Source organism: Salibacterium sp. K-3, from assembly GCF_054052005.1.
On the sequence record NZ_JBSVZE010000002.1, the window covers coordinates 572,490 to 687,788 of the forward strand.

At 48.9% G+C, this 115,299-nt stretch carries 108 protein-coding genes, 1 tRNA gene, 1 rRNA gene, 6 pseudogenes and 2 riboswitches (1 of these 118 cut by a window edge); of the genes and pseudogenes, 28 read left to right on the forward strand and 88 right to left on the reverse strand.

Going from position 1 to position 115,299, the window contains the following annotated elements:
• The 5 genes from ACW9JV_RS14985 to ACW9JV_RS15005 form a co-directional block, all read right to left on the reverse strand.
• Window positions 1–359, reverse strand: partial view of a tripartite tricarboxylate transporter TctB family protein gene (locus tag ACW9JV_RS14985; RefSeq protein WP_457335835.1) — the 5' portion only. Its footprint begins 46 nt before the window's first position; only the first 359 of its 405 coding nucleotides appear in the window; its start codon is at window positions 357–359; its stop codon lies off the left edge, out of view.
• An 83-nt stretch (window positions 360–442) separates the two neighbouring features.
• Window positions 443–1,546 (reverse strand): tripartite tricarboxylate transporter substrate-binding protein, encoded by a 1,104-nt coding sequence (locus ACW9JV_RS14990; protein WP_457335837.1) that lies wholly within the window; start codon window positions 1,544–1,546, stop codon window positions 443–445.
• 159 nt (window positions 1,547–1,705) lie between these two features.
• A complete protein-coding gene (gucD, locus tag ACW9JV_RS14995) occupies window positions 1,706–3,169 on the reverse strand; it encodes an alpha-ketoglutaric semialdehyde dehydrogenase GucD (RefSeq protein ID WP_457335839.1) in 1,464 nt (487 codons plus the stop codon).
• Window positions 3,170–3,211: 42 nt separating this feature from the next.
• The gene (gene kdgD / locus ACW9JV_RS15000) at window positions 3,212–4,138 is read right to left on the reverse strand and encodes a 5-dehydro-4-deoxyglucarate dehydratase (protein WP_457335841.1); all 927 of its coding nucleotides are present in this window, start codon (window positions 4,136–4,138) and stop codon (window positions 3,212–3,214) included.
• Window positions 4,135–4,866 carry a FadR/GntR family transcriptional regulator gene (locus ACW9JV_RS15005; RefSeq protein WP_457335843.1) on the reverse strand — a complete coding sequence of 244 codons (732 nt, stop codon included), beginning with the start codon at window positions 4,864–4,866 and terminating at the stop codon, window positions 4,135–4,137. Before ACW9JV_RS15005 ends, kdgD begins: the two co-directional genes overlap by 4 nt.
• Before the next feature lie 254 nt (window positions 4,867–5,120).
• On the opposite strand from ACW9JV_RS15005, the gene ACW9JV_RS15010 reads away from it, so the two are divergent.
• A complete protein-coding gene (locus tag ACW9JV_RS15010; protein ID WP_457335845.1) occupies window positions 5,121–5,735 on the forward strand; it encodes a hypothetical protein in 615 nt (204 codons plus the stop codon).
• A gap of 29 nt (window positions 5,736–5,764) precedes the next feature.
• Here the strand turns inward: ACW9JV_RS15010 and ACW9JV_RS15015 are convergent, their stop codons facing one another.
• From ACW9JV_RS15015 to ACW9JV_RS15030, 4 genes are all read right to left on the reverse strand, one after another.
• Window positions 5,765–6,100, reverse strand: a complete 336-nt coding sequence (locus tag ACW9JV_RS15015; protein WP_457335847.1) for a PadR family transcriptional regulator — start codon at window positions 6,098–6,100, stop codon at window positions 5,765–5,767.
• Between the two features lie 800 nt (window positions 6,101–6,900).
• On the reverse strand, window positions 6,901–7,113 hold the full coding sequence (locus ACW9JV_RS15020) for a hypothetical protein (RefSeq protein WP_457335849.1): 213 nt from the start codon (window positions 7,111–7,113) through the stop codon (window positions 6,901–6,903).
• 92 nt (window positions 7,114–7,205) lie between these two features.
• Window positions 7,206–8,081, reverse strand: coding sequence for a permease prefix domain 1-containing protein (locus ACW9JV_RS15025; protein ID WP_457336086.1), 876 nt, complete (start codon window positions 8,079–8,081; stop codon window positions 7,206–7,208).
• Window positions 8,081–8,413, reverse strand: a complete 333-nt coding sequence (locus tag ACW9JV_RS15030; protein WP_457335851.1) for a PadR family transcriptional regulator — start codon at window positions 8,411–8,413, stop codon at window positions 8,081–8,083. The genes ACW9JV_RS15025 and ACW9JV_RS15030 overlap by 1 nt, the downstream gene beginning before the upstream one ends.
• 273 nt (window positions 8,414–8,686) lie before the next feature.
• Here ACW9JV_RS15030 and ACW9JV_RS15035 point away from each other — a divergent pair, with 273 nt between their 5' ends.
• Both ACW9JV_RS15035 and ACW9JV_RS15040 read left to right on the forward strand, forming a co-directional pair.
• Window positions 8,687–9,085, forward strand: a complete 399-nt coding sequence (locus ACW9JV_RS15035) for a hypothetical protein (protein WP_457335853.1) — start codon at window positions 8,687–8,689, stop codon at window positions 9,083–9,085.
• A gap of 60 nt (window positions 9,086–9,145) precedes the next feature.
• Window positions 9,146–9,586 carry a DUF4306 domain-containing protein gene (locus tag ACW9JV_RS15040; protein ID WP_457335855.1) on the forward strand — a complete coding sequence of 147 codons (441 nt, stop codon included), beginning with the start codon at window positions 9,146–9,148 and terminating at the stop codon, window positions 9,584–9,586.
• A 149-nt stretch (window positions 9,587–9,735) separates the two neighbouring features.
• On the opposite strand, the pseudogene ACW9JV_RS15045 reads toward ACW9JV_RS15040, so the two are convergent.
• The 9 genes and pseudogenes from ACW9JV_RS15045 to ACW9JV_RS15085 form a co-directional block, all read right to left on the reverse strand.
• Window positions 9,736–10,022: pseudogene (locus tag ACW9JV_RS15045) on the reverse strand (IS3-like element ISHaha4 family transposase); the annotation flags it as partial.
• Between the two features lie 30 nt (window positions 10,023–10,052).
• Window positions 10,053–10,151 (reverse strand): annotated as a pseudogene (locus ACW9JV_RS15050) (hypothetical protein); the annotation flags it as partial.
• Between the two features lie 168 nt (window positions 10,152–10,319).
• Window positions 10,320–11,153 (reverse strand): 5-dehydro-4-deoxy-D-glucuronate isomerase, encoded by an 834-nt coding sequence (gene kduI, locus ACW9JV_RS15055; protein WP_457335857.1) that lies wholly within the window; start codon window positions 11,151–11,153, stop codon window positions 10,320–10,322.
• Window positions 11,154–11,176: 23 nt separating this feature from the next.
• Window positions 11,177–11,932, reverse strand: coding sequence for an SDR family oxidoreductase (locus ACW9JV_RS15060; RefSeq protein ID WP_457335859.1), 756 nt, complete (start codon window positions 11,930–11,932; stop codon window positions 11,177–11,179).
• An 11-nt stretch (window positions 11,933–11,943) separates the two neighbouring features.
• The gene (locus ACW9JV_RS15065) at window positions 11,944–12,948 is read right to left on the reverse strand and encodes a zinc-dependent alcohol dehydrogenase (RefSeq protein WP_457335861.1); all 1,005 of its coding nucleotides are present in this window, start codon (window positions 12,946–12,948) and stop codon (window positions 11,944–11,946) included.
• Between the two features lie 20 nt (window positions 12,949–12,968).
• Window positions 12,969–14,279: a TRAP transporter large permease gene (locus tag ACW9JV_RS15070; protein WP_457335863.1), complete on the reverse strand. Its 1,311-nt coding sequence runs from the start codon at window positions 14,277–14,279 to the stop codon at window positions 12,969–12,971.
• A gap of 23 nt (window positions 14,280–14,302) precedes the next feature.
• Window positions 14,303–14,788 carry a TRAP transporter small permease gene (locus ACW9JV_RS15075; RefSeq protein ID WP_457335865.1) on the reverse strand — a complete coding sequence of 162 codons (486 nt, stop codon included), beginning with the start codon at window positions 14,786–14,788 and terminating at the stop codon, window positions 14,303–14,305.
• An 18-nt stretch (window positions 14,789–14,806) separates the two neighbouring features.
• Window positions 14,807–15,814, reverse strand: coding sequence for a TRAP transporter substrate-binding protein (locus tag ACW9JV_RS15080; protein ID WP_457335867.1), 1,008 nt, complete (start codon window positions 15,812–15,814; stop codon window positions 14,807–14,809).
• Window positions 15,815–15,816: 2 nt separating this feature from the next.
• Window positions 15,817–16,800: a C-terminal binding protein gene (locus ACW9JV_RS15085; RefSeq protein ID WP_457335869.1), complete on the reverse strand. Its 984-nt coding sequence runs from the start codon at window positions 16,798–16,800 to the stop codon at window positions 15,817–15,819.
• Between the two features lie 336 nt (window positions 16,801–17,136).
• Between ACW9JV_RS15085 and ACW9JV_RS15090 the strand changes: the two genes are divergently transcribed.
• Entirely contained in the window at window positions 17,137–17,940 is an 804-nt protein-coding gene (locus tag ACW9JV_RS15090; protein ID WP_457335871.1) for an IclR family transcriptional regulator, read from the forward strand.
• Window positions 17,941–18,047: 107 nt separating this feature from the next.
• On the opposite strand, the gene rlmD (ACW9JV_RS15095) is transcribed toward ACW9JV_RS15090, so the two are convergent.
• The 3 genes from rlmD (ACW9JV_RS15095) to ACW9JV_RS15105 all read right to left on the reverse strand — a co-directional run bounded on the left by rlmD (ACW9JV_RS15095) (window position 18,048) and on the right by ACW9JV_RS15105 (window position 21,301).
• A complete protein-coding gene (gene rlmD / locus ACW9JV_RS15095; RefSeq protein WP_457335873.1) occupies window positions 18,048–19,466 on the reverse strand; it encodes a 23S rRNA (uracil(1939)-C(5))-methyltransferase RlmD in 1,419 nt (472 codons plus the stop codon).
• 170 nt (window positions 19,467–19,636) lie between these two features.
• Window positions 19,637–20,656, reverse strand: a complete 1,020-nt coding sequence (locus ACW9JV_RS15100) for a nuclease-related domain-containing protein (RefSeq protein ID WP_457335875.1) — start codon at window positions 20,654–20,656, stop codon at window positions 19,637–19,639.
• A gap of 147 nt (window positions 20,657–20,803) precedes the next feature.
• Entirely contained in the window at window positions 20,804–21,301 is a 498-nt protein-coding gene (locus tag ACW9JV_RS15105; protein ID WP_457335877.1) for an N-acetyltransferase family protein, read from the reverse strand.
• A gap of 99 nt (window positions 21,302–21,400) precedes the next feature.
• Between ACW9JV_RS15105 and ACW9JV_RS15110 the strand changes: the two genes are divergently transcribed.
• From ACW9JV_RS15110 to ACW9JV_RS15130, 5 genes are all read left to right on the forward strand, one after another.
• The gene (locus ACW9JV_RS15110; RefSeq protein ID WP_457335879.1) at window positions 21,401–22,372 is read left to right on the forward strand and encodes an aldo/keto reductase family protein; all 972 of its coding nucleotides are present in this window, start codon (window positions 21,401–21,403) and stop codon (window positions 22,370–22,372) included.
• Window positions 22,373–22,589: 217 nt separating this feature from the next.
• Window positions 22,590–24,110, forward strand: a complete 1,521-nt coding sequence (gene adh / locus ACW9JV_RS15115; protein WP_457335881.1) for an aldehyde dehydrogenase — start codon at window positions 22,590–22,592, stop codon at window positions 24,108–24,110.
• Window positions 24,111–24,136: 26 nt separating this feature from the next.
• Window positions 24,137–24,511, forward strand: a complete 375-nt coding sequence (locus tag ACW9JV_RS15120; RefSeq protein ID WP_457335883.1) for a DUF779 domain-containing protein — start codon at window positions 24,137–24,139, stop codon at window positions 24,509–24,511.
• A 290-nt stretch (window positions 24,512–24,801) separates the two neighbouring features.
• Window positions 24,802–25,326 carry a hypothetical protein gene (locus ACW9JV_RS15125; RefSeq protein ID WP_457335885.1) on the forward strand — a complete coding sequence of 175 codons (525 nt, stop codon included), beginning with the start codon at window positions 24,802–24,804 and terminating at the stop codon, window positions 25,324–25,326.
• Window positions 25,310–25,957, forward strand: coding sequence for a GNAT family N-acetyltransferase (locus tag ACW9JV_RS15130; RefSeq protein WP_457335887.1), 648 nt, complete (start codon window positions 25,310–25,312; stop codon window positions 25,955–25,957). Before ACW9JV_RS15125 ends, ACW9JV_RS15130 begins: the two co-directional genes overlap by 17 nt.
• Window positions 25,958–25,997: 40 nt before the next feature.
• On the opposite strand, the gene ACW9JV_RS15135 is transcribed toward ACW9JV_RS15130, so the two are convergent.
• Window positions 25,998–26,891, reverse strand: a complete 894-nt coding sequence (locus ACW9JV_RS15135) for a diacylglycerol kinase (protein ID WP_457335889.1) — start codon at window positions 26,889–26,891, stop codon at window positions 25,998–26,000.
• Between the two features lie 78 nt (window positions 26,892–26,969).
• On the reverse strand, window positions 26,970–27,356 hold the full coding sequence (locus ACW9JV_RS15140) for a VOC family protein (protein WP_457335891.1): 387 nt from the start codon (window positions 27,354–27,356) through the stop codon (window positions 26,970–26,972).
• 142 nt (window positions 27,357–27,498) lie between these two features.
• Here ACW9JV_RS15140 and ACW9JV_RS15145 point away from each other — a divergent pair, with 142 nt between their 5' ends.
• Window positions 27,499–28,191, forward strand: a complete 693-nt coding sequence (locus tag ACW9JV_RS15145) for a metallophosphoesterase family protein (protein WP_457336088.1) — start codon at window positions 27,499–27,501, stop codon at window positions 28,189–28,191.
• Window positions 28,192–28,433: 242 nt separating this feature from the next.
• On the opposite strand, the gene gatB is transcribed toward ACW9JV_RS15145, so the two are convergent.
• Both gatB and gatA read right to left on the reverse strand, forming a co-directional pair.
• Entirely contained in the window at window positions 28,434–29,864 is a 1,431-nt protein-coding gene (gene gatB, locus ACW9JV_RS15150) for an Asp-tRNA(Asn)/Glu-tRNA(Gln) amidotransferase subunit GatB (RefSeq protein WP_457335893.1), read from the reverse strand.
• Window positions 29,865–29,876: 12 nt separating this feature from the next.
• On the reverse strand, window positions 29,877–31,304 hold the full coding sequence (gatA, locus tag ACW9JV_RS15155) for an Asp-tRNA(Asn)/Glu-tRNA(Gln) amidotransferase subunit GatA (protein ID WP_457336090.1): 1,428 nt from the start codon (window positions 31,302–31,304) through the stop codon (window positions 29,877–29,879).
• On the opposite strand from gatA, the gene ACW9JV_RS15160 reads away from it, so the two are divergent.
• On the forward strand, window positions 31,250–31,393 hold the full coding sequence (locus tag ACW9JV_RS15160; protein WP_457335895.1) for a hypothetical protein: 144 nt from the start codon (window positions 31,250–31,252) through the stop codon (window positions 31,391–31,393). The genes gatA and ACW9JV_RS15160 overlap by 55 nt on opposite strands.
• On the opposite strand, the gene gatC is transcribed toward ACW9JV_RS15160, so the two are convergent.
• The 9 genes from gatC to ACW9JV_RS15205 all read right to left on the reverse strand — a co-directional run bounded on the left by gatC (window position 31,351) and on the right by ACW9JV_RS15205 (window position 42,567).
• Window positions 31,351–31,641, reverse strand: a complete 291-nt coding sequence (gene gatC, locus ACW9JV_RS15165; RefSeq protein WP_457335897.1) for an Asp-tRNA(Asn)/Glu-tRNA(Gln) amidotransferase subunit GatC — start codon at window positions 31,639–31,641, stop codon at window positions 31,351–31,353. The genes ACW9JV_RS15160 and gatC overlap by 43 nt on opposite strands.
• A gap of 87 nt (window positions 31,642–31,728) precedes the next feature.
• Window positions 31,729–32,913 (reverse strand): CamS family sex pheromone protein, encoded by a 1,185-nt coding sequence (locus ACW9JV_RS15170; RefSeq protein ID WP_457335899.1) that lies wholly within the window; start codon window positions 32,911–32,913, stop codon window positions 31,729–31,731.
• A gap of 102 nt (window positions 32,914–33,015) precedes the next feature.
• Complete coding sequence (gene ligA, locus ACW9JV_RS15175; protein WP_457335901.1) at window positions 33,016–35,019, reverse strand: NAD-dependent DNA ligase LigA; 2,004 nt, start codon at window positions 35,017–35,019, stop codon at window positions 33,016–33,018.
• Between the two features lie 21 nt (window positions 35,020–35,040).
• Window positions 35,041–37,245 carry a DNA helicase PcrA gene (gene pcrA, locus ACW9JV_RS15180; RefSeq protein WP_457336092.1) on the reverse strand — a complete coding sequence of 735 codons (2,205 nt, stop codon included), beginning with the start codon at window positions 37,243–37,245 and terminating at the stop codon, window positions 35,041–35,043.
• Window positions 37,246–37,306: 61 nt separating this feature from the next.
• Entirely contained in the window at window positions 37,307–38,020 is a 714-nt protein-coding gene (gene pcrB, locus ACW9JV_RS15185) for a heptaprenylglyceryl phosphate synthase (protein WP_457335903.1), read from the reverse strand.
• Window positions 38,021–38,119: 99 nt separating this feature from the next.
• Window positions 38,120–39,223 (reverse strand): hypothetical protein, encoded by a 1,104-nt coding sequence (locus tag ACW9JV_RS15190; RefSeq protein ID WP_457335905.1) that lies wholly within the window; start codon window positions 39,221–39,223, stop codon window positions 38,120–38,122.
• A gap of 110 nt (window positions 39,224–39,333) precedes the next feature.
• Window positions 39,334–39,648, reverse strand: a complete 315-nt coding sequence (locus ACW9JV_RS15195; protein ID WP_457335907.1) for a YerC/YecD family TrpR-related protein — start codon at window positions 39,646–39,648, stop codon at window positions 39,334–39,336.
• Window positions 39,649–39,700: 52 nt separating this feature from the next.
• Window positions 39,701–40,783 (reverse strand): DUF3048 domain-containing protein, encoded by a 1,083-nt coding sequence (locus tag ACW9JV_RS15200; protein WP_457335909.1) that lies wholly within the window; start codon window positions 40,781–40,783, stop codon window positions 39,701–39,703.
• 38 nt (window positions 40,784–40,821) lie between these two features.
• A complete protein-coding gene (locus tag ACW9JV_RS15205) occupies window positions 40,822–42,567 on the reverse strand; it encodes an adenine deaminase C-terminal domain-containing protein (RefSeq protein WP_457335911.1) in 1,746 nt (581 codons plus the stop codon).
• Window positions 42,568–42,739: 172 nt separating this feature from the next.
• On the opposite strand from ACW9JV_RS15205, the gene ACW9JV_RS15210 reads away from it, so the two are divergent.
• Window positions 42,740–43,006 (forward strand): YgaP family membrane protein, encoded by a 267-nt coding sequence (locus ACW9JV_RS15210; protein WP_457335913.1) that lies wholly within the window; start codon window positions 42,740–42,742, stop codon window positions 43,004–43,006.
• A 290-nt stretch (window positions 43,007–43,296) separates the two neighbouring features.
• Here the strand turns inward: ACW9JV_RS15210 and purD are convergent, their stop codons facing one another.
• The 13 genes from purD to ACW9JV_RS15275 all read right to left on the reverse strand — a co-directional run bounded on the left by purD (window position 43,297) and on the right by ACW9JV_RS15275 (window position 56,455).
• The gene (gene purD / locus ACW9JV_RS15215) at window positions 43,297–44,547 is read right to left on the reverse strand and encodes a phosphoribosylamine--glycine ligase (protein WP_457335915.1); all 1,251 of its coding nucleotides are present in this window, start codon (window positions 44,545–44,547) and stop codon (window positions 43,297–43,299) included.
• A gap of 27 nt (window positions 44,548–44,574) precedes the next feature.
• A complete protein-coding gene (gene purH / locus ACW9JV_RS15220) occupies window positions 44,575–46,116 on the reverse strand; it encodes a bifunctional phosphoribosylaminoimidazolecarboxamide formyltransferase/IMP cyclohydrolase (protein ID WP_457335917.1) in 1,542 nt (513 codons plus the stop codon).
• Window positions 46,113–46,709: a phosphoribosylglycinamide formyltransferase gene (gene purN, locus ACW9JV_RS15225; protein ID WP_457335919.1), complete on the reverse strand. Its 597-nt coding sequence runs from the start codon at window positions 46,707–46,709 to the stop codon at window positions 46,113–46,115. The genes purH and purN overlap by 4 nt, the downstream gene beginning before the upstream one ends.
• Window positions 46,706–47,743 (reverse strand): phosphoribosylformylglycinamidine cyclo-ligase, encoded by a 1,038-nt coding sequence (gene purM, locus ACW9JV_RS15230; protein ID WP_457335921.1) that lies wholly within the window; start codon window positions 47,741–47,743, stop codon window positions 46,706–46,708. Before purM ends, purN begins: the two co-directional genes overlap by 4 nt.
• Before the next feature lie 20 nt (window positions 47,744–47,763).
• Complete coding sequence (gene purF / locus ACW9JV_RS15235) at window positions 47,764–49,185, reverse strand: amidophosphoribosyltransferase (protein WP_457335923.1); 1,422 nt, start codon at window positions 49,183–49,185, stop codon at window positions 47,764–47,766.
• The gene (gene purL, locus ACW9JV_RS15240; protein ID WP_457335925.1) at window positions 49,161–51,392 is read right to left on the reverse strand and encodes a phosphoribosylformylglycinamidine synthase subunit PurL; all 2,232 of its coding nucleotides are present in this window, start codon (window positions 51,390–51,392) and stop codon (window positions 49,161–49,163) included. The genes purF and purL overlap by 25 nt, the downstream gene beginning before the upstream one ends.
• Entirely contained in the window at window positions 51,376–52,059 is a 684-nt protein-coding gene (gene purQ, locus ACW9JV_RS15245; RefSeq protein ID WP_457335927.1) for a phosphoribosylformylglycinamidine synthase subunit PurQ, read from the reverse strand. Before purQ ends, purL begins: the two co-directional genes overlap by 17 nt.
• Window positions 52,059–52,307, reverse strand: coding sequence for a phosphoribosylformylglycinamidine synthase subunit PurS (gene purS / locus ACW9JV_RS15250; protein ID WP_457335929.1), 249 nt, complete (start codon window positions 52,305–52,307; stop codon window positions 52,059–52,061). The genes purQ and purS overlap by 1 nt, the downstream gene beginning before the upstream one ends.
• Before the next feature lie 3 nt (window positions 52,308–52,310).
• Entirely contained in the window at window positions 52,311–53,021 is a 711-nt protein-coding gene (purC, locus tag ACW9JV_RS15255) for a phosphoribosylaminoimidazolesuccinocarboxamide synthase (protein WP_457335931.1), read from the reverse strand.
• A gap of 17 nt (window positions 53,022–53,038) precedes the next feature.
• Window positions 53,039–54,337, reverse strand: coding sequence for an adenylosuccinate lyase (purB, locus tag ACW9JV_RS15260; RefSeq protein WP_457335933.1), 1,299 nt, complete (start codon window positions 54,335–54,337; stop codon window positions 53,039–53,041).
• A 24-nt stretch (window positions 54,338–54,361) separates the two neighbouring features.
• A complete protein-coding gene (gene purK, locus ACW9JV_RS15265; protein WP_457335935.1) occupies window positions 54,362–55,495 on the reverse strand; it encodes a 5-(carboxyamino)imidazole ribonucleotide synthase in 1,134 nt (377 codons plus the stop codon).
• Window positions 55,492–55,983 carry a 5-(carboxyamino)imidazole ribonucleotide mutase gene (purE, locus tag ACW9JV_RS15270; RefSeq protein ID WP_457335937.1) on the reverse strand — a complete coding sequence of 164 codons (492 nt, stop codon included), beginning with the start codon at window positions 55,981–55,983 and terminating at the stop codon, window positions 55,492–55,494. Before purE ends, purK begins: the two co-directional genes overlap by 4 nt.
• A 92-nt stretch (window positions 55,984–56,075) precedes the next feature.
• A riboswitch (purine riboswitch) is annotated at window positions 56,076–56,178 on the reverse strand.
• Window positions 56,179–56,263: 85 nt separating this feature from the next.
• Complete coding sequence (locus ACW9JV_RS15275; RefSeq protein WP_457335939.1) at window positions 56,264–56,455, reverse strand: NETI motif-containing protein; 192 nt, start codon at window positions 56,453–56,455, stop codon at window positions 56,264–56,266.
• A 159-nt stretch (window positions 56,456–56,614) separates the two neighbouring features.
• On the opposite strand from ACW9JV_RS15275, the gene ACW9JV_RS15280 reads away from it, so the two are divergent.
• Window positions 56,615–57,481, forward strand: a complete 867-nt coding sequence (locus tag ACW9JV_RS15280) for a patatin-like phospholipase family protein (protein ID WP_457335941.1) — start codon at window positions 56,615–56,617, stop codon at window positions 57,479–57,481.
• A 75-nt stretch (window positions 57,482–57,556) separates the two neighbouring features.
• Here the strand turns inward: ACW9JV_RS15280 and ACW9JV_RS15285 are convergent, their stop codons facing one another.
• Both ACW9JV_RS15285 and ACW9JV_RS15290 read right to left on the reverse strand, forming a co-directional pair.
• Window positions 57,557–58,846, reverse strand: a complete 1,290-nt coding sequence (locus ACW9JV_RS15285) for an allantoate amidohydrolase (protein ID WP_457335943.1) — start codon at window positions 58,844–58,846, stop codon at window positions 57,557–57,559.
• Window positions 58,847–59,055: 209 nt separating this feature from the next.
• On the reverse strand, window positions 59,056–60,051 hold the full coding sequence (locus ACW9JV_RS15290; RefSeq protein WP_457335944.1) for an acrylyl-CoA reductase family protein: 996 nt from the start codon (window positions 60,049–60,051) through the stop codon (window positions 59,056–59,058).
• 130 nt (window positions 60,052–60,181) lie between these two features.
• Between ACW9JV_RS15290 and ACW9JV_RS15295 the strand changes: the two genes are divergently transcribed.
• Window positions 60,182–61,054 (forward strand): YitT family protein, encoded by an 873-nt coding sequence (locus ACW9JV_RS15295; protein ID WP_457335946.1) that lies wholly within the window; start codon window positions 60,182–60,184, stop codon window positions 61,052–61,054.
• 158 nt (window positions 61,055–61,212) lie between these two features.
• A pseudogene (locus tag ACW9JV_RS15300) lies at window positions 61,213–61,437 on the forward strand (UTRA domain-containing protein); the annotation flags it as partial.
• A gap of 267 nt (window positions 61,438–61,704) precedes the next feature.
• On the opposite strand, the gene ACW9JV_RS15305 reads toward ACW9JV_RS15300, so the two are convergent.
• The 5 genes from ACW9JV_RS15305 to ACW9JV_RS15325 form a co-directional block, all read right to left on the reverse strand.
• The gene (locus ACW9JV_RS15305; RefSeq protein WP_457335948.1) at window positions 61,705–63,018 is read right to left on the reverse strand and encodes an NCS2 family permease; all 1,314 of its coding nucleotides are present in this window, start codon (window positions 63,016–63,018) and stop codon (window positions 61,705–61,707) included.
• Between the two features lie 121 nt (window positions 63,019–63,139).
• A riboswitch (purine riboswitch) is annotated at window positions 63,140–63,240 on the reverse strand.
• A 10-nt stretch (window positions 63,241–63,250) separates the two neighbouring features.
• Window positions 63,251–64,789, reverse strand: a complete 1,539-nt coding sequence (gene guaA, locus ACW9JV_RS15310) for a glutamine-hydrolyzing GMP synthase (RefSeq protein WP_457335950.1) — start codon at window positions 64,787–64,789, stop codon at window positions 63,251–63,253.
• Window positions 64,790–64,998: 209 nt separating this feature from the next.
• Window positions 64,999–67,161 (reverse strand): transglutaminase TgpA family protein, encoded by a 2,163-nt coding sequence (locus ACW9JV_RS15315; RefSeq protein WP_457335952.1) that lies wholly within the window; start codon window positions 67,159–67,161, stop codon window positions 64,999–65,001.
• Window positions 67,162–67,176: 15 nt separating this feature from the next.
• Complete coding sequence (locus tag ACW9JV_RS15320; protein WP_457335954.1) at window positions 67,177–68,367, reverse strand: DUF58 domain-containing protein; 1,191 nt, start codon at window positions 68,365–68,367, stop codon at window positions 67,177–67,179.
• Window positions 68,368–69,330 carry an AAA family ATPase gene (locus ACW9JV_RS15325; protein WP_457335955.1) on the reverse strand — a complete coding sequence of 321 codons (963 nt, stop codon included), beginning with the start codon at window positions 69,328–69,330 and terminating at the stop codon, window positions 68,368–68,370.
• Window positions 69,331–69,532: 202 nt separating this feature from the next.
• On the opposite strand from ACW9JV_RS15325, the gene ACW9JV_RS15330 reads away from it, so the two are divergent.
• Window positions 69,533–71,884 (forward strand): YcdB/YcdC domain-containing protein, encoded by a 2,352-nt coding sequence (locus tag ACW9JV_RS15330; protein WP_457335957.1) that lies wholly within the window; start codon window positions 69,533–69,535, stop codon window positions 71,882–71,884.
• A gap of 206 nt (window positions 71,885–72,090) precedes the next feature.
• Here the strand turns inward: ACW9JV_RS15330 and ACW9JV_RS15335 are convergent, their stop codons facing one another.
• Entirely contained in the window at window positions 72,091–72,930 is an 840-nt protein-coding gene (locus tag ACW9JV_RS15335; RefSeq protein WP_457335959.1) for a methyl-accepting chemotaxis protein, read from the reverse strand.
• 122 nt (window positions 72,931–73,052) lie between these two features.
• Window positions 73,053–73,802: an SDR family NAD(P)-dependent oxidoreductase gene (locus ACW9JV_RS15340; protein WP_457335961.1), complete on the reverse strand. Its 750-nt coding sequence runs from the start codon at window positions 73,800–73,802 to the stop codon at window positions 73,053–73,055.
• 249 nt (window positions 73,803–74,051) lie between these two features.
• On the opposite strand from ACW9JV_RS15340, the gene ACW9JV_RS15345 reads away from it, so the two are divergent.
• Window positions 74,052–74,663, forward strand: a complete 612-nt coding sequence (locus ACW9JV_RS15345; protein WP_457335963.1) for a class I SAM-dependent methyltransferase — start codon at window positions 74,052–74,054, stop codon at window positions 74,661–74,663.
• A 69-nt stretch (window positions 74,664–74,732) separates the two neighbouring features.
• On the opposite strand, the gene betA is transcribed toward ACW9JV_RS15345, so the two are convergent.
• The 4 genes from betA to ACW9JV_RS15365 form a co-directional block, all read right to left on the reverse strand.
• Complete coding sequence (betA, locus tag ACW9JV_RS15350; RefSeq protein ID WP_457335965.1) at window positions 74,733–76,430, reverse strand: choline dehydrogenase; 1,698 nt, start codon at window positions 76,428–76,430, stop codon at window positions 74,733–74,735.
• Between the two features lie 324 nt (window positions 76,431–76,754).
• Window positions 76,755–78,182, reverse strand: a complete 1,428-nt coding sequence (locus ACW9JV_RS15355; RefSeq protein WP_457335967.1) for a PstS family phosphate ABC transporter substrate-binding protein — start codon at window positions 78,180–78,182, stop codon at window positions 76,755–76,757.
• A 197-nt stretch (window positions 78,183–78,379) separates the two neighbouring features.
• On the reverse strand, window positions 78,380–79,333 hold the full coding sequence (locus ACW9JV_RS15360; protein WP_457335969.1) for an aldo/keto reductase: 954 nt from the start codon (window positions 79,331–79,333) through the stop codon (window positions 78,380–78,382).
• 308 nt (window positions 79,334–79,641) lie between these two features.
• Window positions 79,642–80,751, reverse strand: a complete 1,110-nt coding sequence (locus ACW9JV_RS15365; protein ID WP_457335971.1) for a substrate-binding domain-containing protein — start codon at window positions 80,749–80,751, stop codon at window positions 79,642–79,644.
• A gap of 255 nt (window positions 80,752–81,006) precedes the next feature.
• On the opposite strand from ACW9JV_RS15365, the gene ACW9JV_RS15370 reads away from it, so the two are divergent.
• The 3 genes from ACW9JV_RS15370 to ACW9JV_RS15380 all read left to right on the forward strand — a co-directional run bounded on the left by ACW9JV_RS15370 (window position 81,007) and on the right by ACW9JV_RS15380 (window position 85,120).
• Window positions 81,007–82,620 (forward strand): xylulokinase, encoded by a 1,614-nt coding sequence (locus ACW9JV_RS15370; protein WP_457335973.1) that lies wholly within the window; start codon window positions 81,007–81,009, stop codon window positions 82,618–82,620.
• Window positions 82,621–82,836: 216 nt separating this feature from the next.
• Entirely contained in the window at window positions 82,837–83,829 is a 993-nt protein-coding gene (locus ACW9JV_RS15375) for a glycoside hydrolase family 43 protein (protein ID WP_457335975.1), read from the forward strand.
• Between the two features lies 1 nt (window position 83,830).
• On the forward strand, window positions 83,831–85,120 hold the full coding sequence (locus tag ACW9JV_RS15380; protein WP_457335977.1) for an oligosaccharide MFS transporter: 1,290 nt from the start codon (window positions 83,831–83,833) through the stop codon (window positions 85,118–85,120).
• Window positions 85,121–85,237: 117 nt separating this feature from the next.
• Here the strand turns inward: ACW9JV_RS15380 and ACW9JV_RS15385 are convergent, their stop codons facing one another.
• The 7 genes and pseudogenes from ACW9JV_RS15385 to ACW9JV_RS15415 all read right to left on the reverse strand — a co-directional run bounded on the left by ACW9JV_RS15385 (window position 85,238) and on the right by ACW9JV_RS15415 (window position 91,720).
• Window positions 85,238–86,011, reverse strand: coding sequence for an acetoin reductase (locus ACW9JV_RS15385; RefSeq protein WP_457335979.1), 774 nt, complete (start codon window positions 86,009–86,011; stop codon window positions 85,238–85,240).
• A gap of 383 nt (window positions 86,012–86,394) precedes the next feature.
• Window positions 86,395–87,870, reverse strand: coding sequence for a 23S rRNA (uracil(1939)-C(5))-methyltransferase RlmD (gene rlmD / locus ACW9JV_RS15390; protein WP_457335981.1), 1,476 nt, complete (start codon window positions 87,868–87,870; stop codon window positions 86,395–86,397).
• A gap of 174 nt (window positions 87,871–88,044) precedes the next feature.
• A complete protein-coding gene (locus ACW9JV_RS15395) occupies window positions 88,045–88,191 on the reverse strand; it encodes a hypothetical protein (protein ID WP_457335983.1) in 147 nt (48 codons plus the stop codon).
• A gap of 93 nt (window positions 88,192–88,284) precedes the next feature.
• A pseudogene (locus ACW9JV_RS15400) lies at window positions 88,285–89,001 on the reverse strand (dihydropteridine reductase).
• A 175-nt stretch (window positions 89,002–89,176) separates the two neighbouring features.
• Window positions 89,177–89,566, reverse strand: coding sequence for a DUF5367 domain-containing protein (locus tag ACW9JV_RS15405; RefSeq protein WP_457335985.1), 390 nt, complete (start codon window positions 89,564–89,566; stop codon window positions 89,177–89,179).
• 9 nt (window positions 89,567–89,575) lie between these two features.
• Window positions 89,576–90,187: a TetR/AcrR family transcriptional regulator gene (locus ACW9JV_RS15410; RefSeq protein WP_457335987.1), complete on the reverse strand. Its 612-nt coding sequence runs from the start codon at window positions 90,185–90,187 to the stop codon at window positions 89,576–89,578.
• 537 nt (window positions 90,188–90,724) lie between these two features.
• Entirely contained in the window at window positions 90,725–91,720 is a 996-nt protein-coding gene (locus ACW9JV_RS15415) for a DUF3231 family protein (RefSeq protein ID WP_457335989.1), read from the reverse strand.
• Between the two features lie 510 nt (window positions 91,721–92,230).
• On the opposite strand from ACW9JV_RS15415, the gene ACW9JV_RS15420 reads away from it, so the two are divergent.
• The 4 genes and pseudogenes from ACW9JV_RS15420 (at window position 92,231) to ACW9JV_RS15435 (ending at window position 94,396) form a co-directional block, all read left to right on the forward strand.
• Window positions 92,231–92,428 (forward strand): hypothetical protein, encoded by a 198-nt coding sequence (locus tag ACW9JV_RS15420; RefSeq protein WP_457335991.1) that lies wholly within the window; start codon window positions 92,231–92,233, stop codon window positions 92,426–92,428.
• A 389-nt stretch (window positions 92,429–92,817) separates the two neighbouring features.
• Window positions 92,818–93,015 (forward strand): annotated as a pseudogene (locus ACW9JV_RS15425) (YolD-like family protein); the annotation flags it as partial.
• A gap of 26 nt (window positions 93,016–93,041) precedes the next feature.
• A pseudogene (locus ACW9JV_RS15430) lies at window positions 93,042–93,701 on the forward strand (SOS response-associated peptidase); the annotation flags it as partial.
• A gap of 425 nt (window positions 93,702–94,126) precedes the next feature.
• Window positions 94,127–94,396, forward strand: a complete 270-nt coding sequence (locus ACW9JV_RS15435; protein ID WP_457335993.1) for a hypothetical protein — start codon at window positions 94,127–94,129, stop codon at window positions 94,394–94,396.
• A 248-nt stretch (window positions 94,397–94,644) separates the two neighbouring features.
• On the opposite strand, the gene ACW9JV_RS15440 is transcribed toward ACW9JV_RS15435, so the two are convergent.
• From ACW9JV_RS15440 to groES, 6 genes are all read right to left on the reverse strand, one after another.
• Window positions 94,645–94,815 carry a hypothetical protein gene (locus tag ACW9JV_RS15440; protein ID WP_457335995.1) on the reverse strand — a complete coding sequence of 57 codons (171 nt, stop codon included), beginning with the start codon at window positions 94,813–94,815 and terminating at the stop codon, window positions 94,645–94,647.
• 387 nt (window positions 94,816–95,202) lie between these two features.
• Window positions 95,203–95,307: a phage holin gene (locus ACW9JV_RS15445; protein WP_457335997.1), complete on the reverse strand. Its 105-nt coding sequence runs from the start codon at window positions 95,305–95,307 to the stop codon at window positions 95,203–95,205.
• Window positions 95,308–95,574: 267 nt separating this feature from the next.
• Complete coding sequence (locus ACW9JV_RS15450; protein ID WP_457335999.1) at window positions 95,575–95,907, reverse strand: ArsR/SmtB family transcription factor; 333 nt, start codon at window positions 95,905–95,907, stop codon at window positions 95,575–95,577.
• A 43-nt stretch (window positions 95,908–95,950) separates the two neighbouring features.
• Window positions 95,951–96,454, reverse strand: coding sequence for an SRPBCC family protein (locus ACW9JV_RS15455; RefSeq protein WP_457336001.1), 504 nt, complete (start codon window positions 96,452–96,454; stop codon window positions 95,951–95,953).
• Between the two features lie 682 nt (window positions 96,455–97,136).
• Complete coding sequence (groL, locus tag ACW9JV_RS15460) at window positions 97,137–98,789, reverse strand: chaperonin GroEL (RefSeq protein ID WP_457336003.1); 1,653 nt, start codon at window positions 98,787–98,789, stop codon at window positions 97,137–97,139.
• 49 nt (window positions 98,790–98,838) lie between these two features.
• Window positions 98,839–99,123, reverse strand: a complete 285-nt coding sequence (gene groES / locus ACW9JV_RS15465; protein ID WP_457336005.1) for a co-chaperone GroES — start codon at window positions 99,121–99,123, stop codon at window positions 98,839–98,841.
• A 333-nt stretch (window positions 99,124–99,456) separates the two neighbouring features.
• Between groES and ACW9JV_RS15470 the strand changes: the two genes are divergently transcribed.
• Together ACW9JV_RS15470 and ACW9JV_RS15475 are read left to right on the forward strand one after the other, a co-directional pair.
• Window positions 99,457–100,173: a CPBP family glutamic-type intramembrane protease gene (locus ACW9JV_RS15470; protein ID WP_457336007.1), complete on the forward strand. Its 717-nt coding sequence runs from the start codon at window positions 99,457–99,459 to the stop codon at window positions 100,171–100,173.
• The gene (locus ACW9JV_RS15475; RefSeq protein WP_457336009.1) at window positions 100,170–100,364 is read left to right on the forward strand and encodes a YdiK family protein; all 195 of its coding nucleotides are present in this window, start codon (window positions 100,170–100,172) and stop codon (window positions 100,362–100,364) included. Before ACW9JV_RS15470 ends, ACW9JV_RS15475 begins: the two co-directional genes overlap by 4 nt.
• Window positions 100,365–100,400: 36 nt before the next feature.
• Here ACW9JV_RS15475 and tatC read toward each other — a convergent pair whose 3' ends face one another.
• Genes tatC through ACW9JV_RS15490 form a run of 3 tightly spaced genes read right to left on the reverse strand, consistent with a single transcriptional unit; the run spans window position 100,401 to window position 102,058 of the window.
• Window positions 100,401–101,174, reverse strand: a complete 774-nt coding sequence (gene tatC / locus ACW9JV_RS15480; RefSeq protein ID WP_457336011.1) for a twin-arginine translocase subunit TatC — start codon at window positions 101,172–101,174, stop codon at window positions 100,401–100,403.
• Between the two features lie 19 nt (window positions 101,175–101,193).
• Window positions 101,194–101,397 (reverse strand): twin-arginine translocase TatA/TatE family subunit, encoded by a 204-nt coding sequence (locus ACW9JV_RS15485; RefSeq protein WP_457336013.1) that lies wholly within the window; start codon window positions 101,395–101,397, stop codon window positions 101,194–101,196.
• Window positions 101,398–101,419: 22 nt separating this feature from the next.
• Window positions 101,420–102,058 carry a redox-sensing transcriptional repressor Rex gene (locus ACW9JV_RS15490; protein ID WP_457336015.1) on the reverse strand — a complete coding sequence of 213 codons (639 nt, stop codon included), beginning with the start codon at window positions 102,056–102,058 and terminating at the stop codon, window positions 101,420–101,422.
• 250 nt (window positions 102,059–102,308) lie between these two features.
• On the opposite strand from ACW9JV_RS15490, the gene ACW9JV_RS15495 reads away from it, so the two are divergent.
• Window positions 102,309–104,252 (forward strand): ABC-F family ATP-binding cassette domain-containing protein, encoded by a 1,944-nt coding sequence (locus tag ACW9JV_RS15495; RefSeq protein WP_457336017.1) that lies wholly within the window; start codon window positions 102,309–102,311, stop codon window positions 104,250–104,252.
• Window positions 104,253–104,283: 31 nt separating this feature from the next.
• On the opposite strand, the gene ACW9JV_RS15500 is transcribed toward ACW9JV_RS15495, so the two are convergent.
• The 7 genes from ACW9JV_RS15500 to ACW9JV_RS15530 form a co-directional block, all read right to left on the reverse strand.
• Window positions 104,284–106,359, reverse strand: a complete 2,076-nt coding sequence (locus ACW9JV_RS15500) for a hypothetical protein (RefSeq protein WP_457336019.1) — start codon at window positions 106,357–106,359, stop codon at window positions 104,284–104,286.
• Window positions 106,360–106,607: 248 nt separating this feature from the next.
• Complete coding sequence (gene tsaD, locus ACW9JV_RS15505; RefSeq protein ID WP_457336021.1) at window positions 106,608–107,630, reverse strand: tRNA (adenosine(37)-N6)-threonylcarbamoyltransferase complex transferase subunit TsaD; 1,023 nt, start codon at window positions 107,628–107,630, stop codon at window positions 106,608–106,610.
• Complete coding sequence (gene rimI / locus ACW9JV_RS15510) at window positions 107,611–108,078, reverse strand: ribosomal protein S18-alanine N-acetyltransferase (RefSeq protein ID WP_457336023.1); 468 nt, start codon at window positions 108,076–108,078, stop codon at window positions 107,611–107,613. Before rimI ends, tsaD begins: the two co-directional genes overlap by 20 nt.
• Window positions 108,071–108,775: a tRNA (adenosine(37)-N6)-threonylcarbamoyltransferase complex dimerization subunit type 1 TsaB gene (gene tsaB / locus ACW9JV_RS15515; protein ID WP_457336094.1), complete on the reverse strand. Its 705-nt coding sequence runs from the start codon at window positions 108,773–108,775 to the stop codon at window positions 108,071–108,073. The genes rimI and tsaB overlap by 8 nt, the downstream gene beginning before the upstream one ends.
• The gene (gene tsaE / locus ACW9JV_RS15520) at window positions 108,756–109,229 is read right to left on the reverse strand and encodes a tRNA (adenosine(37)-N6)-threonylcarbamoyltransferase complex ATPase subunit type 1 TsaE (RefSeq protein ID WP_457336025.1); all 474 of its coding nucleotides are present in this window, start codon (window positions 109,227–109,229) and stop codon (window positions 108,756–108,758) included. Before tsaE ends, tsaB begins: the two co-directional genes overlap by 20 nt.
• Before the next feature lie 14 nt (window positions 109,230–109,243).
• Window positions 109,244–110,233: a thiamine-phosphate kinase gene (thiL, locus tag ACW9JV_RS15525; RefSeq protein ID WP_457336027.1), complete on the reverse strand. Its 990-nt coding sequence runs from the start codon at window positions 110,231–110,233 to the stop codon at window positions 109,244–109,246.
• A 134-nt stretch (window positions 110,234–110,367) separates the two neighbouring features.
• Window positions 110,368–110,444: transfer RNA gene (locus ACW9JV_RS15530), tRNA-Met, on the reverse strand.
• Between the two features lie 161 nt (window positions 110,445–110,605).
• Here ACW9JV_RS15530 and ACW9JV_RS15535 point away from each other — a divergent pair.
• Window positions 110,606–110,746 (forward strand): hypothetical protein, encoded by a 141-nt coding sequence (locus ACW9JV_RS15535; RefSeq protein ID WP_457336029.1) that lies wholly within the window; start codon window positions 110,606–110,608, stop codon window positions 110,744–110,746.
• 49 nt (window positions 110,747–110,795) lie between these two features.
• Here the strand turns inward: ACW9JV_RS15535 and ACW9JV_RS15540 are convergent, their stop codons facing one another.
• From ACW9JV_RS15540 to rrf, 5 genes are all read right to left on the reverse strand, one after another.
• A complete protein-coding gene (locus ACW9JV_RS15540) occupies window positions 110,796–111,938 on the reverse strand; it encodes a trans-sulfuration enzyme family protein (protein ID WP_457336031.1) in 1,143 nt (380 codons plus the stop codon).
• Between the two features lie 22 nt (window positions 111,939–111,960).
• The gene (locus tag ACW9JV_RS15545; protein WP_457336033.1) at window positions 111,961–112,935 is read right to left on the reverse strand and encodes a 5-oxoprolinase subunit C family protein; all 975 of its coding nucleotides are present in this window, start codon (window positions 112,933–112,935) and stop codon (window positions 111,961–111,963) included.
• Window positions 112,932–113,702 (reverse strand): LamB/YcsF family protein, encoded by a 771-nt coding sequence (locus tag ACW9JV_RS15550; RefSeq protein ID WP_457336035.1) that lies wholly within the window; start codon window positions 113,700–113,702, stop codon window positions 112,932–112,934. Before ACW9JV_RS15550 ends, ACW9JV_RS15545 begins: the two co-directional genes overlap by 4 nt.
• Complete coding sequence (gene pxpB, locus ACW9JV_RS15555) at window positions 113,699–114,394, reverse strand: 5-oxoprolinase subunit PxpB (RefSeq protein WP_457336037.1); 696 nt, start codon at window positions 114,392–114,394, stop codon at window positions 113,699–113,701. Before pxpB ends, ACW9JV_RS15550 begins: the two co-directional genes overlap by 4 nt.
• Before the next feature lie 828 nt (window positions 114,395–115,222).
• Window positions 115,223–115,299 (reverse strand): 5S ribosomal RNA (gene rrf, locus ACW9JV_RS15560); the annotation flags it as partial.

The window sequence follows — 115,299 nt, forward strand, 5'->3', positions numbered from 1 at the left end:
ATGATCGTCGTCGCCACCGAGTTGATCAGGGAAATAAGTATCGCTTTTCCTTTCACATGTCCTAAAAATAATAGCGTGATAAGGAACATAAAGATGATACTTGAAGCGACAAACCCGAGCGCTTCAAGACTTAATCCGTAGGCAAGGAGAAGGACGATCGTTCCGTAAAATTTTAGTTTGTCATAATTTTTTTCGAAAAACGTGAAATCCCATTTCTTTAACCTTCCTGACTTCACTTTCTGAATGATGGTCTGCAGCACCAGCAGGACTCCTAAAACGATGAGAATCGTTAAAATAATCCTGGGAAAAATGAGATGATTTTCACTAAATTGCAGTTCAATGGTAAAGAGGTCTTTCAAATCTTCACCCTCTTTCTATCAGTCGTTACATCTTTTGAAGGAAAGGGGCTGCCCTTTTTTCGGGCGCCCCGTTGTGTTGAACATTAATTGGTTATTTCATCCAGACTTGGTGCCTGCTCAATGATTGTACGCATTTTTTCTCTTTTTTCCATCAGGTAGTCGGTGGACTCTTCCGCTGAAATGTAGTTTGTAATATACGCGTTTTTGCTTAAATCTTCTTTGTAGTTGGAATTATCCATTACATCTTTCACCGCTTGATCCAGCGTCGACGCAAAGTTTGCGTCTACATTCTCAGGCAGGATAAAGAAGAATTCCTTATCAAACGTAAACTCTTCGCCGTTTACGGTAATTCCCTGTTCGGCAAATGTGGGGATGTCATATCCTTCCACTCTTTCACTCGCTGTAATGCCAAGGAATTTCATCTTAATATCTGATTCCACACCGTCTTTTGTATACTCGTTATTGGCACCAATGGAACCGTGAATAATATCCGCGTTTCCATCCCACAGCGCCTGGTCCTTATCTTTTTGGGAGCCGGTTACATAAGCTTTGATCCGGTCGGAAACGTCTGTACCAAATTCCTCTTCAACCCAGAGGTAGTATCCATCAAACACAATTTCTGAAACCCCGCCAGCCTGAACGGCAACCGAAATCGTTTCATCCGGGTTTTCTTCCAGCCATTCCGCTGATTCAGCCATCGTATCGTAAGGGGCATCCGCCTTTGTTAAAAAGGCATTCCCGGGGTTGATGGAAACAACTGGTCCAAGTTTCCAGTTTTCCAGCGCATAGTCCTCGTTAAAGCTGCCGTACTCCACCCCTAGATACGCCATATCATGGAAGAACATAACCGTACTTCCGTCATCCTTTGCACTGCTAAGTTCATTAAAAGCTTTAGCGCCGCCGATCGCATCCACTTTCATATTCGTTCCTAAATCATCCTCTAAATATCTGGATACCGCTTCCGCATTTTGATACGTATCGCCGCCGGTAGAGGTGGATCCGATCACTACCCTGATTCTCGAAAGATCCACACCTTCACCGTCGGATCCCGAAGCTTCTTCCCCGGAGCTGTCAGATTGTTCCCCGGACCCTGTCGTTTCTCCCGTTTCCTCCGATTCCCCGCTGCCGCATGCCACTAAAAAGATACCTAGAAGAGCTGCCAATAAAAACATCCACACTTTTTTCATACGTACACCTCATCTTTCCTTATTTTAGTTACCAACACCACTAACACCGTCCGCCATTCCTTCAAATGTATAAAAACGCTTTCAATAAGTGCTATAAAACAATACAGCCCCCCCTTTGCTTTCGTTAGGTGAGGTAAAGAGGGGAGATCCTCCCCCCTTTTACTTCACGAATACCGTTTTTATATTAGTGAAGAATTCTTTTGCCGCTTCTCCCTGCTCGCGGGAATGAGAACTGGATTGTTTCATCCCGCCAAACGGAGCCTGCAGTTCCACTCCTGCACTTTCAGCGTTAATACGTACCAGCCCGGCATCCATCTCATTCACAAAGGAAAGCATTTTTTGAATGTTAGTGGTGAAAATGGAGGCACTCAGCCCGTATTCCACGTCATTTGCAACCTCGAGTGCTTCTTCCAGATGGTCCGCTTTCATTAAGGCCAGAACCGGACCGAAAATTTCTTCCTGGGCAATTACCGCATCGGATGAAACATCCTCAAACACTGTCGGCTCCACAAAATACCCTTTATCATATGGATCACCTGTCAGTCTCTGTCCGCCGCAGATCAGCGTGGCTTCTTCCTTTCCTTTTTCAATATAGGAAAGAACGGTGTTTAACTGCGATTCACTTGCGCTCGGCCCCATCCAGACGCCGTCGTTCAATCCATTACCGATTTTGATGTCTTTTACTTTTGCAACGAGCTTTTCCTTAAATGTTTCGTAGACGTCGCTTTGTACAATAACACGGCTTGTGGCGGTACATTTTTGACCCGTGGAACGAAGGCCGCCGCTGATTGTCGCATCCACCGCAAGGTCAAGGTCCGCATCGGCAGAAACAATGACCGGGTTTTTACCTCCCATTTCCAGCTGATACTTCGCGCCGCGAGCCAGTGCCGTCTGCCCGATGCTTTTTCCAACCGTGTTGGAACCGGTGAACGTGATGCCGTTCACGTCAGGGTGTTCTGCGATTCCCCCGCCGATGACAGATCCTGATCCTGTTACCATGTTGACAACCCCTTCGGGCAGCCCCGCTTCTTCAAAACATTCAAACAACTTCGCGCATGTGACAGCAGCCTCTGAAGCCGGCTTTAAGACAACCGTATTTCCATAGATTAAAGCAGGAGCTGTCTTCCACATAGGAATAGCAACCGGGAAGTTCCAGGGGGTGATGACACCCACTACCCCTAACGGGTCTCTCGTTGTATACATCAACGCATCACGGTCTGTAGATGGGATGACGTCCCCCTCTTTTCTCATTCCTTCTCCCGCGTAGTAGCGCAGTATCGCAACACCCCGGCCTGTTTCCCCTTTCGCTTCGGGAAGCGTTTTTCCCATTTCTCTCGTCATGCATTCAGCTATTTCTTCCAGGCGCCTTTCCAGAATGTCAGCTGTCTTATAAAGATAGGCGCCTCTTTCTGCTCCCGCTAATGCTTTCCAGTTCTTTTTCGCTGACTTTGCCGCCGCTGCGGCTTGATTTAGGTCTTCTCCTGAAGACTTCTGAATTTCTCCAACCACATCGTCCGTATCAGCCGGGTTTATATTTGTCCTGACTTCCTTTGTGCTGGAAGGTACCCATTTTCCATTAATGTAGTTGGAAAAACGAATGCTGCTTTGAGTTCTGACGGTCATGATAAAATCCTCCAAATTAAGAATAATTTTACTTCACATGCACTAAATAGATACTTTTCTGTTTGGCGGATATTTCTCAAGTGCAGATCGCAGAATTTGTTTCAATTCTTCATAGTGTTCTTGTTCTACCGGTACGACCGGCGGCCTTACCGTATTTTTAACCGGAAGTCCGACAATTTCCATTCCTGCTTTAATCAGCGCTACAGCGTAGCCTTTTCTTTTTCTTCTAATACGGTTGATAGGCAGTATAACTTCCTGATAGATGTCGTTTACCGTTTCCTGATCACCATGTTTCAATGCTTCATAGAACGTTCTTGAAATATGCGGAATGTAATTGGAGATCGCAGAGGAATAACAGTTATACCCGAGCGGCAGATAAGCCGGCATCGTCACCTCTGCCATCGGCATACCGTTCAACCATCCCAGGCGGTCCCCGATTTCCTGCGTAAATTCAATATTTGCCTCCAGGTTTCCGATACCGTCCTTCAACCCGACGATTTGAGGGAATATTAATAATTTTTTTAATGTTTCCAATGTCAATACTGCATTCGCCCGTTGATAAAGGATCGCGTTTAGGTCCGTGCTTGTGACGACGGCTCTGTAATACTCATACATTCCTTCCTGTTCGCCTTCGATCAAGTACGGCGGCATAATCAGGTATCCATCCGCACCGTGCTTTTGTGATATCTCCGCTTTTTGCAGCGCCTCTGTTATATTACCGCCGACGCCGGTGTATACCGGGACTCTGCCGCCAACGACAGAGACGGCGGTCTGAACCATAGAGTCGTATTCTTCATTGCTGAGGTTATGAAATTCACCGGCCCCGCAGGCAACGAAAATAGACTCCAATCCTTCTTCAAGTAAAAATTCTATATTAGCCATCAGTGCTTTTTCATCCATGTTACCGTTTTCATTAAACGGCGTAACAGGAAACCCTGAAATTCCTGTGGGAGGCTGTCTGTTTGTCATTCTACTGAATCCTTTCGAGTTTGAATTTCACCTGTTCCGGGACGGGTCAGGCGCTTTCTGACATGATCAAGATGCCGGTACATGCTGATATAGGCTTCTATCGGATCTCTTTTCTCCAGCGCATGATAAATATCTTTATGCTGCTGCACCGTAATCATCTTGTTCCGATCTTCCAGAGCGATGTTTTCCAGCGTCTTGTCGTACATGTTCAGCAGAGGATCAATTAAACCTTCGGTAATGGAATTCGTTGCATTAAACGCAATAATGCGGTGGAATTCCCGGTCGATCTCCAGATAGTTCTCGTCTGTGTTTTCCATCCGCTCAATGTTTTCTTTCAGCTTCTTTAACTCCAGTTCCGACATTTTCTCGGCAGCAAGAGAAACGAGGCCCAGCTCCTGGGAGAACCGCGTTTCGATAATGGCTTCGATGTCATTGACGGATAATGCCAGCATGAGCCGGTAAGGTTCACTTCCCACCTTGTCGGAAAAGAACGTGCCTTCTTTTGTTTTACGGTGAATCACTCCCAGTGTCTCTAACGAACTCAGCGCTTCACGTAACACCGGCCGGCTGACGTATAACATATCCATAAGTTCCATTTCCGATGGAAGCTTGTCACCGGCTTCCAGCTTTCCGCTCATAAGTAAATCAATGATTTGTTCGATGACCTGCTGCGCTAACGTGTTTCGTTTCACTGACTTCATCTTTAAAGATTCCGTGTTTCGTTCCAATGTCGACCGCCCTCCTTTCTTTTCAAGTATACAGCAAGAATTAATTATTTGTTTGTTTTGACAATTCAAATTGTAAGACAAATAGACATAACCGTCAATGTCATTTTATAAATCATTTTTTTGTCAGACAAATAGATTAATAAAAAACCGCATGTTTCCGGGAAAAATATCGTTAAAATTTTTGGGAAGTGGCAATGATTGTGTCCCTTTAGAAAGAGAGTTTGAGTTATAATGAAATTTCAAGGAGGAGAATAATGAAAAGAATATTTCTATTCATAGTCACCGTACTGATAACGGGATGTGTAGACCAATCAGCCCAACATGCAGACAGTCCACAAGAAGCGGAGGATTCCGTTGAGCACAAAGGCGCAGAGGAGCAGCAAGAAAAAATAGAATCGTTACAGGAAGAAATCGAATTACTGAAAACAGAAATCTCTGACTACCAAAGATTCGGCACGACACTGGAAGAGATCTTAAATCAAAATCAGCTTATAGACATTGCAGAAGCCCAATGGACATATAAGATGAGCATCAACGGTAAAGCTCTCAAGGAATATGAGAATTGGGAGGATGAAATTTCATTACCTGCAGAGGAAATTGACATCCGACTGGTGGAACGGCAGCCCGAGTTCCCTCTTTTACCACATGATTTACATAACCAGGGAGACCTGGATGGTTTTCACGAACAAATACAGGTATCCCCTTCCTCTTATGAACAAAGTGCGCCGGCAGGCGGAGCCGTAACCAGCATCATTTATACCTTTCAAACAGATGAAATGAATGAAGATCAAATTCTTATCGAGGTGGAAGATCGTTTGAAAGAACGACTGCAAATAGATCAAAATATGATTGAAATTAACATAGATTAGAGCTCCATACGTGAGAGATATGATTTGTCTTACAGATCCACCCCTCCTCCGAATAAGCCTCCCGCCAATTCTCTAATCAGGCTTCCGTCTTTCTTGTTCCTGCGAAGACTCTTCTGTCCTTTGCTGGTCAACGTATAATACGTTTCCGCTCTGCCTGCACTACTGGCACTTCTCCAATACGACCGCACCCGGTTTTTGTCTTCCAGCCTTTGGAGAATGGCATACAGGGTCCGTTCTTCCAGTTCCGTTGGATTCATCGTTTTCAGCCGAATACACCTGGCCAGTTCACGGGTGTCCATATCTTTATAATACAACAGCTCCAGAATGTCCATATCCTTATGTTTCGTTTTATATTCATTCGACATCAGAAATTCCCCCCTCAAACATTTACTTTAAAATGATATCCATTTTTATGATATCATTTCCAGATAGTAAGGGACATTTCAAAGGAGTGTGTCACTAAATTGGAACAGCTTTTGGTAAAAAGAGGACTTTATGGTTTTGTCATTGGTTTATGTATGATGATTCTTTTCACCCCTTATAAACATGTGGAAAAAGAATCCACGGGGGCCCTCCGCAACCGTCAAGGAGGTCACCACAGTCCCTGCCGGGGAATATATCCTCCAGCTTCTCCGGGGAGGAATCATATCGGCTCTGGCTTTTGTTTTCATAAGTTATATCGTCATGAAAAGAAGGGGAAGAAAAGGTGGTACTTATTAAACAGAACAAAGATGCCTTGTTAATAAAATTCTTAAATAAGCCATTTCTATGCGGACTTATCATTACTGTGTTCACTTTAATTTTTCCAAGCCAATATAGTGTGGAGGGCTCAGGTGATTACGAATATGGCTGGCCCATCCCTTTCTTATTTTTCCATCATCTAAAATTAGAGAACGAGGTATTTTGGCCGGTTTTGATAAATGATAATCATGGTTTTCTTTTCCAAGTAGCTAATTTTGCATTCAATATTTTAATCATCTACAGCATCATAAAAGGACTGCAGTTTCTGTTCAATAAATGGAGAAAAACGAGAAATGAATAAAGGAATGAAAACGTAGAATTGTTGTGAGGCGGAAATCATAGGTTAATGCCCGAAACGATGGGCACAAACCAGTGACCGCCTCCATGCATTTTTTATAGTGGGAACGAGCTTTCTCTATGTGTTTTAAGTACAGCTCTCGCATTCAAAATGATGATCCTGTGTGGAGACCACTTTTATAAAATGCTGGATTTCAATTTCTTCTTCCTCGGCGAATTCCATATCAGCTACGGCCTCCCGGATCGCTCCGGCTGCCTCTTCTTCGGAACCCGCAGGGATGCTGAATGTGCTCTCCACTCCGGTTGAAAGATTTTTATACGCATACAGATAGCGCTGCATGTTCATCATCCTTTCCTCAACGTTTCATCCACTATACTAACGTAAATGGAAACAGAAATCATTGATTTGGCTTCTATACCATCTATCAATTTTTACGAAGAAGACGAGCCCGGCTCCTGCCGTTGTTTCACGTAATAATGACCGCAAAGGCCGAAGTCAAAAAGAAGAAGAAGGATCCCAAGCCACATCAGAACATCCGCATACTGGCGGTCGAATCCTATGAATCTGTCATCATACGCAGCCGCCCCCATGATGAGTAAAATGACGAGAATATTTACAGACAAACCGATTCTTAAGTGCTGATCCCAAGTGATGTGATGCAGTGATTTAAAAAACGTGTAAAGCAGAAACAGAATGATGGCACTGGATATCAGGTAATACGAACTGTAGAAATCAAGACCGCCGACTTCACCATGCATCAAATAGTACATATAATCTTCTTTTGGAAAGCCTGCTGCCTGTTCAAAAGAAGAGAATTCATAAACAGATCCATGTATGTGCAACGAGATATAACGCGCGAACGGCGCCAGGATTTTTTCCAACACAAATAAAGGAACCATACACACCAGAAACAACTTCTTGAAAGAGCCGCCGTTTTTCGTGATGACCATAAAAAACAGCCCTGTCACTAGCGCGGGCATAACGGCCATAAGATTCCCTTCTGTATGAAAAGGCATGCTTACGTAGGTGTGCGTAACTACGTAGGTCAGCATATAGCTGAGCAGGTAGATGAGAAAACAGAAGAAAAACTGGATCGCCGGCCGTTCATGCCAGGCAGTCATTGCCTTCACCCCTCCGAATGTTTTCCTCGCTTTGTTCCATGCTTCCTGTTCTTCCATCCCTTCGGCCGCATAGGCTTCCTTCAATGTTGTCACATGATCGGTGTACTCAATGATTAGTTCTTCTCTACGGTCTGAAGGCAGATTGAATCGACGCAATTGTTCTTTTACCGTCTTCTGCGTATTCATCACGAGAATGCTCCCCCTGTATTACTGGAGAGACGGTCCAATAAGGAATTTTCTCTGCGGCGCACTTGAAGCATTTCATCCAGATAGACGCGCCCGTTTTCGGTGATCGTATAATATTTGCGTTTCCTCTGTCCAATGTTTTCGTAATAGGAGGAGATGTACCCCTTTTTCTCCATTCGTTTCAGCGATGGATATAACGTCCCCTCCCCGACTTCGAAATACCCCTCACTCGTTTCTTTTACCTGCTTGATAATGTCATAGCCGTAGGAGTCCCTTTCAGTCAAAACTGATAAAATGATGATGTCCAAAAAAGCTTTCGAATAGTTAGTCACTGATTTTCACCTCACAGTTAATACTATACAAAACAATGCATTGATTTTCAATGTATATTATAATAATTTATTCTTTTTCCTGACAAATGCAGAAAAAACTAATTTGCTGCCTCCTTGCATTCTCGTTCCCACAGCATATTTGAACTTTTCAATATATGTATTGACTTTCAACGCGTTATTTTGTATGATTTTGTAAAAAATACGCTCCCATTTTTTTCAATTCAAGTTCTCTCCTAATACATACAGGCAGGTACATATAAAGGAGTTTTTATGTTGAAACCAAACAAAACGTTACCCGCTGGTATTATCGTTATTGTGGCAGGTATTTTCCTTTTAAACCCTTATGCATTATTCGGTGAAAACAACCAACAAGCAGGAAACGCAATGGAGAATTCTGATGAAACCAATAGTTCAGCAGATACTATAGACGAAGAAACCTCCCAAAATACCGTCTTGCTTCCCAATGAAAAAGACCTGCCCGAAGGAATTGACAAAAATGAACTTGAGAAAGAAACGCTTAACAATGTAACACTTTATTTTCAGTCAACAGAATCTCCTAAGATAGCAGATCGTTACTACTTTATATATCGCGATGCTATGTTTAATGTAGGCGGCACAAATGTAGAAAAAGGGGAATTAAAAGATGTGGTCCGTTCGATACTTCAAAAATAAATCTAAACCATGGACGGGATAAAAGCAGGTGGGAATCGTGAGGTTGAGATTGTTCTACAAATGATTATTGTTTTTACCCTATTGTTTATCGCTGCGTTATTTGCGTGGTATGAGGGCAGCGAACTCTATGTGGATTCTTTTGAGTGGAACCGTTCCACGTTCTTTTCTCATTTATTTGGAGGAGAAATTACGTCCAGAGATGATATAAATATGTTAGATCAGTTTGTTTATGCCGCAAAATTTAAGCCTTTATATCCCTTTGCAATGGTTTTATGCATTTTTTATTTGTTGTGCCTCCTTTCTTCGATCATAAAGAAGAAATCTCTTAACATTTATACAATACTTACCCTTTTCTTAGGAGTTATTCATTTCATTCTAAGCCTCTTCCTTCTGAATGGATCAACCATTGGCAGTTTTATTTTCTGTGTAACATTTTTTGTCATCGGCTGCTTCTTTTTTGTTTTTTCTTATCTGAACCGCACATCCCTGAAACTTCTCTAAAGTAAGCTCCCCCTCATTTAATTTTGAAAAAGGTCGTATGTCAGGGTCGCTCTTAACGGAGTGGCGACCGAATTCTTCAAGGGCGGCATTATCAAAGCAATAGTAATGATTAATTGATGGAGTTCCGGCATCTCTTGATTCACACCTGCTCTCCATCGGTAATAAGTGGATCTTGGAATCTCAAAGCATCGACAGATGTCTGTCGCTGTGAAACGGTCTTTAAAAGCTTCCACCACTTCTACAAAAACTTCTGGTACCACTTCCTTTCGATCTCTTGGTACTTTCCCGAAAGTTCATCCCGCATTTCATAATAGGTCACTTTTCGACGTAGTTGAGTGAATTCACTATCATCGTCCGGCCCTTTTCCATACGTGTATTACTTGCCAATTGGTTGTGCTAACCTATGATGCTAACCATTACGGTACCATTTCATCCAGGTTTTAATTTGTCCTTTTTGTTTCATCCCGAATTTCTCCATGATCTGTTTATTGGTCCATTCGTCTGACAGCTTCATTTGAATCACTTGTTGTTTTATTTCTTCTGGAGAGAATCTTTTTTTACCCATAAAGAAAAACACCTCCTAAATTGTCGATTACTTTTATATACGACATAGGGGGTGTTTTTTCCTGTCTCATATTATTGGGTCACTCTACTTGTTCAGTCAGGCTTTTTACTTTTCTTCAAAAGTCCGGTAAATCAAGATTTAGCAAATTCTTAGATGTAACATCTTTAACTATTTTATTTGATTGATATCCACAGGATCCATATCGGTAAAGGTATAGTTCTCTCCAGCCATAGCCCAGATAAATGTGTAATTCTTTGTTCCAACCCCGGAGTGAATCGACCATGGCGGCGATAAAACAGCTTGCTTATTTTGTACCACTAGTTTTCGAGTATTATCCGGTTCCCCCATAAAGTGAAAGACTTTAGAGTTTTCATCCATATCGAAGTACAAGTAAGCTTCCATACGACGATCGTGAACATGAGGAGGCATTGTATTCCACATATTATTAGGGGCGATAAAGGTCATTCCCAGCATCAACTGGCAGCTTTTTATCCCGTCTTCATGAATATATTTGCATAAGTCACGTTTATTCGATGCAGCATCAGAACCTAAATGCTTCTGTTCTGTATCTTTAAGAGCCATTTTCTGAATGGGGTATTCCTTATGTGCTGTCGCTGACACCAAGTAAAAGACAGCTGGAGAATTGGAATTAACACTTTCCAACGTCACTTGTTTATTAGCTTTTCCAACATATAAACAATCACGCTCCTGCAGCTCGTAGGACTCCCCATCAACAGTTACCCTGCCCAATTCACCAGAAATATTAATAATTCCTATTTCACGTCTTTCCAAGAAGTATTCTGTTTTCAATGTTTTTTGATCCTCTAGAGAAAGAGGTGTGTTGGTCGGAATTGCTCCTCCAATAATCAGCCGATCATAATGTGAATAAACCATTTGGAGTTCACCTGGTGAAAATAAATTCTCTACAAGAAAGTCTCTACGGATTCTTTCGTTATCATAATAATTAAAATCTTCAGGATTCGCAGCATATCTAATTTCCATTTTGAATCATCCTTTCTTAAAAATTATCGACCTAAATATCCTCCATCAACCGCCAGCGTAAAACCGTGAACATAATCAGATGCACTTGATGCCAGAAATACAGCGGCTCCAACTAAATCCTTTGGCTCCCCCCATCTTTTAGCTGGGATACGTCCCAGAATCTCTTTATTTCGCTTTTCATCGTTTATCAACTCTGTATTCATGTCTGTTGCCATATAGCCGGGTGCAATACAATTTACATTTAGACCTAATTCAGCCCACTCATTGGCCAGTGATTTTGTAAATTGCATCACAGCACCTTTGCTGGCTGCATACGCTGGAACGGTTAATCCTCCATGAAAAGAAAGCATAGAAGCCATATTAATAATTTTTCCCCTGCCCTGTTCAATCATAAGCTTTCCAACTTTCTGGCATAGGGTAAAAACGGAAGTAGTATTCATATTCAACACAACGTCCCAGTCTTCTTTAGGAAATGATACACTGGGATGACGTTTTTGTACTCCCGCGTTATTCACTAAAATATCCACTCTGCCAAATTCATTAATGATTTGATCAATTAAATCGTCGTACTCTTCCATATGGTTGAGATCATAATTAATTCCTAGTGCTTTCACTCCTTGATGCCGAAACTCTTCTAACACGTCTTCCTTAACGTTTCTTGCAATTACCACAATATCAGCTCCGGCACCTGCCAAACCTAATGCGATACCTTTTCCCAGACCACGATTTCCTCCAGTTACTATTGCTGTCTTTCCTGATAAATCAAAAAGCTGATTCATAAGAAAACTCCTTACTTGAATTTATACATGACCTTCACGGCATCTGTGTTAGAAGTTAATAAATCAAATCCTTTTTGTGCCGCGGAAGGACTTAAAATATTTGTGATTAACTTTTCAAAATCGGGTTGATTGGCTGCCAGGGTTGCTGCCGCTAAAAAATCCCTTTCTGTATACACTCGGACAAATTGAATCGAAAGCTCTTTAAACATTCCCTGCAGCAGGTTTAACTCCTCCTTTTTTTTGTAAGAAGCCACTACTACGATCTGCCCCTTCACTTTCACAATTTCTGTTAACTCCCTTGAAACAGATGGATGCCCTGCACAGTCAAAAACAAAATCCGCACCAACAGAATCTGTAAGCTTTAGTACTGCTTCTTTTACATCATCCTCCGCAGGATTCACTGTTAAAAAACCTAATTCATCTGCTTTTCTTAATCGATGATGATTAGGTTCTACCACAGTAATCTGATTCGCCCCGTACTCCTTTAATGTTAAAGCTACACAGAGGCCGATCGTTCCAGCTCCATAGATCACGACATTATCCCCGGGCAAATACCTTCCTTGCCGCGCAGCGTGAACTGCAACAGCAACCGGCTCTATCAACGCTCCAGCTGCCAAGGATACACTTTCCGGCAGCTTAACTACATTCTCTTCAGGAACCGTAACGTATTCTCCCATCCCTCCATCACAGTCTATTCCAATGAGCTTTAAATTCTCACAAACATGGCTTTGCCCTGTTTGACATGGATAACAGTTCCCGCACTTCATCAAGGGATTGACAGTTACTTCCGTTCCTTTAACAAGTGTAGAATGGCCTTCTTCAATAATTCCGGAAAACTCATGACCTAATACAACCGGTGCCTGCGCTCTCGGGTGTGCCCCGGCGAAAATATTTAAATCACTTCCACAAATACCTGCATAACAAGTTTTAATTAACACTTTTCCCTTTTCAGCTTGCGGAGCATTTTTCTCGCGGAATGATACAGTCTGGGGCCCTTCATAAACAATAGATTCCATAATTTCCCTCCTATTACTCATTACCTGCTTATTAAATTAAATGTTTCCGGTAACATTAACGAAATGGAAGGTATATAAACAACGAGCAGTAAAACGACGATTGCCATCGCAAAAAAAGGGAGTAACGGTTTTACTATCCCTTCAATCGGGAGTCCGGCTACTTTAGAGCCAACGAAAATGACTGGTCCTACAGGCGGAGTGATGGTGCCAATACTTAAGTTAAACACCATAATGATCCCAAAATGCACAGGGTCTATACCAAAGCTCTGGGCAATAGGTAAAAAAATGGGTGTAAATATAAGAATGGCCGGAGTCGGATCCATAAAGGTACCAACTAGCAATAGTATGACATTCATGATTAATAGAATGATGATCATGTTTTCTGTTAAAGAGAGCAGTGTGTCAGCTATTAGCCCAGGAATATTTGTGAAAGACATCACCCAGGCCATGATAGAGGACACTGCAATCAAAAATAATACGATGGACGTTGTCCTGGCAGCATTCAATAAAATGGCCGGTAAATCTTTTATTTTAATGGTTCGATAAATGAAAGACAGAACAAGAGAATAAACTACAGCAATCGCAGAAGCTTCCGTAGCCGTAAATATTCCTCCAATAATTCCACCGATAACAACAACTACGAGTAACAAGCTCGGTACCGAATCTAAAAACACGAAAAGTTTTTGTTTGAATGTAAGATTAATTTGACTCTTATAGCCTTTTTTTTTAGCTATGACCAAGGCAACTCCTATACATCCAAGCCCCCATAGAATTCCTGGAATATAACCGGCCACAAACAAAGCGGCAATAGATGTTCCTCCACTGACTAATGAATAGACAATCATAATATTACTGGGGGGAATCAGCATACCTGTTGGAGCAGAACCAACATTTACAGCAGCACTGAATTCGCGTTTATATCCTTCTTTTTCCTGCATCGGTGACATTGTACTGCCTACGGCCGCTGCCGCAGCCACGGCCGATCCGCTAATAGAACCGAACATCATATTAGCAAAAGTATTGGTGTGTGCCAGTGATCCCGGCATTCTGCCGCTTAAAATTTTGGCACAGTTAACCAGTCTTGCAGCGATGCCTCCATTATTCATAATTCCTCCGGCTAGCACGAAGAAGGGGATCGCCAGCAATGTGAAGGAGTTGATTCCGGTAAACATCTGCTGTGCGGAAGTCAATAACCCATCATCCACATTTACAATCACAAACATAGCAAGCACAGATGCCATACCGACACTTACACTAATTGGCACTCCTATCATTAAAAATAATGTCACGCCAATACTTAGCATCAATGCAGCCATCATTGCAGCATCCATTACAACTATTCCTCCTTAAAGACCTATAGCTGTTCCAAAGGTTTTCTTTTCTTTAGAATTAGATTTATATTGTAGAGGCAATAGAAAATCATAAACGCTCCACTGACAGGCAAAGCTGCGTATAAGTATCCCACGGGAATAGGCAATGATGCTGACATTTGATTCCAGGCAATCTTCGCTGCAAGATACCCTCCGATTATTAAAGCTAGCAACACGAATACAATGCTTACAATTTCTATAAACACCTCAACACTCATTTTCAGCTTTTTTGGAAATTGGTCCTTCATAATGAGAATGGCCATATGACCGTTTTCTCCGAACACAAAAGCAGCCCCAAATAGTACAAGCCATGCAAAACAATATTTTGCCAACTCCTCAGAAATAGCACTGGGATTATTTAAGACAAATCGAGTGAATACTTGCCACGTCACTAGAATGACAAGAAAGGCAAATAGTCCGATACAGACAGTTCCCAATACCTTGTCTATAGTTTTTTTTATATATTCCACTTTCCATCATCACTCCATTTATTCTGCTGCGTCACGAACTTTTTCATATAAATCCTTTGTTACATCATTCGTCAATTTTTCCTCGATAAGAGGTTTTACTTTTTTCTGGAAAACATTAATATCGACTTCATTAAACTGGGCACCAACCTCTTTTGCTTTTTCTTCAGCAGTTGAAACGTCTTTCTCAAACTGTTTACTGGACATGTCAATCGCTGCCTGTAATTCTTCTTCAAAAATATCCTGGTACTCATCAGACATTCCATTAAATAGATCTGTATTGATGATTAAGTAATCAGGAACCATTAAATGCTGCGTTCTGCTGTAATAGGGAGCAACTTCCACATGTTTTAAATTATTATAGACCAACTCATTATTCTCACCACCGTCAAGTACTCCTGATTGAATGGCTGTATAAACTTCCCCTTGCCCCATGGGAGTACCCTCGCCGCCCATTTTTTCCAACATTTGAACATTCGTATCACTTTCCATCACACGAATCTTCATCCCATTAAGATCTTCCGGTGTATTTATTGGCTTTTCTTTGTTATAAATATTCCTCACTCCACCGTGAAAAGCTCCAAGTACCGTAATGCCCTCATTTTCAATTGATTTATATATATCACCAGTAATTTCTTCATTATTGAGTACACTCATTTGATGCTGTTTTGAGTCATATACGTATGGAAGGTTGAACACAACGAAATTTTCATTTAAGCTTTCCATCAGGCTCCCTGCTACGATGGACATTGCTATGGTACCTGATTGAGTCAGTTCTACTGTTTCACGTTGAGCTCCAAGTGTTTCATTAGGATATACCTCTACTTCGTAAGCTCCCTCTGTCCGCTCGTAAATCTTTTCTCCAAACTCTTCCATGGCTTGAAATTGAGGATGTTCCTCCGGCTGATTAAAGGCAACTTTTAATGTTTCTGTTTCCTGAGCTCCTGATGTATCCTCCGCTCCGCCGCAGCCCACCATGATAACCCCTAAAAAGAAAGCGTTTACAAAAGCAAGTGAAAATTTTTTCATTTTTACACGCTCCTTGTTTTTTGTATTTCGTTAATCGGGTAATGTACCTTCTCGTTGTTCAGAAACCTGATGGACTCTTCTGCCACTTTGCGCTTTAATTCAAGAGCTGCCTGCTCAGAATACCAGGCCATGTGAGGCGTACAAATAAAATTCTCGTGTCTGAAAAGTTTATGATCTGGATCAAGTGGTTCATTTTCTGCCACATCAACTCCTGCTCCTGCGATCCATTTCTCCATTAAAGCTTGATCTAAAGCATCTTCATTAATAATTCCTCCACGGGATACATTCAACAAATAAGCTGAAGACTTCATTAGCTTTAATTGTTCTTCATCTATGAGATGAAACGCTTCATCCAAAGGACAATGGATGGATACAACATCTGATCTCTTTAACAGCTCTTCCAAACGAACCATTTCTATATCCACCGGTAAGGAATCAGAGCTCTTTCCTAAATATTTTGGGTCATATCCTATTACGCTGCAGCCGATGGCTTCCACTTTCTTGGCAAATGACGTACCAATTCGTCCAAGCCCGATTATTCCCACAGTTTGTTCACTATGACGAAATATGGGGATGCTCTTCTGATACTCCCATTCACCTTGATGCACTGACTCATTCATCACGTTAATTTTTCTAGTGAAGTTTAACATGAAAGCTAATGCATGATCGGCAACTTCATTCATTCCATAGTCAGGCACATTGCAAACCTGTACATTATGTTCCGAAGCTGCTGCAACGTCCACATTATTAACCCCAACGCCATATCGAACGACTAACGATAGGTCAGGTAAGTTTTTCAATACGTTTTCAGTAATTGGGGCATACTGGTTAATAAAAACCTTGGCTCCTTTTCCTTGTTGAATTAGATCTTTCTCGATCCCACACTGCTTCAGTTCAAAAGGCACAGATGCTTGATGGAAAAGCTGGGATTCCATTTCAATATCAGCGTGGTCACAATCTGTAATAATAACGTCAGAATTACTCATCGACTAGCCTCCTATTGATAATTATCAAGTCTTGTATGCGATTTCCAATTCAACTACAGTATTAATTTTCGATCTCTCCAATAATTAGATCACCATCCCTATTCAAAAATAATAAACAAATATAATGGAACGACGTTCCATATTTTTTATTCTAACAACAATTTTTAATATTTCAATATAAAATTCGGAATTTTTTAATCTTATTTCAAAACTTACAAACTAATCAACATCGGATCATTCTATTTAAGATTTGACTATCTACGTTGTTGGACTTAACATTAAATAAAGAGACAGCGTTCCATTTTTTGCCGATAGCTGAAGGAGTTGAGATGAATCATGAGTAATACTGAACATAAGTCAGGAACGCAAACAAATTCTGCTGTTGAAAGAGCTTTAACCATCCTTGAGTTAATTTCTACAAAAAGATCCCCAATTGGTATTGCAGAGATTTCCCAAGAACTTGGCATCGCTAAAAGTACCACCCACCGAATAATGGAAGCTCTAAGAGTGAAAGGGTTTATTGAACAGGCAGAAGGAAAGGAGAAATACCAGGTAGGATTAAAAGCTATAGAAGTAGGGGTATCCAGCCTGACAAAATGGAATTTAGTAGATATTATTATTCCTTACCTCCGTCAGCTTGCATTAGATTTAAATGAAACAGCATTCCTTGCCGTTTACGATAAAGGGGATGTTGTTTATTTATACAAAGCGGAAGCGAACCAGTCTGTTAGAACTACGGCTGAACTAGGTACAAGAAAGCCCATTCACTGTACTGGATTGGGGAAGGCAATTGTGTCAACATTCTATATAGAAGAAGTCGATCAGGTGTTAACGGAAAAAGGAATGCCACAATTCACAGAACGGACGATCACGGATCGTCAAGCTTATTTGGAGGAATTAAGTCAAGTCAGGCATCATGGATATGCGATGGACGATGAAGAGGCTGAAGCAGGACTAACGTGTATAGCAGTCCCTATTTTCAATTACACCGGCAAGGCCATTGCTGCTATAAGTGTAGCCGGCCCCACTGAAAGAATGTTCAATAAAAAAGAGACAGTTGTTGAGTCACTGAAAAATGTAAATGGTTACGTATCCAATCGATTGGGATTTGTCCCTGCCATGAGAATCAATAATATATAATACTGGGGCGACAAAGTATCTTAAAAAGAATCTGTCTGGGACAAAACCATTAAGAGGATAAAAATTCCGACCGATTCATGGGAGAATCGATCGGAATCTTTTAGTTATTAAAGGTTTTGTCCCAAACTCTTTTCCTCTGTTCGTACTAATTTAGTGACGGTCTCCACGTGATTCGTCTGCGGAAACATGTCCACCGGCTGCACTTCTTTTGTTTCATATCCGCCGTCTTCGAGAATCTGAAGATCCCGGGCGAGTGTCGCCGGGTTGCAGGAGACGTAGACGATTTTTTCCGGCTGCATGTCGATCATGGTCTGAAGCAGTTTTTCGTCGCAGCCTTTGCGGGGCGGGTCGACGACGAAGACATCGGGCTGGAGGCCGTTTGCTTGATGCCACCAGGGAACGAGTTCTTCGGCTTCTCCGACGGCGAAAGTGGTGATGTCGTCGAGTTTGTTCAGCTCCGCGTTTCGTTTGGCGTCGGTGACGGCTTCCGGGATGGCTTCGACGCCGTAGACATGGCGGGCATTTTGTGCAAGAAAGAGAGAAATCGTGCCGATGCCGCAGTAGGCGTCGATAACGGTTTCGTTTCCGCGGAGATCGGCGTATTCGAGCGCTTTGTCGTAGAGGGCTTTCGTCTGCTCCGGGTTCACCTGGTAAAACGAGCGTGCGGAGATCGCGAATTTGATATCGCCGATGTAATCGTAAATGTATTCGTCTCCCCAGATGACCTCTGTTTTTTCGCCGAAAATGACATTCGTCTTTCTGCTGTTGACATTGTGTACGATCGACGTGACATTCGGCATCGTCTCGCGGATGTCGTGAATGAGGTCTTTTTTGTGCGGAAGATCCGGGCCGTTGGTCACAAGAATGATCATGAGCTGCTCGGTGGAATTGGCCTGACGGGTGACGATATGACGCAGCGTGCCGCTGTGCGATTCTTCATCGTACGCCTTGATATGATAGTGATCCGCGATGTTTTTTACAATTTGGACGGCTTCATCGTTGGCGCCCTGCTGAATGATACAGCTTTCCATATCCATGATGCGGTGGGATCGTTTCTGGAAAAAGCCTGCTTTTAGATGACCGTCATCACGTTTTCCTACCGGGACCTGGGCTTTGTTGCGGTAGCGCCACGGGTCTTCCATGCCGATGGCAGCGTGAACCGGAACCTCCTCGAGTCCGCCGATGCGGGTGATGGCGTCCTGCACCTGTTTGTGTTTGAAACGGAGCTGCGCGTCGTAGGTCATGTGCTGCAGCTGGCAGCCGCCGCATTGGTAGTATATCGGGCACGGGGCGTCGGTACGGTCGCTGCTTTCTTCGATCCGTTCAAGCACCTTGCCGAAGCCGTATCCTTTTTTCGTTTTGAGCACCTTGATTTTCGCGGTTTCGCCGGGGAGTCCGTACGGGACGAAAAGCGCGTACCCGTCTACTTTCGCGACACCTGCTCCTTCGTGGGTGAGATCCTCAAATGTCGCGGTGATCACGTCATTTTTCTGCACCGGCGCGTTCTTATTCTGTTTCTCAGCCATAGCGGTTGGTCCTTTCTTTCGATGAATCTGTACTGTCCGCTATTTTAACACATGTAACGGCATGACCTGTAAAATCGTCGGCTGTTGCGGAGATATCGGCTGTTATTGAGAAAATACCGGCGGTTCCGCGGTTTTTATCGGCGGTTGTAACAGAAATATCGGCGCCATTATTATTTTATCGGCGACACAGGAATAAGGTAGCGTCTGTCTTTATTTTTTCCACTATATTCGCCATTTAATGATTTTAACAGTCGTTTGGCTGCGTCCTGGGAAAAAATGTGGAGAAACTGCCGGGCCTGGCGGTTCGTGATACTGGGAGAGATCAAAAGGGAATAGTCATCAAGCGCGGGATGGTGGGCGTGATGGGAAACACTGCCGCACCGCGGGCACAGCCAGCGTCCATATATGCGTCTCATTGGAACAGCCGAGCATTCAGGGCAGAACGTTCCTGTGACCAGATCCGTCTGCTTGATGTGATAGCGCTGCAGCACATCATCTATCCGCTCGCAGTGGCTTTGAAGCAGTTGATTGGAAACTGTGGCGAGCTGGTCGGAAGACAGCTTCCGGCTGGTATACTGCTTCTGCCATTTCTCAATGGTTGGAAATAGCCGGGGTAGGGGGATCACGTCTTGGTGGGTATCGGTCCGCGGACCGGTGGATTTAAGCACGGATCGTGAATTCCCGCTTACAACAAGAGATTCCACCGGAATATTCACGCTGCATGTGTGCCGGAGCCAAGCTGTTAATTGATGTTGATGTCGCTGAACCTGGGATATCGGATCAGGAAACGCTTCTTCCTTTTCTCCATCTGAACGAATCAGCTGGTGGAACTCTGAATCAAACAGCAGCGTCCCGGAAATATTTTTGATTTCCAGCACAAGAGCAGACGCGGGAGATAGAAGGAGCGTATCGAGCTGAAAATAGTGGGAGTGGTGCTTCAGGCGGAGGTCATGGAAGATGTGAAAATCGGTTTCGGAGAAAAAACCAAGCGGGTAGTCTACCGCTTTTTCTCCTTTATATCCTGCCGTCCATTTTGCAATATCCTGCTGGACATCAGGAAGCGCAGGGTGATCAGCTGCAAGTCTTCGTTCAAGAGATTTCAGCTTGCGCAGAAAAAGAGGCATCGTGCGGGGTTTGATGATCATCGGCGGGATCCTTTCTACAGTGGTATCCCTATTTTTATTCGACACGGGAGCAGTAATTCCTCCTCGCGCCGATAAAAGAGAGACAGCCGCCGATTTAGTCATAAAACTCGCCGATTATATGACAAAAAGCGCCGATAAAATCCAACAAACCGCCGATATCTTCCCTCACACCGCCGATAAATCCCAAACAAATCACCCCACAACATCGCTGCGGCGTTCGTAGAGTTCGACGTTGCGCCAGAGACCGTTCAGCTGACCGATGCGCTCGCGCGTCCCGACTTTGCGGAAGCCGGCTGCTTCATGGATCTTAATGCTTGTCCGGTTTTCCGGGAAAATGCCGGCCTGCAGCATCCAGTAGCCCTGTTCTTCACTGACGAGGATCAGTTCTTTCAGAAGGGCTGTGCCGACGCCTCGGCCCCGCACGTCCCCGCGTATGTAAATACTGATCTCCCCGACACCGGCGTAGACCTCCCTGCTCGAAAACGGGGAAATGGCCGCGAATCCGAGTACTTCTTCCTCTTCCTGATCCATTACAACCAGCCGGCACACGAGATCATGCGTGGCCGACCAGATTTCCCAGGACGGCGCTTCGGTTTCAAACGTGGCGATCTCTGTTTCGATCCCCATTTCATAAATATCCCGCACCTGCGGCCAATGTTCTTTATGCAGTCGTTCAATCGGATAATCCATTCAGGCGGCCTCCTCTATCTGCCTACAGTATAGGAGAAATTTCAAAATTGTTCAAATAGTATTGTTTCAGGTATGATAGAGAAAAAGGAGGAATCTGCCATGCAATATCGGAGACTTGGGAACAGTGGACTTAAAGTCAGTGAAATTGGACTCGGAAGCTGGCTGACGTACGGGTCCACCGTCGAAGACAGCAATGCTGCTGATATTATACGGACCGCTTACGACCGCGGGGTGAATTTTTTTGATACCGCGAACGTGTACAACCGCGGCGAAGCGGAAAAAGTCGTCGGCCGCACCGTCCGGGAATTTCCGCGGGAAAGCTATGTGCTGGCGACGAAAGTATATTTCCCCATGGGCGATGGACCGAATGACAAAGGCCTTTCCCGCAAACACATTATAGAACAGTGTGAGGCCAGCCTGAAGCGGCTCGGGGTCGATTACATCGATCTCTATCAGTGCCACCGGTTTGACACCGAAACGCCGGTGGAGGAAACATTGATGGCGCTCGATGATCTCGTCCGCCAGGGCAAAATCCTCTATTACGGATTCAGTGAATGGTCGGCGGCCCAAATCACCGATGCCGTACATACCGCAAAGGACCGCAACCTTCACCGGCCGGTGTCCAACCAGCCGATCTACAATATGATCAAGCGGTATATTGAAAAAGAAGTACTTCCGGTCAGTCTCGCGTCCGGTATCGGTCAGGTTGTGTTTTCGCCGCTTGCCCAGGGCGTGCTCACCGGCAAGTACAAGCCGAAAGAAAAGTATCCGGAAGGCAGCCGCGCCGCTCACGAAGATATCGGGAAATTCGTCAGCGGCTTTCTCGCGGAACCGCTCCTCGAACAGGTCGCCCGGCTTGAAAAAATCGCCCAAGATGAACTGAACATTAAATTGTCCCAGCTCGCGCTCGCCTGGATCCTCAGGCAGCCCGGCGTCAGTTCCGCCATTGTCGGCGCCAGCCGGCCGTCCCAGCTTGAAGAGAATCTGCAGGCCACCGAAGTGGAGCTCAGTGATGACATTCTGGATGAAATCGAAGAAATACTAAAAGAAATCGCAGAAATAAAAGCATAAACCTAATCGGGGCGGATTCTCCCTCATCCGCCCCGCATCACAACCTCTCTTTTTTTCCCAAAAAAGACTTATTTCTTTCATCTACAGAAAATGGTAAACTAAAAATGAAAGCGATTGCAAAGGAAAGGAGTTGACATTTCCCCGTCTATTCAAGAACTGTAAGGCATACGTTGTGGACAGGCTTTTCATCTCTATTTACGAAAGGGGTTTTTCCATTATGCGTTATGATGCACCGAATACACCCGGAAGTCTCGTACAGTTCAAGGATCGTTACGACAATTTCATAGGCGGGGAGTACAAAGCTCCGGCAAAAGGAGAATATTTTGATAATGTCTCCCCCGTTACCGGCGGCGTATTCTGCCAGATCGCCCGCGGCACAACTGATGACGTGGAAGCGGCGGTAGATGCCGGCGAAAAGGCTAAAGATGCCTGGGGCCGTACATCACCGGCCGAACGGGGGAATATTTTAAATAAAATTGCGGATCGTATCGAAGAGAATGCAGAGATGCTGGCGGTTGCCGAAACGTGGGATAACGGCAAGGCCGTACGGGAATGCCTGAACGCCGACATCCCGCTGGCGGTCGACCATTTCCGCTATTTCGCCGGCGTCATCCGCGCCCAGGAAGGCACGCTCAGCCAGATTAATGATGATACGGTGGCTTATCATTTTCACGAGCCGCTCGGGGTCGTCGGCCAGATTATCCCGTGGAACTTCCCGATTCTGATGGCCACCTGGAAAGTCGCGCCTGCCCTGGCAGCCGGCAACTGCATCGTGCTGAAACCGGCAGAGCAGACACCTGCTTCGATCCACGTGCTGCTCAATCTGATTAAAGACCTTCTTCCGGCGGGCGTGCTGAACATTGTGAACGGGTTTGGTGTAGAAGCCGGGAAGCCGCTTGCCTCGAACAGCCGTATCGCCAAAATCGCCTTCACCGGCGAAACCACAACCGGACGCCTGATCATGCAGTACGCATCGGAAAATATTATTCCGGTAACCCTGGAGCTCGGCGGCAAGTCTCCGAATATTTTCTTCGCGGATGTCATGCGTGAAGATGATAAGTTTCTCGATAAGGCCATTGAAGGGTTTGTCATGTTCGCCCTCAACCAGGGCGAAGTCTGCACGTGTCCGTCCCGCGCCCTTATTCATGAATCCATCTACGACGAGTTCATGGAAAAAGCGCTGAAACGGGTGGAAGCGATTCAGGCCGGACATCCACTCGATACGGAAACGATGATGGGCGCCCAGGCTTCCAAAGAGCAGATGGACAAGATCGTTTCCTATCTGGATATCGGAAAACAGGAAGGAGCGGCAGTCATTACCGGCGGCGAAGTGAATAAGCTGGAAGGAGAAATGGAAGGCGGCTATTATGTGCAGCCGACCATTTTCAAAGGCCATAACAAAATGCGGATCTTCCAGGAGGAGATCTTCGGACCGGTGCTTGCGGTAACGACATTTAAAACGAACGAAGAAGCGCTCGAGATCGCCAACGACACGTTGTATGGCCTTGGTGCGGGCGTGTGGAGCCGTGACATTAACACCGCCTACCGCTTCGGCCGCGAAATCCAGGCGGGCCGGGTCTGGACCAACTGCTACCATGACTATCCGGCGCATGCTGCGTTTGGCGGCTACAAGAAATCCGGCATCGGACGCGAAAACCATAAAATGATGCTCGACCATTACCAGCAGACGAAAAACCTGCTCGTCAGCTACGGAGACAGCGCCCTCGGATTCTTTTAAACCTTGACACAGAAAGGGTGAATGCGATGACAGTCGAAAGAGTAACAGCGACGGAGGAAGCCCTGGCGTTCATCGATACCCTGAAAGAAAAACACGGTCCGCTCATGTTTCATCAGTCCGGCGGATGCTGCGACGGCAGTTCGCCGATGTGCTTTGCCCGCGGCGAGTTCCGGATCGGCGAAAGCGACGTGTATCTTGGAGATATCGGAGACACCCCATTTTATATGTCCAAAGACCAGTATGATTACTGGAAACACACCCAGTTAATTATCGACGTGGTCGACGGACGCGGCGGCATGTTTTCGCTCGAAGGCCCGGAAGGCAAGCGGTTCCTCACCCGCTCCCGGATGTATACCGAAGAAGAACGGGAAGCTTTGAAACAGGAGGAAACAGCTAATTAAGCAATGAAAGAGCCGGGGTGCATACCCGGCTCTTTTTTTCAGATACTAACCTCGGCGGCGCATTGATTTTTTTGCGGATTCGTACTATTCTTTATAGTAAGGAGTATACTGTTATTTTTGATTGGAAAGGAGCCGGACCTATGCCGCACTGGTTTTTTATTTTCACGATTATTGTATCGATTGCCACCGGAATCTGGTCGATTTTCAATATCCGCCGCGGGTATTAATACCTTCCGTCGGCGATACATAAGGAAACGGGAAAAAACGCCGCTTTCGGTGCTTTTCTTACCATGCAGGAAACAGGAGGCGATGACCAGGTGAAAACCGCCGCTGGATTGATTCTTGGAGCTGGTCTGCTTTCGCAGCTTACAGACTTTTCTTTCCCAAATGATCTGTTCTTTCAGAAAGAACCGGCAGCCGTTCAGGAACAGGAAGAAGACACTTCCGGCGAAGAGCAGTGGGACGAGCTCTGGAACGAAGCCAAAGAGGAAGCGGAACAGGCAGATGAAGACACACGGACCGAAGAAGAAAAACTGGAAGACTTTGATGAAGAATGGGAACAGTTCGGAGAAAATGACTCCTCCGATTCCGCCCAAGCGGACCCGGACTCGTCCGGAACGGACACATTTGGGGATTTCCCTTCCCTGAACGGATGGGAGGAGCCGGAAACCGAAGACACAAGCGAGTCAGGCTTCGAGGAAACATGGAATGAGTTTGGACAAACTTTCGAGGATACGTATGAAAAAACGGAAGAGAGTTTTGACTGGGAAAACTCTTTTGACAGCCGTTCGGGAACGTATGAAGAGACGGAGTAACTGGTTCGGCAGCCATTCGCTCGTATGGACGCAGAAAGGCGTACCGGCAGCCGCCCGCTCCGTCCATCCTTTCTCCCCTTTTCCTGAACTTGAAACCGGGCGCCTGCGGCTGCGGAGGCTGTCTCGAAAAGACCTTCATGACGTTTTTGCCTATGCGTCCAATCCGGAGGTCAGCCGCTATGTGTTGTGGCACACCCATGAGAAGATACAGGATACCCGGCGGTTTTTGAACCTTTCCTTTGATAAGTACAGAAAAGGGGTTCCGGCGCCGTTTGCCATCGAACATAAATCGAGCCGGCGTGTCATTGGAACCATCGAGTTTGTCTGGTGGGAACAGGAGAACCGGACAGCTGAACTGGGCTATGTCATCGCGCCGGAGTTCTGGGGACAGGGACTCGTTCCGGAAGCAGCGGAGGCTGTTATCTCCTTCGGCTTTCAAACGATGAAGCTTCACCGCATCGAAGCCCGTTGTTATGCCGTTCACAGCCGGTCGATCCGGGTGATGGAGAAACTGGAGATGCAGCGTGAAGGGCTGCAGCGCGGCCGGCTGCAGGCAGACGGACAAGCGCACGATGTCGCTTTATACGCCCTTCTTCAGCCGGAATGGGAAGGTTCCCGCCGCACCTATTGATAAAAAGCACCGCCCCGGCCGGCGGTGCTTTTTTCTTCCTTCACTCAGGGGAAGGACAGAACATATGGAGATGGTGATGCAGATTCACAAATTGAGCCGGCAGGACACCGCCGTATTCCCCATCGAGGTTCAGCTCCATGTCCTCTTCCACATCAATTTTAACCCGGTTCGCCTGTACATACATCAGCTTGTCATGATGCAGGTGCTCCCCGTTCAGGGCCTGGCTCCCGATCCGGATCAATTCAGGAATACTCGTTTTTGTGATAATGAGCATATCAAACATCCCGTCATTATACCTGGCATTGGGAACGAGCTTTTCAAAACCGCCGACGGAATTAGTGTTGGCAATCAGAAACATCATGATCTCGCCTTCAAACAGCTTCCCGTCATACTCAATCCGTGCATGTTTCGGCTTCAGAAAACGCAGCTTTTCAAAACCTTTCACGTAATAGGCGAACTGTCCAAGCATCGTCTTCAGTTTGCTCGGCGTGTCATACGTCAGTTCCGTCAATTTTCCGCCGGCGGCAATGTTAATGAAATACTGATCGTTCACACGTCCAATATCGATCGGTTCACTGTAATCCGAGCAGATGACATCGCACACTCCGGCGATATCGTTCTGCTGGAGGCCGAGCGCCCGTGCCAGATCATTGGTCGTACCGGCCGGAATGATACCGAGCTTCGGCCGGTGCTCCTGCTCCGCCAGACCGTTCACCACTTCAAAAATCGTGCCGTCGCCCCCGGCAGCGATAACGACATCAAAGCCGCGTACCGCCGCCCGTTCTGCTTCCTCCCGGGCGCACCCTTCCCGTTTCGTCATGTGCGCCGATGCTTCATAGCCTTCCTGTTCCAGGCGGTCCAGAATGTATGGCAGCTGTTTTTTCATCTGTTCTTTTCCCGCAGTAGGGTTGTAAATCACTCTAGCTCGCTTCATGGCGTTTCTCCTAACAGGACATCTTCTTGTCTTCTATCGTACATCAAACAAACGCTGCTGGCGAGCATCTTTCCTTTGTTACTGTTTCAGATAGACAAGAATAATAATATTACCGTACAGATCTTTCATGTGAATCGAGCGGTGAGCGTCGGTCTCCGCGTCTTCCTCAAAAAGTTCCGCTCCCGCTTTTGCTGCATCCCGGCAGGTCTGGTCGAAATCATCGGTATACAGAACAAGCGCCGGCTGGCGGGATGTCTGATTCCCGACATGCTGTTTTTCTTTTTCAGAAACGGCCTGAAGAAACCATATGCCGATTTCTTTCTGCCCCGGCAATCCGATATGCAGAAAACGCTGCCCACCTTCCATCATGTCCACCGTTTTTTCAAAACCGAACGCATCACGGTAAAATGTCCACGCTTTTTCATAATCCTCCACCAGCAGCACGATCCGCCCAAGTCTATTCATCCTCTTCACCCTTTCTTTCATTTTCTCTACCTTCTTCTACATTCTCTGCCGACGATCCTTTTTTGTTTTTCTGATAGAAAAAATGGGAATAACTGACTAAGGATTCTCGAAGGGAGGGGTATTTCTGACACGGGAGATTTTTATTTCAGACATTCATGGACAATGTGACACGTTTGCCTCGCTATTGAAGCGTGTCAATTACAAACCGGAGCAGGACCGGCTTTTTCTGCTCGGGGATTTTATAGACCGTGGGCCGCAGTCTTTTGAGGTAATTCGTTATGTGCTGGAGCTGCAGGAAGAGGCAGGCGGGAGCATCACCTGTTTAAAGGGGAATCACGAAGATATGATGCTGCAGGCCTTTCAAAATGAAGATCAGAGTGACGTGACACTCTGGATGCAGAACGGTGGGGAAGATACTCTGCGGAGCTACGTCGGAAACGAGCTGGCAGACAGTCCATTTGATGAAATCGTGCATGCCATCCGCCGTGATTTTCCCGATCATCTGGATTTTCTTGAAAATCTGCAGCTCTTTGAGGAAACCCCGGAACATATTCTCGTGCACGCCGGCATCGATCCGTTTGCCGAAGACTGGAAAGAAGCGTCCCCGCGGACATTCGTGTGGATCCGCTCGCCGTTTCTTGAAAAGCAGCACAGCGCCGGAAAAACGGTCGTATTCGGGCATACGCCGACACCGACACTGCACGAAAACGCTGGTCCGTGGTTTCAGTCCGATAAAATCGGCATCGACGGAGGAGCCGGGTTCGAGATGCAGCTGAATGCCCTCATTTACGAAAACGAAGACTACCAGGTCGTCTCCATGCCGGTTCAGGCATAAGCGGGAACGAGTTTATTGGACAGAGCCCGGTTGAAAGTGTCCCCTTCCCCGTTTTTGGGGACATTTTTTTGCTGTCCCGCTATATTTTGTCTTGTATCCTCATTTTCTGGACACTTCAGTGCCCTTTCAGCCTTTTCTGTCTATTACATTCTGTTTATAGACATTCCGCCGGACGTGGTGTCCCAATCCCTGCAACGTAAAAAAGCTGCTTTCTCCTAAAAGGAAAAAGCAGCTTTTCTATATCAGGCATCCATGCCTTCGAGGATTAATTTGTTAACCATCTGCGGGTTGGCTTTGCCTTTCGTTTCCTTCATCACCTGGCCGACGAGGAACCCGATGGCTTTGTCCTTCCCGTTCTTGTAGTCTTCAATCGACTGGGGATTGTTTGCAAGAATCTGATCGACGATCTGCTTGAGTTCCCCTTCGTCTGAAATCTGAACAAGGCCTTTATCCTGGACAATCTGTTCCGGATCGCCGCCTTCTTCCATCAGATCGGTAAACACGGTCTTGGCGATCTTCGTGGAGATCGTGCCTTTATCGATCAGGGTAACGAGTTTCGCGAGCGCTGCCGGTGTCAGCTTCGTATCAGCAAGCTCCAGATCGTTGGAGTTCAGGTATCCGTTCACTTCACCCATCAGCCAGTTGGCTGCCTGTTTTGCATCGGCGCCTTCATCAATCGTTTCCTGGAAGAAATCCGCCATGTTTTTCGACTGGGTCAGCACCCCGGCGTCATAGGCAGGTAGTTCAAACTCTTCCATGTAACGCTCGCGGCGCGCGTCCGGAAGCTCCGGAATGGTGGCTTTCACGCTGTTTTTCCAGTCTTCATTGATATAGAGCGATACGAGATCCGGTTCCGGGAAGTACCGGTAGTCGTCGGACCCTTCTTTCACCCGCATCAACGTCGTCTGTTTCTTCGCGTCATCCCAGCGCCGCGTTTCCTGAAGGATTTCACCGCCGGAGAGCAGCTCCTGCTCCTGGCGTTTTTCCTCGTAAGCCAGACCTTTCTGGACATTGGCGAACGAATTCAGGTTTTTGAGCTCGGTCTTCGTTCCGAACTCTTCCTGTCCCGCCGGCTTCAGGGAAATGTTGGCATCACAGCGGAGAGAGCCCTGTTCCATTTTGCAGTCGGATACTTCGGTATACTGCAGCACGGCTTTCAGTTTTTCCAGATAGGCATAAGCTTCATCCGGTGTTTCAATGTCCGGTTCGGATACAATTTCAATCAACGGCGTGCCGACCCGGTTGAAGTCGACGAGGCTGTGGTCGTCAAATTCATCGTGGGTCAGTTTTCCGGCATCTTCTTCCATATGAATACGGGTAATGCCGATGTTCTTTTTATAGCCGTCCACTTCAATTTCAAGCGACCCGTTTTCACCGATCGGCTTGTCAAACTGGGAAATCTGGTACGCTTTCGGATTGTCGGGATAAAAGTAGTTCTTCCGGTCGAACTTGGTTTCACCCGCGATTTCACAGTTCAGGGCGAGTGCTGCTTTCATGGCGTATTCCACCGCCCGCTGGTTCAGCACCGGCAGCACACCGGGATGGCCGAGGCAGACCGGGCAGGTATGGGTATTCGGCGGTGCGCCGAATTCGGTCGGGCAGCTGCAGAATATTTTCGTATCGGTTTTCAGTTCAGCATGGACTTCGAGTCCAATGACGGTATCAAATTTCATCGTTTTCCCCCCTTACAGTTCCGGCTTGGCTTTATGGTGTCCGGCAGCCTGCTCGTAAGCATGGGCAGCGCGGTAAACAGTGCTTTCTTCAAACGGCCGCGAAATGATCTGCAGGCCGACCGGCAGTCCTCCGGAAAATCCGCAAGGTACGGAAATGGCCGGGACCCCGGCAAGGTTTACCGGAATGGTCAGAATATCGTTGGCATACATGGTCAGCGGATCGTTCACTTTTTCGCCGATTTTAAAGGCCGTTGTCGGAGCAGTAGGCCCGACGATAACATCATATTTCTCCAGAATCTGATCAAAGTCCCGCTTGATGAGCGTGCGGACTTTCTGTGCTTTCTTGTAATACGCATCGTAGTAGCCGGAACTGAGCGCAAACGTTCCGAGCATGATGCGGCGTTTCACTTCATCGCCGAACCCTTGACTTCTCGTTTCCTTGTACATGTCAATCAGGTTGTCCGCATTTTCGGCGCGGACCCCGTAACGGACACCGTCAAAACGGGCCAGGTTCGCCGAAGCTTCCGACGAGGCAAGCAGGTAGTACGCGGCTACCGCATACTGGGAATGCGGAAGGGATACTTCTTCCCACTCCGCTCCCTGCTCTTCCAGAACTTTCAGTGCGTCGAGCACCCTGTTTCGGACGTCTTCATGGACACCTTCACCGAGATATTCTTTCGGAACGGCGATTTTCATGCCTTTTACGTCCCCGGTTAACGACGACAGGTAGTCCGATACGTCCACATCGGCGGAGGTGGAGTCTCTGTGGTCATGTCCGGCAATCTGGCTGAGCACAAGGGCGTTGTCTTCCACGTTCTGCGTGAGCGGTCCGATCTGGTCGAGGGACGACGCAAACGCGACCAATCCAAAACGGGAGACGCGCCCGTAAGTAGGCTTCAACCCGACGACTCCGCAGTAGGACGCCGGCTGGCGGATGGAACCGCCGGTGTCGGAACCGAGCGAAAAGCTGACTTCTCCTGCCGCGACGGATGCCGCAGCACCGCCGCTTGATCCACCCGGCACATAGTCGGTCTTCCACGGGTTCCGCACATTGTGGAAACCGGAGTTCTCATTGGAGGAGCCCATCGCAAACTCGTCCATGTTCAGTTTCCCGATCGTGACCGCTTCCGCCTGATCGAGGCCGTTCATGACTGTCGCGTTATGGACCGGATCAAAGTTGGCCAGCAGCTGACTCGCGCAGGTCGTGCGGAGCCCGTTGGTGACAATGTTATCCTTAATGCCTGCCGGCAGCCCGAAAAGGAGACCGCGGCTGTCCTCCGTGCCGAGGGCTTCATCCATTTTCGCCGCCTGATTTCTCGCCGCTTCTTCATTTAAGGTGAGAAACGCCTGGACCTTGTCATCTACTTCCCTGATGCGGGAAAACGATGCATCAACAACTTCAGACACTTTCAGTTCTTTATTGTGAAGCTTTTTATGTATCCCGGAAAAGCTTTCTTCAAGTATCGACATTCTTTTCTTCCCTCCTTTATTCCAGCACCGATGGCACTTTTACCTGGCCGTCTTCCTGATCCGGTGCATTTTTCAACGCATCTTCCCTGTCGAGCGATGGACGCTGTTCGTCTTTTCGCAGCACATTATGAATATCAAGTACGTGCGTGGTCGGTTCCACATCGTCTGTATCCAGCTCATTCAGCTGTTCGGCAAATTCGATGATGGCATCCAGCTGTTCGGTAAACGTATCGACTTCTTCTTCCGTTACAGAAAGTCTCGCCAGATGAGCCACGTGTTTGACCTGATCTTTTGTAATCCGTTCCATGATCTGTCACCTCCGCTAAACAAATCTTCACAATACCTAGATGATACCAAATAAGGCAGCGGCGGGCAACGCATGCCCAGCCCTTCCTTAATACACATGGGTGAACGATTCTTCCCCTGCGTTTTTCACGATCAATGCCTCCTGCCCTTCCGAAGAACTGATCTTGACCTCGACATCGAGATCCGGGAAATGCTGTTCGACTTTGTCCGTCACGTGCTGCGTAAACGCAATAACCTCTGTTTCATTGTAGAATGTAATCGGAATTTCCACTGTCAGTTCCCGCCATTCATCGTTCTGGTAGTACCCTTTACCGACGACACCGACGAAATTCTCAAAAAAGGTGTTCACTTCATCGCGGAACTGGTTGAATGCCTGGGCATCATCAATATGGTTTTCGCTTGCTTCATCTGATGGAAATAACACATGATCTTCATTCAGGTTCTGCCAGTTGTTAATCCCTTCTTCAGGCGGGGCTGTGGTGCTTGCGATAAAATTGCCGGGCACACTGGAACTGCGCGGAGCTTCCCGGAAAACCGTGAACATAATTGGAATATTCTGCAGGGCGCCTTCTTCCCTGTCTTCACTGCGCAGTCTGTCCAGGATCTGCGAAGCCATGTCTTTTGCAGCTTCCATGCTTTCTTCGCGGCTGATCGACTTATCCAGCCACGGGCCGTATGTTCCGTCCTCATTTTCCTTCCGGAAATAATAGACGCTGTTCATGGAAAGGCCAATCACGATACCGCCGAGCTGCAGATTCCCCTCGTTGTTTTCCACCATGTAATTATGCTCGATGATATTGGATAACGGACGGGGATTGGACCGTTCGCGTTTTTCAAAGGTGTTCCCTTCCCCGAGCGGTGGATTAAGTCCTGCTTCATTGTCTTCGGCCTGTCTCATCAGCCAGCTGTTCAGTTCACTGCTTTCGATGAGCTGGCCGGCCCGGAAAAAATAATCTTCCTGGTTGAACTCGCCGGCTGCCAGTTCCTGCATACCGACCGACATGCGCTCCAGATCCATGCGGTTATACATGACATCGCGGTGGAACGTCCGGGCCTCCCCGGTGATATACTGCCCGTCCTGCAGAATGCTTCGGTAGTAATTGTCAAGACTCGGCACTTCCGGGCTGACCTCCACCTCTGCATCTTTTTCGGTTGTCTGTTCGTCCTCTTCAATGTCCACCCCGTCTTCTTCCTCATCCGGCTGCCATCCTGGAATGCATCCGCTCAGGACGAAAAAAGAAGCGGCCGTCAGAACCCCGGTTTTTCTCCACATTCTTCCATCTCCTCATTTATCCACACATTACATTGTTCTCCATTTCCATCTTACACGATGATGGTATCCTTATCCATCCCGCCGGTGGTATGAATCAAAAGCTCAGGATTCAATCGTTTCAAGAAAGGCTGCTTCGTCCCATATATCGACTCCAAGTTCTTCGGCTTTCGTCCGCTTCGACCCGGCGTCCGCTCCAGCTACCAGAATATCCGTGCTGCGGCTGACACTGCCGGTTACTTTACCGCCGAGAGCCTCTATCTTATTCTTGGCTTCCTTGCGCGTCAGCTGTTCCATCGTGCCGGTCAAAACCACCGTCTTGCCGTTCAGCGGTGAGTCTTCCGGAACTTCTTCCCTGACCGGTCCTTTATATTCCATATTTAAGCCGAGACGCTGCAGTTCATCGATCAATTCATTTACTTCCGGCAGGTCAAAATACCGGACGACGGCTTCTGCCATTTTATCACCGATTTCATGGACTTCCAGCAGATCATCATATCCCGCACCGCGGAGAGTGTCCATGGTGACAAATTCCTGTGCCAGTGTCCGTGCCGCTTTTGCACCGACAAAACGGATACCCAGGCCGAAAACGAGCTTTTCCAGGGAATTTGCTTTGGATGCCTCAATCGCCGACAGAAGGTTCTCAACGGACTTTTCCCCCATCCGTTCGAGCTTCAGCAGTTCGTTTCGTTCCAGCTTGTACAGATCGGCAATACCGGTAACAAGATCATGGCGGAACAGCTGCTGGATGACTTTTTCACCGAGGCCGTCAATATTCATCGCATCCCGCGACACAAAATGTATCAGCCCTTCCTGAATCTGGGCGGGGCACTGCGGATTGATGCAGCGGAGGGCGACTTCTTCCTCAAGGTGTACAAGATCGCTGCCGCAGGCCGGACAGGTGGAAGGCATCGTAAATGCATGTTCGCTGCCGTCCCGGAAATCATCGAGCACGCGCACGATTTCCGGTATAATGTCTCCCGCCTTTTTCACGACAACCTGATCGCCGATTTTAATATCTTTTTCACGGATCAGGTCTTCGTTATGCAGCGAAGCGCGCTGGACAGTAGTTCCTGCCACCTGCACAGGATCGAGGACAGCTGTCGGCGTGACGGTTCCAGTCCGCCCGACAGATAGAATGATGTCGCGGAGTATGGTTACCTTTTCTTCGGCCGGAAACTTATAGGCAATCGCCCAGCGCGGGCTTTTCGAGGTGAAACCGAGCGTTTCCTGCTGCGCAATGCTGTTGACTTTCACGACGATGCCGTCGATTTCATATGGGAGAGAGTTGCGGTGTTCCACCCAGCTGTTCACAAAATCAACCACTTCTTCTATATCGCGGCAGTATCTGCTTTCCGGATTCGTCTTAAAGCCGAGCTTCTTCATGTACTGCACCGCCTCGTAATGAGTGGCGGTGTTCATCTCCCCGTCATTGCCAATCGCGTAAGTGAAAATATCAAGGTTCCGGTCCGCGGCAATTTTTGGATCCAGCTGCCGGAGGGAGCCGGCAGCTGCATTTCTAGGATTCGCAAACACTGATTCGCCGGCTTTTTCTTTCGCTTCGTTCAGCCGTTCAAACGAGCGCTGCGGCATGAAAACTTCCCCGCGCACCTCGATGTCCACCGCTTCGTTTAAGCGTAAGGGGATGGAGCCGACCGTTTTTAAATTGTTCGTGATGTCTTCACCGGTCGTCCCGTCGCCTCTCGTAGCACCGCGCACAAAACGGCCGTTTTCATAGGTTAGTGATACGGCAAGACCGTCGATTTTCAGCTCACACACGTAGTCCAATGCTTCTCCGGCGCCCTGCCTTGCCCGGCGGTCAAAGTCACGGAGATCCTGGTCATGAAAGGCATTGTCAAGACTCATCATCGGGATCCGGTGCTGTACTTTCACGAACGCATCGAGTGGTTCTCCGCCGATCCGCACCGTCGGAGAATCTCCGCTTTGCAGCTCCGGGTACTCCTGTTCCAGGGCCAGCAGTTCCTGGAGTTTTTCATCATACTCGGCATCCGGCACCATCGGGTCGTCCAGGACGTAGTAATGGTAGCCGTAGGTCTCGAGAAGGTCCCGGAGTTCGGTTACACGTTCTTCCGCTTTCGCTTGATCCATACCTTTCTTCCTTTCTGCCTTTTACACTTTTGTAATAGGGGCGAACTTGGCATACAGCCGCTTGACGCCTTCGGTCGGAAAAGCGATATCAAGCTCGATGTCTTCTCCTTCACCATGGAGGCTGACTACCGTGCCGGTGCCCCATTTCCCGTGTTCTGCTTTGTCCCCGACTTTCCAGTCGTACTGGTTTCCACCGTGGGCTGAAATGGAACGCCCTTTCGAAGGGGAAACAGCCGCCTGCCTGCGGCGCTCGAACGGAGAAGAACCGCGGTCCTGCCCGCCGCCGTTCATCCAGCCGGGCTTGTCCTCTTCTTCCCTGTCGATGACGTCTTCCGGCAGTTCCTGGATAAACCGCGACATCGGATTTACCTGGGTGCGGCCGTAAAGCTGCCTCATGTTGGAATGCGTCAGATGCAGTTCCTTTTCGGCTCGTGTAATACCAACGTAGGCAAGCCGGCGTTCTTCCTCCATCTCCTCGTTTTCAAACAACGAACGACTGTGGGGGAACACCCCTTCTTCCATACCGACAAGAAAAACAAGTGGAAATTCAAGGCCCTTGGCAGAATGAAGCGTCATCATCGTTACCGCGCTCTCTTCATTTTCATCATCCTGGTTCATATCGGCAACAAGAGCCAGATCGGTAAGAAAGGCAATGAGGGATACGTCATCGTTTTTCTTTTCAAAATCCTTCGTCACAGACATAAATTCATCAATGTTTTCGAGACGGCTCTGCGCTTCCAGGGACTTGTCCTCCTTCAGTGAATCACGGTATCCCGTTTTTTCCAGAAGTTCTTCGACAAGTTCGGTGACGCTTAAGTATTCCTGCATCTGCACCCAGTTCCCGAGCTGTTCGGCAAAGGCCTGCAGCTTTTTCACCGGGCGCGCGCCAAGTCCAATCTGATCCGCTTCCTGAAGAGCGGCAAACATGGAAATGTCGTGGGCATCCGCGTATGCGGTAATTTTATCGACGGTTGCCGCTCCAAGGCCGCGTTTGGGCACATTGATAATGCGGGTGAGACTGATGTCATCGTTCGGATTGGCGACAAGGCGCAGATACGCCAGAACGTCCTTAATTTCTTTCCGGTCATAGAATTTCGTGCCGCCGATCATATTGTAGTTCACATTGGATTTCAGAAACATTTCCTCAATAATCCGGGACTGGGCGTTCGTCCGGTACAGCACCGCGGCATCGGAATAATCAAACTGTCCGCTCTGTACGGCTTCTTTGATACGTTCTACAATGTAGGCCGCTTCGTCGCGTTCGTCTGATCCGCAGAAATAATGAATACGTGCTCCTTCGTCATTGTCGGTCCACAGCTTTTTCGGTTTGCGGCCCATATTGTTCTGAATTACTTCATTCGCCGCTTTCAGGATAGTCTGGGTAGACCGGTAGTTCTGTTCAAGCAGAATCGAACGGGCATCTTCATAGTCCTGCTCAAACGAAAGGATGTTCTGGATATCGGCGCCCCGCCATTTATAGATGGACTGATCGGAATCACCGACCACACAGATGTTGCGGTGGCTTTCCGCCAGAAGATTGACGAGCACGTACTGGGCCCGGTTCGTATCCTGATACTCATCGACGTGAATGTACTGAAACTTGCGCTGATAAAAAGACAGAACCTCCGGAACCTGACGGAACAGCTTAATCGTCTGCATGATCAGATCGTCAAAATCAAGCGCGTGGTTCGAACGGAGACGGCGCTGGTAGTCTTTATAAACATCAGCCGCTGTCTCTTCAAACGGGCCTTCCGCCCTATCTGCAAACTTCTCCGGAGATTCGAGCACATTTTTTGATGACGAAATCATACCGAGCATACTGCGTGCGTCGAATTTTTTGGAATCAATATTCTGGTCTTTTAATATCTGTTTAATGACGGACAACTGGTCGGAACCGTCCAGAATCGAAAAGTTACGGTTAAACCCGATGCGGTCGATGTCGCGCCGCAGAATCCGTACACACATCGAATGAAAGGTCGACATCCAGATATCTTCTGCTGCCGGGCCGACAAGTTCCGCCGCCCGTTCTTTCATTTCGCGGGCCGCCTTGTTTGTGAAGGTGATCGCAAGAATCGAAAAAGGCGGCACCCCTTTTTCCCGGATCAGATAGGCCATCCGGTGGGTCAACACCCTCGTCTTGCCGCTTCCCGCGCCTGCCATGATCAACAGAGGCCCTTCGGTATGCTGGACCGCTTCCCGCTGCTGGGGATTCATTCCGTTTAGCATTCTTTCCACGATCTGTCGCTGCAATCCTTCCACCACCTAAAACGTATGTTCGTGTTCTTTATTATACGTTATTTCTTTTGTTCTTTCCACTGTTTTTGACAGCCTCCACCGTCGACAAGGCTGCGTTCAGGTCTTCGTACACGACATTTCCGACAATGACCGTATCAGCCGACGCTGCCATCTCACGTGCCTGGTCCGCCGTACGGATACCCCCGCCGTAAAACAGGCGGGCATGCTGCAGCGTCCGGGCAGCAGTCTCTACTACTTCCGGATCGCCGTACTCCCCGCTGTATTCCAGATAGAATACAGGCAGACGAAACAGACGGTCGGCCATGAGGGCGGCCGCCCGGATATCTTCTTCATCAAACGACGTGTCTGCTCCGGTTAACGCGGCCGCTTTGGCGTCAGGGTTCAGAATACAGTACCCTTCCGCTATGATCGTTTCCCAGTCCATGATCATGCCGTATTCTTTCAGCGCATCGTGGTGAAGACCGGTCACCCAGCGGGTATCTCCGGCATTCAGGACGGTTGGAATAAGAAAATAATCAAAGCCCGGGGTCACCGCTTCCAGCGTGGATACTTCCAGCGCGCAGGCCACTGCGTACCGGCGGACCCTCGATAACAGCGCAAGCGTATTGTCCAGCGTGACATCGTCGCTTCCGCCGACAATGACGGCGTCTGTCCCTGATTCGCAGATTTTTTCCAGCGACGTATCATCCAGATCCCTGGCCGGGTCCAGTTTAAACACGTGACGCCATTCGGTATATTCAAGCATTACTGCTCCTCCAGTTACGTCTTATCCTTTTCCAACGTCTAATTATAGCAAAAACAGGGCGCTGCCTCAAAAAACCGTCAGCCCCGTCTTCGCCCTTTCCTACCTCGGATAATCCAGCAGTGCCGCCGGATCCTCCGATGAAACATCAATGTTTCCAATTTCGACATAAGATAAAGCTTCCTGTTCATTGATATCTGAAAAAACAAGAAAAATATCATGGGGGGAACGTTGATAAAGAGCCCGCATCTCATTGGCATTCGCATCCACATTCAACAGATCGGGACTGCCTATAATTTCTTCAATATCTTCTAGTCTCGGATCCCATTCCTCTAAGTCCCGGCCCGCCGCAAAAATCGTGCCGTTCTCAGCATACCGGGAACAGTCTCCGCCGGGATAGACGGTTATTTCTCCTGCCTCGTTCCGGTGGTCCTCCTCAAGCGGTGCGCCTTTTTCCACCGTTTCACAGCCGGGAAGTACCAATTCGTTTTCAAACGCACCATTTTCCACGTCGGACAGCCAGTTCATCCAGTCTGAATCTTCCATGCTGCCCTGAACCTGTCCGTCTTCGAACGCTGGCTCGGAGAACGGTGTTTCCGGGAGCAGCATGACAGCAGCTGCCATGGCGGCAATGAAGGCGATTCCGGCACCTGGAAGCAGCAGGCGTCGGAATCGGGCCGGCCTGTCCACCGTCGTTTCGGTTTCCGGCGCTCCGGCTGCCTCTTCTGTATCCGGCTGCTGCATGAGACTGATGATATCTTCCACCGGTTGTTTCTGTTTCTGCTCTGTCTCTTGTTCTGCATTCTCCGGCTCTTCTCTATTGCCTTCCCGCAGCACGCTTCCGGAGGACGTTCTGTCCGCCGCTTCGATTACAGGGACCGGGAGCGGCGAGGCAGCCGCTTCAAACACCGATGTGCCCCGGACCGCTGTCATCCACGTATGCAGCGCCCATTCCACCAGCTCCGGCGGTTCCTCGTACGCGTTTATCTGTTCCTCTTTCCAGGACGCAAGATGGTCTGTATCATGCAGATCGAGTGAAGCGATGTCATCCACCGTGCCGTCTTCCAGCATGGCAGACAAGAGCGCTATATCTTTTCTGCCCTCCCCATATATAGACTCGAGGGCCTGTTTTAATCTGCTCCTGCACCAGTTCAGGCCAAACGCCGCTGTCAAAGACTGTACGCTGTTTGTCATGTAATCATTCATGATTCCCAACCCTCCTGCTGAATCCATTCCCGTTTTTGAACGGAATCTATCTCTCTCCATAAAAAAACTGTCTTCAAGATGCCGGGCGCCACCTTGAAAGACAGTACGTTCTATTTCTGTTTTTCCTGCTTCTCTTGTTCCCGTACGCGGTCCAGTGTCATCTGGTAACTGTCATTGCCGAAATTCAGGCAGCGTTTTACTCTTGAAATCGTAGCCGTGCTTGCCCCGGTCTCCGTTTCAATCTTATGGTAGGTGTGACCATGCTGAAGCATCCGTGCCACTTCCAGCCGCTGTCCGAGCGACTGGATTTCATTGATGGTACAGAGGTCGTCAAAAAATTCATAGCACTCTTCCACACTCTGCAGGGACAAAATGGCCCGGAACAGCTGGTCCAGTTCATTCCCTCGTAATTTATCAATCTGCAATAGGGTACACCTCTTTTCTGCAAATACTTGGACAGGCTCTGCTGAAAAGTGTTCAGGATTCAATGCCTTCCACGCTTGTTTCGATCCCCGGAGAAGCCGGAATCACATTGATCCACGTCTTTCCGGGCTGAAACGGAACTTTCTCCCCGTCTTTATAAGGGAGCAGACGGCCGCCTTCGTTTCTCCATTGTACAGACAGCGCTTCACCGTTCTGAAGCAGCATGCCCGTGCCCCCGTTCGACAGGTTGATCTGCCGGCGTCCGGCTTCATCAACGACGCGGTGCGACGCCTCTACAATGAAAACATTCGCCGCTTCTGTTTCTTCGGCTTCCGCTTCACCTGCAAAAGCGGTATTGTCACTGGAACGATCATACGTCTCCGTGTCTTTGTCATATGAAAATTGTACAACATATTTATCATCATACCAAATGGAAACGTCTTCTGCGGTTGCCGCTGAAGCATCAGAAAAGCCATCTTCTCTGTAATTATTGGAAGAAACGTCTTTCTTTAGCTCGTATCCTTTGCTATCCAGACCACTGAGGGCATCCTCAAACATTATGTAGGAATTATGTGGGGCCTGTCTTTCTGTGGAACGCTGAAACAGCGTGCCGTCGTGAAACAACCCGTTTAGATGAGGAACAGCGCCCCCCTGAAGCATTTGTTTGGCTCCCGGACTCCATCCGTGTGCCACATACATTGCATCATACCCTGCAGCAAGATCGACAAAATAGTCCCTTGCACTGCGCACCGGACCTATACGTTCCGGCTGACTGCTCTGATATATCGCAAGAAATCTCGTCAATTCTCCTTCCGTCAACACTTCATAGACGATATCTGCTTCTGCCAGACCGGTTTGCGGCCGGGCATCGGGATGATTGTTAATCATGACTGCGAGCGGCCGGTAGGGAGACACTTCGTTCGTCCCTTCACCGGTCAAAGGATCGGCTGAATCATATTCTTCCTCCGTATTCTCCTCTTTTTCGGACTCTTCCATGTTGTCCTGCTGTTCCGCTTCCACCTGCTCACGTTCCGGGGTATCCTCATCTTTGGCAGGGGCATTGGAACTTTCCTGGGACGTGCATCCCCCAATCAGCAGCATGCTTACCATCAAACTGATTCCTGCGGTCTTTTTCATGCGTTTCACCCTTTATTACCATGGTTTCCTTTTCCAGTTTAACGCATAATCGCAGGAAAGAGTACCTGTTTTTTATGCACGTCGAAAATCCCTTTCTGGGTAATCCGGATATAAGGCAGATGGGTGGAAGAGAAAAAGAGCACGCTGTAAACCGGATCCTCGTGCGGATAACCGCGGTCTTTCAGTGCCTGTTCCATCCTTTCGTGCTGTTCAATGACATTGCCCATCGGCTCCAGCGACATCGCACCGAAGAGTTTCAGCGGTATGCTTTCAATGAGCTGTTCGTTTTCAACGAGAAACATCCCGCCGTCATGATTTTTCAGTTCATTGAAGGCTTTTATCATGTCTTTCTTCCGTTTGCCGATCAGCACAATATCGCCGGTATTGGAAAACGTCGTGGCAAATCCACCGATACTGCTCCCGAACCCTTTGATCACCGTATTGATGCGCCATTTTCCGAAACGGTCAAGCATGACGAAGAAACATTGGTCGTGTTCTTCACTCAAGTCATCGGTGGTGACATCAAGGCTCATCTGATACGGCTTCAGAATAACGGAATTCACCAGTTCAATACCCATCGGCATCGAAAAGTGAAGATCATCTTCCTGCAGATGCCAGTCGATCATAAACGGATGCACGCCGTAGGAAGACCATTTGAAATCACGCGGCGGATAATAATTCTCCCCGTCCTTCAAAATCCAGCGGCCTTTCGCCATCACCGCTTCCGGCACCGGGTTCTGCGGATTCTCCAGAATGTTCAGATGGGCAATCCGTCCGGGTGCGATCATGCCGATTTCATCATCAATACCAAAATGACGGGCGTTATTATAGCTTCCCATCTCATAAGCTTCAATCTCCGGTACTCCTTTTTCCAGAGCGATCGCGATCGTTTTATCGATCACGCCCTGCTTGTAAAAGGAAGGGGTGGACCCGTCTGTGTTGAAGGTGAAACGGTCGAAATCGGTAATCCCCTCTTCCAGTAATTCCTCCAGAATCTGCGGAAGATCCGGGCGGATCGAAGAATAACGGAGTGACGTTGTCATGCCGGCATCAAGCCGACGAAGGGCCTCTTCGCCGGTCATCGCCTCATGATCTCCGCTCACGCCGAGCAGTGCCATCTGATTGATCGTGCGGGACGAAGCTCCTGGGAAATGACCTTCAATCGGTTTATTGAGTTCTTTTGTATGCTGCATCCAGTGAAGCACCGTATCATCGCCGGTCATTACTTTCGGCCAGGACGTCAGCTCCCCTCCCTGAAGGACGAGCGGGTGTTCCAGCCATGCTTTCATTCCCGAAGGGGAAAACAGTGCATCTTCTTCTTCCAGTTCCGTCTGGGCATCATATCGCGCCCACCAGAACATAGAAGTCGGCAGCTGGTTGAGGTCTCCAATAAGCGAAAGCGCTTTCTCTTTTTCAATATTTAAAAAGAGAAACATGTTGTCATTTACCAGGGTGGTCGTCCCGCGCAGGGATGCATACTCGGCAAATGTATGGGGATTATATAACTGAAACGGATGGGCATGCGGTTCGATGTAGCCGGGTACGACATACCTGCCGCTGCAGTCCATGATTTCCGTATCAGTTGTCAAGGCGGGCCAGTCTTCCCCCGCATAGACGATCCGGTCTTCATAAATCCAGATGTGTCCCTGAAGCCATGCTTTGCGGGCACTGCTCAGATAGGTTGCATTCTGCAGTACCTTACTTGGGGACGTTTCCCCGCGGATGACGGAAAGATGCCGCCGCAGTGTTTCTTTATCCCAAGGAAATAATTGCTGTGCAGCCAACCATTTCACCTGCTTTCTGTCTGTCGTATTTTTTGTATCGTATTCATGTTTTCCAATTTATTCAGTTTTACTCCTATTTTCTGCGGTTTCATTTTATCACATTTTAGTCCGTTACTCTATGAAAGGAAAGTGACAAGAATTTTAATTTCGCGTAAAGAAAGGAGGTTTTTTCATGGAGCATAATCAGCAGAATATCGGCGTTGTTCAGGCATTACTGCGCATTACGTTCGGCCTTACCCTGATTTCTTGGGCCAATGCCCGTGCTTCCCGGATGCGCTGGAGTCCGGAGAATCACATGCTCTGCACGATTTTCGGCGCGATGAAAGCAGCGGAGGGGATCACCAGATTTTGTCCGATGGTGAAGTTGTATGAGATGACAACCACACGGCAGCGTGCCGCAGAAAACACACCGGAACATCATAACATGCATGAGGCATGAGTCAAGCGCACCTTTCCATTATAACAGAACAAACGGTGGCATACTCCCGTTTGTAAATAATCTGACAATATTTCACCCGGTTTCCGCCCTTAGGTAACAGGTAGTGGACACTTTGCTTTACTGTCTGTCTATATCAGAAAGGAAGCAGACAGTTTGAACGGATCCGTTCGATCTTTTGTCTATAAAAAAAATATACCGGACACCTGAAACGTTTCTGCGCTCCCGGGTGTCCGGTTCCATGTTTTTATGGACATACTGCCGCGGGCAGAAGTCTGCATCTCTCCCGCGGGCTAATTGTTGATAATATGATGGCCGATATCGGTGCGGTAAAACAGATGGGACGTATCAAGGTCTTCCAGTTTTTCATATGCCGCTGCCTGCGCGGCTTCAATCGTCGATGCTTTTTCCGCGAGAAGAAGCACGCGTCCGCCGGCGGTGACATAGCTTCCTTCCTGCTCATCGACACCGGCGAAAAACAGCAGGTCGGCGTCAGGAACATCTGCAATCGGCACGCCTTTTTCATATGGTCCGGGATAGCCTTTCGATGCGGCGACGACGCCGAGCACGGCCTCATCCGACCAGGACAGTTCCGGGGCGCCGCCGTCGAGCAGTTCTGTCATGACACCGGCAATGTCCGATTCAATCCGGGGCAGGACCACCTGGGCTTCCGGATCGCCGAAGCGCGCATTAAATTCCACCACTTTCGGTCCGTTTCCGGTCATCATCAACCCTGCATAAAGAATCCCGGTGAAGGAACGGTCTTCAGCGGCCAGGCCGTCGGCGGTTGGCTGCAGAATCTCACGGACAGCCCGTTCCACCTCTGTCTCATTAAACTGCGGGACCGGGCTGTAGGCGCCCATTCCGCCTGTGTTGGGGCCTTCATCCCCGTCGAAGGCTCGTTTATGGTCCTGGGCTCCTACCATCGGAATCACCGTCGTACCGTGCACAAACGCCATCAGCGACAGTTCTTCGCCTTCCAGATATTCCTCCAGCACAACTTCTGCGCCGGCCTCCCCGAACTTTTCATCGAGCAGGATATCCTGAAGCGCCGCTTGGGCCTCTTCTTTCGTAAAAGCAACGGTTACTCCTTTGCCGGCAGCAAGACCGTCGGCTTTAACAACGATCGGAACGCCTTCGTTTTCCACGTGGCGCACGGCTTCGTCGTAGTCCGATGTCACTTTGTACGTGCCGGTCGGAATCCGGTGGCGCTCCATAAATGCTTTTGCAAAGGATTTACTGCCCTCAATCAGCGCCGCTTCCTTTGTTGGGCTGAATACACGCAGCCCGGCCTCCTGAAACGCGTTCACCACTCCGGCAAGCAGCGGCGCTTCCGGACCTACCACCGTCAACCCAATTTCCGCTTCTTTGGCAAACTGGACAAGCCCGCTCGCATCATTTTCCTTCAGGTGAATGCATTCGGCTGTCTGTTTCATCCCGGGATTTCCCGGCGCCGCGTACACCGTATCCACCCGCGGACTTTTGGAAAACGACCGGGCCAGCGCATGTTCCCGGCCGCCGCTTCCGACAATCAGCACGTTCATGAGTGCGACTCCTCCTTCGCTTTTCCCTTAATGTTTAAAGTGGCGCATGCCTGTAAATACCATCGCGATGCCGAGTTCGTTGGCTTTTTCAATCGATTCTTCATCCCGGATCGAGCCGCCGGGCTGGATAATCGCGCTCACTCCGGCTTCTCCTGCCGCTTCCACCGTATCTTTCATCGGGAAAAAGGCGTCTGATCCCATCGCGCTGCCCTCGGCTTTTCCGCCTGCCTGCTCTGCCGCAATTTCGGCGGAACCGACCCGGTTCATCTGCCCGGCGCCGACACCGACGGTCTGCTCATTTTTAGCAAGCAGGATGGCGTTGGATTTGACGTGCTTCACCACTTTCCAGGCCAGTTTCAGATCCTGCCATTCCTGTTCCGTCGGATCACGGTCGGTCACGACTTTAATATCGGCATCCAGAAAGCCTTTGCGGTCCTCTTCCTGAATCAGGGCACCGCCGTGGACAGAGGTGATCTGCGAACGTTCGCGCGGTATTTCCTCTTCCATCGCGATTTTCAGGAGGCGGATATTTTTCTTGCGGGTAAGAATATCAAGGGCTTCCTGGCTGAAGGACGGAGCGATGACAATTTCCAGAAAAATGTCTTTCAGCTTATCAGCCGTCTGTTCATCCACTTCCCGGTTGAACGCGGTGATACCCCCGAAAATAGAAACGGGATCAGAGTCGTACGCTTTTTCGTAGGCCTCGGTGATGGATTCTCCGATTGCCACGCCGCACGGATTCATATGCTTTACGGCCACCGCTGCCGGCTGGCTGAATTCCTTGATAATATCAAGCGCTGCCTCGGCATCGTTAATGTTATTGTACGACAATTCTTTGCCATGCAGCTGGATGGCGTTGGCAACAGAGCTCATCGGTCCGATCGGCTCTCTGTAGAAGGCCGCCTGCTGATGAGGATTTTCGCCGTAACGGAGGTCCTGCTTTTTCTCATAGGTGACCGTATACGTTTCCGGATACAGTTCTCCGGTTTCTTCAGTTAAGTAATTCGCGACGAGCGCGTCGTAGGAAGCGGTATGACGGAACACTTTGGCAGCCAGGCCGGCTTTGGTTTCCAAGGATACGTCCCCGTTTTCGTTCATTTCATTCAGCACCCAGTCGTAATCGTCCGGGTCCGTGACGACGGTTACGTGTTTATGGTTTTTAGCCGCCGCCCGCAGCATACCGGGTCCGCCGATATCAATGTTTTCAATGGCTTCTTCAAACGACGTATCCGGCTTTTCAATCGTTTCTTTAAATGGATACAGATTCACGACCACAAGATCAATCGGGGTAATCTGGTGCTCCTCGAGCTGCTTTCTATGTTCCTCATTGTCCCTCATGGCGAGCAGTCCGCTGTGGATGTAGGGATGCAGCGTCTTAACCCGGCCGTCCAGAATTTCCGGAAAACCCGTCACATCGGATATGCCGGTCACATCCACACCGCCCTCTTTCAGCACACGGCTTGTCCCCCCGGTGGAAATAATATCGACACCGGCGGCTTCGAGCTGCTTGGCAAACGGAAGAATGCCTTCTTTATTGGAAACACTGATCAATGCTCGTTTGATGCTCATTTGTGCATCGCTCCTCTTTGAGAAAATCGGTCCTTGAGTAAAAACTGAATTGTGTCCGGATACAGACGGTGTTCCACGGCCTGCACTGCTTTATTCAATGAAGCAAGCGAATCGGTCGGTTTCACTGCCACCGGCTCCTGTGCGAGAATCGTCCCGGTATCCATCCCTTCATCCACCTCATGAACAGTCACGCCGGTCACTTTGACGCCTGCCTCCCAAGCCTGTTCCACCGCATTCAGTCCGGGGAATGCAGGGAGCAGGGACGGATGAATATTGACGATACGTTCCGGATAAGCTGCCAGCAGCGTGCCGCCGACCAGGCGCATATACCCGGCAAGGACAAGGAGGTCAACCCCCGCACGCTCCAGCTCCTCCACGATCTGCCGCTCAAACGCTGCTTTGTTTTCATAGGATTTGGGCCGGAACGAAAATACCGGCACGTGCAGCGCTTCAGCCCGTTTTACGACATAAGCGTCCGGCTTATCACACACAAGCAGGGCAATCTGTGCGTCCAGCCTGTTTTCTTCCACCGCATCCGCAACCGCCTGGAAATTGGACCCGCTTCCGGATGCAAATACCGCCAGTTTCATCATGCATCCTCCTTTACGAACTGCAGTCCGCCGGAGGATGTTACCTGTCCGATCCGGTACACGGTTTCTCCGGCGCGCTCCAGCGCGTATACGGCCGTCTCTGCTTCTTCTGCTGCCACAACAGCGGCCAGGCCGATGCCCATATTGAATGTGCTGAACATGTCCTCTTCGGTCAGGTTACCATGCTTCTGCAGAAAAGAAAACACAGCCGGCGCCTCCCACGACGAAAGCTGAATATCGGCTCCAAGGCCTTCCGGCAGCATTCTCGGGATATTTTCATAAAAACCACCGCCGGTCACATGAGCCATTCCTTTCACTGTAACTACGCTGCGCAGTGCCTGCACGGCCGGTACGTAAATACAGGTCGGCTCAAGTAGTTCTTCGCCGAGCGGACGCTCAAACGGGGCATATGTTTCGTCCAGATCGAGCCCTGCCTCATCCAGCAGTACCTTCCGCACAAGGGAGAGTCCGTTGCTGTGAATGCCGGAAGACGGCAGGCCGAGCACTACATCCCCCGGAGCAACCGCCTCTCCGGTGATCAGCGACTGTTTATCCGCCGCGCCGACGGTGAATCCGGCCAGATCGTATTCGTTCGCGTCATACATTCCCGGCATTTCCGCTGTCTCGCCGCCGATGAGTGCACATCCGGCTTTTTCACATCCGTCCGCGATCCCTTTGACGATGGCTTCGATTTTTTCCGGGTCGGCCTTCCCGCAGGCCAGATAATCGAGAAAATAAAGCGGGTCCGCGCCCTGTACTGCGATGTCATTGACACACATGGCGACCGCATCCTGTCCGATCGTGTCATGTTTATCGGCCGCGAACGCAAGCATCAGCTTCGTTCCGACCCCGTCTGTGCCGGAAATAAGAACAGGTTTCTCATAAGGAAGTTCGGAGATATCAAACATCGCCCCGAATCCTCCGAGACCTCCCATCACTTCCGGGCGCATCGTCCGCGCGGTATGCTGTTTCATCCGCTCTACCGCTTCGTAGCCGGCTTCCACATCAACGCCGGCCTTCTTATAGGCGTCCGACATGCTGGTATCCTCCTTCAGGATTATCCATTGATTACTTTATCGTGAGGGTGCAGTGTGTCTTCATAGATATCGGTCGGATAGTTTCCGGTAAAGCAGGCAAGACACTGTCCGCAGTTGGAATCGGAGTCCTGTCTGCCGATGCCGCTGAGCATGCCGTCGATGCTGATAAAAGACAGCGAATCTGCGCCCATCTGTTCGCGCATTTCCTCGATGGAGTAACTGGCGGCGATCAGTTCCGACTTCGTGGACGTATCAATGCCGTAAAAACAGGGATGGGTGATAGGAGGCGAACTGATCCGCACGTGCACTTCCGCAGCACCTGCTTCTTTTAACATCGTGACGATGCGCCGGCTTGTCGTGCCGCGGACGATCGAATCATCCACCATCACGACCCGTTTGCCTTCCACGACCCCGCGTACCGGGGACAATTTCATTTTCACACCCTGTTCGCGCAATGCCTGCGAAGGCTGGATGAAAGTACGGCCGACGTAGCGGTTTTTGATCATACCCATTTCATAAGGAATGCCGGTTTCTTCGGCATACCCTATGGCTGCTGATATCGAGGAATCCGGAACGCCGGTTACAATATCGGCATCTACCGGCGCTTCGGTGGCCAGCTTTTTACCGAGGTTTTTCCGGGCCGTGTGGACATTGACCTGATCAATGTTGGAGTCCGGACGGGAGAAATAAATGTATTCCATGCTGCACATCCGCCGCTCAGCGGGGCGCGCGTACAGTTCCGAGCGCATGCCCTCCCGGTCGATCGTGATGATTTCACCTGGCTGAACTTCCCGTTCATACTGCGCCCCGATGACATCAAACGCACACGTTTCGGAGGCAACGACATAGGCTTCCCCCATTTTTCCGATACTGAGCGGACGGAGGCCGTGCGGATCCTGGGCCACCAGGAGCTTATCTTCTGTCATGACCGCAATCGCGTAAGCCCCCTCGACCATCGAAAGCGCGTCGCTCAATTTATCTTCCATTCTCGGGTAGACGCTCCGTTTAATAAGATGCGCGATAACTTCCGTATCCGAGGTGGACTGAAAGATACTGCCCTGATTTTCAAGCTCCAGCTTCAGGTTGTGCGCGTTGACGAGGTTGCCGTTGTGGGCGATCGCCAGGCTGTCGGTCTGGGAGCGGAACATGAGCGGCTGGCAGTTATCGAGGCCGCCGCCTCCTGCCGTGGCGTAGCGCACATGGCCGAGCGAAGCATGCCCCTCGAGCTCTTCCAGATCGCCTTCCTTAAACGCATCGTTCACAAGACCGAGGCCTTTATGGATCAACAGGTTTTTTTCATCACTGACGACGATGCCGGCCCCTTCCTGGCCGCGGTGCTGCATGCTGTGCAGGCCGTAGTAGGCGAGCTGGGCCGCTTCCGGGTGACCCCAGGATGCAAAGACGCCGCATTCTTCATTTAATCCCTTGATTTCACCAAGCATGGGATAGCTCCTTTCCAGGCATGTTCTAATTCCTCTGTGTCTGCCTGCAGTACCTTGTCTCCGGATGACTGATAGACTTCAAGTGCCGCTTCCTGTGTGACACGGCCGAGAAGCACGGCATCAGATACGGTTTGTTCGAAAGCTTCCGTCTTTTCAGGCGGAACCGATACGAGAAAACGGGACTGGGTTTCAGCGAATAACGCCGCTGCCGGATCCTCATCTATCGTCACGCTGGCACCAAGCCCCCCGCTGTCGATTACGCTCTCGGCAAGCGCGGTGCCAAGACCGCCTTCCGCCAGATCGTGGGCGGAGCGGACCAGGCCGCTCTTGATTGCCGCTAGCAGGCTTTGCTGGCGTTTTTTCTCGACGTTGAGATCAAGTTCCGGCACCCGTCCGGAAATACCGCCTTCGATCAGCTTCTGCACTTCACTGCCACCGAACTCCGCGGAAGCGCCGCCGATGACATACACGGCGTCACCGGCCTCTTTAAAGGATTGCGTTGTGATATGATCGAGATCTTCGATAAGGCCGACCATGCCGACAACCGGTGTCGGGTAGACAGCTCCGGCCTGGGTTTCGTTGTACAGCGAGACGTTGCCGCCGATAACCGGTGTATCAAGAACCGAACAAGCTTCGCTCATGCCGTCGGTCGATTGTTCAAGCTGCCAGTAGATTTCCGGTTTTTCCGGGCTGCCGTAGTTGAGGCAGTCCGTTAACCCTAGCGGCGTGCCGCCGGAGCAGACAATATTACGGGCTGCCTCAGCAACGGCGATTTTTCCGCCGGTTTCCGGATCGAGATAGATATAGCGCGAGTTGCAGTCGGTTGTCATCGCAAGCGCCTTGTTCTTTCCGCGCACGCGGAGAACCGCAGCGTCCGATCCGGGGCGGACGGCTGTGTTCGTCAGCACCATGTAGTCGTACTGGTCATAGACCCACTCCTTGCTTGCGATCGTCGGTTGGCTAAGAAGGTCCAGCAGTGTCTGTTTCGGATCTTTGACTGCGACATCGGAGGCCGTTTTTTTCTGATTTTCGGTGAAAACGGGATGTTCCGCCGATTCCGGATGGTACACCGGTGCTTCTTCAGCGAGGGCATCCGCCGGAATGTCAGCCACTACTTCCCCTTCAAACAGCAGACGGAGATTCTGTTCTTCGATGACATACCCGACTTCCGCGGAGTAAAGACCCCAGTGATCACAGATGTCCCGGACTTCCTGCTCGTGTCCTTTTTTTACGACGAGAAGCATGCGTTCCTGCGATTCAGAGAGCATCATTTCGTACGGCGTCATATTGCTTTCGCGCTGCGGTATCTTGTCGAGATCCATTTCAATACCGTATCCGGCTTTACTTGCCATTTCCGATGACGAGGAAGCAAGCCCCGCCGCTCCCATGTCCTGGATGCCGACAAGCGAATCGAGCTGCACCAGTTCCTGGCACGCTTCCATGAGCAGCTTTTCCATAAACGGATCGCCGACCTGGACCGACGGCCGCTTCTCTTCGGAATCTTCGCTTAATTCCTCGGACGCAAACGTTGCGCCGTGAATGCCGTCTTTACCGGTGCTGGCACCGACATACATGACGGTATTACCGGTTCCTTCAGCAACCCCTTTCTGGATATCTTCATGGTTGATCAGGCCGACACACATGGCATTCATCAATGGATTTTCTTCGTAACACGGATCAAACTGAATTTCACCGCCGATCGTCGGAACGCCGACACAGTTGCCGTAGCCCGCAATGCCGGCAATGACTTCTTCAAACAGATAGCGGCCCCGGGCGGAGCGGACCTCGCCGAAGCGGAGGGAGTTAAGGAGGGCAATGGGTTTCGCTCCCATCGAGAACACATCCCGCAGAATGCCGCCGACGCCAGTCGCAGCTCCCTGATACGGTTCCACTGCAGAGGGATGATTGTGGCTTTCCGCCTTGAACGCAACCGCCTGGCCGTCGCCGATATCGATGATACCTGCGCCTTCTCCCGGCCCCTGCAGCACTTTTTCCCCTTTGCTCGGGAACTTTCGGAGGAGCACTTTGGAATGTTTGTAACTGCAGTGTTCCGACCACATGACGGAAAAAACGCCCGTTTCTGTATAGTTCGGCAGACGGCCGAGAATTTTTTCCGCCATGGCAAATTCGTCGTCTGTCATGCCCATGTCCTGATAGACTTTTTCATCTTTGATTTGCTGCGGAGACGGTTCAAGAAGAAGCGACATGTGATTCCCTCCAGTTTTTCAGCATCGATTGAAAGAGTTTCTGCCCGTCGGCGCTGCCCAGAAGATCCGACATGGCTCGTTCGGGATGCGGCATCATGCCGAGCACGTTGCCCTGTTCATTCATAATACCGGCTATACCGGCTGCCGAGCCGTTAATATCGTCCTGGTAGGTGAAAACGATCCGGTTGTCCTGCTTCAGAAGATCAAGCGTTTCGTCATCACAGTAGTAGTTGCCGTCCCCGTGCGCGACCGGAATCGTAACGGTGCTGTTTTCTTCAAATTCTGTCGTAAATATCGTCTGATTGTTCGCAACCGTCAGCGGCGTCGGGCGGCAGATGAATTTTAAGTGCTTGTTGCGCTGCATGGCCCCCGGAAGCAGCCGGGCTTCGAGAAGTACCTGAAATCCGTTGCAGACACCCAGTACCGGTTTGCCTTTCTGGGCTTCTTCGATCACGCTTTCCATCACCGGCGCAAAACGCGCGATCGCACCGGAGCGCAGATAATCACCGTAGGAAAATCCGCCGGGAAGGAGCACTGCGTCATAGTCCGCCACGCTCGTTTCGGTGTACCATACTTTCTCCACCTCTTCGCCGAGGCCTTCTTCAATGGCGTAATACATGTCGTTGTCACAGTTGGAAGCCGGAAATACAATCACGGCAAATCTCATCAGGATACAGCCTCCCCGATCGAATAGGTGTATTCTTCAATGACTGGATTCGACAGCAGCTTTTCGCACATTTCTTCTACCCGCTGTTCGAGATTGTCCGTGTTTTCCACTTCAAGCTCCATATATTTGCCGATCCGGACGCTGTTCACTTCGTTGTACCCCATGGCATGCAGGGAATTGGTCACCGCACTTCCCTGCGGGTCCAGCACTCCTTCTTTCAATGTTACATAGACATGGACTTTAATCATGACTCAGGCTCCTCCCAGTCTTTTTAGAATTTCAGTATAGCCTTCCTGCAGCGACCCGAGGCCGTAGCGAAACACATCTTTGTCGAACTTTTCCCTCGTTTTCTCATCCCAGAGCCGGCACGTATCCGGCGAGATCTCATCAGCCAGGAGCAGGGTTCCGTCGGCGGTGATTCCGAACTCAAGCTTAAAATCAACAAGAAGCAGGCCGTGCTGGTGAAAATGGCTTTTCAGTGTTTCATTGACGGCAAGCGCCTGGGTTTTCATGTTATCAAGCTGTGCGGGCTCCGCCGCTTCCAGGATGCGGATATGATCTTCGTTAAGGAGCGGATCGCCGAGATCGTCATCTTTGTAGTAAAACTCCACAATCGGCTGCTCGAGCTCCGTGCCTTCCGCTATTCCGGTCCGGCGGTGCAGGCTGCCGGCGACAATGTTGCGCACCACCACTTCCAGCGGAATAATTTCGGTTTTGCGGACGAGCTGCTCGGTCTCTGACAGCTTTTGTTCAAAATGGCTCAGTATGTCCCGTTCCGCAAGTGTCGTAAACAGCATCGAGGACAGGACATTGTTCAACCGGCCCTTGCCGGCCAGCACTTCCTGCTTCTCTCCGTTAAAGGCCGTAGCGTCATCTTTGTATTCGACCCACAAGAGCTCCGGATCATCCGTCTCGTACAGTTTCTTTGCCTTTCCTTCATACAGCAGTTCCCGTTTTTCCATCCCGGAGCGCCTCCTTTTTAATCCTCTAACCCGGTACGCTGAAAGACCGTATCGATTTCGCGCAGATGATGATTGTAGTCAAAACATCCCTCCAGTTCATCCGCTGTCAGGGTATCCGTGATACGGGGCTCCTGATCCACCATCGTACGGAACGGAATGCCTTTCTCCCATGCTTCCATCGCTTTCGGCTGGACGAGATCATACGCTTCTTCACGGGCCATCCCTTTGTTGATCAGGGTGAGCAGCACCTGCTGGGAATAGATCAGGCCGTAAGTGCGGTCCATGTTCGCTTTCATGTTTTCCGGAAAGACGGTGAGCTTGTCTACGATACCGGCAAACCGGTTGAGCATGTAATTAAGCGCGGTCGTCGCATCGGGCAGAATGATCCGTTCCGCAGAAGAATGGGAGATGTCCCGTTCGTGCCAGAGCGCCACGTTTTCATAGGCGGTCATCATATGGCCGCGCACCACCCGCGCCAGCCCGGTCATGTTCTCCGAACCGATCGGATTTCGTTTGTGCGGCATCGCCGATGATCCTTTCTGACCTTTCGCGAAAAATTCCTCGACTTCGCGCGTCTCACTTTTCTGCAGGCTGCGGATTTCGACAGCCATTTTCTCAATCGAAGTCGCGATCAGCGATAAGGTGCTCATGTAATGCGCATGGCGGTCGCGCTGCAGCGTCTGCGTGGAGATCGGCGCCGGCTCGAGCCTGAGTTTTTCACAGACGGAGGCTTCAATGGCAGGCGGAATGTTCGCAAACGTTCCGACGGCACCGGAGAGCTTGCCGACCCGGACCGTTTCCGAAGCTGCTTTGAAACGCTCGATGTTGCGCTTCATTTCTTCATACCAGAGTGCCAGTTTCATGCCGAACGTCGTCGGTTCGGCGTGCACGCCGTGCGTGCGTCCCATCATGACCGTGTACTTATGTTCAACGGCCTTGTTTTTTAACACAGCGAGAAAATTCTCCAGATCGCGCAGCAGAATATCATTCGCCTGTTTCAACAGGTACGAAAGCGCCGTGTCGACCACATCCGTGGAGGTCAGTCCGTAATGGACCCATTTCTTTTCCTCCCCGAGCGTTTCCGAAACCGCGCGGGTAAAGGCGACCACATCGTGGCGCGTTTCCGCCTCAATCTCCTGGATCCGGTCCACGTCAAAGCCGGCGTTTTCCCGGATTTTTGCGACGTCTTCTGCCGGGATATCCCCGTATTCCGCCCATGCTTCACAGGCGGAAATCTCCACCTCGAGCCAGGCATTAAAGCGGTTTTCCTCTGTCCAGATGGCGCCCATTTCCGGGCGGGTATACCGTTCAATCATGCGATTTCCTCCACTCTCTATCTATTATTCTGCTGACTGCCAGAGATTGTTTGTGTTCTCCAGCGCTTTCTCCCGGCTGCTTTCAAGAACCGTCCAGTGCCCCATTTTCCTTCCCGGCTTGGCATCTGCCTTGCCGTAAAAATGAACGTGGCCTGCTGCCTGGAAAGCTGTCTGATTGTCCTGGACAAACGGCACATGATTACCAAGAATGTTGGTCATCACGACCGGTTTCAAAAGTTCTGTAGAGCCGAGCGGCAGACCGCAGACAGCGCGTACGTGCTGCTCAAACTGGGACGTTTCACAGGCTTCAATTGTATAATGGCCGGAATTATGCGGCCGCGGTGCGACTTCGTTGACATAGACGGTATCTTCATCAAGCACGAACATTTCCACCGCAAGTGTTCCGACCAGATCAAACGATTCAGCGAGGCGGTACGCCATATCCACGGCTTTCTTTTCCGTTTCAGCGGCAATATCCGCCGGAACAATGGTCTGATGCAGAATATTGTTCCGGTGGATGTTTTCTCCCGCCGGGAACGTGCTCGTCTCGCCGTTTGTGCTGCGCGTCACGATGACCGATATTTCCTTTTCAAACGGAACCCAGGCTTCCAACACAAGATCCGTCGTCTGAGCGGCCAGTTCCTCAAAGGCGCCGTCTGCTTCTGCTTCCTCCCGGATGACAACCTGTCCCTTGCCGTCATAACCGCCCTGGCACGTTTTCAGCACGGCCGGGAATCCGATTTTCTGCAGGGCCGTTTCCAACTCCTGCGCGGAGGAAACGGCCTCGTAAGGCGAAACGTTGACACCGGCGTTCTGAACAGCCTGTTTCTCGCGGACCCGGTGTTTCGTCGTATACAGCAGACGGCCGCCCTGCGGCAGATACATCGTTTCTTCCAGAAAGGAAGCAGTATCGACATCGATATTTTCAAATTCATAGGTGAGCACATCACAGTGCCCGGCAAGTTCCCGGGCCGCCTCCCGGTCATCGTAGGCGCCTTCTACAGAAATGTCGGCAACCTGTGCGGTCGGTGCATCGGTTTTTGGTTCAAGCACCGCGATCCGGTACCCCATTGCTCTGGCAGACAGTGCCATCATCCGGCCGAGCTGCCCGCCGCCGAGAATACCGATTGTCTGTCCGGGCTGTATCAGCCTTGTCATGACAAATCCCCCGTTTCCATCACTTTCTGGCGCATCGCTTCCCGCCGTTCCTGAAGGCGTTCTGCCACTTTTTCATCAAATGCTCCGAGAAACTGGGCGGCAAGCAGTCCGGCGTTGACTGCACCGGATCTCCCGATAGCCGTCGTGGCCACCGGAACACCGCCCGGCATCTGTGCTATCGACAGCAGCGAATCCATGCCGTTCAGTGCTTTGGACTGAACCGGCACCCCGATTACCGGGAGGGTTGTCTTCGACGCTGCCATACCGGGAAGATGAGCGGCTCCTCCGGCTCCGGCAATGATCGTTTTCAGTCCTCTTTCCCTCGCCGACGCCGCGTACTCAAACATCAAATCCGGCGTGCGGTGTGCGGAAACGACTTTTTTCTCATATGGTATATCCAGCTCCTCGAGCACATCGACCGCATGTTTCATCGTCTCCCAGTCCGATGTACTCCCCATGATGACACCTACCTGTGCCTGTCCTTCCATGTCCGGATCTACTCCTTCCTTGAACAGTAAAATACCCCGGCGCCGGGCAGTTTCTTATCAAAAGAGAAAGCTGTCCGGCGGCCGGGGCCTGCACCTGCCGTACTTCCTCTCATAGTCCGGCCATTTACGGTCGCCGGGTAGAAACGTATCAGGCCGTATTCCCGATGATATATGAGAGCGTGTTGTTTATCGTATTATTTCATCTACAGCTTAACAGGATGTCATGAAATCTGTCAAACAAAAATCGAACGTTAAAACATGGTGGAAACGAAATGTTCGGTTATTGCGGACGCGCTTCAAAAACAATCTGCTGTTTCACTGGTATTTTTTCCGTTTTTCCGTTTTTCTTCACTTCCTGAAAGACCGGTTCCTCCCTCCGGCTCACCGGCACAAAACCTTCTGCTTTCATCCGCGAGAGGCACTCTTCAATCGTTTCTCCCTCCTGAACTTCAAACCGCTTTTTCTTCGACATATCTTTTCTCCTTTCTGCTGCCTTTGTTTCTATTTATTCTAGGACATCCACACCCGGCATAGAAATAAAAAAAAACAGCAAAGGCATCGTACTTGTGTGTTTTTTCCTGCTTTGCTAGGATTTAAATAAAGGGTTAGGGTAATAAAGGAGTCTTGTCTCATGAATACTACTGGACTGGTGCTTGAAGGTGGAGGCATGCGCGGGGTCTATACCGCCGGAGTCCTGGAATATTTTCTGGATCATGACGTTCACTTCCCTTATGTCTCCGGCGTATCCTCCGGCGCTTCCGTCGCCTGCTCCTATCTTGCCAGGCAGAAAGGACGCAACAGAAAAGTCAACATCGGGATGGCGGGTGACCCAAGGTTTCTCAGCCTCCGCAACCTGTGGAGGGAAAAAAGTCTGTTCGGGATGAATTTTTTATACGATGAAGTGCCGAAAAGCCTGGTACCGCTTGATGTCGAACAGATCAACAACAGCAGCCAGACATTTGTGATTGGGACAACCGATATCAAAACCGGGGGACCGCACTACATTTACCATCAGCGTGACGAAGACGTTCTGAGGGCTGTCCGCGCTTCCAGCAGCCTGCCGATGCTGGCGCCGGTCGTTCATTACAGAGGGCTTCAGCTGCTCGACGGTGGTGTCGCGGATCCCATTCCCATCAAGCAGGCGGCCGCTGACGGATATGAATACAATGTCGTCGTTCTTACCAGGCCGAAAGGGTACCGGAAAGAACCATTCAAACTGGGGCGTCTTGCCCGCCGCTTTTATAAAAATTATCCCGGGTTCGTCCAGTCTCTGATCAACCGCCCTGCCGTCTACAACCAGACGATGGAAGAGCTTGAGGATCTGGAGAGCCGGGGAATGGTGAAAGTGCTCCGTCCGGATGCCTCTCTGCACGTCCACCGCACCGAAAAAGATCCTGCCAGACTGGAAACCATGTATGAGGCCGGCTATCAGGATGCCGCCGAACTCCATCAGGAGTTCCCGGAGTGGCTCCATCATTCCTATTCCTCCGCTACATAACGTAACCCCTGGCTTCGGTCCATCTGGTTAAAAACGGCTCCGGCAAAGGAGACATCCTCTGCCGGAGCCGTTTTATTATCCACCGACCGCCTGAAGCGTTTCGCGCAGCAGTGCCACCCCGTCCAGGCAGTCCTTCAATTCCGTGAATTCTTCCGGACTGTGGCTTCTTCCCTGAACACTCGGTACAAAAATCATACCGGAAGGGACATACGTTCCGAGAATCATCGCATCATGCCCGGCGCCGCTTGGCAGATACTGATGCAAAAGACCGAGCGACTCTGCTGCCATTTCCATCCGCTTCTGGAGCCAATCCGGCACCGGCACCGGCGGAATCCGGATCTGAAGCAGTGTTTCGGCCTCAATGTTTCTTTTTTCAGCAATATCAAGGGTCAGCTGTTCAATACGGCGGAGCATCTCATCGCGGGTATCTTCTTCAATATCCCGAACATCCACAATCAGGTCCGCCTGGCCGGCAATAACGTTTGATCCATTCGGGGTCAGGGTCAGTTTGCCGACAGTGGCGACCGCAGTACTGCTGATCTGCGGCGGAACAGCTTCTATCGCCGTCATCAATTCCGCGGCAGCTGCCGCGGCGTCCCGCCGCATATCCATCGGCGTGTTGCCGGCATGGTCGGTTTCGCCTTTCAAGGTGATTTCCAGCCAGGACGGGCCGGCTATTCCGTTGACAATACCGACACTGCTGCCGGCTTTTTCAAGCTGTTTGCCCTGCTCGACATGCACTTCCAGAAAAGCTTCGATCGATTCGGGCGGCAGGAAACACCGCTGCAGTTTGTTGGGGGTGTATCCTCGGCGCTTCATGGCTTCTGCCGCTGTCGTATCATAGTCATCCCGCATCTGAAACAAATCTTCTTTCGTCACTTCCCCCATGGCAATACGGCTGCCGAGCAGGCCCCCGCCAAAACGGGAGCCCTCTTCATCGATAAAGACGACGACTTCGATGGGATGGGTCAGTCTTCCCTGCCGGGCCATCACGGCTTCTACTGCCATCAGGGAACTCACGCAGCCAAGCGCCCCGTCAAAAGCGCCGCCGTCGGGGACTGAATCCAGATGAGACCCTGTCAGAACCGCCGGCAGGTCCGGATTGGTTCCTTCCAGTCTCCCATACAGATTTCCGGCTTCATCTTTCCGTACCAAAAGACCGGCGTCTTCCATCCACGATTGAAAGAGTTCTTTCGCACGGGCTTCTTCCTCGGTGTACACAAACCTTGTCACGCCGCCGTTCTCTGTCTTTCCGATGTCCGCCAGATCCGACAGCCGCTGTGCGAGCACTTCCGGATCGAGGAAGGCATGATCCCGGCACTCCGGCTTGGTTTCCAGCAGCCGTTCTTTTGTGAAGATAGTCATTCTGTTCCCCCATACCCCGTTTAATTTTTACCGTTCCACATAGTGTAGTAGAAAGCACGCCGGGGTTCAACCCTGCCTGCCCTCCGCGGGGAAGGCTGGTGTCATACCCATGATATGATGATGTTTCCGCTTATGTTTCCAACCTTTTTTTAAAAAAGCAGAAGAAAAACCGCCCCCTGTCTGATCAGTCGGAAGCGGCTTTATACCTGTCAGGCGAGTGTTACGACTTTGCGTCCCCGCACCTGTCCGGCGAGAATCTGATCCAGCGTGTCCGGCAGCTCCTGCAGGGAGACGTAATCGGCGATCTGTTTCAAACTATCGTCCACTTTCATGTCCGAGGCAATCCGGTCCCAGACATCAAGGCGGCGCGGCATCGGACAGTTGACGGAATCAATGCCGGCAAGCGTCACCCCGCGCAGAATGAACGGAAAGACCGTTGCCGGCACCTTGGTCCCGGCTGTCAGTCCGCTGACAGCGACCGCGCCGTCATAGGCGAGCGTACTCAGTACATAGGCAAGTGTCTCCCCGCCGACCGGATCCACCGCGCCGGCCCAGCGCTGCTTGTCGATCGGGCGGATAGTATCAGGCTGCACTTCTTCCCGCGGCAGAATCTCGGAAGCCCCGAGACGCTTCAGAAAGTCATGCTCCGACGCCTTGCCGGTGCTCGCGGCCACACGGTATCCGAGTTTGGAGAGCATTGCCACTGCCATACTGCCGACACCGCCTGTTGCACCTGTTACAAGAATTGTTCCATCTTCCGGTTTTACTCCTTCTTCCTGCAGCCGCATGATGGACAGCCCCGCCGTAAATCCGGCCGTACCGTAAATCATCGCTTCTTCGAGGCTCAGATTTTCCGGAAGCGGTACGACCCAGTCCACCGGAACCCGGGCATATTCGGCAAACCCGCCGAAATGAGACACCCCGAGCTCGTAACTGGTGACAATCACCGGATCTCCTTTGGTGAACCGTTCATCCTTTGATTCTTCCACCACACCGGATAGATCAATTCCCGGCACCATTGGGTAATCTTTCACAATATTGCCGTCGGCCATCGCTGCCATGCCGTCTTTAAAATTGACGCTGGAATAATGAACCTTAACAAGAACCTCTCCGTCGGGTAGATCGTCGATAGACAGCGTCCGGACTTCCCGGGAAACGCTGCCGTCCTGATTCTGATCCACCATCAATGCTTCAAATCCGCTCATCCTTACGTCCTCCTTTTTTCGATTATCTTTTTATATTTTCCCATTTGCAGGCAGGATCAATCCAATGATTTGCCTTTCCCGGAAGTGGCTATACTAAGACGAAACCTTCGGACAAAGGAGCACGATCTTCATGACACACTGGCTGCGCGGCCTCCGGCTCACGAATTTTCTGCTGATTTTTCTGGGCGCCTTCATTTTTGCGTTCGGAATCATTCATTTCAACCTGCAGAATGGTCTCGCCCACGGCGGTTTCACGGGACTCAGTCTGATTATTTATTACCTTCTTTCCATTCCGCCGTCCATTTCCAACATCGTCTTAAATGTCCCGCTTTTTATTATCGGCGGCAAACTGCTCGGTCGGAAAGTCTTCATCTACAGCCTGTATGGTACGTTAATGATGTCGCTCGCGCTTTCTTTTTTTGAAAATATCTGGCACGCCGACGTTTTTCTGAAAAATGATATGATTCTCGTTTCCCTGTTCGCCGGAGTGTTTGCCGGAACCGGTCTTGGCATCATTTTCCGTGCCGGGGGTACAACCGGCGGCGCGGATATTATAGCGAGACTGGCTGAAAAGTATCTCGGCACCGGTATCGGCTCGGCTATGTTTTTCTTCGATGCTTTTGTGATCACCTTTTCCCTCGTTCATCTATCACTGCCTGAAGCGATGTATACGCTTGTTGCTGTTTTCATCGCGACCCGGGTCATCGACTTCATCATCGAAGGGGCCAACGCGGCAAAATCGGCGATGATCATCTCGAACCACACCGATGCGATTTCTGATGCCATTGCCCGCCGGATGCGCCGCGGAGCCACCGTTCTCAGCGGAAGGGGAAGTTTCACAAAACACGAACGGAATGTGCTGTACTGTGTCGTCAACCGGAACCAGCTTATTCATCTGAAAACGATCATTTCCGAAGTTGACCCTTATGCGTTTGTTTCCGTTCATGACGTCAAAGAAGTAGCCGGCGAAGGGTTTTCATACGAACCCGGAAAACAGTCGTAATTTTTTATTGACCAAAGTCTGGGCATCCTATCGTTTTATTTTTTGCCGCTTCTTTTTTTACCCGCTTAATGAAAACACCCTGCATAGAGGTGCCAAGATGGCTGATGTCAAAAGAAAATCCGTCGATCGGATACTCGAGGCGATCGGTGGACAGGAATGAGCTTGGAATGGTCATCAGCTTTGCCAAAAAAGAGATTACCGTAGAAGAGCCGGAACCGGAAGACCGTGAACTTCTGGATCTCGAGCACTTTTCTTCCATTGTCGTCGTGAAAAATGAAGTCTATCTCGAAGATGCCACGCTCTTTCAATACACAGAATCCCGCCACCGCCCCGATAAATTCAAATTTGTCGACTTCGCCAGACGAAACCGCCCGCTTACGTGAACCGGACCGGATATATAAAAGAGGATCCCATCATTCGGGATCCTCTTTTTAACGCAGCGCGGACATGAGTTCCGTTATATCCCCTCATTCAGCGGCAGGGAAGAAAGTCACGGCCATACAGTACGCTATTGGCTTATTTTTCGTTTGATTCGGAAGGAAAAACCACGAATAACGAACCCAATGTCCGAACAGCTTTCGTATTCCCTGAAATTTCAGGATGTAACGGAACAGATGTCCGGACCGCGCCGCATCCTCTTCCATCTTCTCTTATGCTCCTAGAAAGGCAAAGTACACAATAAACACAACAAACAAGACATACATGATCGGGTGGATATCGCGGGCCTTTCCTTTCAGTACCATGGTGATTGGATAAAAGATGAACCCGAGCGCGATTCCGGTTGCAATGCTGTAGGTCATCGGCATGGCAATGATGGTTAAAAAGGCCGGAAGCGCCATCTCCAGCTTATCCCATTCAATCAGCCGCAGGGAGGACGCCATGAGTACGCCGACAATGATAAGCGCCGGTGCTGTCACCTCGTTGGTTACGACCACAAGCAGCGGCGACAGGAAGAGAGCAAGCAGAAACAGCACCCCCGTAACAACGGAAGTAAAACCGGTGCGCCCGCCGGCGGCTACCCCGGAGGAAGACTCGATATAGGCAGTCGTCGTCGATGTGCCGAGCACCGCGCCGATGGAGGTGGCTGAGGAGTCGGCCAGAAGGGCCTTTCCTGCGCGCGGCAGTTTATTGTTTTTCACAAAACCGGCCTGGTTTGCGACCGCATAGAGCGTCCCGGCCGTGTCAAAAAAGTCAACAAACAGAAACGTCAAAATGACAATCAGCATCTGCCCGACGACCTGTCCGCTCCATTCCATTTCCCCAAGAAAACTGAGAGCCGAGCCAAAAGTCGGCGCAAGACTCGGCACAGAGCCGACGACAGCATCCGGCAGACTGATCAGTCCGAATACAATGCCGGCCAGCGCCGTGAGCACCATTCCGTAAAAAACGCCTCCCCGGAAACCGAGTACCATCAGCACAGCCGTAACAACCAGGCCGAAGCAGGCCAGAATGGTCGTTGGCTCCGTCATGTCGCCGAGCGTAACAAGCGTGGATTCATCCGCAACGACAATACCGGCATTCTGAAATCCGATAAAAGCGATAAACAGACCGATACCGGAGGCTGCCGCGTATTTCAGCTGTGCCGGTATCGCATTGATTACTTTTTCGCGGATACCGAGCAGCGTGATGCAGATAAAGATAAGTCCGGAAACAAAAACGCTGAACAGCGCCAGCTGCCATGGAATCCCCATCGTTAAGACGACCGTATACGTAAAAAAGGCGTTCAGTCCCATCCCGGGCGCAAGAGCGATCGGATACCTGGCAAGCAGCCCCATAATCAGGGTGCCGATCGCGGCCGATACCGCGGTGGCTGTAAAGACAGCTCCTTCATCCATACCGGCTTCGGCGAGGATGCTGGGGTTCACAAACAGGATATAGGCCATGGCCAGAAACGTAGTCAGACCTGCCATGCCTTCCTGTCTGTATCCCGTCCCCCATTTTTCAAATTCAAAATAACGTTCCACAAGCTATTCCCCCATTTTCAATTAGGATGTCCAGTATATCCTGATGTAATAAGAAAAAGCTCCAGGCGCATACTGCTGCACCTGAAGCTTCAACCACAAACGACGAACGAAAGAAACCGGCTTCTTTCGATCCCGAATTCGTAGTCAAGCTATTTACGGCAGCCTGTAGAAACCAGCGGACCCTATTACCGCTGTTATACGAAACGTTTTTCTTTTTTTGATCAGTCCGGGCCTACTCCCACTCAATCGTGGAAGGCGGCTTGGACGTAATATCATACACAACCCTGTTGACGTGCTGAACTTCATTCACGATTCTCGTCGAGATCCCTTCAAGCACCTCGTATGGAATTCTTGCCCAGTCCGAGGTCATGCCATCAACAGAAGTTACGGCGCGGATGCCGACAGTATAATCGTACGTTCGCGCATCCCCCATTACACCGACACTGCGCATATCCGGAAGTGCGGTGAAATACTGCCAGATCTCACGGTCGAGCCCGGCGTTTTTGATTTCTTCCCGGAGAATAGCATCCGATTCGCGCACAATCGCAAGCTTCTCCTCCGTAATTTCTCCGAGCACACGGATGCCGAGCCCCGGTCCCGGGAATGGCTGGCGCCAGACAATCTCATCCGGAACTCCGAGTTCTGTACCGAGCTGGCGGACTTCATCCTTGAACAACGTATTGAGCGGTTCAATCAAGTCCATGTTCATATCCTCCGGCAGTCCGCCGACGTTATGGTGTGACTTGATCGTCTGGGCCGTGTCCGTGCCGCTTTCAATCACATCGGTATAAAGCGTGCCCTGTGCGAGAAAATCCATGTTTTCCAGTTTTTCTGCTTCCTCTTCAAACAGGTAAATGAACTCGTTGCCGATGATTTTCCTTTTTTCTTCCGGATCGGAAACACCGTCCAGCTTCGTCAGGAAACGGTCCTGGGCATCGATTTTCACCATGTTCATATTGAAGTCGCCGGCAAATGTATCCATCACGCTCTCTGCCTCGCCTTTGCGGAGCAGCCCGTGATCAATGAACATACAGGTGAGCTGGTCGCCGATAGCGCGGTGGATCAACGCCGCGACAACGGAAGAGTCAACCCCGCCGCTCAGTGCGCAGAGGACGTTTTTCTCCCCGACCTGTTCCCGGATATAGGCTGTCTGTTCCTCTACAAAATTGCTCATTGTCCATGCTCCGGTACATCCGCAGATGGTAAAAGCAAAATTTTTCAGTATATCATCGCCGTGCTCGGTATGGCGGACTTCCGGATGGAACTGGACGCCAAAGATGCCGCGCGCTTCATCACTCATTCCCGCCACCGGGCATGAAGCATTCCCGGCGTCGGTCTGAAAGCCTTCCGGAGGTGCGGTAATCAAATCTCCATGGCTCATCCATACCGTCTGCTCTGCCGGGAGATTGCTGTACAGGGCGGAACTGTTCTGCACCTGGAGCGTTGCCTTGCCGTACTCACGATGGTTGGACGCTTCCACCCGGCCGCCGTAATGCTGGGTCAACAGCTGCATCCCGTAGCAGATCCCGAGAATGGGAACACCGAGATCATAAATGGCTGGATCAGCGCCGGGAGCACCTTCGGCATACGCACTTCCGGGACCGCCGGAAAAAATAATGCCGTCCGGCTCCATATCCTTGAGCTGTTCAGCTGTCACAGACCCCGGGTGCAGTTCGCTGTACACACCAAGATCCCTGATACGGCGGGTTATCAACTGATTGTACTGGCCGCCGAAATCAAGAACGACAATCCTTTCATTTTCATTTGCCATGCTCTCATTCACCTTTCTTCTATAAATAAAAACCCGGAATCTTATCTCCAAAAGGAAGACAGATTCCGGGTATTGGATACACCCGTCTTTTCTGCCTTCGTAGTCCAGTTCATTCAACCGGGTAGAAACTCTTCCTTCACCGAAGATATACGAAGCAGGACTTCTATTCTAAAACATGCCTATCATTGTAGCAGGCGCCTGTAAGACGGTCAAGCTTTGATCCGCTGGACCATGTCCGCCCAGACGGAAACGACCTCGTTCCAGCTTTCTTTCTCTGTCCGGCCTCCGTAATGAATCTGTTCATATTCCTGTACAAGCCGGGACATATCATAGGTACCAAAAAGCCCATCCATGCGCCGGCCGTATTCACGCAGGGTTTCACCGGTATTTCGTTCCCAGCCGGCATGGCGGAGCAGTCGGAGCAGCGAGTGAAAAGCTCTCGTAAAGGCCGCCGCATCTCCGGCGTGACGGAAACGCAGCAGCATGCCTTTCTTGATCACCGTAAAACGGTACGCATACAGCAGTCCGGCAAGAACCACGACACCGCCGGCGGCAAACGGCCAGAGCGGAAACCCGGATGCTGATGCTGACGCCTCGTTGTCTTCCTCGTTTTCCTGCTCCTCTTCTTCATCGGTACTTTCTTCCTCATCCTGCTGCTGTTCTTCTTCCCCTTCGGAGGTTTCACTGTTTTCACCGGATTCAGGTTCTTCGTACGTGTAATCAAATTCCGAGGCAAACCCTCTCGTTGGTTCAAACGGCACCCAGCCTGTTCCCGGAAAATAAACTTCTACCCAGGAATGGGCATTGGCGCTCGTCACTTCATATACCGTATTTTCCCCGCCGACATTGGATTCACTGCCTTTCGTAAATCCTTTCACCCAGCGGGTCGGAATATCAAGCGTACGGAGCATCACTGCCATCGACGTCGAAAAATTGTCGCAGTATCCGCGTTTTGTATCAAACAGAAACTGTTCCACATAATCGCCGCCTTCTTCCGGGACGGCGATATTGGAGGTATCATACGTGAATTCCGGGCTGTTCAGATAACGCTCCACCGCACGCACTTTATCATAGCGGTTGTCCTCTTCCGCGGTAATCTCTTCGGTCAGCTCGGCAATAGAGGAAGGCAGATCATCCGGGAGCCCGAGGAAATGCTCTCTTATATGTTCCGGGTCCTCCATCGGAGTCTGCTGCATCTGTTCGATCGGGAATTCCGGATAACCATACGTCAAAGTATACCTGTCGGCCGTGTGCGGTTCCCCTCCAGAAAATGTTGACGCTCTTCCGGAATAGCGGTCCACCTGCAGGGACACATTTTCATCCGGAACCTCGATCTCTCTCAGGCTTCCCGGATAAAACGCAAAGTCAAAGGAACCGGCGTGCTCTTCAGCCACCTGAACGGTGACCTGCTGTTCTTCAACCGGGACCGATTCTTCATAGAAATTGCTGTCCGCTTCCGTTTCGTGCGGGGTATCAGACTCCCAGCCAAGCCCGGTGTAGACGTTTTTGGATTCTCCGCGCCAATAGCCAACCTCTCCGCCGGAAGCGGTGAAGACAGGCGTTTCATCCATTTCAAAACCCCCGCCGAGGCGTTCATCGTTTTCCCCATAACCGATCTTCTGGACGGTGTTGCCGCCATTTCCCGCCGGGGCTTCAATGCCTGCTGCCTGCTCCATGAACGGTACCGGGTCCGGCCACTGCGGCTGTGCCTTCGGAGCGGCTATTCCGACTGCTGATGATACGGCCAGAAAAAACAGCGCCAGCATCGTCCAGCGGAACCACACCTGTCTCCGCTGCACCGCTCCGGGAAAATAATAAACAAGGCGGTCCCACTGAAGTAGTGCCAGCAGGACAAAGCCGAGAATAAACACCCGGACGGCCGCCATATTACCGTCATAGATGAAGAACGTATCCATCACCCCGATGTATATAACGGTAAACAGAAAGAAAAACAGAACCCGCCGCGCATGCACGATCCAGAAATATAGAAGATAGCTCATAATCGCCAGAAGCAGCAGAAACAGCAGGCTCCGGAACATATCGCTCAGACCGTACCACTGTCCGTCCAGCATATAGCCGACATTCGTACTCACTTCATGAAACAGAGCTTCCCACCAATGCGCGGCGAACAACGTATAGTCGAGAAAAATCATGTGAATGCTGAACAGCATTCCGGCTGTCATCAATAGAATACCGGCCCACCACGGAAATTGTAAAAACATGACAAGAAAGAAGAATGCCGCTGCAGCCATAAAAACGGGTACGTATCCGGTATTTGTCACGTCCGGCAGCGGAATCAGCCATTCCATCAATAAAAGATAGCCAAGCACATACATTAAAAATATCCGCGGGGTCTGTTTCGTCCGCTGCATAGCGGGTCCTCCTTCTCAGGAAGTTAAATCAAACATATTATCATCCGTCTGTACATACACCACACCGGCTCCGGACGTGCGGAGCGCTTCCAGACGCCTCCGTTCCTCTTCATTTACCGAGGAACCCGGACAGACAGCAATGATTAGTTCATTCCGGCTGTGCACTACCTGCTGCAGTTCTTCCGTCCGCTGCAGCGACATGGTCGAGGTGATAAAAAGAAAGGAACGTCCCGGAAAGGACTGCCGGAAAAACGGTGTGCTATCGAAAAACATACTACTTCCTTCCATTTTTGCAAGTTCCTGATAGATTTTCTGGAAATGGGCACGTTTCGACCCTTCCTCCAACAGAATCTCCTCCCCTGTGGCAAGGCCTAACCCGGCAGGTATCCCCTTTTTATAGCAGTAATCCATAAAAGAGGCGGCAAATTCAATCCGTTCTTCAAACACAGCGTCATTCTCTTTGCCGGTATTATCCATAATGACGGTATGGCCTCTGCCTTCCTGGGATTCAAATTCTTTTGTCACCAGTTTGCCGGCGCGTGCACTGACTTTCCAGTCTACGCTTGTCATTTTGTCGCCGGGAATATAATCCCGTACACCAGCAACGGAAAAACTCTGATCCATCATCCGGACCGCGGCAGGCGTGGTTTCCTGGTTCTCATTGCGAAGACCGCTCCACCGCTTCAGGGGACGGAGGCGCGGAAGTACGGTCACAGGATGCGGCAATTCCACCTCATACTCTTTCTGGAAGAAGCCGAACAAATCTCCGGTGCGCAGGGTTACCGTTGAAAACCAGTATTCTCCGCGGCGGCCGCCCCTGATCTCATAGGAATGGGAGAGCTTCGAGGACGGCGCCAGAAAAAAAATGGTACCGGGTGCCTGTCCAAGGCCTTCGATGCCGGTGGGCACGTCATCTTCCACACTGAGAAAGAGAAACGGAAAGGGAACTTTTTTTTCGATATGCAGGGTCACCTTCATCGTTTCACGGTGCGACAGCATGACGCGGCTGCAGTCGCGGGTCACTTTCAGCTTCCGGAGCGGATATGCGCTGCCCAGCACATTCAGCAGCATGACAGACAGGACACTGTAAAAAAGATACCAGCTTACAAAACCGCCCTGAAACATCGCATACGCATAAAGGACGGCAACCACTGCCGCCAGCAGCAACGCTTTTCCCATTTTTACGATGATCCGGCCCGTCTTCATTTACTGCACCGCTTCCTTATTGGAGAGCGGTACACGGAGGGTCGAAACAATGTCACGAATCACATCTTCCCCGTCTTTTTCCACCATCTGAAGGTCCGAGCGCAGAATAATACGGTGGCTGAGCGCGACAGGCGCAAGATGCTTAATATCATCCGGAATAACGTATTCACGTCCATGCAGAAAGGCAAAAGCCTGAGATGCTTTCATGAGTGCAATCGACCCGCGCGGACTTACTCCGAGCTGCACATCGCGGTGCGTCCTCGTTTCATTGACAATGGAAATGATGTACTGTTTCACAGCATCATCCACATATACCGAGGTCACACGACGCTGCATGTCCAGAATATCTTCCAGACTGAGCACCTCGTTCAGTTCTTCAATCGGATGATTCTGTTCCACCCTTTTCAGCACGTCCAGCTCCTGCTCGTATGTCGGATAGCCCATTTTCAGCTTGAACAGAAACCGGTCCAGCTGTGCTTCAGGGAGCGGATAGGTACCGCCGTATTCAATCGGATTCTGGGTCGCCATGACAAAGAACGGATTCTGCAGGTCACGGGTCCTCCCGTCAATCGTCACGCTCCCTTCTTCCAGTGCCTCCAACAGCGCCGACTGCGTTTTCGGGGAGGTCCGGTTGATTTCATCAGCAAGAACCACATGGGACATCACCGGCCCCTCCCGGAATTCAAAGGACTGGGTTTTCTGGTTATATATCGAGACGCCGCTGACATCCGAAGGCAATAAATCCGGTGTGAACTGGATTCTTTTAAAATCGGCACCGATGGACCGGGCAATCGCCCGCACCATCATCGTTTTGCCCACTCCCGGAACATCTTCAAGCAGGACGTGTCCTTTCGCAAGAAGGGCGGTCAGACTCAACTCTATTTCTTCGCGTTTGCCGACAACAACGCGTTCTATATTTTCAATCACGTGATGCAGCCCGGAACGTTCCGTCTCCACTTTCATTCCTCCCATATACTCTGGTGAGCGCCTTCGTTCTTCTTTTCATATTATCACATATGGGAAGGGTTTGTGGGGATGACAATCTTTTTCCAGAGAATGCCCCGTTTTCTGCCGCTATCTTGTTTTCATTCTATCTAAATCATGGTAGTATCTTCCTTAGTTAAACCATTAAATGAATTTTCAGGAAAATGAGAGGAGAGATTCGGTGAGTTTTCAAACACGTCGATGGTATCGTTCCAAAATGGTATCGCTGGCTGCTGTCATGGGGCTGTCCTGGACAGCGGGGGCACAGATCGGACAGGCAGCACCGGCAGAAGAAACAGAAGTGACCATCAACGCACAAGACAGCAGTTCTGGAACTGTAGAGGAAAGCGGTGATGTCCGGTCCAGCCAGGCGGATGAGGAAGAGGCTGAGATTACAAAAGACGAAGCCGTTGAAAAACTCCGCAGCGTCATACCGGTACTTGAAAAAGCCGACGTCGACCAGGTCGAGCTCCGCCGTAATTCCCGGACGGCCGGCGGAGGAGAGCAGCTTTTCTGGGAGATCAGGTGGCAGTACAGCGAAGGCAGCACAACATACGGATTTCCGGGAAGAGTGAATGCCATCACCGGTGATGTGATCAGCGCGGGTATCCATGGTCCAATGATAGAGGAGGAAAGTGACGCCTATTATCCTCCGGAACTATCGGAAGAAGAAGCCGCCGCCAAAGCAAAAGATCTGATTGAAAAGGCTGTTCCGTCTGTTGATGTCTCGCAGCTGAAACAACATGACAGCACCGGAGCGGGCAGTGAGTCCTTATTTGGAAGCGTCGGATACAGCATGAGTTTCGTTCCCTCCATAGACGGCGTTCCTGCAACCGGTCAAAGCATCAATGTTGACATGAGCGGTTCCGGTGAAGTGACCAACTTTTACAACCACACTCGTCCCGGGCAGGACTATCCGGACGTCGAGCCATCACTCAGCAGCGAGGAAGCAGCTCAGTCCTTTCAGGAGAACCTCGACTTAAGACTGGCTTATTACACGAATCCAAGGAGTACAGAGGATGACGTGTTCCTCGGCTGGGGACCCGATCCTTACAACGCCTCCAGGTATTTAGATGCGACCGCGGACGAATTTCTGAACAACGAGGGAGAACCGCTTGAACAGACGGATCAGTCCTACGAAGAGCTGGACGCAGAATCCACTTTTGAACCGGTGGAAGCGGGGGAAGACGGCACAATTTCTGAAGAACAGGCCATTGCGGTCATTCAGGAACATGTCGGGAAAGTAAAGGACCGCGAACCCGACCGGGCTTCGCTCCAGCAGCATCCGGGAAGCGGTGAAACTTCCGTATGGAACCTGATCTGGCAGCCGCAGGACGCCCAATCCGGCCACATTCAGGCGGAAGTGGATGCAGCGAGCGGAGAAGTTATGACGATCAGCCAGTTTACCGGAATGTCCGGTGAAACGGACGAAGGGAGCGGCTCCGCATCGGAAGAGGAGTTGAAAGAACAGGCCGTTTCCACTCTGGCCGGCCTGTACCCGGACGCATCGGAAACATTTAAACTGGCTGATGCCGAAGGAATAACGGCATTGCCGGGACAGAATGGTTCCACTTTTGTATTCCAGCGTTTCGCCGGAGATATCCCGGTGCAGAACGACACTATTTCCATCACCATGAATAATAACGGGGAACTGATGGAGTACCGCACAAATCTCACACGCAATCTGGAGGAAAAAATAGAAGGACTCTCGGATGAAACCGGAGAGGAAGCCGCACAGGAGAAATACTCTGAATCTCTCTCCGCAGAGCTTGCGTATCAGTCCTTCCCGCTCGTATCAAATTCGGAGTCAGACGAAACAGAAACGAAACTCGTCTACCAGAAGGAATTATCCGGCAGTGACACATCAAATACCATTATTGACGCTGAAACAGGAGAATGGAGAGCGCCTGTTTCAGGAATAGGTGGTCAGAGCAGCGCGAACACCACTTCCCCGCAGGATATCGATGGCCATGAAGCTGAAGATGCCCTTCAGACTCTGGTGCAGTATCAAGTGCTTACTCCGGACGAACAAGGCCGTGTCAACCCGGATGAAGCGATTACCTATGGAGACTGGCTGCATATGGCGGCGAGTGCTGTTTCTCCAGACTTCGACCGTACCAGCTACACTCGGGAGGAACCAAAAGCCGTAAAAGGAACGTCGCCGGATGACACCTATTATGACGCTGTCGCCTTTGCCAACGAACAGGATTGGCTCGACAGCAGCAGTGACACAGTGGACCCCGGCGCCGCTCTCACCAAAGAACAGTTTGTTGTGTCTATGGTCCGTATTCTCGGGTATGATCAGTTTGCAACGCATATGAAAGAAGAGACACCGCCGTTTGACGATGCCGGATCCATTACGAATACCGGCGCCGTCAATACAGCGGTACAGCTGGACTTAATCAGTTCAGACGCTGATACGTTCAATCCGGACGCAGACGTAACAAAAGCACAGGCGGCAGAGCATATGATGAACATGGTCGGTCTGCAGAGCAGCATCGACCAAAACATCGGAAACAGCCGCTACCGTTAAACAGAAAAAATTTGGAGCTGTATCAAAAAGGTACAGCTCCTTTTTAGCGCCAAACTATACCATCGATCATTATCAGGAAACGTGGAATAAATCCAAAACACCAGATTCCAGTAAGGACCGCCGGTCAGAAGATGTATGAAAAAAAGCCGTCAAAAATCTACCTCATCATAAAACAGAGCTTTGGCAGCGGCCAAAAGCTCTGTTTTTTAATGGGAGATATTTTCTTCCATATATTTTTTTAAGTTATTGGATGTTTCATTCAGCTTTTCGATTTCTGCCATAAAATCGGTGACAAGCTTTGCTTCTTCCTGGGTAGAATTGGAGATTTCCTGAAAATCCGTTTCCATCCGGCTGATGGAATTCTTTATATCATTCAGTGTATCTTCAATTCGAACCGTCGCTTCTTTGGAATCATTGGAGAGCTTGCGTACTTCGTTGGCGACGACACCGAAGCCGGCTCCTTCCCTCCCGACACGCGCTGCTTCAATGGCGGCGTTCAGGCCGAGGAGATTGGTCTGATCGCTGATTCCCTTAATCGTCGCTGTCACTTCGGTGATATTGGAAGAGTGTTCAACGGCTGCTTTCGTGTTTTCTGAAATTTGTTCGGTAGCTGCCGACAACTGCTCGGAATGAGCCGCGATGTGCTGCACTTTGCCGACAAGTGATTCCGCAATGGTATCCATGGATTCGATAATGGAAGAAAACTCTTCCTGTTTCTTCGTGCTTACCGCCGCATTCACCGCTGCAACGACTTCTCCGTTTTCTTTGATGGGAAAGGAGATGCTGTCAAACGGAATGCCAAACTCCTCCGCTCCGACTTTCACCACTGTGGTTCCCTGTGCATTGACCTGCTGGAAGTTCAGGTAGCTCTCCGGAAGCGGATCTCCCGGCTGATGGCCGAAATTCAGCTCTTTACTGGGGGCGTAATAAAGATATTTCTCGTGGTCAAAGACCGTAATCATCGTATCTTCACGCAGCATTTCCTTAATATATGGAATGGATGTAATAAAAGCTTGTACCTTATCCATTTCCTGGACCTTTTCCATACATAACACCTCTTCTTATAGTATCGGTGTTAATATCGGAACGTTGGACGCAGGACTTAACATCTATTCCCGTTTCTGTTAAGAAAATCATATACACGTTCAAAAGTCGGGCACCCGGCCTGTTATTTCGTGTTGGTAAAGCCGCCGTCGATACGGATGACTTCGCCGTTGATGTACTGCGCCGGGGCTGTCAGCAGGAACGTGACCAGTTCTGCGACTTCTTCCGGTGTACCCAGTCGTTTCTGCGGAATACCGGCCGATGCGTTTTCTTTCATCTCGGGATTCGCATCGAAAAACTCCTTCACCATCGGCGTCTCTGTCGGCCCTGGTGCAATGGCGTTCACCCGGAGGCCGTCCTTCGCGTATTCTGCCACCATGCTTTTGGTCACCCCGATGATGCCGTGTTTGGTGGCAGAATAGGTTACGACCGAATCCTGTCCTGTCACACCAGCGCTTGACGACGTATTAACAATCGCACCGCCGCCGTTGTTGATCATTACCTCCGCTACATAACGTACACCGTACAACGCTCCAAGAAGGTTGATGCCGACAATCTGTTCGATCTCTTCCGCTTCGGTCTCAAGAAAATAGCCGCCGCTTCCGGAGATTCCGGCATTATTGAAAAAGTAATCAATACGTCCGAAATGCTCCATTGTCTGATCCACATACTTTTTCACGTCTTCTTTTTTGGATACATCAGCTGTAACGGCAATAGCGTCTACCCCTTTTTCTTTCACGAGTTCCACCGTTTCCAAAGCCGAGTCTTCTTTCACATCCACCACCGCAATATGAACGCCTTCCTGAGCGAGTCGAAGGGCGGCAGCCTGCCCAAGTCCACTTCCACCGCCGGTAATAATTGCAACATTATTCATTGTTCTGCCTCCTGTCATGTTGAGAAATCATTTTTATCGTACACCTTCACAGCCGAAAAAGAAAAAATTCAGCCTGTATGTTCCCCAAAATCCAGTAAAACAAGATACCCGGCAGTTGTCATCACAGTGCCGGGTATCTTTTAGTCCATCATCTGAATTTTATTTCGAGAAATACAACGCGAGTATCACAACAAGAGTTATACTTATAGATAAAGGAAAGAAAGTATTTTCATGAGAGGAGGACAAGAAATGGACATCCAAAGGCAGCGAAAGCTTTTTGACCGACAGGCAGACAAATACGCTAAGCGCGCTGAGAAGCTTGGTCCTGATCATCAGTGGCGGCAGCGTCTGCTGTCGGCAGCAGACGGAGATATTTTGGAAGTATCCGTCGGTGCTGGAACGAATTTTTCGTATTATCCCAGGGATGCATCGATCACCGCGGTTGATTTCAGTCCAGCTATGCTGGAAAAGGCAAGAAAAATGGCACAAAAAGAGAAGAAACAGGTGACAGAATTTATTTCCGGCAACGTAGAAACCCTGGATCTCCCTGAGCATTCATTCGATACTGTCGTTTCCACCCTGTCCATGTGTGCTTACCCGAATCCAGATCACGTGCTTTGTCTTCTATCGAAATGGTGCCGGAAAGATGGACAAATTCTGCTTCTGGAGCATGGGGTGAGTTCCAATCGTTTTTTTGCCAAGCTTCAGAATATATTCGACCCTGTTTTTAAAAAGAAGGCAGGCTGTCATATCAACAGGGATCTCATGAAACTGATACATCAATCGCCTGTCATCATACAACGGGAAGAACACGTCCTTTTCGACACGGTCCATCTCATTTGGGCAAAGCCGAAACCTTAACGACTGAGACCGGGGTCCAGCCCAAAAAAGAAGGCGCTCTTTTTGAAAGAGGCCTTCTTACGAAGCATTTTATTTCGCTTTTTTCGCTTTGATGGTGCCTGCGTCAGGTGCATGTACGCCGTGACGATAGAAATCAGCGTCCATTGGCTCAAGCGGCTGACGTCCACGGATAAGGTCCGCTGCCTTTTCCGCCAGCATCAGCACCGGCGCATGAATATTGCCGTTGGTGATGTGCGGCATCGCGGACGCATCGACCACCCGTACATTGTCGAGTCCGTGCACCTTCATGGAATTCGGATCAACAACCGCCATCGGATCGGAATCCGGCCCCATTTTTGCCGTGCACGATGGATGAAGCGCCGTTTCCGCATCTTCTTTCACCCACTCCAGAATCTCCTCTTCAGTCTGAACGGAAGATCCCGGAGAAATTTCTCCTGAATTGTAAGGGGCAATGGATGGCTGAGCCATAATGTCGCGTGTGACCCGCACGGCTTCCACCCACTCCCGCCGGTCCTGCTCGGTGGAAAGATAGTTATAGACCATGCTCGGATGTTCTTTCGGATCTTTCGAACGAATCTTCAAGGAACCGCGTGCATCGGAGAACATCGGGCCGACGTGTACCTGGAATCCATGTTCCGTTTCCGCCTGCTGGCCGTCGTAACGTACTGCTACCGGCAGGAAGTGATACATCAGGTTCGGGTAAGGAACGTCTTCGTTCGAACGGACAAAACCTCCCCCTTCGAAATGGTTCGTTGCTGCCGGTCCTTTGCGGCCAAAGAGCCACTGCAGACCAATCCACGGCATCCGAGATTTCTTTAAGTTAGGCTGCTCCGACACCGGTTTAGGGCAGGAGTACTGAATGTAGGCTTCCAGGTGGTCCTGAAGGTTTTCGCCTACCCCCGGGAGATCAATGACCGGTTCAATTCCAACGGAGCGCAGGTGTTCTGCTTCGCCCACTCCTGAAAGCTGAAGCAGCTGCGGCGTGTTGATGGCGCCGCCGGCAAGAATAACTTCCTCTGCCGAGACGTGATGCGTCTTTCCGTTCCGGCGATAAGTCACACTTTCCGCTTTCGTACCATTAAAGTTAATACTTGAAACGAATGCACGTGTTCTCACCGTAAGGTTCGACCGCTTCATCACCGGACGCAGATAGGCCCGTGACACGGACATGCGTCTGCCTTTGTACACATGCTTATCAAACGGCGCGAATCCTTCCTGGCGGAAACCGTTCACGTCCGGGGTTCTTGAATAACCCGCGTCTTCCGCAGCATCAAAAAATGCCTGGAACAAAGGATTTTTGGCGGGGCCGCGTTCCAGTTTAACCGGCCCGTCATGACCGCGGTACTCATCATCCGGATCCGCTGCCAGCGCATTTTCCAGTCGTTTGAAATACGGAAGACAATGGGCATAATTCCACGATTCCATACCTGGATCTTCTCCCCAGCGTTCATAATCCAGTGGATTGCCCCGCTGGTAGATCATGCCGTTAATGGAACTCGAGCCTCCAAGTACTTTCCCGCGAGCGTGCTTCACGCGTCGTCCATTCATATAAGGTTCGGGATCGGATGCGTATCTCCAGTCGTAGAATGGTTTTCCGGCAGGAAACGGCAGAGCTGCCGGCATTTGAATCAACAGGTCCCACGGATAATCACTGCGTCCTGCTTCCAGAACAAGGACGCTGTTTTTTCCATCTTCACTTAGACGGTTGGCCAGGATAGAACCTGCGCTGCCTCCGCCTATCACAACATAATCAAACGTTTCACTCATTTTCCAGACCTCCTTAAGATCGGAACAGGCTGCGTCCATTCCGTCCCTATCTTTCCTGTAAAATTAATTTTATTAAATTTTTATTTAACGTTTTTAACACAATTAATTTACCATGTTGTATTTCTTTTGTAAAGGGAATTCATAGAGGATTTAAAATCACTACATTATAAAAGAGATGGGAAAACATCATAAAAAAGAAGGCACGAGTGGAAATGTAACAAGTATCATGCGAAGAAACGACTTCTGTTTCTTACTTATTTTGTTTTAGAAAAAATAATGCCGGCCGAAAACGGGCCGGCGCAAAGAAAATCCGCCTGAGGAGTTTTATAGGTCATCTTTTTTCTGCTGTAATGTACTGCTCAACATGCCATCATAATTATCGGCAAGATCTTTCAAAAATGATCGATAGGGAGTGACTCCTTTTTCCTCCAGCTGACCTAGTGCCTGCAGATATCCCGTTAACACGTTCATTTCTTCATTGGAGATATCCCCTTCCATCTCCGTCAGCTGGTTTTCTATTCTTTTGTGTGTTTCCTCCGCTTTTTCATGTTGAAATGTTTCTACCTGTCTCCGGTACTTTTGAAACATGAAGCGCAATTTTTCTTGTTCCGGGAACTTTACATAACCTGTTTTTTCAATTAAGGTTTGTCCCTGATCCGATAGTATCCATGTAATAAAGGCATCGAGATGGGGATTATCGGACCCGTTCGTGATCGCATAAAATTCACTCGTTAATGGATATTGATCCTGCTGGATGGATGTTTCATCCGGTTTCACGTTGTTCACCCTCAAAAGCTTCACACCATTGTTTTCTACCATCTCCGTGGCAAAATAGCGGTAGGAAAAACCGATCGCATTGCGGTGATTCCGGTAATCGGATGTCTTCTCGACAATCCCACCCATACCGCTTACCTGTTGATCGGCAGGCGGATCCATAATCGGCGTTTCCCCCATCATGTTTTGAAGCCCTGTCTGACTGCCGCTTCCTTCTGGCCGTTGAAAAGCAATAATATTCTGGTTGCGTCCGCCCACTTCTTCCCAGTTCGTGATGTTACCGGCATAGATCTGCCGCAACTCTCCCACCGTTAAACTGTCCACCGGATTGCTTTTATGGACAAAAAAGACAAACGCTTCTTTTCCTATAGGAATCTGTTTTTTCTCCGGTCCAAGCTTTTCTTCCTGCTTATCGGACGGCCCCGCAGCAAAAATCATATCCACCCCGCCGTCCGCCAGACGGCGGTAGGCTCCGTTTGTTTTGGAGACAACCACTTCACTGCGCTGCGTGCTGCCGTGGGGATAGGGATCTTCCGGATAAACGGCACGAGCAAAGGCCGCATACACCGGATATAACGCGGTAGCCCCGTCCAAAGCAGGGAGATTTTCTTCTATCGTATAGTCAGACGTTCCATCAAGCGAAGCGGCTTTTGTATTTTCATGAAATGGTTCGTATGCTCTTAAATCTATTTCCGAACGCTGGATTTCAATATTACTCATATAAGCATCGTATCCGGCATAACCGGCAGAAGGCACAACAAGCAGAAGCAGCGGAATAAAAACTTTCATACGTACCGATACATGGGAGAATATTCCCAGTATCCATAAGTCTCCTGATATTAATATCGCACCAGCAGTAATACCGACATATATGTAGCCGCTCTGGGGAAAAATGAGCAAGGAAAAAAATACTGCTATGGCACCCGCAAAGCCAAAAATAATAGTAAAAGCAAGCATTCCGACTATTCGTTTGGCCACTTTCCGTCTCTCCTTTCCTACTATCAGTTTTCAGAAATAAGATTAATGGCTCTCTGCCGATCCATCCCAATCCCCCTTTTTTCACTTTTAGTGTAATTATGCATTTTTTGTTCGATTAGTTAAATAATGTTGTGAAAAATTGGTGATAATTAAAACCCCGGCTTCGGAAGCCGGGGTTTTGTCATAACCAGGATGTTTTAATTCATTCTTTTTTCCCATCCACCTTTAATGTCGACACCGGAAGCTACAGCGGTTTCTTCGAGTTCGCTGATTTCCTGATCGGACAAAGTCACGCCTGCAGCGGAGGCAGCTCCGTCCACGTGATGTGGTTTTGTCACACCGACAATCGGTACGGTGCCTTTGGCAATGGCCCAGGCCATCGCAATTTCAGCCGTTGTTACGTTATGTGTTTCGGCTATCTTTTTCAAGAGCTGCAGCAGATCATCCAACTGTGCCATTACATCGGCGTTGAAAGCATCTCCACGTCTGGTGCCGGGCTGCATCGGATTATCTTTATCGAATTTGCCCGACAAGGCACCCTGCTCCAGTACCATGTAGGAAAAGAAAACAACGTCGTTTTCACGGCACCAGTCAATAATACCGGCATCCTCGGATGAACGGAACAGAAGGCTGTAGTGGTTCTGCACCGCAGACAGTCTCAGTCCTTCCGCCTCCAGAATCGAAGCAGCCTGCTTCACTTCTTCGAGATTGTGGTTGGATACGCCGGCGTGCTTGATTTTGCCGTTTTTCATTAATGGAATCAGCTCTTTTGTCCAACGGTCCACGTCGGTTGGATTATGAATCCAGTAAATATCGGTGTGATCGATATCGAGGCGTTCCAGCGTCGTGTCGAGCGCCTTTTCCACCGGTTCCACGCTCATACCCGGCGTGAATTTCGTTGAGAGGAAAAGGTCCCGGCGGCCATTCATGAACCGGCCGAGGATGGTTTCGGCATTCCCCATACCGTATACCGCAGCAGTATCCCAAAGGGTGAAACCAGCATCCACTGCTTTTTCAAATACAGGCCGCAGATCATCTTCTGTCAGGTGGTTCCCGAAAATGTCCTCTCCGCTGTTGGAGCCTGTGCCCCACGACCATGTACCGAGGGCGATGGATGGGATGTTTTCTTTTGTTAATGGTGTTTGTGCCAAATGTGACGCTCCTTTCGTTTCTCACGTGAATGGCTAACGTATCACTTCAGTCTGTATTTCCTCAAAATAAATGCTCAAAACGTTTATCTGCAGTCGGTGTGTTTCCTATTGCGGGCGGGAATATGTCGAAATCGAGCGAAATCCTTCCTCTTTCGGGCGATTCCCCGAAACATACCATTTTTACTGCTCCACAATCTGAATTAATGCCGCCGTTGTGAATCCAGACCACGCTGACATGTTATCCTCTCCCATCTGCCAAAAAAAGATACAACAGAAAACGATTCTGCCGCATCAGTCTGTGTGTCAAATTATGAAAGGGGGTCGTCCATCTTATCTTCTAATTCTTTTATCGTTTCGCCTGGTACCAGATCCGGCTGGTAATACGTTTCGTTCGGCAGGTTTTTCGTGCCCTGTAATTTTTTAATAACCCAGTCCGCCGCGTCACGCCCCATCTGCTCCTGGGGATGGGTGAGCGTGGAAAGGTGAATGTTTGCGTTCTTGGCAATATACGAGTTGTCCTGTCCGATAATGGACAGCTCATCCGGAATGGCTATATTAAGCTCTCTGCATACGTTTGCCACCTCAAGCCCGACTTCGTCATTGTAACAGACAATAGCAGTTAACGTATCTTTATTTTCGGTCAGAAACTTTTTTACATCCGCATACAGTTCCGACTTTGATTCGGTCGTATAAGATAAAACATGTTCCGGATTGAATTCCAACTTAGCTTCTCCTATCGCTTGAATAAATCCCCTCATTCTATACTTCCCCTGCAGATCATCCATTTTGGCGATGAGTCCGATGCCGGAATGGCCTTTTGAAATCAATTCACCTGTGGCAATATAGCCCGACTGCACATCGTCAAGACATAGGAACGGAACGTCCAATTCGTCATAATGCGCATTAATCATGATGATGGGAACATCCTGCTCCTTAAACGACATGTAGTAAGCGATGTTCGGATTGTATAGATTACTTTTTGTCGGTTCAATAATCAGCCCGTCCACCCCAAACGAAAGCATCGTTTCCAGCGCATTTCTTTCCTGCTCCACGTTATTGTTTGTGCTGGCGAGCAGCAAGGAAAAATCGTCATCGTTTAATCTGCTTTCAATACCGCGGATGATGGAAGGGAAAATATAATCGGAGATGTAGGTGGTGATGACACAGATTGTTTTTTTATCGGCTCTGGATGGATGGTTTGATGGATGCTGGTTTATAACATACGTGCCGGACCCTTTTTCCGTTCTCAGAAATCCTTCATTCGACAGTTCGGAGATCGCTTTTCGGACCGTCTGCCGGCTGACTTCATACCGGCTCTGCAGAGTAGACTCCGTAGGAATTTTTTTATCCTGCTTATAATCCCCGGAAAAAATACTGCTTTTTATATCATCTATAATCATTTGATATTTTGGCTTCATGTCATCCCTGCTTTCCTGAAGATCTCTCTCCTGGGTCTTAATGGACACATTCTATCACGGCTCTGCATGAATGAAAAAGAGAATATATAATAATTTGTACGTACATATTATTAAAGTATTGACAAATGTACGAACATAAAATACACTAATGTGGAAATTTATTGACATGGTTGATACATAATCACCAACAAATAAGGATTATCTTTATTTTTGTGCGTCATTGAAATCGTTATCAAGAGAGGAGGAATATGCAACATGAACCACTCGGATGTTAAACAGGCCATTACAGACGGTGAAACGTCCCTCGGTATTGAGTTCGGTTCAACACGTATTAAGGCAGTACTTATGGATGACCACTTTGAAACGATCGCATCCGGCAGTCATGAATGGGAAAATCGGTTGGAAAATGGATTCTGGACGTACAATCAGGTTGATATGATTACCGGTCTGCAGGAAGCCTACAGCGATATGAAGCAGAAGGTGGAAAGCAAGTACGGCATAACGATACGAACGATTGGATCGATCGGTATCTCAGCCATGATGCATGGATACATGCCTTTCGATCATACGGGCGAGCTGCTCGTACCGTTTAGGACCTGGCGTAATACTACGACAAGTAAAGCTGCTGATGAGTTAACGGATTTATTTCAGCATAATATTCCGGAACGCTGGAGTATTGCCCATCTTTACCAGGCTATCTTAAATGACGAACAGCACGTGTCCCGTATCGATCATATGACGACATTAAGCGGATACATCCACTGGCTGCTGACCGGTGAACAGGTCATTGGAACCGGTGATGCTTCCGGCATGTTTCCACTTGATGAAACCACTCTCGACTATAAAGCGTCCATGGTTGATCAATTCGATGGACGCATTGCGTCAAAAGAGTACCCTTGGAATCTGAAGGATATCCTCCCTAAAGTGATGGATGCAGGCGAAAAGGCAGGAACATTAACCAGCGCAGGGGTCAAAATCCTCGACCAGTCCCAGAATCTGCAGCCGGGCATTCCGTTCTGTCCGCCCGAAGGTGATGCCGGAACCGGGATGGTTGCGACAAACAGTGTCAGAAAACGTATTGGCAACGTATCTGTAGGAACTTCTGTCTTTGCCATGATTGTCTTGGAACAGGATTTATCCAGCATACACCCGGAAATTGATTTGGTTACGACACCGAACGGAAGCCCGGTTGCGATGGTTCACGCCAATAACTGTTCCAGTGATTTGAACGCCTGGCTCGGACTCTTCCGGGAATTTGGAGAAGCCATGGGACAGGATGTGGATTCCGACAAGTTGTTCTCCGTGATGCTCACCAAAGCACTGGAAGCGGATCCGGACGGCGGCGGTCTCCTCAGTTACGGTTATTTCTCCGGGGAGAATATTACAGGGCTGGATAGCGGCCGGCCGTTGTTTGCCCGTTCTCCTGAAAGTACATTTAATCTCGCCAATTTCATGCGGACCCACCTGTTTTCGGCGTTTGGAGCACTCAAAATCGGCATGGATCTCTTAACAAAAGAAGAACAGGTGACCATTGATAACATGTTCGCTCACGGCGGATTGTTCAAGACGCCTGTTGTCGGACAGAAAATCGTCGCCGCTGCGATCAATGCTCCCGTTTCCGTTATGGAAACAGCTGGTGAAGGCGGTGCGTGGGGAATAGCCATCCTTGCTTCCTATATGAAGAACAAAGAAAATGAGGAACGCCTGGAAGATTTTCTGGATGAAAAAGTATTTAAAGGTATCGACAAGCAGGAAATTTATCCAGATCATCGTGATGTCGAAGGATTCGAAACATTTATTGAACGATACAAGAAAGGCCTTACCATCGAACAGACGGCTGTTGATCATCTGGCCCCGGATAACCGGTAAAACGCGTGGGAAACAGAAGCAGGGAATCCCCCTTTCTGGGCAGAATGGAGAGCGTTCATCTTCTGTCCTCCCCTTTTCCTTTTAACTTGTACGTACAATCAAAAGAAATGTACAAGCACTTATTTCCACACGCAACAAGCAGCATGTTTTGTATTCCAGGAAACCGCTTACGATGCCACAGATGCACTACTGACTTTATGAAGAGGAGTGATTGTTATGGAAACCATTCAAAACCCCATCGTATTACAGAGAGCAGACCCATTTGTTTATAAGCATACCGATGGTTATTATTACTTTACCGGCTCTCATCCGGCCTATGACCGGGTTATCATAAGACGCGCGCAGCATCTCTCTGACTTGTACGACGCCGAAGAACACGTCGTTTGGCGTAAACATAGCGAGGGGCCGCAGAGTGACTTGATCTGGGCTCCTGAACTCCACCGGATAGATGGAAAATGGTATATCTACTATGCCGCTTCCCCGGACGACAAAATCGTGGATGATACGTTCAACCACCGGATGTATGTGCTGGAAAATGAATCGGACAATCCAATTGAAGGAGAGTGGGAGGAAAAGGGACAGGTAGATCCAGGCTGGTCCAGTTTTGCACTTGATGCCACCACCTTCGAACACAACGGCGTGCAATATTACGTCTGGTCGCAGCAGGATCTTGATATTACCGGGCACTCCAATATTTATATCGCTGAGATGGAGAATCCGTGGACGTTATCGAGTCCGGCGGTTATGCTCACCAAACCTGAATTACCATGGGAAATCAAAGGATTCTGGGTGAATGAAGGCCCTGCCGTTTTAATTAGAAACGGGAAAGTTTTCATTACATACTCGGCTAGCGCTACAGGAATCGACTACTGCATGGGCATGCTGACGGCTGACTCGGATGCGGATCTTTTGAATCCGGATTCATGGACGAAACGTCAGGAGCCGGTCTTTGAAAGCTATACACCAAATGAACAGTACGGACCGGGGCATAACAGCTTCACCGTCTCCGAAGACGGAAAGACTGACATTATGATTTATCATGCCCGGAATTATACCAAGATCGACGGCGACCCCTTATATGACCCAAACCGTCATGCCCGTGCGCAGGTTATTACGTGGAAGGAAGACGGTACGCCCGATTTCGGCGTTCCCGCTGCAGATGACAGATGGACCCCTGATACAACCAAGATTTTAACGAAAGAGGATTAGTATGAATAGTTTAAAAAACAGCACCTTTTGGAATTTCGGCGGTATTAACTTTTTCTATTTTACCGTCTGGACACTCATCATCACGTTTCTGCCGCTGTGGTTGGACGATCAGGCTGATTTAAGTACAGCGGAAGCAGGCATCGTATTTTCCACGATGTCTGTTGTGGCCATATTTTTGGAACCGGTTTATGGGGTCATCCAGGACAAACTGGGACTCAGAAGACATTTATTTGCCTTTGTCATTTTGTGTTTACTTATGATTGGACCTTATTTTGAATTTGCGTTCATTCCCCTCCTTCAATTTAACGTTGTTTTCGGCAGTATAGCCGGAGGGGCGTTCTTAAGCCTGTGTTTATACAGCGGCGTCGGCGTTGTGGAAGCATATACAGAGAGATCCAGCCGCGCCAGTAATTTTGAATACGGCCATGCCCGTTTATTCGGGTCTCTTGCAGGCGGGGCTTTTGCTTTTATCGGCGGTATTATGTTTGTACGCGACCCCTTCAGTGTGTTCTGGGTATGTACCATCTCCGGCATTCTGCTTGGCATCCTGCTTTTGATGGTAAACGTAAAAAAACTGGACTCCCAGCGAAAAACCAATGAACCAATAGATACCGACAGCCGAGATACGGAAAAAGATAAAGGATCCCACGTGAATAAAGACAGTATTCTGAGTGTTTTTAAGAAAAGAAGTTTCTGGGGACTCTGTCTTCTGATTATCGGCAGTGCCAGCCTGTATGATGTTTTTGATCAACAGTTCCCCAACTACTTTGTAAGTTTCTTCCCCGAGGAAGGAAACGGAGAATCCCTTTTCAGCAGATTAGCGTCGGTACAGATATTCATGGAAGCCGGGTTTATGGTCCTTGCTCCCTGGTTTATTAATAAAATCGGCGCGAAAAACGGACTGATTCTGTACGGGCTCATTTTATTCGTACGGGTTATTGGAACCGCTTTTTCCACTACGCCGGTACTGCTTGCACTCTGGAAGCTGCTTGCGGCTATCGAGATGCCTCTCATGCTTGTCTCGATTATGAAGTACATTGTGAATGTGTTTGATGTGCGTCTTTCCGCGACAGTCTACATGTTAGGCTTTAACGTGGCAAAACAGCTTGGTGTCGCTTTCTTCTCTCTTTTTATGGGAAGTCTTTATACCAACCTGGGATTCCAGAACGCGTATGTCATTATGTCCATCATTGTTCTGGCGCTTGTCATCCCCGGCGGATTATTAATGAGAAGCGACAAAAAACCCAGGAAGCAGGCGCTTAACACGCTGGACAATTATCACAGCGCGTAAAAATGAATGAAGCCAGAGCTTTCGTGGTATCATCTATTTTTGTTTCATGAAAAGGATTCATTTCAGATAAAAAGAGGCACCTACCTCCCGCAGCTGTAGGTGCCTTTTTTATTATGCTTATCTAAATACGATTCCGCCGTCTGTGATGATGGATTGTCCGGTAATATAATCTGATTCATCCGATGCGAGAAACGAGACTAGATTCGCGACGTCTTCAGGTTCCTGCGATCTTCCAAGCAGGATGCCGTCGGTAAATTCCTTGAATTTGTCACCTCGTTCCAGGTTGTCATCATACTTCACCATTTCTTCATCGATCCGGTCCCACATAGAGGTGCCGGCAACACCGGGGCAGTAGGCGTTCACGCGGATTTTATCCGAAGCCAGTTCCTTGGCAGCTGTCTGGGTGAAAGAACGCACGGCATGCTTGGTGGCAGAGTATGTGCCGAGCATCTCATAGGATTCGTGCCCTGCGATACTGCAGGCGTTGATTACTTTCCCTTTTGTTCCCTGTTTCCTGTATTGTGCGGCGGCCGCCTGCGTGCCAAAAACCACACCATGTACGTTCACAGAAAATGCTTTATTGAGCTGATCTTCATCTATTTCCATAAAAGGACTGACAACATCGATACCGGCATTATTGACAAATACGTCAAGCTGTCCGAACTCTTCCACGGCTTTGGCGGCAAGACTGAACTGGTCGTTGCGCTTTGACACGTCCCCTGCCATTGCAGTAACAGGAATACCGTCCTGTTTGAACTCTTCCAGTGCATCATCCAATGTGTCCTGATTGATGTCATTCAAGACAATATTGAACCCGTCTTTTCCCAACCGCCTGGCGATTCCTTTTCCAAGACCTCCTGCCGATCCAGTAACTACTGCTGTCTTTGCCATACTATCACTCCTTTACAGCCATTTACCTGCAAACAGGTAATGTAGTTTCATTATTCCCTGATGCCTTACATTCATAACTGCGTCTCCGACCATTTTTTCAACGCTTTGTCTTCTTCTTTTATTTGAATATCCTTCCGGCATCCGTTCACATCCCTGTATGACAGACAATCATTTTCCACAAATAAACCGAACAATTCTTCCATAAATCGTTCGGGATTTTGTTGTACTTCATACATTGCTTTGTCAAATTAGGCCGCTTTCCGCAGGGACAGCTCGTATCTCCGAGTGATTTAACACTGCAGCTGAATCCGGAAAACGTCAACAATTGATACCTCCCTAACCGATCTGAAATTTGTTGCCGGAGACAAAAAAACAGACACCCTTTACCGGGTCCCTGCTTTCTGTGTTCGAACTAATTTTGTGACGGCCTCCACGTGCACGGTCTGCGGGAACATATCCACCGGTTGAATCTCCTCGACCGAGTACCTGTTTTTCTCCAGGTATTCAAGATCACGGACCTGCGTTTCCGGGTTGCAGGAGACGTATACAATCCGCTCGGGCTGCAGCTTCACGACGCTTGATAAAAAGGCTTCGTCGCTTCCTTTGCGGGGAGGATCCATCATAACGACATCGGCTGTTTCTCCCCGCTCTGCCATCTGCACCATAAATTTTCCGGCGTCGCCCTGGTAGAAGCGGGCGTTTTTCACACCGTTGCGTTTGGCATTGCGGATGGCATCGCGGACCGCATCGTTATTCAGCTCCACACCGATAACCCGGCCGGCAGTTTTGGCGGCAATCAGAGCGATCGTACCAACTCCGCAGTAAGCGTCGATCACGGTTTCTTTTCCGGTCAAACCTGCCATTTCCATTGCTTTATCATACAATTTCTCTGTTTGGACCGGATTGACCTGATAGAACGATTTCGCCGAGATCACGAACTCCATCCCGCCCAGCGTATCGGTAATCGTGCCCGGTCCGAACAGCACTTTTTCGTCGTCGCCCAGCACCATGCTCGTGTCCTTATTGTTCACATTATGGACAAGCGTGGTAATCTCCGGGTGGGCTTTGCGCAGCGCTTTGACAAAATTATTCTTGCCGGGAAAGACAGATGACGCAGCGACAAGGACCACCATAATCTCGCCGCTCGTTTTGCCGACCTTGATCAGCACATGGCGCAGAAAGCCGTGACCCGTGTCTTCGTTGTACGGCTGCAGCTTCGTCGTTCGTAAGATATCCTTGATCGTCCCAGCAATCTCGTCCGCTTTCGGATCGTGAATGAGACAGCGGTCCATCGGAATAATCTCGTGGGTATTCCTTGCGTAAAGACCGCCGATCACCTGCCGGTCTCTGTTCATCCCGAACGTTGTGTGGCTCTTGTTCCGGTACGCATACGGATGCTCCATCGTCAGCATCGGTTCCGGTTTCCCGAACGGCTTCATCAGCGCATCCACGGTCTTCTGTTTGAAGCTCGTCTGTGCCTGGTTGGTCATATGCTGCAGCTGACATCCTCCACAATCGTAGAAATAGACGCATGGCGGCTCCACTCTGTCCTCGGACGGCTTGATGATCCGCTTCAGTTCCGTCGTGGTATGCCGGCCTTTCTGGAAAACAGCGACTTCCGCCGTTTCACCGGGCAGAAGATGCTCCACCTCCAGTTTCTTTCCATCCCACTGGACGATGCCTTTTCCTTCATTGGTTAAGGCCGAACAGGTCACCTCCGCAATGACAGGTTTCTTCCCGCCTGCTCCTTTTCCTTTCGTCTGACCGCGCTGTCCCGGGTGCTGTCTGCCGGACGGTTTATTAGCAGTACTGTGCTTTTTGCCCGGCTTTTTATATCCATGGTTCTTTCGTTTACTCATAAGCACTTCCTATCTACATTTCTTTCTTGACCCTTCATTATAGACTACTGCAGGCAGGGAGTAAAACGGCCGTCCACGGCAGTATGTTACGTTTGCACCCTTTGAACGACCGTAAACGTCGTTATGAAAGGTTCATAGTGACGTTTAGAGCACGCAGAACAGGTAAAAACGTAATCATGAACCATTCATGATTACGTTTAGAAGATTGCAACCAGGCGTTTTGGCCGCATGAGCGTATTCAACTTGTTCTTCGTCATAAAAAGACACTTCCGCAGACTGATACGTCTGCACGGAAGCGTCTTTAACAGGCGTTTTATTCATTTGGGCATCCATGAAAGCGGTCATTATAGGGTTGAAACACACGTAGAAATGGACAGTTTCTACGTGAACGCTCCTTTTGCATGGGTTTTCCGCTTACATGGACACATCTTGGGATAAAAACTCAGCCCGTTGGTTGTCATGCTTGTCGAGCATGATCTGTTCCGGATTAATGCCCCGCTCACGAAGTACGTCGATGTTCTGCATGAGGAATTCGTCGCTTCCGACAACATAAAAGAGTCCATCTTTGTCTTCCGCAAGAGCATTCACTTCCGCGTAGTAATCGTTACGGTTGTCAACAAACTGTGAGGTGAACGTCTTGTCAGGGGCGGATGTAAATACATCAGGGAATAAAAAATCTCTCGATGAATCGATGTTCAGGGAATGCATGTGACGGACGTTGTCAGCTCGTTCGAAATAATCCAGTATCAGTGGTCTGAACGTTGCCAGGCCGACCCCTGATGACAGCAGATAAACATTTTTGTCTTCTCTTTACAGCGGCACATTCGAATGTGTTTTGAATATGGCAACATCACTGCCGACATCAAGCTGCTTTAATATCGATTTAAACGTGGAGCACTGTTCTCTGATACGTGTTGTGATACCGATGGACTGTTCGTTCGGTAACGTAGAGATGGACATGTGACGGATCAGGCTGCGGTCTGGCTGCTCACCGGCATTAAAACCCTCCAGCGCGAAGTGGGTGTGGGCCCCTTCCTCCCATGTGAAACCTTCCGGACGGTCGAGCAGAAACGTTTTCACTTCAGATGTTTCTTCGATAATATCATTTATTTTCGTCCAGTAGATCTGCATGACATATTCTCCTTGTTTCATTGTATTTCCTGTCACTGTCCATATACAATAATTGATAATCATTATCAATTATTGTATATGGAATCTGCAGATAATCCCGACCCGATTCACCTGCCATACTGTTCGTTCCTTTCCGTTTGAAACGCGTCTGCGCTTGATTGGTCATATGAATTAGCTAATACAATGATTTTCTTCCTGACATAAATCCTGAAAGAAGAATTACAGAATAAGCTAAAAGCAGCCATGATCCAAAAATCCCATCAGTTCCAGGTTCTAAATTCACAAAGATATCCTGGAAATAAATTAATGCTATGATATCGAGAAGCATACCGGGCAAAGCTATCAGAATGGCTGCTTTTAATTGATTTAATGAATCTAGATTTTTGTACCGGTAAACTGGAAGTGTAAGGACTAAAATTAAAGGAATAACCAAAATATATGCAGCAACTAATAACATTGGATCTCCCAGGGAGAAGAAATATTGCCCCGTAAATCTAAAGATACCTGTAGCTCCCAGCCAAACTAAGAGCCCCCATAAGAGAAAACACATATTCTGCCACTCCATAATTCATATTTAATCTTTCTGCTTAATAGATTGAATGTGTTCCATTTGTTTTACTAGTAAAGATTCAACATCATTAAAGACTTTTTCTGCGTTGAAGTCTTTTACCGTGAGAGACTGAATGGCTAAACCGTCTATTAAAGCATTCAATAAAATGCTCCATACCTCTGTTGAAATTCCGTAAAATTCACTTGTGCCGACTAATGATTCAATCTGTTTTTGAAGGGAGTCATTTTCATATCTCAACAGATTATTAATTTGTTCACGAACTTTGTCATTATTTAATCCTGTCACGATTAATGACAAAAATAAGTGATGATAATAGGAACCTTTCGTACTCCGTTCATAAGCAGATCCAAGTGCGGATTGAACCCAATGTATCTCCTGTTGATTTGAGTATTTTTTCATTTGCTTTAACTCTTCCCACGAGGTTTCGCACATATCATTTACAATCTCAATCGTTAGTTGTTCCTTCGTTTTAAAATGATAATATACAGTACCTTGTGTTACACCAGCACCTTCTGCTACTGCTTTTAAAGTTAATTTATTTATTCCATTATCCACGATGCACTTTTTGGCGGATTCAATTAAATCTTTTTTCGCAATTACATTAGGTTCAGCCATGTTATTCACTCTCAGTCTTTAAGTTAGTTGTATAACTAACTATACATAGCATATTTTATCCTGTCAAATTAGCTGGTCCTTCCCCTCAGCAAAAATGCTGGATATCACTGCCTGCAAGGCTGGGGGCTATTTTCCCTCGCCGGAGGGCTTGGCTCAGGAAGCTGTTCGGGCTCATCGTAGTTATGGCACTCAGTTAATATTCCTTAGCTAACATTACTATACAGGCAGGTCTGGAGTGGAATGTGTCCCCTTACATGGATGTAGCACGTCTGAACAATGCTTCTACGTTCCGAGCATTTCGAATTCGGCTGCTTTTGATATTTCCGTCTATTGTAGCCGGCTGGTCATTAGTGTTCATGGAAACCATCGGAGATAGGACTGCAGCCCACCCGCCAGTACTTTTTCTTATGCTTCCCAATTCCTGGGTTGAACGTTCACCGCATGACCCTGCTGTTGGATTAACGGAAGCTGAGTTGGAAGGGTGCGACATTGCCCGGCGTTACATCATGACTTCTATATTTTCACATCGTTTAAAGCTCAAATGTTGTTTAAGTTAACGCGGTCAACTGCTTCTGGTGGTTGTTCCAACCATCCGTGATCAATCATAATATTGGCACCGTCCTCCACATATAACGAAATATCAAATAAACAACGGGCATACAAGGCACCGATATCACTTCTTCCATTGAGAGAGGCGCCGTCCGCATATTCCCTTATCTTCATAGAGAACATATCGATTTTATGAAAAACCATGAGCTTATCTGAAAATGGCGGCTTGGTAGATGAAGTAACTAAATGATCTAAAAGCGTAGGGGAAGGTAAGTGACTCTCCATTAACTTGGTTGACATCTTCTCAATATGCTTCGTATTAATATTCTTTCCACGCTCTAAATACTTTTTTACCTTTTCGAGCTGGGCCACTTGTTCAAACCCGATTATAAGCGCTCTGCTTGTGATGTCATTATTAATGTTACCAAAAAGATGAGCTATTTCTAACCCATGAGGAGGCCTGACATTTCCAAAAAATCCATTCAAGAAATTTTGTTTGGTTATGAAATCTACTCTTTCAGGGTTCGGCATGGGTGGCGTATTCATTAAAATGCCTTTTGATTTTAACACGTCATTAACATCTGTCATCAATTTGACCGTGTCATTAAGACAACGAACAAAAAAATCTCTTACATCTTTCCTTGTCACCAAAGGAATAGCGACGCTGTATATACTCATTCCTGCTTTACCTAAATACTGCAGATAATGGAGATAAAATTCATCGTGAAACAACCTGGGCGCCTCTAAATTCACGTCACCATCAGTGAACCCAACAGGTACTGGGAAACCTTCCTGAACAAAAATCGCTTTAATATCTTTGGTATATGATTTACTTAAACGTAAGGCATGTTTTAATACTTTTTTAACGTCTTTGTCGTTCACGTGTTTCAAATAATAACTAAGGACGCATTTACCCAGAGTATTCCCAACATAAGTCGCCCAAAGCTTTCCCATTTCTGCCGATGTTAAGTGAGATTTATCCATGAGACTACGCACATTTCCTTTCACCATCTTTTTCATCTGTTTCCGATTAATTTGTCTACCCGATTTGTGCAACTTGTAGTCAAAGTCAATCTATAAGTTGAAGTGACTTTCAAATTTGAGAAGAAATGGACTCTTAAAAAAATAAAAACACATAACCTGCCCTTTTCTCTCTTAAGTAACAGCTACATCCCTATGTTTTCCTTAAGCGAGCTGCATATGCACACTATATTTAAATAATAAATTATCTTTGGATCCCGCCTTTTGAATAAGGGATTTAAAATCTTAGGATCCATCAATAATAATTACTATAGGTACTTCCCAACTTCCGTTCATTTATGACCTTTCATTATATATAACAAGAAGCATCTAATAAAACAGATGTTGCAAATTACGTCAATTTACTATTTCGCATAAGCTCGTGATTTGAAGTAATTTATTTAAAGGCTGTCAACTTGATAATCCGTCTGTTATTATTGAAAAGTGAAATTGCTAAATTCTGGGAGGTTTCTCATGAATAAGATAATGGCTGTCTATATCGCTTTTTTCAGCAGCATTTTACTGGTCATTGGTCCGTCAATAACACTTCTCTCAAACGATATCGCCGGAAGTATTGCCGTAGTAGTTCAGTACCTCCTTTTATTCAGTGGAGTCATTGGGGTAATAGGTAATGCTGTAGTCATTAAAAAACACAGGAAAGGCGCTGAGTGAAAAACATACTCCTTCCTTCGTGTAATCGATGAGTTTTTCGTCTTTGATACAAAAAGATGTGACAGGGCCTCATACCTTTCGATAGTGACACCACACCATCACGTGGGTTTGATTCATCTGATGGACCGTAACAATTTGCTGGCTCAACATCGCTTCGTAAATCACCTGATTCGGTTCCTTCGATTCTGCAGCTCTTTTCAAAACACCTTCCATCACGAAGCCCCCGTTCGTTTTTTTATTTTATGAGAACGCTTGTTTCATTTCAATTCTGTACAGATCTCTTGTTTGTTAGTATAAGAACGAGTCATGCGCTGGGAATCGATGCGGATAATCCTGCCAGAGCACCGAGAGATGTGGCTGAAGCATAAAGAGGAACAGAAGAAGCCCAAAAGCCAGTGTTGGACAAACAGCAGTGGGAGGAGTTTGAGTGGCTGCTTAATGAAGCGATGAAAGAAAACGCTGAGCTTGTGTTTACCTATTGGGAGAATGGATTCTTTTATGAGGTGGCAGGATGGTGTCGTTATGTGAATAACAACCAGAAACAAGTCCGTAGTGAGGACGATGTACATTATATCCCCTTCGATTAGATTACAGACATCCATAAAAGCATAGCCGTTTCACTTTAAGTATTGATCTGGAGACACTAAAGGATCAATTCGATATCGATGAAATAACCATTGAAGATTACGATGTGAGCTACAACATCGCCCCTTCTCAAGATATACTTGCTGTCATTAATGATGGAGAAAATAACCGTCTGGGAAAATTGCGGTGGGGTCTCATTCCTTTTTGGGCAAAGGACAAGAATATTGGGTATAAAATGATTAACGCACGTGCTGAGACCGTTTCTGAAAAAGGCAGTTTTAAGCACGCATTAAAAAAACGTCGTTGCATCATACCGGCCGATTCATTTTACGAATGGAAGAAAGTCGATGGCAAGAAGTAACCTTATCGTATACATCTTAAAGGCCAGCATGTATTTGGATTTGCAGGCCTTTGGGAAAAATGGAAGGATGAAAACGGCAAGAATGTATTCTCCTGCGCAATCATTACAACGGAAGTAAATGATTTTATGTCAGAAATCCATGATAGAATGCCGGTAATTCTGCCTAAAAAACACCATCAGCAATGGTTAGATTCGACTAATCAGGACAATGAGAATTTACAGCAATTCCTGCAACCGATTGACTCTAACGCTATGACAGCTCATGAGGTTTCAACAGATGTTAATAATCCTAGAAATAATTATAAAGAATTGTTGAATCCACTCTAATGATTATAAACATCAATAATCACTAAATAACTTTTCATACCGCCGGGAACAATCTGCTTTATATAAGCTTGTATTCCTTGCTCGTTATATTCCTCCAATATGTATTGAATTTCGATGTTAATATCACTTGCATCGACGTATCCAAAATTATAGAAATAATGATTTGCCGGCTTTCAAATAACGAGTCCATTAGTTATTTACTTTCTTATTTGATGTATGAATTATACAACAAGCACATAAAGATGCCGAGTCACACTTTCCATAATCGAGCCAGATCGTATTGTTGAAAATCTTTTTCGAGAATAATTGGATATTTATGTTAAAATAGGTGGAGTTTGTGGAGGAATGTTAAACTATAGAAGCAGAATAGTTTAAAAACAAATGGTTAAAATACCCGATAAATGTATTATTGGGTGGGATAGTATATGAAGGAAAAACAACTAGAGTTTTTGACTCAAATTAGGTCTATGGGAGAGGAATTAACCCATAAAAAGATTGAGTATTGGAAATCATTTTCGGACTTTGAAATATGGCAATTTTTGGTATTGATTCTAACGTTAATCGTACCACTAATCATGTTATTCATTTTCATTGATAAAGATAAAATGCTACTTCTTGGTTTTTTTGGACTGAATTATTATGTATGGTTTGCTTATATAAATGCTACTGGTATTAGTCTAGGTGTGTGGGAATAACCCTACCAAATTTACCCTTTTTTCCAAAGTATATCATTGGATGGTTCATTAGTTCCAATAAGTTTTATGTTGTTATTTCAATGGACAGTGAATCATAATAAAAATATTTACCTATATTCAGGTTTATTATCTGCTGCTTTTGCTTTTATAGTAAAACCAATTATGGTGAATTTTCACTTTTTTCATATGTCTAAACTTATTACAAACCTATTTGTATGGTTGCAACTAAAGAAACAATAAAATGTTATTCAATTAAAGGGCGTATCCGGAACAAGGAATGCGCGCCTTTTTTCATGAAATACGGTAGCGATTTGCTCTCTTGTGATCGACTTCCGAGGGGTTGTTCTGTTCAGCAAGCCTTTTTCTTGTGCCCATTCCCATGCTTTTTTGTGGCTTTCATTCAGTTGCTGTTGTGCCATATCTTTAATAACCTCTACCATACATAACGCTTGTACGCTTCGTTAAAATCAATGCTGCTGCCATTCCAGAACGCCTACTATCCAGCCACCTCAGAGACGTATGCCATCCCATGTTTTAGAACGTCCTTGCGCTTGAGCTTCTATTTGATTAATCTGACCTTTCACTTTTTTTAATTTTATTCCGGACTTCCTCAACTTCTTCCAGAAATCCGTTGTACTGCTTGATCATAGTTCGTGTTTCTCTCATCTCGGAACGGAGGTCGTGAAAATCCTCCCGAACGTCGTTGAGCTGCTCGAACGGATCTTTATTGCTGTACCACTCTTTGCTTTTTGCTCATCACTCATCTTGAGCCCCTTCTCTATTTCTCGGGCTTACTACTCGCCGTTTTAAATAGAATCAAGATTGTTCTGCGCTTGCTTGGCAGCTGCCGAGAAGTTGTTGTTCTTCCACCAAGCAATGACCGCAGTTACACCAGAGAAAATAAACGACACAGCTCAACTGGCAATGGGGATTGTCCAAAGATGGCCAGCCTCTGGTTGATAAAAGCTACCATAATAATGGTCCTTGTCACTGTGCCGGCGTCGAGCTCTTTGAAAAAGTTAATCATGAAAATCACTCCTAAAATAAAATTAAAAAGAGCCCCCATTTTTGGAGACTCCTTCATATTTGATGCTGCAGTTGTTTGTGCAAAAAAGCCACGAAGGGCGCAACCTTTTGTTCCAGGTTCGCGCCCCTGCAGAAATACTTTTTATTCAAAGTTACAGCTTATCATCATTCTCTTCCTTGTTCTGCAATTTGTACAGATAATCATCGAGGTTATCAAACCTTTCTTCCCAGAGGCTTCGGAAAGAATTCAGCCATTCATCAAGTTCTTTGAACCTCTGTGGTTGAAGCTGATAGATGCGGCGGTTTGCGACTGGATCTACCTGCACAAGTTCCGCCTCTGTTAATACTCGGAGATGCTTCGAGGTTTGGGGTTGGTTAAGTCCAAGACGGTCAGACACTTCTCCTACCGTGAGAGGCCCTTCTCTCAAAAGCTCAACAATGTGTAATCGCTTCGGTTCCGCTAACGTTTTGAATGTTTTAATCATGATGATTTCTTCTTTCTTTTAGAGTAACATAACCAATTTTTAGTTATTGGGCTTCTTTCAAATGTGTTTCCAAATTGTTTATTGTTTCTTTCATCCCTTCCATCATACCCATATCGATTGCTGCTTTTAGATTTTGAGCCGATGGGAATTCAACGTTGATGGTAAGTTTTGTTTTTCCTTCATGCTCGATGAATGTCACCGTTACTCGATTCTCCGGCATCCCTTCAATAGGATTAGCCTCCTCGTCTGCAAAAGTATCAGTATAAACGATGCGCTCAGGCTTGACAATTTCCTGGTAAATACTTCTCGACCAATGCCTCTCTCCTTCAAGAGATTCAAAACAATAATGCCAAATCCCCCCCGGGCGGAGGTCCATTTTACAAACCGGCATAGTGAAACCACCCGGAGCCCACCAGCGGGATACATGTTCGGGGTCAGTAAAAGCTTTAAACACTAGTTCTCGCGGGGCATCAAAGATCCGCTCTAATGTAAACTCACGGTCTCCTATATTTGTAGTAATGCTCCCTGCTTCATTCGGTTTTGTCATTGTAAAATTCTCCTTTTTAGGTATTTGATACTTGACTTTAGCCATTTTGGCTCCGCTAAAAATCAAAATACCAGCTTATGAATAAAGTATACCACAAAAGGAATATTCATTTAAAGGAATATTTTTACCGCCGTTTTTAAATTTTTGCTACATGCACTTCGCGTAAGCTACTCTATCGGCTTTTCAGATATTCATACTGTTCGCTCGGCGTTTTCCCCTTTAAATTACTGTTGTGTGCCGCCTCAGCAATTAATTCACTACATATCATTTGGCTCGGATTGTTCCAGAGTTTATCACCAAAATTAACTCCATACCAAATAAATTTAAGCACATCACAGCGCTTTTCATGGTGTTTAATAACCTTGTTTATATCTCCCTTGACTTCTACTACTTCGAAGTCTTTAAGATCAAAATGACGGATCTGAGCGCCTTTTGGAAACCGGGAATCAAGTATATGATAGTCGTCTATTTTGATTGCGTTGTGGCTCTATTTGCCATCCGTGACCCCTGCTCCTGTTGTTCTGTAGCTGAGATAAAACTATTCGATAAGTCCACGCTGCGTATCAAGATATGCTCGATTAAGATTCCAAAATAAATTATGTTAGTTTTTCGTGATTTTTTTGATAAAAAAAGAGATGTGACAGGGTTTTAACCCTGTCACATCCCTATTTGGGAGGGCGGATTACATCATGCCGCCCATACCTCCCATGCCGCCCATGTCAGGCATGCCGCCGCCACCGGCAGCGCCGCCTTCGTCTTCTCCAGGCTTATCTGCGATAACCGCTTCTGTTGTCAGGAACATCGCGGATACGGAGGAAGCGTTCTGCAGTGCGGAGCGGACCACTTTGGTCGGATCGACAATACCGGAGTCGATCATGTTGACCCATTCGCCGGTAAGGGCGTTGAATCCGTTGCCGACTGCTTCGCTCTTCATACGCTCGACCACAACGGAACCTTCGAGACCGGCGTTGTGAGCGATCTGACGAAGCGGTTCTTCGAGCGCGCGCAGCACGATGCTGACGCCTGTTGCTTCGTCGCCTTCTCTTTCGTCTTCAAGCTTCTTCACCGCTTCATGCACGTTCATGAGTGCGGTGCCGCCGCCGGATACGATGCCTTCTTCAACAGCCGCGCGTGTGGAGTTGAGGGCGTCTTCGATACGGAGCTTGCGTTCTTTCATTTCCGTTTCGGAAGCAGCGCCGACTTTCACAACTGCTACACCGCCTGCGAGCTTAGCAAGACGCTCCTGCAGCTTTTCACGGTCAAAGTCGGATGTAGTTTCTTCAATCTGCGCTTTCAGCTGGTTCACGCGGTTGGTGATGTCGGCCGGGCTGCCTTCGCCTTCCACGATGGTGGTGTCGTCTTTATTAATGACGATTTTGCCGGCTTTACCAAGCTGATCGATCGTTGCATTCTTCAGGTCAAGACCGATGTCTTCAGTAATAACTTCGCCGCCTGTCAGAAGCGCGATGTCTTCCAGCATTGCTTTACGGCGGTCACCGAATCCAGGTGCCTTCACAGCTACTGCGTTGAAGGTACCGCGCAGTTTGTTCACGACGAGTGTCGCAAGCGCTTCGCCTTCCACGTCTTCTGCGATGATCAGGATCGGCTTGTTCTGCTGCACAACCTGCTCCAGAAGCGGAAGTACTTCCTGAATGTTGGTGATCTTCTTGTCTGTGATAAGAACATACGGGTTATCCAGTTCCGCTGTCATCTTATCAGAATCAGTCACCATGTAAGGGGACGCATAGCCGCGGTCAAACTGCATACCTTCCACGACTTCGAGTTCTGTTTCGAGGCCGCGGGATTCTTCCACCGTGATAACACCGTCGTTGCCGACGCGCCCCATGGCTTCAGAAATAATTCCGCCTACTTCGTCGCTCGACGCGGATACAGAGGCAACCTGGGAAATCGCTTCGCTGCCTTCGATCGGCTTGGACACTTTACGCAGCTCTTCAATAGCTGTCTTTGTAGCTTCTTCAATGCCGCTGCGGATGCCCATAGGGTTCGCGCCGGATGTAACGTTTTTCAGGCCTTCCTTGATCATGGCCTGCGCGAGAACCGTTGCGGTTGTTGTACCATCGCCGGCCAGGTCGTTTGTCTTGCTGGCCACTTCGGATACAAGCTGGGCTCCCATGTTTTCGAAATTGTCTTCGAGTTCAATTTCTTTGGCAATCGTTACACCGTCGTTTGTGATAAGCGGGGATCCGAATTTCTTTTCCAGTACTACGTTGCGCCCTTTCGGCCCTAACGTAACTTTTACTGCATTCGCCAGTTCGTCCACTCCGTCCAGCATGGAACGGCGTGCGTCTTCACGGAATTTAATATCTTTTGCCATCGTTTCGACCTCCTGTAAATTAGAATATGTAGGGGCGTTCCCCTATTGATTAACCGATAACAGCAAGAACATCGCTTTCACGGAGAATGAGGTAATCGTTTCCTTCGTACGTCACTTCCGTTCCTGCGAATTTGGAGAAAATGACTGTGTTTCCTTCACTGACTTCCGGAGCGATACGTTCGCCGTTATCAGCAACGCGCCCGCTTCCTACAGCGACTACTTTGCCTTCCTGCGGCTTTTCCTGGGCGGAATCCGGAAGGACAATCCCACTCTTTGTCGTTTCTTCCTGTTCAATCTGCTCAATCACAATGCGGTCACCAAGAGGCTTTAACAAGGTAAACACCCTCCTTTGATATTTGCGCGGCACCCCGGCCTGTAAGGCAGAGAGCCGACATGATTCGTGTTTATTAGCACTCATTGATGTCGAGTGCTAATACCAATTCTTATGATAAGCATTCCGCTTCCATTTTGCAAGGGGGAAGCCGTAAATTTTTTCATCTTTTCTCCACAAAGGCTCCATATAAGACCTACCCGTTTCCTCAATATATTGAAACGCTTCATTTCATTATTTTTTCACAGCCGTTTCGTACCCCCTGCCCCGGCGCATTATGATACAATACGTACATATGCATAGTATTATTCACAGGACATAGAGGAGTGGAACACTTTGAATAAACGCTATTGGTGGATTCTGATCGTTTACATATTGATGCAGGTGTCCGGACTTGCCGGAGCGCCGCTTCTGATGGCGTTCGGACTGAATCTGCAGGAAAGTACCGTCTTATGGAGTCTTGTCAGCTTCGCTGCCGCCCTTATTGTGATGCTGTTTCTCGTTCTTCCGGAACGGAGAAGCGACCGGCATCCGCATCTGCGCAAAACCTCCAGAGGACATGCGGTAAAATGGGCGGTGCTCGGGATCTTTCTCGTATTTCTTGCCCAGTATATTGCCATTCTGATTGAAATGGCTATCGGTATTGAACCGGGATCGCAGAATACCCAGGATATTTTATCGATTGTTGAAATGTTCCCGGTGTTTGCGGTCATCGTAGCGGTCATCGGACCGATTCTCGAAGAGATTGTGTTCCGGAAAGTCCTGTTCGGCACCTTCTACAGGCACTTTAATTTTGTAATCTCCGCGCTGCTCAGCGCCCTTATTTTTTCCCTCGTCCATTTTGATTTTACGCACGTGCTGATTTACACCGCGGTTGGATTCGCCTTTTCCTACCTGTATGTAAAAACAGGACGGATCCTCGTTCCGATAGTGGCCCATGTGGCGATGAACAGCTATGCCATTCTCGTTCAGGTGATGTTCGGGGATCAGATTCAGGAAATGCAGAGAAAGCTCGAACAGGTGAGCATGATTCTGGGAGGAATCATGCTATGAGGCGAAATTCAAAAACGATGGGGCTTATGTACTTCGGCCTGGCAGGGCTGTTCATTTACTTTGCTATCGTCAATGTGAACAATGAATCCTGGAACATATGGACGTTTCTGTTTGCAGGCATCGCCGCAGTGGATGTCATGATCGGCGTCCGTTTTTTGCGTTCCTCTACAGGCAGTCATTCCAAAAGCTGAAAAAACAGGAGCCGGGATCATCCCCGTGCTCCTGTTTTATTTATCTCTGTCCGATATGTTGTTGTCCTCCTGTCCGGCCTGTTCCTGCTCCGCCTCGAGCGCTTTCCGGTAGGAAAAGCGTGAGACGACAATGCTTCCTTCGTAGAGAAGAAAGAGCGGCACCGTCACCATCAGGTGGGAAACAATGTCCGGCGGCGTGATGAATCCGGCCAGCACGAGCAGGACAAAGTAGGCATATTTCCGAATGTAACGGAGCCATGCCGGTGTGATCAGCCCGAGCCTCGTCAGAAACATAACGACTACCGGAAGCTGAAACAAAAAGCCGAATGGTATGGTCAACTGAAACAAAAAGCCGAAATATTCATTGGCCCCGTACTGCTCTGTCAAATCGAGGCGTTCCGACAGATTGCTTAAAAACCGGATGACATTAGGAAAAAGGACGAAATAAGCAAACGCAAGACCTCCCAGAAACAGGATAGTTGCCACTGGAATATAGGCAAGCGTTACTTTCTTTTCCTTATCCATAAGCCCCGGTGACACAAACGCCCACAACTGATACAAGAGCACAGGAAACACAAGAATCAGACCGATGAAAAACGCAAAATTCATGTAGAGTTTTATCGGATCGGTCAGATTAAATACGTTCATCGGAAAGTTTTCCGCTTCCGGAACATTCTGCAGATACGTAATCACAGCGGGAGCCATGATCAAACCGGCGATTAACCCGGCCAGTAAAAATACCGCTGAAATAATGATACGTTTCCGCAGCTCTCCGATGTGGTCATATAAAGTCATTTCATTCTGCGCCATGCCTGTCCCGTCCTACTCTTTACTTTTCAGAATCATCCGTTGCTTGCTGCCGGTTTTTCTTTTTATCGTCTTCTTCTACATCGTCGGCAAGCCCTTTGGTCGCGCTCTTGAATTCACGAAGCGTGTTCCCTGCGGCACGGCCGAGTTCCGGAAGTTTTTTCGGTCCGAAAATCAGCAGCGCAGCAAGAACGATCAAGCCGATACTCATAGGTCCCAGATTCATGTTCAAACACCCCCTGCATGTGCTATAAAGGATAATTTTTCAGAAAGTATACCAACGTCTGCAGTTCTACCGACAAATCAATATGATGCACCCGTATCGTCTCCGGTACCGTCAGCCGTTCCGGTGTGAAATTCAGAATACCGGTAATCCCGGCATCCACCAGCTTTTCTGCGGTATCCTGGGCGGCAGAGGCAGGGACCGTCAAAATTGCGATCGAGGCGCCCCGTTTCTTTTTCACATCCGGAAGATCATCCATGTGATGGATGTCCACGCCGCTGATCTCATGGCCGATGATTGCTTCATTCACATCAAAGGCGGAGATAATCTGGGTGTTGTCACTTTTGGAAAAATTGTATTTTAAAAGCGCGGTGCCAAGGTTTCCCACTCCGACGAGAAATACTTTTGTCACTTCATCCTGATCCAGCGTTTTGCGGAAAAAGGATAGCAGATACTGGACATTGTATCCGTACCCTTTTTTGCCGAGCGCTCCGAAATAGGAAAAATCGCGGCGGATCGTCGCGGAATCGACTTTCACCGCCTCGCTCAGTTCTGTCGATGACACGCGTTGTTTCCCCGATTTATGAAGGTTTTCCAGAAACCTGTAATAAAGCGGCAGCCGTTTGGCGGTTGCCTGCGGTATCTTCTGCTGGTCTATGTTCATGGCAGCCTCCAACTATTCCTTCCATGGTCTCCTGTCCAGTATAACATGACACGCCGTGCCTTCGTCATAAACAGCAGACCTGAACAGTCTGCACTTCTTCCCTATTGTACACTAATTCTTAAAAATATGTAACAGGATAGGCTGACTGATACGCCTGTTCATGATTTTGACATATCGTAAGTATTTCGCGTTTTCATAAAAATTACGATACACTTGCAAGGGAAGAGTTTTTAACAAAGGATGAACGATAATGATTGTGCTTCAATGTTCGAATATAACGAAATCCTACGGTGTCGAGACGATTCTGGACAATGTCAAACTGGAAATCAAGAAAAACGAGCGAGCCGCGCTTGTCGGCCGAAACGGGTCCGGCAAATCCACGCTTCTGAAAATCATAGCAGGGGAACTTCCGTACGATGCCGGAGAGGTGATCACGCCAAAGGGAGCCCGCATCGGTTATCTTGACCAGCATACCGGCCTGGTTTCGGAACGGACCATCTGGGACGAAATGCTGGCGGTATTCGACGAACTCCGGGAGATGGAGCAGCAGCTGCGCGTGCTCGAGGCCAGAATCGCCGACCCGGATATATATAATGACGAAGAAAAATACGAAAAAACACTGAAAGAATATGATAACCTTCAATATGAGTTTCACGAACGCGGGGGCTACCAGTACGAAGCAGACATCCGCGGCATCCTGGCAGGACTGAAATTTGACAGCTTCGATTACAGCACCCCGATTACTTCATTAAGCGGCGGACAGAAAACGAGACTCGCTCTCGGGAGACTCCTGCTGTCCAAACCGGACGTGCTCGTTCTCGACGAACCGACAAACCATCTCGATATCGACACGCTCGGCTGGCTGGAAAACTTTTTGTCCAATTATGAAGGTGCCGTGCTGATCGTCTCCCACGACCGCTACTTTCTCGACCATATCGTTTCCAAAGTCTATGAAATCTCGCGTGCGAAGGCCTCCCTCTATTACGGCAATTACAGCACCTACCTGGAGAAGAAGGCGGAGCGTTACGAACAGGAGCTCAGAGAATACGAAAAGCAGCAGAAAGAAATCGCCGAACTAGAAGATTTCATCGCCAAAAACATCGTCCGCGATGCCACCTCCAAACGGGCTCAGAGCCGCCGCAAGAAACTCGAGAAGATGGAGATCAAAGAGAAACCGCAGGGAGATGAAAAATCAGCGAGGTTTTCGTTTGATATCGACCGGCAGAGCGGCAATGAAGTACTGAATATTTACGACCTGAACGTGTTTTATGAACAGGACAACCCGGTGATCCGGGATTTGAACCTTTCTGTCAAAAAACAGGAAAGCATCGCCCTCATCGGTCCGAACGGCATCGGTAAAACAACACTGCTGAAAGCAATCGCCGGCCGGATTACCCCCGCTTCCGGAACTGTTCAGTACGGCAGCAAAGTGTCGGTCGGCTATTACGACCAGGAACAGTCGGACCTTGACAGCGGCAAAGACGTCCTGCATGAATTATGGGATGAGTATCCCCTCACCCCGGAAAAGGACATCCGCACCGTCCTCGGCAACTTCCTCTTTACCGGGGAAGATGTACTCAAGCCGGTTTCCAGCCTGAGCGGCGGGGAAAAGTCGAGACTCGCTCTCAGCAAATTAATGATGAAAAAAGCGAACCTGCTCATATTCGACGAGCCGACAAACCATCTCGACCTCGACAGTAAGGAAGTGCTGGAATCCGCACTGCTGGAATTCCCGGGAACCCTGTTGTTCGTTTCGCACGACCGCTATTTTCTAAACCGGATGGCGACCAAGATTGTAGAATTGACGGAAGACGGCCTCCAGGAATATCCCGGCGATTACGACTATTACCTGATGAAAAAAGACGAAGAACGCCAGCGCGCCGAGCTGCGCGCACAGGAACAGCCGGCACCGGCTTCCGGAGACAGCCGACCCGGTGAGGATAAAAAAGCCTACCTGGAGGAAAAGGAAGCGAAAAAGCAGGCGCGCAAACGGCAGCGGGACATTGAAGATACAGAACAGCAGATTGAAGCGCTCGAAACGAAAATCGAGCAGCTCGAAGAAGAAATGTTATCGCCTGAGGTGTACGAAGATCACGAGAAAGCGGCGGACATGCAGCAAAAAGTGAACGAAGCCAAAGAACAGCTCGAAACGTATATGGAAAAGTGGGAAGCGCTGCAGCTTGAAGAAGCTTGACGCTCCGGACTCCTGCTTCGCCTGAAGGTCGCTATGAGTTATTCATGGCGGCCTTTTCTATACCATTTGTCCCTTTTCGATTGCTGCTCCAGATGTAGCGTACACAGAGAAGATAGAACATCGAGGTGGATGCCGCTACGGCCCCGGAGTCATTGAGAAGCAGCAGAAAGATCGAACCGGCGGCACCGGCTTTTAGTACAAGACGCTGAGACGGGCGCATCTGTATTCTTTTTTCCGTCAGCAGATAAAGGGCTGCAATGGCATAACTCGTAAGGAGCAGCTGCGTCCAGTTGGAATGGAAAATGATTTTTATATTCATCTCAAGCTTCCGGCCCAACAGCGCCCGCAGTTCCTCCCATTCCCCATGAAACAGCTGCTGGAAGGCTGCTCCGATATGGGACGTACCGCCGGTAAACTGAAGCAGCCAGAGCAGCGCACATAAACCAATCACAGCACCCGTCCCTGCTGCCAGCATACGCTTCCAGCCTGCGGAGTGGATTTCAGACATCCAGAAACTGCCGAACATCAAGCCGGAAGCAACGGTCACTCCTGCATTTTTTCCAAGTGCCGAGCTGCCGCTCACCATCATAAAACCGAGCATAAGCGGAAGCACCGCTTTTTTTTTATGGCGCATCACCGGCTCCAGACATACAACCGCAGCCGCTGCAAAAAAACCACCGAGCTCATTGCCAAGACCCCCGTACCGGGCACCGATCAACGGGTCATAGCCAAGGTAGGAACGCTGCATCGCATCAGCCCCGTTCAGAAGATCCACCGTTAAGAGTGCTGTTACAAGGACGGAGATAACAACCGGGGCTTTTTCCCTGTTAATGAAAGAAGCAGCCGTACCGAGGATTAGAGCGGCAGCGGCAAGACAGCAGGCGTAGGCCGGCACTGTGAAAGTCGGACCGGGACGTCCGATCAAAGCCGGAATCAGTACAAAAGCAAGAGGCGAAACCATGCCTGTCAGAACGGCAGCATCCATCCAGCGGGACGGTCTGGACCGCTCCCATTTTCCATAAAGAAAGCCTGCGGTAAGCAGCACAACAAGCATGGATATATAGATGGAAAGCACCGCTGCCCGTGAATCATGAATCGCCTGCATCCCCTGGAGCTCCGATTTCATTTCCGCCAGATCCGCTCTTCTGTCAGAAATCAATGCTGATGCATAATCCCCACCGGAAAACACTTTGATAAACGCGGAAGCCGCATCGATACTGCTTCCCAGATACAAAAGCCCCGTCGACGTGGAACGAAAACGCTGGACCGGCGGTTTGCCGTCCTTGGTCCACATGACAAACGGAAGGACATCCCCTGTGGATGGATCCACTCCGAGCAGAAAAAGGGGGGAGTCTTTTTTCCTTAATTCGAGCAGAAGATGCTCCAGCGGCTCGAGCACGCGTCCGCCGGAACTTTCCAGTCCCTTTTGGTGTGCACGGTAAATATCGCCCCATTCGATCACCGACCAACTGGAGAAAGTCTGCTGCTGTACGTTATCGACCCAGTCGAGGGTTTTCTGTGGATTCATGCTCCATCCGCCGGGAGCGGATCTCTTTTTATCCACAACCGCATCACGGTTTCCGGCGGACATCCCTTCGGAATCAGCAGTCAAAAAAGGGGCGTAACTGCGCCGCTTTTCATATATGTCACTGTGACCGGCAAAACGGATCACGGTCCCGGCAGAACGAAGAGTATCCCCCAGCGTACCAGGAACCGCTCCATACCCGCTTTGCTCATTGGCTGCGCGAACCTCTCTAAACCCAGGCAGAATGTATGTACTTCTTTCTCCCTCCGCCTCTTTTTCCACCCAGTCTTCCAAAGAAAGGTGGGGCGTTTCGGCACGTCGGCCGGAACTCAGCGTCAACAGTTCATTCACCGGTGAAGAAGGACCCGCTGTCACACGATTCAAGGCGCCGGCAGCAGCCCCGCGCTGCAGCCTTCCCTCTTCGAGCAGCAGAAAAACATCATCCATCGACAATGCAGGGACAAGCACCAGTACAGCATGCGGCCCTTTCGCTTCAGACTGCTGCAGTGGCACGCACAACAAAGAGACGATCATCCCTGCTGCAACGATCCATGTGTATTTGCTGCCCATCTTATGTCTCAATGATCCACGACCTCCTTGCCCCTTTAGGAGTCATCCACATTATTCACAAGGTTATCAACATCTACACACTAATTTGCGTGGGGTCCACCCCTTTATTCACATAAAAAGGGGACTTATCCACATAAACACTGTTAACATATGATTTCCCTGATGTATTAGCTTTCCACCGGTTTATCCCCATTATCCACAGATAAACTTTTACACAATCCTTAAAAACTTGATCATTTATTCATAAAAAAAACTTGACCTTAATATAAGGCCAAGCCTGGTACGCCGTTCAGATCCCAACCAGCGGTAATTCCTTTTTTCCATTGGACGTGGGCAGCGGCACCAATCATTGCAGCGTTGTCGGTACAATACTTGAACGGGGGAATCGAAAGTTGGGCCCCGCTTTCTGCAAAGGTTTCTTCCATAGCCGCGCGCAGTCCGCGGTTGGCAGCCACACCGCCGGCAAGTACAACCTGACGGACCTGATACTCCTCTGCTGCCCGTTTTGTTTTTTCAACAAGGACTTCGAGGACGCTTGCCTGAAAGCTGGCGGCAACATCCGCTGTGGATAAATGCTCTCCCCGCTGTTCAGCATTGTGAAGGGTGTTGATAACCGATGACTTCAATCCGCTGAAACTGAAATCATAGGAGCCTTCTTCGAGCCAGGCAATGGGCATCGGAATGGAAACACGGCCTTGGGCTGCCAGTTTATCCACCTGCGGTCCGCCTGGATACCCAAGTCCAAGGGTCCGTGCCACTTTATCGTAGGCTTCCCCTGCAGCGTCATCCCTCGTACGACCGATTACCTCATACTCCCCTTCTGCGTGCAGCAGAACGAGTTCCGTGTGGCCTCCGGATACGACGAGGGCAAGCGCGGGATAGTTCCACTCCCGTTCAAGCCGCGCCGCCTGTATATGTCCGGCAATATGATGAACAGGAATAAGCGGGAGCTGATGGGCAAAGGCAGCCGCTTTTGCCGCATTCACACCAATCAGCAGCGCTCCGACCAGTCCCGGTCCTTCTGTAACGGCAATGCCGTCAAGGTCGGCGAAAGTAAGACCGGCTTCCGTCAGCGCTTCTTCCATGATAAGCGTGATATTTTCGGTATGATGGCGCGATGCAATCTCAGGCACGACCCCGCCGAAACGTTTATGGCTGTCAATCTGGGAGGCCACAACGTTCGAGAGCACCCGTCTTCCGCCCTGCACCACCGCTGCCGCCGTTTCGTCACAACTTGTTTCGATCGCAAGCAGTACTTCCGCTTCAGTTGAATTTGTAGTCATCAATATTCACCCACATTACCAATGCATCTTCGTGATTGTCGGTATAATAGTTTTTCCGAATCCCGCCGGGCTGAAACCCGAGCTTTTTATACAGAGACTGGGCAATCAGGTTGCTCACTCTGACTTCGAGCGTCATCGTTACAGCCCCGTAGGCATGCGCCATGTCGAGAATGTTTTTCATGAGCAGTTCACCGATACGGCAGCCCCGGTACGCAGAATGTACGGCTACATTCGTAATGTGGGCTTCATCAATAATGATCCACACTCCGCAATAGCCGATGATTTCATCGTTCCATTCCGCCACCAGGTAATGAGCAAACTGGTTATTCGTCAGTTCATTAAAAAAAGCGTATTTCGTCCACGGCATCTGAAACGCATCATGCTCCACCCGAAGAATCCCCTCCAGGTCCCGTTCTTCCATAAAACGGATACTCGGATACTTACTCATGTGCTCGCCCTTCTTCAGCGGCGTACCATTTCTTCTCTGCTTCCGCCATCTGCGCGTATTCCGGCACGACAGCATGAGCCGGCTGCGGTTCGATCCGTGCGGTCAGCCGGAGCAAATCCGCCGGACGGGGCCGATAGTCTGTATAGGAGCCGAACACAGCCTGATCCGGAAGGGCTTCCTGAATAGCTGCCTTATGCTGATCCAGGTCCCGGCTTAAAAATAATACCGGTTGCTGCGCTGCTTTCAGATTCTCGAGCCATTCCCCGAGATCCGTCACCCTGTCTTCCTGTTCTGCTTCCGGCATGCCGTCCCGGAACCGGTACAACCCGGTATAGACTCTCCCTCTCCGTGCATCTGAAAAGGGGCATATTAATCCCGGAAAGTAGGTACCGCCGGCTGCCAGCTGCATCAGGCTCGATATGCCGTAAACCGGGATACCAAGCGACCAGGCCATTGTTTTAGCCGTCGTCACGCCAATCCTGACCCCTGTATACGAACCGGGGCCTTTTGCCACAGCGATGGCATCCAGTTCACGTGGAGTCATCTCCACATCTTCCATCATCCTGTCAATGGCAGGCATTAAGCGTAGAGAATGGTTCTTTTTGAAATTCGTAATATATTCCGCCAGTACTCCTTCTTCGGAGGACAATGCCGTTCCCATCACATAACTCGATGTATCAATCGCCAGTATGTTCATCATTCTCAAGCTCCTTGCATCGTTCCATAAAGCTTTTTCCCTGGGGACTCAACCGGATCATCCGGTCGTCTCCCTCCAGCCGGTCCAACGTGACCTTCAGGTGGTCCGGCGGGAGTATATCTTCTATTCTGTCCGCCCATTCGATCACACAGACGCCGCTGCTCTCGATATATTCCTCGAGCCCCATCTCTTCAGCTTCTTCCCCGCCGAGTCGATACAGATCCATATGATAAAACGGGAGGGTGCCGTGATATTCTTTTATAATCGTAAACGTCGGGCTGTTTACCGTCTCCGTAATCTGAAGCGCACGTGCAAGCCCTTTAGTGAAAAGGGTTTTTCCGGCACCGAGATCTCCTTCCAGCGTAATTACATCCCCGGCTGCCAGGATGGAACCGAGTTTTTCAGCCTTACAGATCGTCTCTGCCGGAGAATGAGTCGTAAATGATAAAGACATGCTGCTTCCCGCCTTTATGATTGAAAATGATTGTATCCTTTTTTCGGGAGGACGGTTGTGTCTGATCCGTCCTGCAGCGTAACCAGTGGATCTCCTTCTTTGACCCGGCCGATATCATACAGCGGAGCACCTTCCTCTTCCATCCGCTGTTTCAAGAGAGGCCAGTCCTCCGGCCGGACGGTACCGATCAATTCAAAATCTTCCCCGCCGTAAAAGATCCACTCCCAGTACTGCGTGTCCGGGAATTCTTTCAGTTCTCCGGCAACCGGAATATCCCGCTTTCTCAATTCCAGTTCCACCTTCGAAGCTTCCGCAATTTCGTTCGCCTCACTCGCCAGACCGTCGCTGATATCGTTTAAAGCGGCACCGGCGGCTGTGCTTCCGATGATCCTGCCTTCTTTCACACGCGGGTGCGGAGTTTGATGATACGCTGTGAGTGTACGAATTCCCTGAGGGCGGGAAGCGCCGCGTCCGTGCTCCAGCAGCCAGTCAAGCCCGGCTGCGGATCTCCCGGTGAAACCTGTAACAAATACAATATCTCCGGGCAGGGCATTTCTCCGCAGGAGATGGCGCCCCTCTTCTACCCTCCCGTGGACGGTGACCGATACAACAAGTCCGGACCTCGTAGAGACAGTATCTCCCCCGATCATATCCATATCAAAGGCTTCCGCCAGTTTTTCCAACCCCTCATACACACCCTGAAGCTCTTCATCCGTCCAGGAGGAAGGTACAGCAATGGATACGACATAAAAAACGGGGACTCCCCCCATCGCTGCAATATCACTTATATTTACGGCGAGCGCCTTATGTCCGATATCCAGCGGGCTCATCGTTTCTTTCGTAAAATGAACGTCCTCCACCATCGTGTCCACACATAATATCTCATGATAGCCTGCCTCGGCAGCATACACCGCTGCATCATCCCCAATCCCTTCTATCAGACCAGGTTGGCGGTAATGATCCGGGATATGCTGCTGAATCCATTCAAATTCGTCTTTCGGCATGAGTGACATCCTTTTATGTGCATCATTTCTTCCAGTGTAACGCATTCCCGGAAAAAACGCACCGCCCGGGAATCGTCTCTGTTTGAAAAAAATACAAAAAAAAAGCCTTCTGCAGGCTTTGGGGTTTTAATTATTGGTTGCGGGGGTAGGATTCGAACCTACGACCTCCGGGTTATGAGCCCGACGAGCTACCGAACTGCTCCACCCCGCGATGTGTAAAATCGCGTTTTCTTAACGGCACTTTTATAATATATCACAGCCTTTCTCGTATTGCAAGGCTGTGGTAATAATTTTCTTGTTCAAATGTGACAAATGTGTTACATTAATTAAAAGAATATTTCGACATATAATGACAAAAAGGAGGCCGTTTTCATGAATACCTGGAAGTACTTGCGTTCGGCTCTGCTGGCTAATGTACTCGTCATCGTTACGTTTGTGTTCCTCCCCATTATGATATTGACCGACAATATTAGTATGTACCAGGATTTTATCAATTATCTGAATAACAAATAAAAAGGAGCTGCCCCATTTTTTGGGACAGCTTTCCTTTGCTGCAGGGTGTTCAGTTTTCTGCCTGCTTCAGGGCCGAAGAAAAGGCAGTAATGATATCGTCTTTATCTTCAATGCCGGCTGAAATCCGGACTGTCCCGGCAGTGATGCCGAGCTGCTCCCTGATCTCATTCGGGACCGTACGGTGGGAAGTATTCAATGGATAGGACACAGTCGTCTCTACACCGGCAAGGGTGGGAACAATTTTGATCCAGTCCAGCGCCGCAAAAAACGCGGTAACATCATAACGATCGCCAAGATCCACGCTCACCATCGCCCCGTTGCCTTTGTCAGAAAGATTCTCTGGATAATAAACGGCAGATACACGGGTATGCTCCTGAAACCACTGTGCCAAAGATGCTGCATTTTCCGCCTGCCTGGCCATCCGGACACTCAGCGTTTTTAATCCACGGCAGGCAAGCCACGCTTCAAAAGGGCTGAGATTGGCCCCGATATTAATGACACGTTTTTTCGCTTTTGCTATGAGCTCCTCTCTTCCAACCAGCACCCCGGCCGAAACATCACTGTGTCCCCCTATGTATTTGGTCGCGCTGTGAACGACAAGGTCCGCACCTTGAAGATAAGGCTGGAGAAAGTAAGGAGTCGGAAAGGTATTATCAATCATAAGTGTCAGGTCATATCTTCCTGATATTTGTTTCAGTTCCTGAATGTTTTCCCGGCGGAGAAGCGGATTTGTTACGGATTCTGCGTACAGGAGGCTCGTCTTATCCTGAAGGGACGATTCCAGCGCCTGTTTATCGGTGAAATCTACAGCCGTTACCTCAAATCCCCATTCCTGAAGCTCTTGCTGAAACAACTGGTAGGTCCCTCCGTAAAGATCCAGCGGTACGATCAAATGGTCTCCCGGGGCCGCTGCTGCAAGAATTCCAGCAAGAATAGCAGACATACCGGACGAAGTCGAAATGCCCGACGGAGCTCCTTCAAGGGAAGCTGTCCCGGCTCCTAAATCATCTGTATTCGGGTTGGAATACCGGGTATACAGATGGTCTTTGCCACCGGTAAAATAGGATTCCATATCTTCGAGATCATGGAAGGCAAACGAAGAGGTCTGATAGATCGGTTTCGTTTTGCTTTTATTTTTCTCTCCATCCCCTTTCTGAAAATGGACAGCCTTCGTATCAAATTTCTTTTCCATGTATCCCACTCCTATAAACGTTCTACTCTGTATATGATAGCATGTTTCGGGAAGCGAGCGCCAAAGCCGCGATCCGGCGCTGCTGTTCTTTCAGCAGATCATGAGCCTGCTGAAGGGGTATTTTTTCGAACATAACCTGCTGCCCCGGCAGCAGCTGGGCCACTTTCGGAAGATCTGCCTGAATAACCGAGGCCGGGCGGGTGTAACCTCCGGTCGTCTGTCGGTCGGCCATTAATATCATCGGACGCCCATCCGCGGCTGCCTGAATAGACCCGGTATCCACCGCTTCCGACAGAATATCTGCGGAGCCGTGATGAGAAAGGACGGCTTCCTCCATCCGACATCCCATCCGGTCTGATGCATTAGAGATCGTGAAGGAGGAGTGGTACAAAGCATACCGGGCTTCCTCCGTAAACGCGGAGGCTTCAGGGCCTTCTGTAACACGAAGCACGGTTTCCCCGCTGTATTCTGGAATCAATGGTGCACTCAGACGGCTGCATCTTTTCAACGGAGGAACGGAAGCGGGGGTCGACAATCGGTCTCCTTTTTCCAGAGCTCTTCCTTTCATTCCGCCCATTCCTGCTTTAACAAACGTTGAACGGCTGCCGAGTCTTTCGTCTCCATCAAATCCTCCCTGAATTGCAATATAGGTACGCGCCCCGCTTTTCACTCCGGCAAACGACAGTTCATCTCCTTCCCGGACGCGGAATGAACGCCATCCTTCTACTGGTTTATTGTTCAGTGAAGGCTGGAGGTCCGCCCCCGTTAACGCTATCACAGCAGCCTGTGTGAATTGCAGAACAGGACCCAGCATCGTTACTTCAAGCACTGCTTCCTTTCCTTGATTGCCCGCGAGAATGTTAGCGGTCTGAAACGCATACTCATCCATCACACCTGCCGGCGGGATACCTTTTCTCTGCCAGCCTGGACGTCCGGCATCCTGAATGGTTGTAAACAGCCCGGGTTTTTTAACCAGACAAACTTCGCTGCCGTTCATTGCGTTTCCCCCGGTGCCTGAAGGACCACTTCCGTCTGCTGCAGTACATGGTGGAGCTGGTTGAGAAACTGCAGTGCCTCCGGCGTGTCCCCGTGGACACAGATCGTGTCGGCCTCCACTGGAAGCCGGGTGCCGTCTACAGCTCCCACCTCACCGTTCATCAGCATATCAAGAATACGTTCCGCCGCTGCGCCGGGATCATGAAGGATAGCATCCGGGTGCGACCGCGGGGTCAAAGATCCGTCCGGTTGATATGTACGATCAGCAAAAACTTCAGAAGCAACCGGCAGCGCTTCCTTACGGCCTGCCTTTATCAATTCGCTTCCTGCGGGTGCAAACAAGATAAGGCCGGGATCTATTCTTCTTACCGCTTCCGCTATTGCTTCTGCCATTTCCGGATCTTTGGCTGCCTGGTTATACAAGGCGCCGTGTGGTTTCACGTGCTGCAGCCCTATCCCTTCCGTTTTACAAAATCCCTGAAGGGCTCCCACTTGATACACAACCAGGTGATAGATTTCATCCGGATCCACAGCCATCTGCCGCCGTCCAAATCCGCCTAAATCAGGGAAGCCGGGATGAGCCCCCACCGCTGTCTGCTGCTTTTTTGCCGCTGCGGTAGTCCGGGCCATAACGCTGTGATCGCCGGCATGATATCCGCAGGCGATGTTCGCTGAAGTGACGTACGAAAGAACACGGTCATCATTTCCAAGCACATAGGGCCCGAAGCTCTCGCCGACATCACTGTTCAGATCCACTGTTTTTTTCATTTCTCTGCCTCCTTCTGCTCGATATCACGGAACTCTTCTTTCGACACAGGTCTGAATCGAATAATCATACCGGCATCCAGCAGTACCGGCTCTGTTTTGTCCGGGCGGAACAGCTTTTTCGGTGTTTTTCCAATAATATTCCATCCTCCGGGACTTTCCAGGGGGTATACACCGGTCTGGGTGTTTGCAATTCCGACAGAACCGGCCGGTACTTTGGCTCGCGGGGTCTCAAGACGCGGAGCAGCGATGTTTTCATTCATGCCTCCAAGATACGGAAAACCCGGAATAAACCCCATCATATAAACCAGGTATTCCGCTTCCGTATGCCGCGCAATCACCTCATCCGTTGTTAACTGGTTCTGTTCTGCCACCCTCTTCAGATCAGGCCCAAACGTTTCATCGTAACAGACGGGGATGGAGATCTGCGGAGACGAGGGGAGATCCTGCGGCTTCATGGTTTCACAACATCCGGAAATAAAGGACTGCAGGTCTGACGGTGAAAGGCGGAGGGGATCATAGAAAACCGTCACCGTCGTGTAGGCAGGGACCCATTCCTGAATGCCTTCCCGGGGATGATCTTCCAGTTCGCGGCAGAATGCCCTGATATGTTGGTGGGTTTTTACCGATATTACGGTCCCGAATGTAACACGTATCGCTGTATCACTGACCATGTTCATCTGCAGCGGTTCCACATACATCTTCCTTTGTATCCAGTCTTGTCTCCAGTATACTGGATTTTTTACTGATTTACATACCCGTTCTATTAACCCTGAAGACCAAAACCTTTGCCGGAAGGAACAGCTTTTGGATCCGATTGAATATCGGAAACATGGCGCCGCGGTATCACAGAATTTCAGAAAAGGGATTGGAGCGCCCCCAGTGGTGTGCTACTCAGAAAAACATCACCATTCTGTAAGCAGAGCAGGCAAATCTTCAAATGTCGTCGTTATGACTTTGATTATGACTTTTCTAAAGTGACCTTGGCCGTATAATCATTGGACTCAAGCGTCAAAAAGCACCTGAAAAAGAACACATTCCTGATGCAGCGACTGAAGCTTCGTCCACAAGCAGCACCCAACGGCTCTAAAGTTGCGTTTATCCCGAAAAAAAAGTGACAAACGCAACATAGAAGGATTCATGATGACGTTTACGGGTATCGAATAGGGAAGAAACGTCACTATGGTTGATTCATAATTACGTTTGTACACCCCGGAGCAGTTACAAACGTCGTCATGACTTTTTTTCTAAAGTGACGTTGGCCGTATACGTCACGAAGTGCCTGGAAAGGACTATATTTCTGATACAGCGGCTACACCCTCGTCCTGAAACAGCACTCAACGTTCTCTACGTTACGTTTGGACTCCTCCCATTTTTTGCTTTTTCCGGTAAGCGTCAAATAATCCCCATCTTTTATCAAGGTGGGGATTATTTGACGCTTACTCCGTAACAGCCTATAGCTGAACTTCACGTTTTATAAAAAAAGGACGGTCAGATGAATATCATCCGACCGCCCTTTTGGTGCCTGGCAGCGTCCTACTTTCACAAAGGGTTGCCCCTTCATTATCATCGGCGCTGGAGAGCTTAACTTCCGTGTTCG

Bases quoted from the DNA above. Each gene is read 5' to 3' on its own strand.
- ACW9JV_RS14990 (WP_457335837.1), bottom strand. From the start codon at position 1,546: ATGAAAAAAGTGTGGATGTTTTTATTGGCAGCTCTTCTAGGTATCTTT.
- gucD (WP_457335839.1), bottom strand. From the start codon at position 3,169: ATGACCGTCAGAACTCAAAGCAGCATTCGTTTTTCCAACTACATTAAT.
- kdgD (WP_457335841.1), bottom strand. From the start codon at position 4,138: ATGACAAACAGACAGCCTCCCACAGGAATTTCAGGGTTTCCTGTTACG.
- ACW9JV_RS15010 (WP_457335845.1), top strand. From the start codon at position 5,121: ATGAAAAGAATATTTCTATTCATAGTCACCGTACTGATAACGGGATGT.
- ACW9JV_RS15015 (WP_457335847.1), bottom strand. From the start codon at position 6,100: ATGTCGAATGAATATAAAACGAAACATAAGGATATGGACATTCTGGAG.
- ACW9JV_RS15020 (WP_457335849.1), bottom strand. From the start codon at position 7,113: ATGCAGCGCTATCTGTATGCGTATAAAAATCTTTCAACCGGAGTGGAG.
- ACW9JV_RS15025 (WP_457336086.1), bottom strand. From the start codon at position 8,081: ATGAATACGCAGAAGACGGTAAAAGAACAATTGCGTCGATTCAATCTG.
- ACW9JV_RS15040 (WP_457335855.1), top strand. From the start codon at position 9,146: ATGATTATTGTTTTTACCCTATTGTTTATCGCTGCGTTATTTGCGTGG.
- kduI (WP_457335857.1), bottom strand. From the start codon at position 11,153: ATGGAAATTAGATATGCTGCGAATCCTGAAGATTTTAATTATTATGAT.
- ACW9JV_RS15060 (WP_457335859.1), bottom strand. From the start codon at position 11,932: ATGAATCAGCTTTTTGATTTATCAGGAAAGACAGCAATAGTAACTGGA.
- ACW9JV_RS15065 (WP_457335861.1), bottom strand. From the start codon at position 12,948: ATGGAATCTATTGTTTATGAAGGGCCCCAGACTGTATCATTCCGCGAG.
- ACW9JV_RS15070 (WP_457335863.1), bottom strand. From the start codon at position 14,279: ATGGATGCTGCAATGATGGCTGCATTGATGCTAAGTATTGGCGTGACA.
- ACW9JV_RS15080 (WP_457335867.1), bottom strand. From the start codon at position 15,814: ATGAAAAAATTTTCACTTGCTTTTGTAAACGCTTTCTTTTTAGGGGTT.
- ACW9JV_RS15085 (WP_457335869.1), bottom strand. From the start codon at position 16,800: ATGAGTAATTCTGACGTTATTATTACAGATTGTGACCACGCTGATATT.
- ACW9JV_RS15090 (WP_457335871.1), top strand. From the start codon at position 17,137: ATGAGTAATACTGAACATAAGTCAGGAACGCAAACAAATTCTGCTGTT.
- rlmD (WP_457335873.1), bottom strand. From the start codon at position 19,466: ATGGCTGAGAAACAGAATAAGAACGCGCCGGTGCAGAAAAATGACGTG.
- ACW9JV_RS15105 (WP_457335877.1), bottom strand. From the start codon at position 21,301: ATGGATTATCCGATTGAACGACTGCATAAAGAACATTGGCCGCAGGTG.
- ACW9JV_RS15110 (WP_457335879.1), top strand. From the start codon at position 21,401: ATGCAATATCGGAGACTTGGGAACAGTGGACTTAAAGTCAGTGAAATT.
- adh (WP_457335881.1), top strand. From the start codon at position 22,590: ATGCGTTATGATGCACCGAATACACCCGGAAGTCTCGTACAGTTCAAG.
- ACW9JV_RS15120 (WP_457335883.1), top strand. From the start codon at position 24,137: ATGACAGTCGAAAGAGTAACAGCGACGGAGGAAGCCCTGGCGTTCATC.
- ACW9JV_RS15125 (WP_457335885.1), top strand. From the start codon at position 24,802: ATGCAGGAAACAGGAGGCGATGACCAGGTGAAAACCGCCGCTGGATTG.
- ACW9JV_RS15130 (WP_457335887.1), top strand. From the start codon at position 25,310: ATGAAGAGACGGAGTAACTGGTTCGGCAGCCATTCGCTCGTATGGACG.
- ACW9JV_RS15135 (WP_457335889.1), bottom strand. From the start codon at position 26,891: ATGAAGCGAGCTAGAGTGATTTACAACCCTACTGCGGGAAAAGAACAG.
- ACW9JV_RS15140 (WP_457335891.1), bottom strand. From the start codon at position 27,356: ATGAATAGACTTGGGCGGATCGTGCTGCTGGTGGAGGATTATGAAAAA.
- gatB (WP_457335893.1), bottom strand. From the start codon at position 29,864: ATGAAATTTGATACCGTCATTGGACTCGAAGTCCATGCTGAACTGAAA.
- ACW9JV_RS15160 (WP_457335895.1), top strand. From the start codon at position 31,250: ATGCATCAACAACTTCAGACACTTTCAGTTCTTTATTGTGAAGCTTTT.
- gatC (WP_457335897.1), bottom strand. From the start codon at position 31,641: ATGGAACGGATTACAAAAGATCAGGTCAAACACGTGGCTCATCTGGCG.
- ACW9JV_RS15170 (WP_457335899.1), bottom strand. From the start codon at position 32,913: ATGTGGAGAAAAACCGGGGTTCTGACGGCCGCTTCTTTTTTCGTCCTG.
- ligA (WP_457335901.1), bottom strand. From the start codon at position 35,019: ATGGATCAAGCGAAAGCGGAAGAACGTGTAACCGAACTCCGGGACCTT.
- pcrA (WP_457336092.1), bottom strand. From the start codon at position 37,245: ATGCTAAACGGAATGAATCCCCAGCAGCGGGAAGCGGTCCAGCATACC.
- pcrB (WP_457335903.1), bottom strand. From the start codon at position 38,020: ATGCTTGAATATACCGAATGGCGTCACGTGTTTAAACTGGACCCGGCC.
- ACW9JV_RS15190 (WP_457335905.1), bottom strand. From the start codon at position 39,223: ATGAATGATTACATGACAAACAGCGTACAGTCTTTGACAGCGGCGTTT.
- ACW9JV_RS15200 (WP_457335909.1), bottom strand. From the start codon at position 40,783: ATGAAAAAGACCGCAGGAATCAGTTTGATGGTAAGCATGCTGCTGATT.
- ACW9JV_RS15210 (WP_457335913.1), top strand. From the start codon at position 42,740: ATGGAGCATAATCAGCAGAATATCGGCGTTGTTCAGGCATTACTGCGC.
- purD (WP_457335915.1), bottom strand. From the start codon at position 44,547: ATGAACGTGCTGATTGTCGGAAGCGGCGGCCGGGAACATGCGCTGGCC.
- purH (WP_457335917.1), bottom strand. From the start codon at position 46,116: ATGAGCATCAAACGAGCATTGATCAGTGTTTCCAATAAAGAAGGCATT.
- purN (WP_457335919.1), bottom strand. From the start codon at position 46,709: ATGATGAAACTGGCGGTATTTGCATCCGGAAGCGGGTCCAATTTCCAG.
- purM (WP_457335921.1), bottom strand. From the start codon at position 47,743: ATGTCGGACGCCTATAAGAAGGCCGGCGTTGATGTGGAAGCCGGCTAC.
- purF (WP_457335923.1), bottom strand. From the start codon at position 49,185: ATGCTTGGTGAAATCAAGGGATTAAATGAAGAATGCGGCGTCTTTGCA.
- purL (WP_457335925.1), bottom strand. From the start codon at position 51,392: ATGTCGCTTCTTCTTGAACCGTCTCCGCAGCAAATCAAAGATGAAAAA.
- purQ (WP_457335927.1), bottom strand. From the start codon at position 52,059: ATGAGATTTGCCGTGATTGTATTTCCGGCTTCCAACTGTGACAACGAC.
- purS (WP_457335929.1), bottom strand. From the start codon at position 52,307: ATGATTAAAGTCCATGTCTATGTAACATTGAAAGAAGGAGTGCTGGAC.
- purC (WP_457335931.1), bottom strand. From the start codon at position 53,021: ATGGAAAAACGGGAACTGCTGTATGAAGGAAAGGCAAAGAAACTGTAC.
- purB (WP_457335933.1), bottom strand. From the start codon at position 54,337: ATGATTGAACGGTATACCCGCCCGGAAATGGGCGCCATCTGGACAGAG.
- purK (WP_457335935.1), bottom strand. From the start codon at position 55,495: ATGACAAGGCTGATACAGCCCGGACAGACAATCGGTATTCTCGGCGGC.
- purE (WP_457335937.1), bottom strand. From the start codon at position 55,983: ATGGAAGGACAGGCACAGGTAGGTGTCATCATGGGGAGTACATCGGAC.
- ACW9JV_RS15275 (WP_457335939.1), bottom strand. From the start codon at position 56,455: ATGTCGAAGAAAAAGCGGTTTGAAGTTCAGGAGGGAGAAACGATTGAA.
- ACW9JV_RS15280 (WP_457335941.1), top strand. From the start codon at position 56,615: ATGAATACTACTGGACTGGTGCTTGAAGGTGGAGGCATGCGCGGGGTC.
- ACW9JV_RS15285 (WP_457335943.1), bottom strand. From the start codon at position 58,846: ATGACTATCTTCACAAAAGAACGGCTGCTGGAAACCAAGCCGGAGTGC.
- ACW9JV_RS15290 (WP_457335944.1), bottom strand. From the start codon at position 60,051: ATGAGCGGATTTGAAGCATTGATGGTGGATCAGAATCAGGACGGCAGC.
- ACW9JV_RS15295 (WP_457335946.1), top strand. From the start codon at position 60,182: ATGACACACTGGCTGCGCGGCCTCCGGCTCACGAATTTTCTGCTGATT.
- guaA (WP_457335950.1), bottom strand. From the start codon at position 64,789: ATGGCAAATGAAAATGAAAGGATTGTCGTTCTTGATTTCGGCGGCCAG.
- ACW9JV_RS15315 (WP_457335952.1), bottom strand. From the start codon at position 67,161: ATGCAGCGGACGAAACAGACCCCGCGGATATTTTTAATGTATGTGCTT.
- ACW9JV_RS15320 (WP_457335954.1), bottom strand. From the start codon at position 68,367: ATGAAGACGGGCCGGATCATCGTAAAAATGGGAAAAGCGTTGCTGCTG.
- ACW9JV_RS15325 (WP_457335955.1), bottom strand. From the start codon at position 69,330: ATGAAAGTGGAGACGGAACGTTCCGGGCTGCATCACGTGATTGAAAAT.
- ACW9JV_RS15335 (WP_457335959.1), bottom strand. From the start codon at position 72,930: ATGGAAAAGGTCCAGGAAATGGATAAGGTACAAGCTTTTATTACATCC.
- ACW9JV_RS15340 (WP_457335961.1), bottom strand. From the start codon at position 73,802: ATGAATAATGTTGCAATTATTACCGGCGGTGGAAGTGGACTTGGGCAG.
- ACW9JV_RS15345 (WP_457335963.1), top strand. From the start codon at position 74,052: ATGGACATCCAAAGGCAGCGAAAGCTTTTTGACCGACAGGCAGACAAA.
- betA (WP_457335965.1), bottom strand. From the start codon at position 76,430: ATGAGTGAAACGTTTGATTATGTTGTGATAGGCGGAGGCAGCGCAGGT.
- ACW9JV_RS15365 (WP_457335971.1), bottom strand. From the start codon at position 80,751: ATGAAGCCAAAATATCAAATGATTATAGATGATATAAAAAGCAGTATT.
- ACW9JV_RS15370 (WP_457335973.1), top strand. From the start codon at position 81,007: ATGAACCACTCGGATGTTAAACAGGCCATTACAGACGGTGAAACGTCC.
- ACW9JV_RS15375 (WP_457335975.1), top strand. From the start codon at position 82,837: ATGGAAACCATTCAAAACCCCATCGTATTACAGAGAGCAGACCCATTT.
- ACW9JV_RS15380 (WP_457335977.1), top strand. From the start codon at position 83,831: ATGAATAGTTTAAAAAACAGCACCTTTTGGAATTTCGGCGGTATTAAC.
- ACW9JV_RS15385 (WP_457335979.1), bottom strand. From the start codon at position 86,011: ATGGCAAAGACAGCAGTAGTTACTGGATCGGCAGGAGGTCTTGGAAAA.
- rlmD (WP_457335981.1), bottom strand. From the start codon at position 87,870: ATGAGTAAACGAAAGAACCATGGATATAAAAAGCCGGGCAAAAAGCAC.
- ACW9JV_RS15395 (WP_457335983.1), bottom strand. From the start codon at position 88,191: ATGAATAAAACGCCTGTTAAAGACGCTTCCGTGCAGACGTATCAGTCT.
- ACW9JV_RS15405 (WP_457335985.1), bottom strand. From the start codon at position 89,566: ATGGAGTGGCAGAATATGTGTTTTCTCTTATGGGGGCTCTTAGTTTGG.
- ACW9JV_RS15410 (WP_457335987.1), bottom strand. From the start codon at position 90,187: ATGGCTGAACCTAATGTAATTGCGAAAAAAGATTTAATTGAATCCGCC.
- ACW9JV_RS15415 (WP_457335989.1), bottom strand. From the start codon at position 91,720: ATGGATAAATCTCACTTAACATCGGCAGAAATGGGAAAGCTTTGGGCG.
- ACW9JV_RS15420 (WP_457335991.1), top strand. From the start codon at position 92,231: ATGAATAAGATAATGGCTGTCTATATCGCTTTTTTCAGCAGCATTTTA.
- ACW9JV_RS15435 (WP_457335993.1), top strand. From the start codon at position 94,127: ATGAAGGAAAAACAACTAGAGTTTTTGACTCAAATTAGGTCTATGGGA.
- ACW9JV_RS15440 (WP_457335995.1), bottom strand. From the start codon at position 94,815: ATGGCACAACAGCAACTGAATGAAAGCCACAAAAAAGCATGGGAATGG.
- ACW9JV_RS15450 (WP_457335999.1), bottom strand. From the start codon at position 95,907: ATGATTAAAACATTCAAAACGTTAGCGGAACCGAAGCGATTACACATT.
- ACW9JV_RS15455 (WP_457336001.1), bottom strand. From the start codon at position 96,454: ATGACAAAACCGAATGAAGCAGGGAGCATTACTACAAATATAGGAGAC.
- groL (WP_457336003.1), bottom strand. From the start codon at position 98,789: ATGGCAAAAGATATTAAATTCCGTGAAGACGCACGCCGTTCCATGCTG.
- ACW9JV_RS15475 (WP_457336009.1), top strand. From the start codon at position 100,170: ATGAGGCGAAATTCAAAAACGATGGGGCTTATGTACTTCGGCCTGGCA.
- tatC (WP_457336011.1), bottom strand. From the start codon at position 101,174: ATGGCGCAGAATGAAATGACTTTATATGACCACATCGGAGAGCTGCGG.
- ACW9JV_RS15485 (WP_457336013.1), bottom strand. From the start codon at position 101,397: ATGAATCTGGGACCTATGAGTATCGGCTTGATCGTTCTTGCTGCGCTG.
- ACW9JV_RS15490 (WP_457336015.1), bottom strand. From the start codon at position 102,058: ATGAACATAGACCAGCAGAAGATACCGCAGGCAACCGCCAAACGGCTG.
- ACW9JV_RS15495 (WP_457336017.1), top strand. From the start codon at position 102,309: ATGATTGTGCTTCAATGTTCGAATATAACGAAATCCTACGGTGTCGAG.
- tsaD (WP_457336021.1), bottom strand. From the start codon at position 107,630: ATGACTACAAATTCAACTGAAGCGGAAGTACTGCTTGCGATCGAAACA.
- rimI (WP_457336023.1), bottom strand. From the start codon at position 108,078: ATGAGTAAGTATCCGAGTATCCGTTTTATGGAAGAACGGGACCTGGAG.
- tsaB (WP_457336094.1), bottom strand. From the start codon at position 108,775: ATGAACATACTGGCGATTGATACATCGAGTTATGTGATGGGAACGGCA.
- tsaE (WP_457336025.1), bottom strand. From the start codon at position 109,229: ATGTCTTTATCATTTACGACTCATTCTCCGGCAGAGACGATCTGTAAG.
- thiL (WP_457336027.1), bottom strand. From the start codon at position 110,233: ATGCCGAAAGACGAATTTGAATGGATTCAGCAGCATATCCCGGATCAT.
- ACW9JV_RS15535 (WP_457336029.1), top strand. From the start codon at position 110,606: ATGAATACCTGGAAGTACTTGCGTTCGGCTCTGCTGGCTAATGTACTC.
- ACW9JV_RS15540 (WP_457336031.1), bottom strand. From the start codon at position 111,938: ATGGAAAAGAAATTTGATACGAAGGCTGTCCATTTTCAGAAAGGGGAT.
- ACW9JV_RS15545 (WP_457336033.1), bottom strand. From the start codon at position 112,935: ATGAACGGCAGCGAAGTTTGTCTGGTTAAAAAACCCGGGCTGTTTACA.
- ACW9JV_RS15550 (WP_457336035.1), bottom strand. From the start codon at position 113,702: ATGAAAAAAACAGTGGATCTGAACAGTGATGTCGGCGAGAGCTTCGGG.